The sequence below is a fragment of the Mycolicibacterium neoaurum ATCC 25795 genome, from assembly GCF_000691525.1.
Lineage (GTDB): Bacteria > Actinomycetota > Actinomycetes > Mycobacteriales > Mycobacteriaceae > Mycobacterium > Mycobacterium neoaurum.
This window is the reverse complement of the sequence record NZ_JMDW01000015.1, coordinates 57449-170701: the sequence shown is the minus strand read 5'-3', so window position 1 is coordinate 170701 and position 113253 is coordinate 57449. Positions and strand designations below refer to the sequence as shown.

The 113253-nt window shown below is 66.6% G+C and carries 116 protein-coding genes, 2 pseudogenes and 2 riboswitches (1 of these 120 running past the window's edge); of the genes and pseudogenes, 58 read left to right on the top strand and 60 right to left on the bottom strand.

Annotated elements, in window-relative coordinates:
• From gcvP to secA2, 11 genes are all read right to left on the bottom strand, one after another.
• A protein-coding gene (gene gcvP, locus IC40_RS0121650; protein WP_042509740.1) for an aminomethyl-transferring glycine dehydrogenase crosses the window boundary here: on the bottom strand, positions 1 to 874 show its start. The gene continues 1970 nt to the left of window position 1, outside the view; the window shows 874 of its 2844 coding nt (coding positions 1-874); it begins with the start codon at positions 872 to 874; the stop codon falls past the left edge of the window.
• 39 nt (positions 875 to 913) lie between these two features.
• A riboswitch (glycine riboswitch) is annotated at positions 914 to 1008 on the bottom strand.
• Positions 1009 to 1106, bottom strand: a riboswitch (glycine riboswitch).
• 62 nt (positions 1107 to 1168) lie between these two features.
• Positions 1169 to 1792 carry a MerR family transcriptional regulator gene (locus IC40_RS0121645; RefSeq protein ID WP_023985854.1) on the bottom strand — a complete coding sequence of 208 codons (624 nt, stop codon included), beginning with the start codon at positions 1790 to 1792 and terminating at the stop codon, positions 1169 to 1171.
• Positions 1793 to 1982: 190 nt separating this feature from the next.
• On the bottom strand, positions 1983 to 2477 hold the full coding sequence (locus IC40_RS0121640; protein ID WP_019509977.1) for a bifunctional nuclease family protein: 495 nt from the start codon (positions 2475 to 2477) through the stop codon (positions 1983 to 1985).
• A gap of 46 nt (positions 2478 to 2523) precedes the next feature.
• Positions 2524 to 3252 (bottom strand): transcriptional regulator FtsR, encoded by a 729-nt coding sequence (ftsR, locus tag IC40_RS0121635; protein ID WP_030136768.1) that lies wholly within the window; start codon positions 3250 to 3252, stop codon positions 2524 to 2526.
• A gap of 28 nt (positions 3253 to 3280) precedes the next feature.
• Positions 3281 to 3745, bottom strand: coding sequence for a glycogen accumulation regulator GarA (gene garA, locus IC40_RS0121630; RefSeq protein ID WP_023985855.1), 465 nt, complete (start codon positions 3743 to 3745; stop codon positions 3281 to 3283).
• Positions 3746 to 3944: 199 nt separating this feature from the next.
• Positions 3945 to 4340, bottom strand: a complete 396-nt coding sequence (gene gcvH, locus IC40_RS0121625) for a glycine cleavage system protein GcvH (protein WP_019509974.1) — start codon at positions 4338 to 4340, stop codon at positions 3945 to 3947.
• Positions 4341 to 4368: 28 nt separating this feature from the next.
• A complete protein-coding gene (locus IC40_RS0121620; RefSeq protein ID WP_030136767.1) occupies positions 4369 to 5184 on the bottom strand; it encodes a DUF881 domain-containing protein in 816 nt (271 codons plus the stop codon).
• A gap of 3 nt (positions 5185 to 5187) precedes the next feature.
• The gene (locus IC40_RS0121615; RefSeq protein ID WP_030136766.1) at positions 5188 to 5520 is read right to left on the bottom strand and encodes a small basic family protein; all 333 of its coding nucleotides are present in this window, start codon (positions 5518 to 5520) and stop codon (positions 5188 to 5190) included.
• Positions 5521 to 5545: 25 nt separating this feature from the next.
• A complete protein-coding gene (locus IC40_RS0121610; protein ID WP_030136765.1) occupies positions 5546 to 6454 on the bottom strand; it encodes a DUF881 domain-containing protein in 909 nt (302 codons plus the stop codon).
• Positions 6447 to 7106, bottom strand: a complete 660-nt coding sequence (locus IC40_RS0121605; protein ID WP_042509741.1) for a CDP-alcohol phosphatidyltransferase family protein — start codon at positions 7104 to 7106, stop codon at positions 6447 to 6449. The genes IC40_RS0121610 and IC40_RS0121605 overlap by 8 nt, the downstream gene beginning before the upstream one ends.
• 10 nt (positions 7107 to 7116) lie before the next feature.
• A complete protein-coding gene (gene secA2, locus IC40_RS0121600) occupies positions 7117 to 9450 on the bottom strand; it encodes an accessory Sec system translocase SecA2 (protein ID WP_030136763.1) in 2334 nt (777 codons plus the stop codon).
• 158 nt (positions 9451 to 9608) lie between these two features.
• On the opposite strand from secA2, the gene IC40_RS0121595 reads away from it, so the two are divergent.
• Positions 9609 to 11540, top strand: a complete 1932-nt coding sequence (locus IC40_RS0121595) for an ABC transporter ATP-binding protein/permease (RefSeq protein ID WP_030136762.1) — start codon at positions 9609 to 9611, stop codon at positions 11538 to 11540.
• A 12-nt stretch (positions 11541 to 11552) separates the two neighbouring features.
• Here the strand turns inward: IC40_RS0121595 and IC40_RS0121590 are convergent, their stop codons facing one another.
• Genes IC40_RS0121590 through IC40_RS0121580 form a run of 3 tightly spaced genes read right to left on the bottom strand, consistent with a single transcriptional unit; the run spans position 11553 to position 14283 of the window.
• Positions 11553 to 13034 (bottom strand): FAD-binding protein, encoded by a 1482-nt coding sequence (locus IC40_RS0121590; protein WP_030136761.1) that lies wholly within the window; start codon positions 13032 to 13034, stop codon positions 11553 to 11555.
• Between the two features lie 19 nt (positions 13035 to 13053).
• On the bottom strand, positions 13054 to 13548 hold the full coding sequence (locus tag IC40_RS0121585; protein WP_030136760.1) for a VOC family protein: 495 nt from the start codon (positions 13546 to 13548) through the stop codon (positions 13054 to 13056).
• 45 nt (positions 13549 to 13593) lie between these two features.
• The gene (locus tag IC40_RS0121580; protein WP_030136759.1) at positions 13594 to 14283 is read right to left on the bottom strand and encodes a TetR/AcrR family transcriptional regulator; all 690 of its coding nucleotides are present in this window, start codon (positions 14281 to 14283) and stop codon (positions 13594 to 13596) included.
• Positions 14284 to 14385: 102 nt separating this feature from the next.
• Here IC40_RS0121580 and IC40_RS0121575 point away from each other — a divergent pair, with 102 nt between their 5' ends.
• Positions 14386 to 14826, top strand: coding sequence for a PNPOx family protein (locus tag IC40_RS0121575; RefSeq protein ID WP_030136758.1), 441 nt, complete (start codon positions 14386 to 14388; stop codon positions 14824 to 14826).
• Here the strand turns inward: IC40_RS0121575 and IC40_RS0121570 are convergent.
• From IC40_RS0121570 to IC40_RS0121550, 5 genes and pseudogenes are all read right to left on the bottom strand, one after another.
• Positions 14739 to 15473 (bottom strand): Rv1815 family serine proteinase, encoded by a 735-nt coding sequence (locus tag IC40_RS0121570; protein ID WP_030136757.1) that lies wholly within the window; start codon positions 15471 to 15473, stop codon positions 14739 to 14741. The two genes, IC40_RS0121575 and IC40_RS0121570, sit on opposite strands and share 88 nt — an antisense overlap.
• A 177-nt stretch (positions 15474 to 15650) precedes the next feature.
• Positions 15651 to 15821: pseudogene (locus IC40_RS28360) on the bottom strand (LysM peptidoglycan-binding domain-containing protein); the annotation flags it as partial.
• 133 nt (positions 15822 to 15954) lie between these two features.
• Positions 15955 to 17361 carry an NAD(P)/FAD-dependent oxidoreductase gene (locus tag IC40_RS0121560; RefSeq protein WP_030136755.1) on the bottom strand — a complete coding sequence of 469 codons (1407 nt, stop codon included), beginning with the start codon at positions 17359 to 17361 and terminating at the stop codon, positions 15955 to 15957.
• A 30-nt stretch (positions 17362 to 17391) separates the two neighbouring features.
• On the bottom strand, positions 17392 to 18324 hold the full coding sequence (locus tag IC40_RS0121555) for a sterol desaturase family protein (RefSeq protein ID WP_030136754.1): 933 nt from the start codon (positions 18322 to 18324) through the stop codon (positions 17392 to 17394).
• Between the two features lie 29 nt (positions 18325 to 18353).
• The gene (locus tag IC40_RS0121550; protein WP_030136753.1) at positions 18354 to 19907 is read right to left on the bottom strand and encodes a carboxylesterase/lipase family protein; all 1554 of its coding nucleotides are present in this window, start codon (positions 19905 to 19907) and stop codon (positions 18354 to 18356) included.
• A 134-nt stretch (positions 19908 to 20041) separates the two neighbouring features.
• On the opposite strand from IC40_RS0121550, the gene IC40_RS0121545 reads away from it, so the two are divergent.
• Complete coding sequence (locus IC40_RS0121545; RefSeq protein WP_030136752.1) at positions 20042 to 20383, top strand: DMT family transporter; 342 nt, start codon at positions 20042 to 20044, stop codon at positions 20381 to 20383.
• Positions 20383 to 20706, top strand: coding sequence for a DMT family transporter (locus tag IC40_RS0121540; RefSeq protein ID WP_030136751.1), 324 nt, complete (start codon positions 20383 to 20385; stop codon positions 20704 to 20706). Before IC40_RS0121545 ends, IC40_RS0121540 begins: the two co-directional genes overlap by 1 nt.
• Here IC40_RS0121540 and IC40_RS0121535 read toward each other — a convergent pair.
• On the bottom strand, positions 20675 to 21877 hold the full coding sequence (locus IC40_RS0121535) for an MFS transporter (protein WP_030136750.1): 1203 nt from the start codon (positions 21875 to 21877) through the stop codon (positions 20675 to 20677). The two genes, IC40_RS0121540 and IC40_RS0121535, sit on opposite strands and share 32 nt — an antisense overlap.
• Before the next feature lie 81 nt (positions 21878 to 21958).
• Between IC40_RS0121535 and malQ the strand changes: the two genes are divergently transcribed.
• The 3 genes from malQ (at position 21959) to IC40_RS0121520 (ending at position 26019) form a co-directional block, all read left to right on the top strand.
• Positions 21959 to 24067 (top strand): 4-alpha-glucanotransferase, encoded by a 2109-nt coding sequence (gene malQ, locus IC40_RS0121530; RefSeq protein WP_030136749.1) that lies wholly within the window; start codon positions 21959 to 21961, stop codon positions 24065 to 24067.
• A 64-nt stretch (positions 24068 to 24131) separates the two neighbouring features.
• Complete coding sequence (locus IC40_RS0121525) at positions 24132 to 24572, top strand: hypothetical protein (RefSeq protein ID WP_030136748.1); 441 nt, start codon at positions 24132 to 24134, stop codon at positions 24570 to 24572.
• Positions 24573 to 24594: 22 nt separating this feature from the next.
• Positions 24595 to 26019, top strand: coding sequence for a serine/threonine-protein kinase (locus tag IC40_RS0121520; RefSeq protein ID WP_030136747.1), 1425 nt, complete (start codon positions 24595 to 24597; stop codon positions 26017 to 26019).
• 53 nt (positions 26020 to 26072) lie between these two features.
• Here IC40_RS0121520 and IC40_RS0121515 read toward each other — a convergent pair whose 3' ends face one another.
• Complete coding sequence (locus tag IC40_RS0121515; protein ID WP_030136746.1) at positions 26073 to 26549, bottom strand: NUDIX hydrolase; 477 nt, start codon at positions 26547 to 26549, stop codon at positions 26073 to 26075.
• A gap of 76 nt (positions 26550 to 26625) precedes the next feature.
• Here IC40_RS0121515 and IC40_RS0121510 point away from each other — a divergent pair, with 76 nt between their 5' ends.
• Positions 26626 to 27417 carry an SGNH/GDSL hydrolase family protein gene (locus tag IC40_RS0121510; RefSeq protein WP_036470525.1) on the top strand — a complete coding sequence of 264 codons (792 nt, stop codon included), beginning with the start codon at positions 26626 to 26628 and terminating at the stop codon, positions 27415 to 27417.
• A 3-nt stretch (positions 27418 to 27420) separates the two neighbouring features.
• Here the strand turns inward: IC40_RS0121510 and IC40_RS0121505 are convergent, their stop codons facing one another.
• Genes IC40_RS0121505 through IC40_RS0121495 form a run of 3 tightly spaced genes read right to left on the bottom strand, consistent with a single transcriptional unit; the run spans position 27421 to position 29270 of the window.
• Positions 27421 to 27783 carry a DUF732 domain-containing protein gene (locus IC40_RS0121505; RefSeq protein WP_030136744.1) on the bottom strand — a complete coding sequence of 121 codons (363 nt, stop codon included), beginning with the start codon at positions 27781 to 27783 and terminating at the stop codon, positions 27421 to 27423.
• Positions 27784 to 27823: 40 nt separating this feature from the next.
• The gene (locus IC40_RS0121500) at positions 27824 to 28417 is read right to left on the bottom strand and encodes a hypothetical protein (RefSeq protein WP_042509826.1); all 594 of its coding nucleotides are present in this window, start codon (positions 28415 to 28417) and stop codon (positions 27824 to 27826) included.
• Between the two features lie 52 nt (positions 28418 to 28469).
• Complete coding sequence (locus IC40_RS0121495) at positions 28470 to 29270, bottom strand: ketosteroid isomerase family protein (RefSeq protein ID WP_030136742.1); 801 nt, start codon at positions 29268 to 29270, stop codon at positions 28470 to 28472.
• A gap of 37 nt (positions 29271 to 29307) precedes the next feature.
• Here IC40_RS0121495 and IC40_RS0121490 point away from each other — a divergent pair, with 37 nt between their 5' ends.
• Together IC40_RS0121490 and IC40_RS0121485 are read left to right on the top strand one after the other, a co-directional pair.
• A complete protein-coding gene (locus IC40_RS0121490) occupies positions 29308 to 29664 on the top strand; it encodes an Rv0313 family protein (RefSeq protein WP_030136741.1) in 357 nt (118 codons plus the stop codon).
• Positions 29665 to 29728: 64 nt separating this feature from the next.
• Positions 29729 to 30133 (top strand): hypothetical protein, encoded by a 405-nt coding sequence (locus IC40_RS0121485; RefSeq protein ID WP_030136740.1) that lies wholly within the window; start codon positions 29729 to 29731, stop codon positions 30131 to 30133.
• Positions 30134 to 30148: 15 nt separating this feature from the next.
• Here the strand turns inward: IC40_RS0121485 and IC40_RS0121480 are convergent, their stop codons facing one another.
• The 3 genes from IC40_RS0121480 to IC40_RS0121470 form a co-directional block, all read right to left on the bottom strand.
• The gene (locus tag IC40_RS0121480) at positions 30149 to 31228 is read right to left on the bottom strand and encodes an NADH:flavin oxidoreductase/NADH oxidase (protein WP_030136739.1); all 1080 of its coding nucleotides are present in this window, start codon (positions 31226 to 31228) and stop codon (positions 30149 to 30151) included.
• Entirely contained in the window at positions 31225 to 32217 is a 993-nt protein-coding gene (locus tag IC40_RS0121475; protein ID WP_030136738.1) for an amidohydrolase family protein, read from the bottom strand. The genes IC40_RS0121480 and IC40_RS0121475 overlap by 4 nt, the downstream gene beginning before the upstream one ends.
• 136 nt (positions 32218 to 32353) lie before the next feature.
• A complete protein-coding gene (locus IC40_RS0121470; protein WP_030136737.1) occupies positions 32354 to 34156 on the bottom strand; it encodes a helix-turn-helix domain-containing protein in 1803 nt (600 codons plus the stop codon).
• A gap of 126 nt (positions 34157 to 34282) precedes the next feature.
• Between IC40_RS0121470 and IC40_RS0121465 the strand changes: the two genes are divergently transcribed.
• The 7 genes from IC40_RS0121465 to IC40_RS0121435 all read left to right on the top strand — a co-directional run bounded on the left by IC40_RS0121465 (position 34283) and on the right by IC40_RS0121435 (position 42724).
• Positions 34283 to 35773, top strand: a complete 1491-nt coding sequence (locus IC40_RS0121465; protein WP_030136736.1) for an aldehyde dehydrogenase — start codon at positions 34283 to 34285, stop codon at positions 35771 to 35773.
• 30 nt (positions 35774 to 35803) lie between these two features.
• The gene (locus IC40_RS0121460; RefSeq protein ID WP_030136735.1) at positions 35804 to 37171 is read left to right on the top strand and encodes an MFS transporter; all 1368 of its coding nucleotides are present in this window, start codon (positions 35804 to 35806) and stop codon (positions 37169 to 37171) included.
• Positions 37168 to 38358 (top strand): FAD binding domain-containing protein, encoded by a 1191-nt coding sequence (locus tag IC40_RS0121455; RefSeq protein WP_030136734.1) that lies wholly within the window; start codon positions 37168 to 37170, stop codon positions 38356 to 38358. Before IC40_RS0121460 ends, IC40_RS0121455 begins: the two co-directional genes overlap by 4 nt.
• A gap of 45 nt (positions 38359 to 38403) precedes the next feature.
• A complete protein-coding gene (locus IC40_RS0121450) occupies positions 38404 to 38838 on the top strand; it encodes a cupin domain-containing protein (protein ID WP_030136733.1) in 435 nt (144 codons plus the stop codon).
• Positions 38839 to 38886: 48 nt separating this feature from the next.
• Positions 38887 to 40551, top strand: coding sequence for an acyl-CoA synthetase (locus IC40_RS0121445; protein WP_030136732.1), 1665 nt, complete (start codon positions 38887 to 38889; stop codon positions 40549 to 40551).
• Positions 40552 to 40996: 445 nt separating this feature from the next.
• Positions 40997 to 42220 (top strand): cytochrome P450, encoded by a 1224-nt coding sequence (locus tag IC40_RS0121440; RefSeq protein WP_030136731.1) that lies wholly within the window; start codon positions 40997 to 40999, stop codon positions 42218 to 42220.
• Positions 42221 to 42274: 54 nt separating this feature from the next.
• A complete protein-coding gene (locus IC40_RS0121435) occupies positions 42275 to 42724 on the top strand; it encodes an SRPBCC family protein (RefSeq protein ID WP_051644408.1) in 450 nt (149 codons plus the stop codon).
• 15 nt (positions 42725 to 42739) lie between these two features.
• Here the strand turns inward: IC40_RS0121435 and IC40_RS0121430 are convergent, their stop codons facing one another.
• Both IC40_RS0121430 and IC40_RS0121425 read right to left on the bottom strand, forming a co-directional pair.
• On the bottom strand, positions 42740 to 43657 hold the full coding sequence (locus IC40_RS0121430) for an SAM-dependent methyltransferase (RefSeq protein WP_030136729.1): 918 nt from the start codon (positions 43655 to 43657) through the stop codon (positions 42740 to 42742).
• Between the two features lie 41 nt (positions 43658 to 43698).
• The gene (locus IC40_RS0121425; protein ID WP_030136728.1) at positions 43699 to 44304 is read right to left on the bottom strand and encodes a TetR/AcrR family transcriptional regulator; all 606 of its coding nucleotides are present in this window, start codon (positions 44302 to 44304) and stop codon (positions 43699 to 43701) included.
• Positions 44305 to 44415: 111 nt separating this feature from the next.
• Here IC40_RS0121425 and IC40_RS0121420 point away from each other — a divergent pair, with 111 nt between their 5' ends.
• From IC40_RS0121420 to IC40_RS0121390, 7 genes are all read left to right on the top strand, one after another.
• On the top strand, positions 44416 to 45771 hold the full coding sequence (locus tag IC40_RS0121420) for an aromatic ring-hydroxylating oxygenase subunit alpha (protein ID WP_030136727.1): 1356 nt from the start codon (positions 44416 to 44418) through the stop codon (positions 45769 to 45771).
• On the top strand, positions 45771 to 46193 hold the full coding sequence (locus IC40_RS0121415; protein WP_030136726.1) for a hypothetical protein: 423 nt from the start codon (positions 45771 to 45773) through the stop codon (positions 46191 to 46193). The genes IC40_RS0121420 and IC40_RS0121415 overlap by 1 nt, the downstream gene beginning before the upstream one ends.
• Entirely contained in the window at positions 46190 to 46801 is a 612-nt protein-coding gene (locus IC40_RS0121410; RefSeq protein ID WP_030136725.1) for a carboxymuconolactone decarboxylase family protein, read from the top strand. The genes IC40_RS0121415 and IC40_RS0121410 overlap by 4 nt, the downstream gene beginning before the upstream one ends.
• Positions 46791 to 47315 carry a nuclear transport factor 2-like protein gene (locus IC40_RS0121405; RefSeq protein WP_030136724.1) on the top strand — a complete coding sequence of 175 codons (525 nt, stop codon included), beginning with the start codon at positions 46791 to 46793 and terminating at the stop codon, positions 47313 to 47315. Before IC40_RS0121410 ends, IC40_RS0121405 begins: the two co-directional genes overlap by 11 nt.
• Before the next feature lie 98 nt (positions 47316 to 47413).
• Positions 47414 to 47974: a hypothetical protein gene (locus IC40_RS0121400; protein ID WP_030136723.1), complete on the top strand. Its 561-nt coding sequence runs from the start codon at positions 47414 to 47416 to the stop codon at positions 47972 to 47974.
• Between the two features lie 18 nt (positions 47975 to 47992).
• Positions 47993 to 49324: a Dyp-type peroxidase gene (locus IC40_RS0121395; protein ID WP_030136722.1), complete on the top strand. Its 1332-nt coding sequence runs from the start codon at positions 47993 to 47995 to the stop codon at positions 49322 to 49324.
• A complete protein-coding gene (locus tag IC40_RS0121390) occupies positions 49321 to 50325 on the top strand; it encodes a hypothetical protein (RefSeq protein ID WP_030136721.1) in 1005 nt (334 codons plus the stop codon). The genes IC40_RS0121395 and IC40_RS0121390 overlap by 4 nt, the downstream gene beginning before the upstream one ends.
• A 93-nt stretch (positions 50326 to 50418) precedes the next feature.
• Here IC40_RS0121390 and IC40_RS26955 read toward each other — a convergent pair whose 3' ends face one another.
• Positions 50419 to 51624, bottom strand: a complete 1206-nt coding sequence (locus IC40_RS26955; RefSeq protein ID WP_478354257.1) for a DUF7159 family protein — start codon at positions 51622 to 51624, stop codon at positions 50419 to 50421.
• A 280-nt stretch (positions 51625 to 51904) separates the two neighbouring features.
• Between IC40_RS26955 and IC40_RS0121380 the strand changes: the two genes are divergently transcribed.
• Positions 51905 to 52174 carry a metal-sensitive transcriptional regulator gene (locus tag IC40_RS0121380; RefSeq protein WP_030136719.1) on the top strand — a complete coding sequence of 90 codons (270 nt, stop codon included), beginning with the start codon at positions 51905 to 51907 and terminating at the stop codon, positions 52172 to 52174.
• On the opposite strand, the gene IC40_RS0121375 is transcribed toward IC40_RS0121380, so the two are convergent.
• The 3 genes from IC40_RS0121375 to IC40_RS0121365 form a co-directional block, all read right to left on the bottom strand.
• Positions 52158 to 52526, bottom strand: a complete 369-nt coding sequence (locus IC40_RS0121375; RefSeq protein WP_030136718.1) for a DUF202 domain-containing protein — start codon at positions 52524 to 52526, stop codon at positions 52158 to 52160. The two genes, IC40_RS0121380 and IC40_RS0121375, sit on opposite strands and share 17 nt — an antisense overlap.
• 1 nt (position 52527) lies before the next feature.
• Complete coding sequence (locus tag IC40_RS0121370) at positions 52528 to 52896, bottom strand: YidH family protein (protein ID WP_030136717.1); 369 nt, start codon at positions 52894 to 52896, stop codon at positions 52528 to 52530.
• A 77-nt stretch (positions 52897 to 52973) separates the two neighbouring features.
• Complete coding sequence (locus tag IC40_RS0121365; protein WP_036470558.1) at positions 52974 to 53612, bottom strand: TetR family transcriptional regulator; 639 nt, start codon at positions 53610 to 53612, stop codon at positions 52974 to 52976.
• 87 nt (positions 53613 to 53699) lie between these two features.
• Between IC40_RS0121365 and IC40_RS0121360 the strand changes: the two genes are divergently transcribed.
• Together IC40_RS0121360 and IC40_RS0121355 are read left to right on the top strand one after the other, a co-directional pair.
• Positions 53700 to 54857 carry an acyl-CoA dehydrogenase family protein gene (locus IC40_RS0121360; protein WP_030136715.1) on the top strand — a complete coding sequence of 386 codons (1158 nt, stop codon included), beginning with the start codon at positions 53700 to 53702 and terminating at the stop codon, positions 54855 to 54857.
• A gap of 105 nt (positions 54858 to 54962) precedes the next feature.
• Positions 54963 to 56207 (top strand): MCE family protein, encoded by a 1245-nt coding sequence (locus tag IC40_RS0121355; protein WP_030136714.1) that lies wholly within the window; start codon positions 54963 to 54965, stop codon positions 56205 to 56207.
• On the opposite strand, the gene IC40_RS0121350 is transcribed toward IC40_RS0121355, so the two are convergent.
• The 6 genes from IC40_RS0121350 to IC40_RS0121325 form a co-directional block, all read right to left on the bottom strand.
• Positions 56208 to 56477, bottom strand: a complete 270-nt coding sequence (locus IC40_RS0121350; protein WP_030136713.1) for a YdeI/OmpD-associated family protein — start codon at positions 56475 to 56477, stop codon at positions 56208 to 56210.
• A 21-nt stretch (positions 56478 to 56498) separates the two neighbouring features.
• Entirely contained in the window at positions 56499 to 58877 is a 2379-nt protein-coding gene (locus IC40_RS0121345) for a Tex family protein (RefSeq protein WP_030136712.1), read from the bottom strand.
• 67 nt (positions 58878 to 58944) lie between these two features.
• On the bottom strand, positions 58945 to 60249 hold the full coding sequence (locus IC40_RS0121340) for an acyltransferase family protein (protein WP_030136711.1): 1305 nt from the start codon (positions 60247 to 60249) through the stop codon (positions 58945 to 58947).
• Between the two features lie 53 nt (positions 60250 to 60302).
• Positions 60303 to 60944, bottom strand: coding sequence for a sensor domain-containing protein (locus tag IC40_RS0121335; protein ID WP_051644407.1), 642 nt, complete (start codon positions 60942 to 60944; stop codon positions 60303 to 60305).
• A gap of 10 nt (positions 60945 to 60954) precedes the next feature.
• Positions 60955 to 62634, bottom strand: coding sequence for a SulP family inorganic anion transporter (locus IC40_RS0121330; protein WP_030136709.1), 1680 nt, complete (start codon positions 62632 to 62634; stop codon positions 60955 to 60957).
• Entirely contained in the window at positions 62631 to 63011 is a 381-nt protein-coding gene (locus tag IC40_RS0121325) for an ArsR/SmtB family transcription factor (RefSeq protein WP_030136708.1), read from the bottom strand. Before IC40_RS0121325 ends, IC40_RS0121330 begins: the two co-directional genes overlap by 4 nt.
• Positions 63012 to 63083: 72 nt before the next feature.
• On the opposite strand from IC40_RS0121325, the gene IC40_RS0121320 reads away from it, so the two are divergent.
• Positions 63084 to 63503: a DUF5313 domain-containing protein gene (locus IC40_RS0121320; protein WP_030136707.1), complete on the top strand. Its 420-nt coding sequence runs from the start codon at positions 63084 to 63086 to the stop codon at positions 63501 to 63503.
• On the opposite strand, the gene IC40_RS0121315 is transcribed toward IC40_RS0121320, so the two are convergent.
• The gene (locus tag IC40_RS0121315; RefSeq protein WP_030136706.1) at positions 63491 to 63907 is read right to left on the bottom strand and encodes a DUF4267 domain-containing protein; all 417 of its coding nucleotides are present in this window, start codon (positions 63905 to 63907) and stop codon (positions 63491 to 63493) included. The genes IC40_RS0121320 and IC40_RS0121315 overlap by 13 nt on opposite strands.
• Positions 63908 to 64026: 119 nt before the next feature.
• Between IC40_RS0121315 and aceA the strand changes: the two genes are divergently transcribed.
• Entirely contained in the window at positions 64027 to 66306 is a 2280-nt protein-coding gene (gene aceA / locus IC40_RS0121310; RefSeq protein ID WP_030136705.1) for an isocitrate lyase ICL2, read from the top strand.
• Here the strand turns inward: aceA and IC40_RS0121305 are convergent.
• Both IC40_RS0121305 and IC40_RS28485 read right to left on the bottom strand, forming a co-directional pair.
• Positions 66303 to 68639: an esterase-like activity of phytase family protein gene (locus IC40_RS0121305; protein ID WP_030136704.1), complete on the bottom strand. Its 2337-nt coding sequence runs from the start codon at positions 68637 to 68639 to the stop codon at positions 66303 to 66305. The genes aceA and IC40_RS0121305 overlap by 4 nt on opposite strands.
• A 132-nt stretch (positions 68640 to 68771) precedes the next feature.
• Positions 68772 to 70502, bottom strand: a complete 1731-nt coding sequence (locus IC40_RS28485) for a hypothetical protein (RefSeq protein WP_157837333.1) — start codon at positions 70500 to 70502, stop codon at positions 68772 to 68774.
• 409 nt (positions 70503 to 70911) lie between these two features.
• On the opposite strand from IC40_RS28485, the gene IC40_RS0121295 reads away from it, so the two are divergent.
• A complete protein-coding gene (locus tag IC40_RS0121295; protein WP_169740079.1) occupies positions 70912 to 71529 on the top strand; it encodes a VldE C-terminal domain-containing protein in 618 nt (205 codons plus the stop codon).
• A 4-nt stretch (positions 71530 to 71533) separates the two neighbouring features.
• Here IC40_RS0121295 and IC40_RS0121290 read toward each other — a convergent pair whose 3' ends face one another.
• Positions 71534 to 73225, bottom strand: coding sequence for an alkaline phosphatase family protein (locus IC40_RS0121290; protein ID WP_234411598.1), 1692 nt, complete (start codon positions 73223 to 73225; stop codon positions 71534 to 71536).
• 573 nt (positions 73226 to 73798) lie between these two features.
• Between IC40_RS0121290 and IC40_RS0121285 the strand changes: the two genes are divergently transcribed.
• A complete protein-coding gene (locus tag IC40_RS0121285; RefSeq protein WP_030136700.1) occupies positions 73799 to 74731 on the top strand; it encodes a lytic transglycosylase domain-containing protein in 933 nt (310 codons plus the stop codon).
• A gap of 44 nt (positions 74732 to 74775) precedes the next feature.
• Complete coding sequence (locus IC40_RS0121280) at positions 74776 to 76152, top strand: FAD-dependent oxidoreductase (protein ID WP_030136699.1); 1377 nt, start codon at positions 74776 to 74778, stop codon at positions 76150 to 76152.
• A gap of 30 nt (positions 76153 to 76182) precedes the next feature.
• On the opposite strand, the gene IC40_RS27905 is transcribed toward IC40_RS0121280, so the two are convergent.
• Positions 76183 to 76338, bottom strand: a complete 156-nt coding sequence (locus IC40_RS27905; RefSeq protein ID WP_157837332.1) for a hypothetical protein — start codon at positions 76336 to 76338, stop codon at positions 76183 to 76185.
• Positions 76339 to 76569: 231 nt separating this feature from the next.
• Between IC40_RS27905 and IC40_RS0121275 the strand changes: the two genes are divergently transcribed.
• On the top strand, positions 76570 to 77349 hold the full coding sequence (locus IC40_RS0121275; protein ID WP_030136698.1) for a hypothetical protein: 780 nt from the start codon (positions 76570 to 76572) through the stop codon (positions 77347 to 77349).
• Positions 77346 to 77681 carry a hypothetical protein gene (locus IC40_RS0121270; protein ID WP_030136697.1) on the top strand — a complete coding sequence of 112 codons (336 nt, stop codon included), beginning with the start codon at positions 77346 to 77348 and terminating at the stop codon, positions 77679 to 77681. Before IC40_RS0121275 ends, IC40_RS0121270 begins: the two co-directional genes overlap by 4 nt.
• Positions 77682 to 77687: 6 nt before the next feature.
• Here IC40_RS0121270 and IC40_RS0121265 read toward each other — a convergent pair whose 3' ends face one another.
• From IC40_RS0121265 to IC40_RS0121255, 3 genes are read right to left on the bottom strand one after another with little or no spacing between them, the layout of a single operon-like run.
• Positions 77688 to 78290, bottom strand: coding sequence for an energy-coupling factor transporter transmembrane component T family protein (locus IC40_RS0121265; RefSeq protein WP_030136696.1), 603 nt, complete (start codon positions 78288 to 78290; stop codon positions 77688 to 77690).
• A complete protein-coding gene (locus IC40_RS0121260) occupies positions 78287 to 78973 on the bottom strand; it encodes an energy-coupling factor ABC transporter ATP-binding protein (protein WP_030136695.1) in 687 nt (228 codons plus the stop codon). Before IC40_RS0121260 ends, IC40_RS0121265 begins: the two co-directional genes overlap by 4 nt.
• Positions 78974 to 78992: 19 nt before the next feature.
• A complete protein-coding gene (locus tag IC40_RS0121255; protein ID WP_030136694.1) occupies positions 78993 to 79595 on the bottom strand; it encodes a biotin transporter BioY in 603 nt (200 codons plus the stop codon).
• Positions 79596 to 79700: 105 nt separating this feature from the next.
• On the opposite strand from IC40_RS0121255, the gene IC40_RS0121250 reads away from it, so the two are divergent.
• Positions 79701 to 80714 carry a TerC family protein gene (locus IC40_RS0121250; RefSeq protein ID WP_030136693.1) on the top strand — a complete coding sequence of 338 codons (1014 nt, stop codon included), beginning with the start codon at positions 79701 to 79703 and terminating at the stop codon, positions 80712 to 80714.
• A 9-nt stretch (positions 80715 to 80723) separates the two neighbouring features.
• Positions 80724 to 82310 (top strand): MFS transporter, encoded by a 1587-nt coding sequence (locus IC40_RS0121245; RefSeq protein WP_030136692.1) that lies wholly within the window; start codon positions 80724 to 80726, stop codon positions 82308 to 82310.
• Positions 82311 to 82397: 87 nt separating this feature from the next.
• Here the strand turns inward: IC40_RS0121245 and IC40_RS0121240 are convergent, their stop codons facing one another.
• Positions 82398 to 82697, bottom strand: a complete 300-nt coding sequence (locus IC40_RS0121240; protein ID WP_051644411.1) for a hypothetical protein — start codon at positions 82695 to 82697, stop codon at positions 82398 to 82400.
• A gap of 99 nt (positions 82698 to 82796) precedes the next feature.
• Positions 82797 to 83780, bottom strand: a complete 984-nt coding sequence (locus IC40_RS27380) for a hypothetical protein (protein WP_081843510.1) — start codon at positions 83778 to 83780, stop codon at positions 82797 to 82799.
• Between the two features lie 135 nt (positions 83781 to 83915).
• Here IC40_RS27380 and IC40_RS0121230 point away from each other — a divergent pair, with 135 nt between their 5' ends.
• The 9 genes from IC40_RS0121230 (at position 83916) to IC40_RS0121190 (ending at position 91827) form a co-directional block, all read left to right on the top strand.
• The gene (locus IC40_RS0121230) at positions 83916 to 84773 is read left to right on the top strand and encodes an oxidoreductase (protein WP_030136689.1); all 858 of its coding nucleotides are present in this window, start codon (positions 83916 to 83918) and stop codon (positions 84771 to 84773) included.
• A 58-nt stretch (positions 84774 to 84831) separates the two neighbouring features.
• Positions 84832 to 85695 carry a magnesium and cobalt transport protein CorA gene (locus IC40_RS0121225; protein WP_234411600.1) on the top strand — a complete coding sequence of 288 codons (864 nt, stop codon included), beginning with the start codon at positions 84832 to 84834 and terminating at the stop codon, positions 85693 to 85695.
• Positions 85692 to 86930 (top strand): NRAMP family divalent metal transporter, encoded by a 1239-nt coding sequence (locus IC40_RS0121220; RefSeq protein WP_030136687.1) that lies wholly within the window; start codon positions 85692 to 85694, stop codon positions 86928 to 86930. Before IC40_RS0121225 ends, IC40_RS0121220 begins: the two co-directional genes overlap by 4 nt.
• Before the next feature lie 67 nt (positions 86931 to 86997).
• On the top strand, positions 86998 to 87120 hold the full coding sequence (locus IC40_RS28480; protein WP_267880948.1) for a hypothetical protein: 123 nt from the start codon (positions 86998 to 87000) through the stop codon (positions 87118 to 87120).
• 171 nt (positions 87121 to 87291) lie between these two features.
• Positions 87292 to 87702 carry an SCP2 sterol-binding domain-containing protein gene (locus tag IC40_RS0121210; RefSeq protein ID WP_030136686.1) on the top strand — a complete coding sequence of 137 codons (411 nt, stop codon included), beginning with the start codon at positions 87292 to 87294 and terminating at the stop codon, positions 87700 to 87702.
• On the top strand, positions 87695 to 88753 hold the full coding sequence (locus IC40_RS0121205; protein WP_051644405.1) for an alcohol dehydrogenase catalytic domain-containing protein: 1059 nt from the start codon (positions 87695 to 87697) through the stop codon (positions 88751 to 88753). Before IC40_RS0121210 ends, IC40_RS0121205 begins: the two co-directional genes overlap by 8 nt.
• 1 nt (position 88754) lies before the next feature.
• A complete protein-coding gene (locus IC40_RS0121200) occupies positions 88755 to 90275 on the top strand; it encodes an aldehyde dehydrogenase family protein (RefSeq protein ID WP_030136684.1) in 1521 nt (506 codons plus the stop codon).
• On the top strand, positions 90272 to 91627 hold the full coding sequence (locus IC40_RS0121195; protein ID WP_030136683.1) for a cytochrome P450: 1356 nt from the start codon (positions 90272 to 90274) through the stop codon (positions 91625 to 91627). The genes IC40_RS0121200 and IC40_RS0121195 overlap by 4 nt, the downstream gene beginning before the upstream one ends.
• Entirely contained in the window at positions 91624 to 91827 is a 204-nt protein-coding gene (locus IC40_RS0121190) for a ferredoxin (protein WP_030136682.1), read from the top strand. Before IC40_RS0121195 ends, IC40_RS0121190 begins: the two co-directional genes overlap by 4 nt.
• Here IC40_RS0121190 and IC40_RS0121185 read toward each other — a convergent pair whose 3' ends face one another.
• Positions 91828 to 92907: a LuxR C-terminal-related transcriptional regulator gene (locus IC40_RS0121185; protein WP_051644404.1), complete on the bottom strand. Its 1080-nt coding sequence runs from the start codon at positions 92905 to 92907 to the stop codon at positions 91828 to 91830.
• A 113-nt stretch (positions 92908 to 93020) separates the two neighbouring features.
• On the opposite strand from IC40_RS0121185, the gene IC40_RS0121180 reads away from it, so the two are divergent.
• Positions 93021 to 93632: a PadR family transcriptional regulator gene (locus IC40_RS0121180; RefSeq protein ID WP_158631984.1), complete on the top strand. Its 612-nt coding sequence runs from the start codon at positions 93021 to 93023 to the stop codon at positions 93630 to 93632.
• Between the two features lie 7 nt (positions 93633 to 93639).
• Positions 93640 to 94626, top strand: a pseudogene (locus tag IC40_RS26655) (NAD(P)H-dependent flavin oxidoreductase).
• Between the two features lie 55 nt (positions 94627 to 94681).
• Here the strand turns inward: IC40_RS26655 and IC40_RS0121170 are convergent.
• The 6 genes from IC40_RS0121170 to IC40_RS0121145 all read right to left on the bottom strand — a co-directional run bounded on the left by IC40_RS0121170 (position 94682) and on the right by IC40_RS0121145 (position 98970).
• The gene (locus IC40_RS0121170) at positions 94682 to 96094 is read right to left on the bottom strand and encodes a wax ester/triacylglycerol synthase family O-acyltransferase (protein WP_042509745.1); all 1413 of its coding nucleotides are present in this window, start codon (positions 96092 to 96094) and stop codon (positions 94682 to 94684) included.
• Between the two features lie 540 nt (positions 96095 to 96634).
• On the bottom strand, positions 96635 to 97090 hold the full coding sequence (locus IC40_RS0121165; protein WP_234411601.1) for a GNAT family N-acetyltransferase: 456 nt from the start codon (positions 97088 to 97090) through the stop codon (positions 96635 to 96637).
• A gap of 18 nt (positions 97091 to 97108) precedes the next feature.
• The gene (locus IC40_RS0121160; RefSeq protein WP_030136677.1) at positions 97109 to 97384 is read right to left on the bottom strand and encodes a DUF3297 family protein; all 276 of its coding nucleotides are present in this window, start codon (positions 97382 to 97384) and stop codon (positions 97109 to 97111) included.
• A 119-nt stretch (positions 97385 to 97503) separates the two neighbouring features.
• Positions 97504 to 97887, bottom strand: a complete 384-nt coding sequence (locus IC40_RS0121155; RefSeq protein ID WP_138158117.1) for a hypothetical protein — start codon at positions 97885 to 97887, stop codon at positions 97504 to 97506.
• A 102-nt stretch (positions 97888 to 97989) separates the two neighbouring features.
• Complete coding sequence (locus tag IC40_RS0121150) at positions 97990 to 98310, bottom strand: fibronectin-binding protein (RefSeq protein ID WP_234411602.1); 321 nt, start codon at positions 98308 to 98310, stop codon at positions 97990 to 97992.
• A gap of 132 nt (positions 98311 to 98442) precedes the next feature.
• Positions 98443 to 98970, bottom strand: a complete 528-nt coding sequence (locus IC40_RS0121145) for a TetR/AcrR family transcriptional regulator (protein WP_030136674.1) — start codon at positions 98968 to 98970, stop codon at positions 98443 to 98445.
• Between the two features lie 147 nt (positions 98971 to 99117).
• Here IC40_RS0121145 and IC40_RS0121140 point away from each other — a divergent pair, with 147 nt between their 5' ends.
• Positions 99118 to 100176 (top strand): phosphotransferase family protein, encoded by a 1059-nt coding sequence (locus IC40_RS0121140; RefSeq protein ID WP_030136673.1) that lies wholly within the window; start codon positions 99118 to 99120, stop codon positions 100174 to 100176.
• Positions 100177 to 100182: 6 nt separating this feature from the next.
• On the opposite strand, the gene IC40_RS0121135 is transcribed toward IC40_RS0121140, so the two are convergent.
• Positions 100183 to 100845, bottom strand: a complete 663-nt coding sequence (locus tag IC40_RS0121135) for a TetR/AcrR family transcriptional regulator (RefSeq protein WP_030136672.1) — start codon at positions 100843 to 100845, stop codon at positions 100183 to 100185.
• Between the two features lie 200 nt (positions 100846 to 101045).
• On the opposite strand from IC40_RS0121135, the gene IC40_RS0121130 reads away from it, so the two are divergent.
• The 5 genes from IC40_RS0121130 to IC40_RS0121110 all read left to right on the top strand — a co-directional run bounded on the left by IC40_RS0121130 (position 101046) and on the right by IC40_RS0121110 (position 105103).
• Positions 101046 to 101552, top strand: a complete 507-nt coding sequence (locus IC40_RS0121130; RefSeq protein ID WP_030136671.1) for a CAP domain-containing protein — start codon at positions 101046 to 101048, stop codon at positions 101550 to 101552.
• A 286-nt stretch (positions 101553 to 101838) separates the two neighbouring features.
• Complete coding sequence (locus tag IC40_RS0121125) at positions 101839 to 102573, top strand: PaaI family thioesterase (RefSeq protein ID WP_030136670.1); 735 nt, start codon at positions 101839 to 101841, stop codon at positions 102571 to 102573.
• Entirely contained in the window at positions 102570 to 103061 is a 492-nt protein-coding gene (locus IC40_RS0121120; protein ID WP_030136669.1) for an SRPBCC family protein, read from the top strand. Before IC40_RS0121125 ends, IC40_RS0121120 begins: the two co-directional genes overlap by 4 nt.
• Positions 103058 to 104578, top strand: coding sequence for a GMC family oxidoreductase (locus IC40_RS0121115; protein WP_030136668.1), 1521 nt, complete (start codon positions 103058 to 103060; stop codon positions 104576 to 104578). The genes IC40_RS0121120 and IC40_RS0121115 overlap by 4 nt, the downstream gene beginning before the upstream one ends.
• A gap of 21 nt (positions 104579 to 104599) precedes the next feature.
• Positions 104600 to 105103, top strand: a complete 504-nt coding sequence (locus IC40_RS0121110; protein ID WP_042509747.1) for a pyridoxamine 5'-phosphate oxidase family protein — start codon at positions 104600 to 104602, stop codon at positions 105101 to 105103.
• Between the two features lie 19 nt (positions 105104 to 105122).
• Here the strand turns inward: IC40_RS0121110 and IC40_RS0121105 are convergent, their stop codons facing one another.
• From IC40_RS0121105 to IC40_RS0121095, 3 genes are read right to left on the bottom strand one after another with little or no spacing between them, the layout of a single operon-like run.
• On the bottom strand, positions 105123 to 106409 hold the full coding sequence (locus IC40_RS0121105) for a protoporphyrinogen/coproporphyrinogen oxidase (RefSeq protein WP_030136666.1): 1287 nt from the start codon (positions 106407 to 106409) through the stop codon (positions 105123 to 105125).
• Between the two features lie 49 nt (positions 106410 to 106458).
• On the bottom strand, positions 106459 to 106728 hold the full coding sequence (locus IC40_RS0121100) for a cytochrome C oxidase subunit IV family protein (protein WP_030136665.1): 270 nt from the start codon (positions 106726 to 106728) through the stop codon (positions 106459 to 106461).
• On the bottom strand, positions 106728 to 107348 hold the full coding sequence (locus tag IC40_RS0121095) for a cytochrome c oxidase subunit 3 (RefSeq protein ID WP_081843506.1): 621 nt from the start codon (positions 107346 to 107348) through the stop codon (positions 106728 to 106730). Before IC40_RS0121095 ends, IC40_RS0121100 begins: the two co-directional genes overlap by 1 nt.
• A gap of 58 nt (positions 107349 to 107406) precedes the next feature.
• On the opposite strand from IC40_RS0121095, the gene IC40_RS0121090 reads away from it, so the two are divergent.
• The 5 genes from IC40_RS0121090 to IC40_RS0121070 all read left to right on the top strand — a co-directional run bounded on the left by IC40_RS0121090 (position 107407) and on the right by IC40_RS0121070 (position 113198).
• On the top strand, positions 107407 to 108570 hold the full coding sequence (locus tag IC40_RS0121090) for an acyl-CoA dehydrogenase family protein (RefSeq protein WP_030136663.1): 1164 nt from the start codon (positions 107407 to 107409) through the stop codon (positions 108568 to 108570).
• Positions 108571 to 108693: 123 nt separating this feature from the next.
• On the top strand, positions 108694 to 109365 hold the full coding sequence (locus tag IC40_RS0121085; protein WP_030136662.1) for a TetR/AcrR family transcriptional regulator: 672 nt from the start codon (positions 108694 to 108696) through the stop codon (positions 109363 to 109365).
• A 67-nt stretch (positions 109366 to 109432) separates the two neighbouring features.
• Complete coding sequence (locus tag IC40_RS0121080; RefSeq protein WP_030136661.1) at positions 109433 to 110584, top strand: acetyl-CoA C-acetyltransferase; 1152 nt, start codon at positions 109433 to 109435, stop codon at positions 110582 to 110584.
• A 5-nt stretch (positions 110585 to 110589) separates the two neighbouring features.
• The gene (locus IC40_RS0121075; protein WP_030136660.1) at positions 110590 to 111741 is read left to right on the top strand and encodes an acyl-CoA dehydrogenase family protein; all 1152 of its coding nucleotides are present in this window, start codon (positions 110590 to 110592) and stop codon (positions 111739 to 111741) included.
• A gap of 143 nt (positions 111742 to 111884) precedes the next feature.
• Positions 111885 to 113198, top strand: a complete 1314-nt coding sequence (locus IC40_RS0121070; protein WP_030136659.1) for a cytochrome P450 — start codon at positions 111885 to 111887, stop codon at positions 113196 to 113198.
• Positions 113199 to 113253 lie beyond the last annotated feature (55 nt).

The following is a 113253-nucleotide window of genomic DNA, read 5'->3' as shown; positions in this document are numbered from 1 at the left end:
GGTAACCGGCGTGCGGACCGCCGAACCCCATCGGTACGCCGAACCGCTGCGTGGTGCCGAACGCGACATCGGCACCCAGCTCCCCCGGCGGGGTGATCAGCGTCGCCGCCAGCAGATCGGCACCGACGGCGACCAGCGCACCGCGCTCGTGCGCGGCGGTCACCAGATCCGACCAGTCCTGGATGCGACCGCTCGCGCCGGGCAGCTGGACGATGACGCCGAAGAAGTCACCCTCGGGCAAGCCCGCGCTCAGGTCGGCGGTGACGATCTCGATGCCCAGCGGTTCGGCGCGGGTGGCGAGCACGGCGGCGGTCTGGGCGTACACATCGGTGTCCACGGCCAGCCGGTTAGACGGACCCTTCACCGCACGGTGCATCAGTGTCATCGCCTCGGCGGCGGCGGTGCCCTCGTCGAGCATCGAGGCGTTGGCCACATCAAGCCCGGTCAGGTCGGCGACCATGGTCTGGAAGTTCAGCAGCGCCTCAAGGCGTCCCTGGCTGATCTCGGGTTGGTAGGGCGTATAGGCGGTGTACCAGGCCGGGTTCTCCAGGATGTTGCGGGTGAGCACCGGCGGGGTGAGTGTGTCGTAGTACCCCTGCCCGATCATCGACACCGCGACGGTGTTGGTATCGGCCAGGGCGCGCAGCTCGGCGAGCGCCTCTTCCTCGGTTGCCGGGGGCGGCAGCTGTTCGAGACCCGGGGCGACACCGTCGACGCCGACCGCGTCGAGGATGCCGGCCGGCAGCGCCTTGCCTGCCAGTTCGTCGAGGGAGCCGACGCCGATCACGCTCAACATGGTGGCGATGGCGTCGGAATCGGGCCCGATATGGCGGGTAGCGAAACCGGACGAGGTCGAAGGCACATCAGGTGACACAGAAGTCTCCCCGGGTCGAGGTGTGCGCCGCGAAGCGCGTCCTCTCCCTCTGTCGGGGTGCCTGAGAGATTCAGCCCGGATCCGGGCCTTTCCCCATGGGCGGGTGCACACAGCACCGCTTTCCAGAGGCATCGTGGCCGCGCGCGGTCCGGGGGCCTGAGAGGTTGACGGAGAGGTGTTGCTCCTTCGGCGTCCGTGGCTGGCGGCCACGGAACTCTCCCGCGCATGGGCGATACGCGCTCAATTCTAGCGGTTCACCCGATCCGACGGCGTTCGCGCCGGGAACGGTCCGTATCAGCCGATCTTGCGGTCGCGGCTCTTGCGCCGGGACGCCAATTCATCCTCGGGGGCGGCGATCGACTCGCCACCGTCGGCGCGCTCGCCGGGGAAGTCGGCAATCGCACCGGTCAGCTCGCGCATCGCACCGGACACCGCGATACCGAACACGCCCTGACCACCCTGCAAAAGGTCGACGACCTCCTCGGCCGAGGTGCATTCGTAGACGGTGGTGCCATCGGAGAAGAGCGTGATGTTGGCCAGATCCTGTACGCCCCGCTGGCGCAGGTGATCGACCGCGACGCGGATGTTGTGCAGTGAGATGCCGGTGTCGAGCAACCGCTTGACGATCTTGAGGACCAGCACGTCCTTGAAGGAATACAACCGCTGACTACCCGAACCCGCGGCGCCGCGGATCGACGGAACGACCAGCGAGGTCCGTGCCCAGTAGTCGAGCTGGCGATAGGTGATTCCGGCGATCTGGCAGGCACTGGGACCGCGGTAGCCGACGAGTTCGTCCGGGATCGAGTCATCCGGGAACAGGCCGCCCTGGACGGGTTCTCCGGATGCGCCGTTCGCGGGCGGTGTCAGCCCGCCGGCAGAAGACAGATCCAACTCCCCCTGATGTGGCGTGTCGCCCACAGTCCATCCTCTCGCCGTCGCCCACGGGCACACGTGACATCACGCTGGAACCCGAGTTCGAATATGTCGAGCATACGCTCAACACATTGCCGCTACTGCTCGTCGTCGATCAAAATTATGGCTGTCCGTACGGCACGTCGCCGACACAGAAACCGCGTGTCGACATCACGAGACGCATCCGTGATCTTGGTCAGGTCGCTTTGAAATCGTCGGGCGAGATGCTGTCCAGGAACTCCTTGAACTTCTCCACCTCGTCCTCGCGGACCGGCTCGGCGGAGTCCTCATCGGTCTCGTCGGGAATCAGCAGGCCGGCCTCCGCCAACACGGATTCCTCGACATAGATCGGAACCCCGACCCGCAGGGCGATCGCGACCGAGTCCGACGGGCGGGCCGAGACCTTGATATCGCGGTCGAAGATCAGGTCGGCGTAGAAGGTGCCCTCCTGCAGATCGACGATGCGCACCTCTTTGAGCGAATGTCCCAACGCTGCAATCAGATCGCGGATCAGATCATGAGTCTGCGGCCGGGGCGCCTCGATGCCCTGCTGTTCATGCGCGATGGCCTGCGCCTCGGGCTGACCGATCCAGATCGGCAGGTAGCGCTCGCCGTTCGCCTCGCGCAGCAGCAGCACCGGCTGGTTCTGCGGCTGCTCAACGCGAATACCGACAACCCGTACCTCACCCATCAGCGCCTGCCCTCCGCGAAGAAGCCGTCGTCGAAAATTCTAGTCCTCACCGGTCGAGAACGTCGCGCACGGCCGATTTGATCAGCGACGTGTGCAGTGTGATTGCCAGGGCGGCAACCTCGCGGGCCAGATCATCGGCCCGGTCGCGGGCACCGGCCTTGCCTGCGGCCGCGACCGGTCCCGCGATCTGGGCGATCAGGTCGGACTGCCGGTCGGCCGCCGAGCGGAACGCGCGTAGGTGGCGCGGCTCGACGCCGTAGTCCGCCAGGGCCTTGGCGCATTGGGCGATGGTGACCGAATGCTCATCGAAGAGTCCGGCCGGGCCCGGCTTGATCACACCCGCCGTCACCAGGGCCGACAACATGCTGTTGTCGATACCCGACCGGGCCACCAAATCCTCACGGCTGAGCCGAACCTGGGTGGGTGCGATCGCCGCCGGGTCTCCCGTCGAATCACCGTCGGCGACCTGGACCAACCGGGGTGTCGAATAACCCGCGCTGGCAGGCAACTCGTTGTCGGGCTGGGCGTCCAACTGCGCCTTGATGACCTTCAGCGGCAGGTACTGGTCACGCTGTGCGGTGAGCACGAAGCGCAATCGGGCGCAGTCGTACGCCGTGAACCGCCGATACCCTGCCGCCGATCGCTGCGGCGTCACCAGCCCCTCGGCCTCCAGGAACCGGATCTTGGAGATGGTGACATCGGGAAAATCCGGGCGCAGCAGATCGAGCACCGCTCCGATGGACATCCCGGCGGGCACCGGGTCCGGTTGGGTCATCTGGACCTCGCGCGAGCGCTCCGGCGACTCAGCCGGCGTCGTCGGTCTTGGGACCGGTGAGGAACACCAGCCGGAACTTGCCGATCTGCACCTCGTCACCGTTGGACAGCACGGCAGAGTCGACGGGTTCCCGGTTGACGTAGGTGCCGTTGAGGCTGCCGACATCGACGACCTGGAATTCGCCGGACTCCAGCCGGAACTCGGCGTGCCGACGGCTGACCGTCACGTCATCGAGGAAGATATCGCTGTCGGGGTGGCGACCCGCCGACGTGGTCGCCTGGTCCAGCAGGAACCGCGAACCGGCGTTGGGGCCGCGCTTGACGACGAGCAGCGCCGAACCCGCAGGCAGACCCTCCACGCCCGATACCGAGCTCTCGGTGCCGGTGCTGGCCGGGGCGTCCAGTTCGTTGAGGAAATCGGCGCGGAAAACCGAGGTCGTCTCTACCGTCACCTCGTCGGACTGGTCTGCCTGAAAGTTGCTGTTCTCCGTCACCCGCTGCTCCTCTGCTGGCTGCTGTGGCGTGCCTGGCCGATGCCCGTCAGGCCATTCGGCAGCCCAACGGACCCTGGTTGCGTCTCATGTCGACCGTACCGCGCCGGGCGGACCATTGGGTCCACCACCGCCGGATCCGCCTGACACGGGCTCGGTCACGCCTGTCCTTGATGAACGATCGGCAAAACCCTAACAACACCTACTCGGGAAGGATTGCCCGGTAGCCGTCGGCGTCCAGGAGATCGGGCAACGGGCCCGGCTCGGGAGCCGTCTCGACCTGCAGTTCGACCAGCCATCCGGCGCCGTAGGGGTCGGAGTTGACCAACTCCGGATTGCCCTCGAGCTCACCGTTGACGGCAACGACTTTCGCCGTGATCGGTGCGTACAGATCCGACAGCGACTTCGTCGATTCGACCTCACCGAAACTGTCGCCTGCGCTGACCGCGGCCCCCACGTCGGGCAGCTGCACGAACACCACGTCACCGAGGGCGGCCTGCGCGTAGTCGGTGATGCCCACCCGGACGGTGTCCTCGCCGGTGCGTCGCACCCACTCGTGCTCGGCGGTGTACTGCAGATCGGACGGGATCTCGCTCACGGGGCTCCTTTGACGGATACAAGCGGACTTACTTGACGGGCTGAGCGTATTGGCGAGGTTTCGGTTGCCGCAAGGCGGTCACGTCGATGACATCGGCCTGGGCCACCGTCATCGATCCGCCGACCCGCTTCACGCTGTCCATCGCACCGCCGGGGATGTTCATGGCGGCGGCCAGTGTCGGCGGATCACCGATCGCCAGAACAGAATACGGCGCCCCGATGGTGGCCCCGTCGACGATCAGCGCGCCCGGCGCGCCGACCACCCAGGTGTCGACCCCGACCCGGATACCCGCCGCATCCCGTCCGGCCCCGCCGGCGCGGGTCCCCCGCACCTCCATGGCCTCGGCACCAGCGGCCCGCAGCTCGTTGATCACGTCGAGCATGGTCTCCGGCGACACACCGGCCGCCGCATCCTCGATGGTGATCGTCACACCGGGGCCCACCGCGGCGACCGTGCCGATCATGATCGACAGCGCCGCCAGCCGGGCCTGCGCATTCTCGATGGCGGCCTGATCACTGCTGCCGGACTGTTGCAACGAGTTCAACGTCTCCTGCAGCTCGGCAACCTCGGTGTTCAGGGCGGCCTCGCGCTGCTGCAGCGAATCGAGCAGGACCAACAGATCCGCCGGGCGCGCCGAGTCCAGCGAATCGCCGGTGCTGGTCTGACGGACCTGCGTCGCGATCGCGATACCGAGCAGCAGACACAGCAGCACGCCGAAGGTCCCGAAGATCACCTGGGACCGGCTCCGCCGCACCCGGCCGGCACCGCCCGGCGGCAGCTCGTGCTTGCCATGCTCGGGCTCGGTCGATTTGTGATCGTCGGTGTGCTCGCTGTGCTCCCCCATGACTCAGGCCCCGAACAGACGCCTGCGCAAGGCCGCGGCATTACCGAAGATCCGGATACCGAGCACCACGATGATCGCAGTGGACAGCTGCGTACCGACGCCGAGCTGATCGCCCACGTAGACGATCAGGGCGGCCACGAGCACGTTGAAGACGAAGGAGACGACGAACACCTTGGAATCGAAGATGTGCTCCAGGTAGGCACGCAGACCACCGAACACGGCGTCCAGCGCCGCGACCACCGCGATGGGGAGATACGGCTGGATCGCCTCGGGTACACCGGGGTGGAAGACGAGCCCCAACACGATGCCGACGGCGAGTGCGGCGATTCCGATCATCGCTCGATCATTTCAGCAGCTGCCGTCACGGCTTCATCTCCTTGGCGAAGCGGATCTCGCGGACCGAACCCCCCGGCACGTTCAGCGCCTCGCCGGTACTGACCGTAACCCCGACACCGTAGGACCGCTGCAGCAGCATCAGCCGCTGCATGCCGGAGCTGCGGTTGAACACGTCCTGGATGGCGTGCGGCGGTCCCAACGCGATCACCTCGTACGGGCTGGTGATCGGGTGGTTGTCGACCAGGATGCGGCCACCGGCCTGTCGGATGGTGACTCCGGGGCCCACCCGCACCCCGCCTACCGACACCGCTTCGGCGCCACCCACCCACAGGGAGTTGACCACCAGCTGCAGGTCGCGATCCAGGATCACCTGCTGGCTTCCGGCGACGCGTTGCTTGCTCACATCGGTCAGATCACGGGACACGCCGGGATCCGTGACGGTGACCGTGACACCAGGGCCGATCGCCGGTGTCACGGCGGCGGCGAATTCGGCTGAGTCGAGTTGGGCGAGCAACGCCCGGCCCTGTTCGTCGCCCGCCAATCTGCTGCGGCGCTCGGACTCCACCTCGGCGGCCAGCTCATCACGGGTGGCTTCGATTGCCCCCGTGCGGGTTTCAGCCGCGCGAGCGCTCTCGGAGAGCACCTGCTGAGTCTGACGATTCGCCGGAGCCAGTGCCTGCGCCTGCGACGCCGCCGCGGCGAAAACTCCTGCGACGATCAGCCCGGCGAGCAGCGTCCAGCCCCATTGCCGCCCGCGCCGCGGCGGTTGGCCGGTGCGGGCGGCGGCCGCCGCCGCGTAACCGGGATCGAGATGATCGGTCAGCAATGAGCGCAACAGGGAGGGGACCGGGATTCGTCGAGGTGCGCCGGCTTGGTGGGCACTCAGCCCCGCACGGGGGTGATAACCGCCCAACGAGTTCGATCGCTCAGCCACCGGTGCCGCGCCCCCCCGATGTCGCAGCCACGCGCGGCATGGATCGCGCCACCATGGACACCTGCATCAAATACAGCACGGCCGACCACAGGTAGAGCGCCATACCCCAGATCAGGAATGCCCACCCGCAGGCCAGGATCACCCGGCTCCACAGGGCGTCGAACTGACCGAGCAGCACCAAGGGCAGACCCGACATCAGCGCGAAGGTGGCACCCTTGCCGAGGTAGGTGACCGGCAAGGCGGTCAGGCCGCGCGAGCGCAGCAGTGGAAGGGTCGTGGCCAGTATCAGGTCTCGGCCCAACAGCACGATCACGAACCACCACGGCACCACGCCGGCCGCCGCCAACGCCAGTGGCACGACGACCATGTAGATGCGGTCCACCAGAGGGTCCAGCAGCTCGCCCAGCGGCGACGACTGATTGTCGACCAGCCGGGCGATCTTGCCGTCGGCCCAGTCGGAGAACCCGCTGAACATCAGGATCGCCACCGACCACCCGGTCTGCTCGACGACCAGCAATAGGTACAGAAAGACCGGCACCAGGATCAGTCGGATGACCGAGAGCGCGTTCGGGATCGTCAGCACCCGATCACCGACGCCTCCCGACGCCGAATCCTGTGGACGATCCCCCGCCGCTCCGCTCGCCCGGGTCATGGCTAGAAACCTAGCGGAACACGCCGGGCAGACTCAGCGCCGACATGACGTTGTCGGCCAGTGGATCGTCGTGGATCATGTACGTCCACGTCGAGGTGGGCCGCGCCAGCCTGGTCAGGTCCAGCCCGGCCACGCCCTCCTCGTCATCGACGATGGTGGCGGTGTCGAAGGTCTGCTGGGCGGCCTCGATCGCATCGGCGGCAAGTGAGGCGAAGGCGTCCACCGCCATCCGGTGGAACTCGTCGAGCGGATTCTGGTTGCCCAGGGCCCGCAGGCTGATGCTCTCCCGGATATCGGCCAGATAGGCCAGGTGGTCGGCCCAGCCGCGGTCCAGGTGGTACAGCATGATCAGCCGGCAGATCTCCTCGAGGCGCTCCTGCGGAATCGTCTCGGCGAGTTCCTCGTAGCGTTGCGGTGAGCGTTCTTCCAGCTCCTCACGCGCGGCCGCGGTCCGCAGCAGCGTGTCGCGGCGCTCGACGAGGATCGCGCGTTGTTGCGCGGTCAGCTGGTTGTAGCGCCAGGTATTGGCATGCAGGTCGAGGGTCTTACCTTCGGCCACCCGCTGTGCGTGATCCAGCAGGGCGGCCGCCCGGTCACTGATGATCCGGCCGTCGCCGTCGGTGGCCAGCGGCAGCTTGTTGGGCTCGACGAACGACACGACGACGTCGTCCTCCCAGCTGGAGAAGAACACCGAGGAACCGGGGTCGCCCTGGCGCCCGGCGCGGCCACGCAACTGGTTGTCCAGACGTTCGGTGTAATGCCGCCCGGTGCCGATGACGTGCAGGCCGCCGAGCTCGGCCACCTCATCGTGATCGGCTTCATCGGAGCCACCGAGCCGGATGTCGGTACCGCGGCCGGCCATCTGGGTGGACACCGTGACCCGGCCCCGCGCGCCGGCCTCGGCGATAACGGCGGCCTCCTCGGCGTCGTTCTTGGCGTTCAGCACCACCGCCGGGATGCCGGCCTTGACCAACCGCTCGTGCAGTTCCTCTGATTCGGCGACATCGCGGGTGCCGACCAGGATCGGCTGGGAGGTGGTGTGCACCTCGGCGATGTGCTCGACGATGGCGTCGTTCTTGGCGGCGATGGTGATGTAGACCCGATCGGCCTCGTCCTCACGCATATTGGGCTTGTTCGGCGGGATCGGGGACACCCCGAGCTTGTAGAACTGGCGCAACTGCTCACCGGCGGCCAATGCGGTGCCGGTCATGCCGCACACCCGCGGGTACCGGTTGATCAGGGCCTGCACCGTGATGGTGTCGAGCACCTCACCGGTCTCGGTGATCTCGATGCCCTCCTTGGCTTCGACGGCCGCCTGCAGGCCGTCGGGCCAGCGCTGCAGGGAAGCGATGCGTCCACGAGATGCGTTGATCAGGTGCACCGCGTCATCGCGCACGATGTAGTGCACATCGCGTTCCAGCAGCACATGCGCGTGCAGGGCGACGTTGATCTCGGTCAGTGTCGAACCGACATGCTCCTCGGAATACAGGTCGATACCGCCGAGAGCGGCTTCCAGACGCCGCGCGCCCTTGTCGGTGAGCTGCACATTGCGCTTGTCGGCGTCGGTCTCGTACTCGACGCCCTCGCGCAGTTCGCCGACCAGCCGGATGATCTCGACCCGAGGTGTCTCCCGGTGCGACGTGCCCGCGAGCACCAGCGGCACCAGCGCCTCGTCGACCAGGACCGAGTCGGCCTCGTCGATCAGCGCGACGTCCGGGCTCGGTGAGACCAGGTCGTCGACGGAGATCACCAACTGATCGCGCAGCACATCGAAGCCGATTTCGTTGACCGAGCCATAGGTGATGTTGCAGCCGTAGGCTTCCCGACGCTGTTCGGGAGTCGAGTCGGCGGTGATCCAGCCGACGGTCAGCCCGAGCGCACGGTGCAGTGGTCCCATCCACTCGGCATCGCGACGAGCCAGATAGTCGTTGACCGAGATGACGTGCACGCTGCGGCCACCGATCGCGTATCCCGCTGCGGCGATGGCGCCGGCCAACGTCTTGCCCTCACCGGTCGCCATCTCGACGACGTCACCGGCCAGCATGCGCAACGCACCGAGCAACTGAACATCGAACGGCCGCAGCGCGATCGACCGCTCCGCGGCCTCCCTGACAAGGGCCAGGAACTGCGGGATGTCCGACGAGTCGGCAAGGTCGTCCAGGTTGAGCAGCCCGGCTGCCTTGAGCAGCTGATCATCGTCGAGACCGGCCGCCTTCTCCTCGAACTTGGCCGCGGCATGCACCTGCGTCATCGAGCGCGCCTGGTCCTTGTCGGTGCTGGCGCCCAGCAGCTTCCAGAACCGGTTGCTCAACCGCCCTGACTTGGCACCGCCGGACTTGGACACCTTCGAGGTCTTGGAACTCACAGCCACAGTCATACGGTACGCGGAGCAGGTCGGACCAAGGGGGGGACCACGGCCCGGTCGACACACCGATCGCACTCGCCGGTCGGGCTGATGCCATCAGCCGCGCTGCGACCAGCCGCAGCCTGTACCTTGCCCGCATGGACATGTTCACCCCGACGCTGGACTGGGGCAGTGAGCTGGGCACCTCCCTGATCTGGATCGCCAAGGCCTGGACGATTGCGGCGGTCAGTACCGTGCTCGTGCTGATCCTGCTGGCGAAGTTCACGGTCTGGGGGCGGCAGTTCTGGCGCATCACCGGCGCCTACTTCACCGGCCGGGAGTCGGTGAAGGCGTGGTTGTGGCTGGGCGCGATCCTGCTCTCGATCATCTCCGGTGTGCGCCTGGACGTGCTTCTCAGCTATTACGGCAACGACCTGATGACCGCCGCCCAGACCGCGGTGCAGGGGGTGGCCGCCGGCGATGACGCGGTCCGCCAATCCGGTATCGACGGGTTCTGGTTCTCCATCCTGATCTTCGCGGTGCTGGCCACCATCCACGTCTGCCGGGTGCTGCTCGACATCTTCATGATGCAGCGGTTCATGCTGGCCTGGCGGGTGTGGCTGACGGGCAGACTGACCGATGACTGGCTCGACGGCAAGGCCTACTACCGCAGCCGGTTCATCGATGACACCATCGACAACCCCGACCAACGCATCCAGGCCGATATCGACATCTTCACCACCAACGTCGGACCGCTGCCGAACACCCCCAACAACACCAGCGGCTCGACGCTGCTGTTCGGGGCCATCAGTTCGATCGCGTCGGTCATTTCGTTCACCGCGATTCTGTGGAACCTGTCCGGAAATCTGTCGGTGTTCGGCGTCAACATCCCCCGCGCGATGTTCTGGATCGCCATCGTCTATGTATCCGTCGCGACCATCATCGCGTTCTGGATCGGCCGCCCGATCATCCGGTTGACCTTCGACAACGAGCGGTTCAACGCCGTCTTCCGCTACGCGTTGGTGCGGCTGCGCGACTCGGCGGAGGCGGTGGCGTTCTATCGCGGCGAGGTCGCCGAGCGGGTGCAGTTGCGTCGGCGCTTCGAGCCGGTCGTATCGAACTACAAGCGCTATGTGAACCGGTCGATCGCCTTCAACGGCTGGAACCTGACGGTCAGCCAGCTCATCAACCCGCTGCCGTGGATCATCCAGGCGCCCCGACTGTTCGCCGGTGAGATCAAGCTCGGCGACGTCTCGCAAACTTCGTCGGCGTTCGGCAACATCCAGAGCTCGCTGTCGTTCTTCCGCAATTCCTATGACGCATTTGCCGGCTGGCGCGCCTCGATCATCCGCCTGCACGGCTTGGTGGTTGCCAACGAGGAGGGCCGGGCGCTCAACGAGCTCACCGTCGAACCGTGCGGCAGCTGCCCCGTCGAGATCCGTGATGTCGCGGTGAGCACGCCCACCGGCGAGATCCTGGTCGAGGATCTGAACCTGCAGATGCAGCCGGGCGACACGCTGATCGTCACCGGCCAGTCCGGCGCGGGCAAGACCACCCTGCTGCGCAGCCTGGCGCAACTGTGGCCGTTCGCCAGCGGAACCCTGCGGTGCCCCGAAGGCGCCAACGAGACGATGTTCCTGTCCCAGATGCCCTATGTCCCACTCGGCGATCTGCGCGCGGTGGTGTCCTACCCGAAGGGTCCCGACGAGTTCACCGACGAGGAGCTCATCGCCGCGCTGGACAAGGTGTCACTACCGCAATGCGCCAGACGCCTTGCCGAAGTGGCCGACTGGGTCAAGGTGCTCTCCCCCGGCGAGCAGCAGCGCGTCGCCTTCGCCAGAGTGCTGCTGACCAAGCCGAGAGTGGTGTTCCTCGACGAGGCGACCTCTGCCCTCGATGAGGGCCTGGAGTTCACCATGTACGACCTGGTGCGCCGCGAGCTGCCCGACACCATCCTGGTCAGCGTCACCCACCGCAGCACCGTGGGCCAGCATCACGAGCAGCACCTGCACTTGTTCGGCGGGGGCAGGTGGGTGCTCGGCGATGTCGATCCCGAAACCGGAAAGCCCAAATCGCCCCAGCCGAACTGAGCCGATGCCGGGTCAGCGCGCGGCGGCGTGCCTGCCCGCCCGGCGGCCGAAGAACGAACCCTCGCCGAGTTGGACACCGCTGGCATATCCCTTGCCATCGCGCGCGATATTGGACGCGCACGCACCGGCGGCGTACAGACCCGGGACCACCGCGCCGGACTCGTTGAGAACCTCGCCGTCCAGCGATACCGTCAGACCGCCCATGGTGAACCCGGAGTACATCGCGACACCGAGGGTCAGGTCGAACGCCGCGAATGGCCCGGTGTCCTGCGGGGCGAGATAATCGGGCTGTTTGTGGAAGTCGGGATCGACACCGGCAGCCGCATTGGTGTTGTACCGCTCCAGGGTGGCGGCCAGGTTGCCGGACGGAATGCCCAGTGCCTGCTCGACTTCGGCGATCGTCTCGTAGCCGTCGATGAACTTGATCAGCGGCATCTCGGGCATCTGCATATGCGCCTCGTCGACGATCAGGTAGGCGGCGTGATCGGGTTGTTCGAGCACGAAAGCCGATGTGCGCGAATGGTAGGAGTCCTCGGCGACGAACCGGTGGCCGTCCTTGTTGACGATGACACCGGTGAGCAGGATCTCCGGCGGGTAGGCGGCGGCCGTGATGAACGCCTGATCCAGATTCTTGGCGACACCGCCCGCGGACACCCCGAGCTTGATACCGAGGCCGTCGTCGTTGGGATTGCCAAGGATGTAGGGCGCCACCAAACCGTGATGCTTGGTCTTGCGCTCCTGGCCCAGTTCCGGCGTGTACTGCGCCACCATCTCGGCGTTCATCGCAAACCCGCCGGCGGCGATGATCACCGATTTCGCCTTGACCGCACCGGTTTCGGTGAAATGCTTCCAGGCCACCCCCTGCACCACGCCGTCGGCGACCACGAGGTTCGTCGCACCAGTCTCGTAGCGGAACTGCACGCCGAGCTCCGCGGCGCGTTTGAGCAGTAACTGGATCACCATGTCGGCGCCGCCGAGTTCGCCGGGAACCGGCACCGAATGACCGCGCGGTGCGGGCTTGGCCTGATCGATGAAGGGCCACACCTTCTCGTTGCCGGTGTAGGACAGGCCCTCGGTGCCCGGCGGGACCACCACCTTGCCCGGGTAGTAGCTGCGTTCGAACTGAAAGCCAAGGGACTCCAGCCAATCGAAGTGCTCGACGCTGTGGTCGCAATAGGCGCGAATCTTGTCCAGTTCGGGGTCCTCGGTGACGGCGACCAGGTACTTGTACATCTCCTCGGCACTGTCCTCGTGTCCGGTGGCCTGCTGTACGGCCGTTCCGCCGCCGAGGTAGAAGTGCCCGCCGGCCATCGACGTGGTACCGCCGGCAGCGGCCGCCTTCTCCAGCACCAGCACCCGCGCCCCGGTCTCGGCCGCGGTGACCGCCGCACAGCCACCGGCGATACCGAAACCCACGACGACGACATCGACGTCATCGGACCAGGAGCTGACGTCGGCCACGCCGATGGTTGCCGGGATCTGCTGCAGGGTCATCGTTGTCTCCTCGGGCGCATCACTGCTGTTGTTGTTTGACGTGGTCGAAAAAGGCCTGGATGTCGGGCGGAATGTAGGCGATCTCCACGAACGGCACCCCGGCGTCGGCGCCGCTGACGTATCCGAAGTGCATGCCGCCGGGCATCACACCCCTGGTGACGACGGGCGCACCGGCTGCCGCCGCATCGTCCAGCGCGGCCTCGAAGGCATCCGCATCCGGCACGGCAACGCAGATGTGGTGCAGTCCGGCACCGTGGAATTCCAGGAATTCGGCATAGATGCTCTCACCGCGTACCGGCGCGATGAGTTCGAGCTGCAGGTCACCGGCGTAACTGAGCGAGATGTCGGCGACGAAGTCTGCGGGTTCCCCGCGATGGGTGCAGGTTTCCGGACCGAAATGCAAGTCGGGCATGCGCACCCATGTCTTGGCACCCGACAGCGCACTGAGCATCTGCTCGGTGGCAGTCAGGTCTGCGGTCACCCAGGCAACCTGGACAGGTGTCTGATCATGCATCGCAGTGAGGATATCGCCAGCGCTCGACGATCGCTAGAACAGGTTCTAGTTTGGCGGGAATTCGCTGCTCATCATGTGCACGAGCAATCCCAGCTGAGCATCGAAAACCGCGCCGGGATCACTGAGCGTGTCGGCTCCGTACTGCCCGAAGACCTCCAAGCTGATGGCGCCGACCACGGTCGCCCAGGTCGACAGACAGGCCAGCATCAGCCGGTCACCGCCGGGAAACCCGAACTCCGCGCGGATGCCGTCGAAATCGGACGAGATCGGTTCACTCATCGAGTCGTCCGGGCTACCCACGGCCCCGCTACGGACCCCGTCGGCAACGATCGACAACAGGGTGGCGATGACCCGGGTTCCCGGACCCACCGTCAACTCCGGGGGCGCGTGATATCCGGGCACCGGGCTGCCGTAGAGCAACGCCCACCGCGCGGGCTGATCCACCGCCCAGGCGCGCGCCGCGCGCCCCAGCGCGACGAGCCGGTGATCCCAGTCCCCCGCTCGCGCGGCGGCGTCGACAGCGTCGGCGAGATCGTCGTAGGCGTCGACGAGAAGCAGGGTCAGCAGATCGTCCCTGCTGGCCACGTACCGATACACCGCCGAGGACACCATGCCCAAGTCTCGGGCGATGGCGCGCAGCGACAGCCCGGCGGCACCGTCGGTCACCAGATGACGGCGGCCGACCTGCACGATTTGCGCCTCGATACGGTTCCGCGCCTCCTGCCGCTTGCCCACGGCACCAGTCTGCCACAACCGAGAACAGTGCTCTTGCTTTTTCTCGGCCGCAGTGTCATCGTCGAACGAGAGCAGTGCTCACGAAAGATATCGGAGGAACTGATGACCAGTCGATACGACGAGCCCGGCCGCCTCGCCCGAGCCGCCAATACGCTGATCCGACACCTGGCCGAACTGGGGATCGAGATCGCCGGCAGCCGTGCGTTACGGGTTCGCGGCCGCAGCACCGGACGATGGCGCTCGGTGGTGGTGAACGTGCTGACCGTCGACGATCGCGACTATGTGATCGCCACTCGCGGGAACACGCAGTGGGTCCGCAACGCCAGGGCCGCCGGCGTGGTAGAAACCGGCCCGCGATGGAAGCGCAGGCGCCGACGTGTGATGGAGATCGGCGACGCCGACAAGCCCGAACTCCTCCGGCGCTATCTGGACCGCTGGTATTGGGAGGTCAAGGGTCACGCAGGCGGGTTGACACCCTCTTCCAGCGAGTCCGAGGTCAGGGAGATCGCGGCCTCGATACCGGTGTTCGAACTGGCCGGCTGAGTGGCGACCGCCTCGCGGATCCGCGGCACCGTGGCCTGCCAGGACACCGCGGTGGGCGCACCACCCCAGGTGCTGTTGAACAGCCCGACGATGGCGGCGCGGCCGTCGGGCGTCAGGACGTAGACCGGACCGCCGGAATCGCCTTTCTGGCTGACCACACCGTCTTTCATGGTGAACCACCCGTTGTTGACCACGCCGACCGTGCCGCAACTCTCACCGGTGACGATGCCGAAGTGGCAGACGGGCTGACCCGGCTGCTGGACGGCCAGCGCCTGGTCGAGAACCAGCGACCGACCACCGGGCAGCACGGTGTTGACCGCGACGTCGGGGTTGAGGGTGATCGCACCCCAGTCGGCCAGCTGATGATCACCCGTCACCGTCGCGCCGTCGGGGGTGTTGTCGTCGAAGAGGGCCATCTCACCGAGGGCATTACCGAATCGGTCGGTCACGGGTCCCGCGCCGCGGCAGTGACCGGCGGTGAATGCCACCCGCGCCGCGGGATCGACGAATCCCAGGGTGCACATGGTGGTGCCCTGCCGGATCTCCATCCCGGGGTGCACGGTGACTGCCGGCGCGGGGGCGGCGGCCGGTTCGGCGGCAGCCGCGCCGGCCGGGGACACACCGACCGCGACGGCAGCGGCGATCATCGTCAGGAACAGCCGTGCACGCATCCAGCCCTCCGATCCTCCACCCCTCCGGGACGAAATTACCGGGGTGCTGACGGGTGAATCGGATAACGGTCAGATCTCGTTACATCACAAGTCGTGTAACGACCCGCGTGTCACAGCAGTCACACCAGTAACATGGCGTAACGTTCCTCGGCCCTACGGGAGGGTCAGGATCTGGCCGGGATGGACGAGGTCGACATCGGTCAGCCCGCTCGCGTCCGCGATGCGCTGCTGTTCGCTGCCGTCCCCGTAGAACCGCTCGGCAATACCCCACAGCGTGTCGCCGGACACCACGGCATAAGTCCGTGGGCGTACCGCCGTTGCCGGTGCGCTCCGGGCCGGCCGCTTGGCGCGCTGAAGTCGAATCCCCATGTCGTTCTCCCCTCGTGGCCCCAGCCTAGAGACCACGAGGGCAGTCACGGGAGGAATTTGCACACTGCAGCGGGACTCTGCGCGTCGATCAGGAATCGAAGCCCAACCCCAGCTTGTCCAGCGCGCGTAACAACACATTGCGCTTACCCGCGGAATGGTCGGCGCGATCCAGTGACCACCGCGTCGCCTGGATCCCCACCGACGCGAACGGTTCCGGCGGGAACGGCAGCGGTTTCTTGCGGACCATCTCCAGTCGGGTGCGCGGCGTCGGCGTGCCGTCCAACAGATCGAGACAGACGTCCGCGGCGAAACGCGTCGCACCCACGCCAAGTCCGGTGAACCCGTTGACGTAGGCGACCTTGCCCCGGTGCGCGGTCCCCCAGTGCGCGCAGAACCGGGTGTTGGTATCGATCGCACCCGCCCAGCGGTGACTGAATCGGACGTCATCGAGTTGGGGAAAGGTGATGAAGAAGTGCTCAGCCAGCCTGCGGTAGGTCTGCGGCCGGTCCTCATAGCTGGGATCGACCCGGCGACCGAAGTGATACACGGCGTCGTAACCGCCCCAGACGATCCGGTTGTCCGCGCTGAGCCGGTAGTAGTGGAACTGGTTGGCGCAATCGCCGACGCCCTGGCGACCGGTCCAGCCGATTCGCTCCAGTTGCGCAGCGGTCAGCGGCTCGGTGGACAGCACGTAGTCATAGACCGGAACGGTGTACCAGCGGTTGCGGCGCAACAGGCTGGGAAACACGTTGGTGGCCAGAACGACCTGCTTCGCCGTCAGCGTGGCGGAGCCGGTGCCCACGCGCACGATGCCACCGGCGGCCTCCAGCGATATCGCCCGCGTGTGCTCGTGTATCTGCACGCCGGCCTGCTGGCAGGCCCTGGCCAGCTCCATGGCCAGTTTGGCCGGGTGCACCAGAGCGCAACTGTCCGGCTCGTAGAGCCCGGCCCGATAGGTCGGCGAGTGGACCTCCGCGCGCACCTGCTCCTGATCGAGGAACAGTCCCTCGCCTGCGGCGGCGGATTCGGTGAGCCAGTCCACCTGATGCGGCTCGGTGGCCACCGATAGCATTCCGGTTCGCTCCCAATCGACGTCCAGCCCGAGCCGTTCGATATCGGCGGCCATGCCGTCCAGGTTCGCCATTCCGAGCTCGGTGAGGGTGCCGAATTCGGCTGCCCACCTTGATCGTCCGTTCTCGGCACCGTGGGTGAGGCTGGCATCGACGAAACCACCGTTGCGACCCGAGGCCGCCCAGCCGATCCGGTCGGACTCGATCAGGACGATGCGGCGGTCCGGATACCGTTCGGCGGCGTGCAGCGCCGCCCACAGCCCGGTGTACCCGCCGCCGACGACCAGCAGATCGCAGCTCTGTGACCCGACCAGAGGTGCATGGTCCGGGCGAGCGATATCCAGCCACACCGGGGCGAACACGCTTGCTGCCAGCGACCGTTCGACCAGCGCGGGGTCGACAGGGGCATCGAAGACTGTCCTCACCAGGGCGACACTACGTGGTGAACGGACGGTTCAGTGCGCAGCCGACCCGACCGGCTCGGTACTGCGGGTCGGGGTCCACCCCGGCGGACCGAACACGTATCCGAGCTTGTCTCGCAACCCGCGGGCACTGCGCACCGCACGGGCGATCTTGACGTATTCGTGGGTCTGCAGTGTCCAGATGTTGAAGGTCTCGACCTGCGTGGTCAGCCCGTAATGCGGTCGGAACAGCTCATCCTGGTAGCTACCGAACATCCTGTCCCACACGATCAGGATCCCGCCATAGTTCTTGTCGAGATACTCGGCATCCATACCGTGGTGCACGCGATGATGCGACGGCGTGTTGAAGACGAATTCTATTGGCCGCCAGAGCTTGTCGATCCGCTCGGTATGCACCCAGAACTGGTACACCAGGTTCACCGAAAAGCTCGCAAACACGATCCACGGCGGAACGCCGAGCAGCGGCAGCGGAATCCACATCAAAATCTCGCCGCTGTTGTTCCACTTCTGGCGCAGCGCGGTGGCGAAGTTGTAGTACTGGCTGGAGTGGTGGGCCTGATGGGTGGCCCAGATCAGTCGAACCCGATGAGCCGCCCGGTGATAGGCGTAGAACAGCAGGTCAACACCGAGCAGCGCGATCGCCCAGGTGTACCACCGGTCCGCCGGCAGCTGCCACGGCGCCAGGTAGGCGTAGATCGCCGCGTAGCCCAGCAGCGCCACGGCCTTCCACGCCGCGGTGGTGACCACCGAGACCAACCCCATCGACAGGCTCGTCCAGGCGTCGCGGCGCTGATAAGCGCCCGCAGGGCTGCGTTGGTCGGCGCCGGACTCGGACTCGAGGTGTTCGAGGCGGCGCGCCGCGGTCCACTCCACGACAAGGAGCAGCAGGAAAAACGGGATGGCGAACAGGACCGGGTCGCGCATCGGCGCGGGTAGTGCGGAGAGCAATCCCGTGACGACGTCCATCCGAGGAGCCTAACCGCAGCGGTACCGGGTCAGCGGAAGCTCAGCACCTCGGTTCCCCAGGTACTGCGCTGAATATGGTCCGGATCGAACGCCAGCTGGTCATCGCGCCCGATCAGCAGATTGACGCGGTCCTGCTCGTCATACGGGCGCCACCGCGGACCGTCGTCGGCATCCGGTGCCCCGCCGCGCGCGAAATTGCACCACCGCTGGCGCATTCTTCGTGAGACCTCGGTACCCGCGGCAAGACCACCGAGTTTGAATGTCGGGTCGCGACGGCCTGCCACCAGATTGCCCCACACATACGGTAGTTCGGTGGCATGCGCACCGCCCAAGCCGAGGACGCGAAGCATGGGGGTGGACCAGTCGAATCGGTACATGTACACGGGCGCGACCACGCTGTGCCCCTCGGCGAACCAGATCGAGGGCATCCGGAACCCGATGTCACGCGCGACGCCGAGCCCGGGTTTCTTGCCGCGCCCGCGGTACACCGCCGCGATCTGGGCCGGGGTGGGGATCTGCAGGTCGGGTTGCTCTGACGCGATCGCGGTGAACATCTCACTGATGGCCTGCCCGCTGATCGGTAGCAGCGGTGAACGCATCCACCGGAACAGCGCCGCCTCGTGCTCGTTGGTGCCGATGATCAGCGGAACCGGCCTCGATCGTCCCGATCTGGCGACGTTCACCGGGTAGTCCGGCACGATGTCACCGTCGACGATCGGCGCGAACCCCAGGGTGCCCGGCGCCAGCCGCGGCACATCGTTGAACAACTCCTTGGCCGCGGCGATGATGGCGGCCACCGGCAGCTCGCTCAGCTGGTCCGACTGTCGTGCCGTCATACCGAGTTCGCCGAGGAACTGCTCGCCGATCCGCTGCGCGCGCTTCTGGTCGTAGACCGAGGTGACCGGCGAGCTCTGCGCGATGGCGCGATGGAACAACCCTTCGGCAGCGGGACTGGCCAGCAGCGTGGTCACCACACCACCGCCCGCCGACTCACCGAACAGCGTGACCCGGTCCGGGTCACCGCCGAAATTGGCGATGTTGTCGCGTACCCACCGCAACGCGAACAGCACATCGCGAAGGCCGATGTTGGTCTCGAAACCCTCGCCCAGCCACGACAGGTCCAGGAATCCGAACGGGCCGAGACGGTAGTTCACCGTCACCACCACGACGTCCCCACCGGCCGCGAGCTCGCGCCCGTTGTAGAGCGGCTGGGCCCCCGAGCCGAGGATGTATGCGCCGCCGTGCACCCACACCAGGACCGGTCGTGGACCATCGCCGTGGGCCGGAGACCAGACGTTCACCGTCAGGCAGTCCGCTCCCTGCGGCGCGCCCAGATCCAGCGGGATCCGCGGGTCGGTGGGCTGTGGGCATACCGGTCCCACCCGGGTCGCATCGGCCGGTTCGGTCCAGGGTTGCGGCCATCGGGGCGAACGCCAGCGCAGCGTGCCAACGGGCGCGGCGGCATAGCGAACCCCCAACCAGTGGGTGACGACGCCATCGCCGGCGCCACGCACGGGACCGTTGGTGGTCTCGACGACCGCGGTGTCGTCGATCGAAAATCGGGTATCGGTCACATCCTCCATAGTGGCACCGCCGATATCGGGTGCACCGATACGTGACGGGGTCCATATCACCCCACTCCCTAGGTCATTCCCCACTGGCGCGCCGGCACCACCCCATACCGGTCGGGGGCCGCGCACACGGTTAAGTTTGCGCCGTGCGCAAGTGGGTCCTGCTGGGCGGAGCGATCACGACAGAGGTCGCAGGGACGTTGTCGCTGCGTGCCTCACAGGACCATTCCGGTTGGCTGGTCCTCGTGGTCGCCGGCTACCTGTCGTCGTTCATCTTGATGGCCGCGGTGCTCCGGACCGGGATGCCCGTCGGGGTGGCCTACGGAATCTGGGGCGCGACCGGCACTGCCGTCACCGCCGTCGCTGCCTCGCTGATCTTCGGCGAGGCGTTCACCTGGCCGCTGCTGGCCGGAATCGCGTTGATCATCGCCGGCGTCCTGCTGGTCGAGTTCGGTTCACACGACGCGCCGTCAGAGGCCCGACCGTGATGTGGCTGGCGCTGGCCGGCGCGATCGGTACAGAGGTGCTCGCCACACTGTCGTTGCGGGCATCCGATGGTTTCCGCCGCCGCCGGTGGATCGTCCCGGTGGCGGCCGGCTATCTGCTGTCCTTCTATCTGTTGTGGGTGTCGCTGTCGCTGGGGATGCCGGTCGGTGTGGCGTACGGCATCTGGACCGCGTGCGGTGTCGCGCTGGTGGCCGTCGCCGCACGGGTGTTGTTCCGCGACCCGTTGACCTGGCGGATGATCGCGGGCATCGCGCTGATCATCGCCGGCGTGCTCACGATCGAGATGGCCGGCGTGGCGCACTGAGTACGCCCGGCACACAGGTCAGCAATGCGACCAGCAGTCCCACCGCGGGTACCAACAGCAGTCCCACCCGCAGTCCGGCGGCATCGGCGATCAGTCCGATCACCGGCGGCGAGGCGATGAACCCCAGGCGCATCAGCCACGCCACCACCGTCAGTCCCGTCCCCGGCCGCAACCCGGGTAGTCGGTCGGCACCGTGCATCGCCGCAGGCACAAGTGTGGCAACCCCGAGGCCGACCGCCGCAAAACCGGCGATCGTGCCGGGCACCGACGGAAACGCAAGGGCCAGACCCATACCGGTCGCCATCACCAATCCCCCGGTTCTGGTCACGGCACGCTCGCCGAACCTGTCCACCAAGCGATCACCTGTCAGCCGCCCGACGAACATGGACCCGATCAACGCGACATAGCCGAACACCGCGACCGGCCCCGGGGCGCCGAGCCCGTCGCGCAGATAGAGCGTGGCCCAGGTGCTGCCGACATCCTCGATGACGGCCCCGGCGATGGCCACGACCACCAGCACCGCCAGCAACACATACGCCGGAAGCCGCGCCCGCCGTCCTACCACGGTGGGCCCGTCATGGTGGTCCTCGGCGCGATCGGGCCCCGGCAACAGGAACGGATAGGCCGCCAGCGCCACCGCCGCGAACACCGCTGCCGCGATGGCCAGGTGCAACCCACGCCCGAGACCCAGGGCGATGGCGGCAGCGCCCATCGACCCGCCGACGATGCCACCCGCAGCCCAGACCGCGTGCAGCGAATTGATGATCGATCGCCCGTAGGTGTGTTGAACCCGCAGGCCATGCACGTTCTGCGCGACATCGGTGACGGCATCGCAGGCGCCGGCGCAGAACAGTGCGGCAGCCAGGAACACAGGCGTGCCCGCCGAACCCGCCGTCGCGATCAGCACCGCCAACAGCACCGACGAACCCACCGCGACACGCGCCGATCCGAACCGCCGGATGATCGCGCCGGCGGCCAGACCTGCCACCAGCGCACCGGCGGCGAACGCCGCCACCACCGCGCCGTAGCCGGCGTTGGACAGCCCCAGATCGCTCTTGATCTCCGGGTATCTCGGTAGCAGGTTGGCGAACATCGCGCCATTGGTCAGGAACAGTGCTCCCACGGCGATTCGTGCCCGCCGGTCGGGGTCGGTGCTGGCTGCGGGCGGCATGCCCGCCGACGATACTGACGCCACGCGCAACGTTGTCCACCGGTCCGGCGGCGGCGCGGCGGATCCGGCAAGATTGCGAGCATGACCGAATTGGCCGATCTCGCACGGCGGTACGCGGTGGCAACGGAGTTCGTCGACTGGCGTGGCCGCAGCGTTCCGGTGCCCGAGCACACGCTGGTGTCCGTGCTCGCCGCGCTCGGAGTCCCTGCCGATACCCCGGCTGGACGGGAGCACGCCGCGCGGGCGCTTGACCGCGAGTACTGGGGCGACACCTTGGCGCCGACGGTGGTGGCCCGCTCGGGCACCGCATCGTCGTTCTGGGTGCATGTGACCCATGGCCGGCCGGTAGATGTGTGGGTCGAGCTGGAGGACGGTTCCCTGCGCACCGAGCTGCGCCAACTCGAAAACAATCGTGCGCCATACGATCTGGATGAGCGGATGATCGGGGAGGCCACCTTCGAACTGCCTGCCGACCTGCCGCCCGGATATCACCGCCTACATGCCAGGACCGACACGGTCGAGTCGGACACCACGCTGATCGTCGCGCCTTCGGCGCTGGCGCCGCCGCGCAGGCGGCAGTGGGGCCTGGCCACCCAGCTCTACAGCGTCACCTCCGAACAGTCTTGGGGCACCGGCGATCTGACGGACCTGACCGATCTCGCCGTCTGGTCGGCCGCGCGGCACGGTGCGGGATTCATCCTGGTCAATCCCTTGCACGCGGCCGCGCCGGTGGCACCGATGGAACCGTCGCCCTATCTGCCCACCTCCCGGCGGTTCGTCAATCCGCTGTATCTGCGGGTCGAGGCCATCGACGAGTACGCACAGCTGCGCAGGCGCGGACCGCTGCGCAAGGCCCGAGCCGAGCTGGCCGCCCGCGCCCGACGCCGTGACGGGATCGACCGCGATGCGGCTTGGAAGGTGAAACGTGCTGCCCTACAACAGGTGTATCGAGTGCCACGGTCCGCGGGACGGGATCTGGCGTACGCGGCATTCCGTGCTCGTGAAGGCCGCAGCCTCGACGACTTCGCCACCTGGTGCGCGCTGGCCGAGGTGCACGGTCCGGACTGGCACGCCTGGCCGGAAACGCTGACCCATCCGGACAACCCCGAGGTCGCGGCGTTCGCCGCCGCCCACGAGGCGGACGTCGACTTCCACCGCTGGCTGCAATGGCAACTCGACGATCAGCTGACCACCGCCCAGGCCAGAGCCACCCAGTCCGGCATGGGCCTCGGCATCATGCACGACCTGGCCGTGGGTGTCGATCCCGACGGGGCGGACGCCTGGGCGTTACAGGATGTGTTGGCGCGTGGGGTGACTGCCGGGGCACCGCCGGACGAGTACAACCAGCTCGGCCAGAACTGGTCGCAACCGCCGTGGCGCCCCGACCAGCTGCGACGCACCGGCTACGCGCCGTTCCGAGCACTGGTCAACGCGGTACTGCGCCACGCCGGCGGCGTCCGCATCGACCACATCATCGGGCTGTTCCGGTTGTGGTGGATCCCGGAGGGCGCGGCGCCGACCGAGGGCACCTACGTGCGCTACGACCACGATGCGCTGATCGGCATCGTCGCACTGGAGGCATATCGCAGCGGTGCCGTCGTGGTCGGCGAGGACCTGGGCACGGTGGAGCCGTGGGTGCGCGACTATCTGCGCGACCGCGGACTCTTCGGCACGTCGATCCTGTGGTTCGAACGCACCGATGAGGGCGCACCGCTACCCGCCGCATATTGGCGCGAAGCCTGTCTGTCCGCGGTGACCACCCATGATCTGCCGCCGACGGCAGGCTACCTGGCGGGTGAGCACATCCGGCTGCGCGAGTCACTGGAGCTGCTTACCAGGCCGGTCGAGGAGGAGATCGCCGACGATCGGGTCGAACAGCAGGCCTGGCTCGACGAACTGCGCCGTCTCGACCTGGTCGGAGAACAGCCCGATATCGACGAGATCGTCCGTGGTCTGCACGCCTTCCTCGGCCGCACGCCGTCGAAACTGCTGGCCTTGGCGTTGCCTGACGCGGTCGGTGACCTGCGCGCGCAGAACCAGCCGGGCACCACCGACGAGTATCCGAACTGGCGCGTCCCACTCTCCGGGCCCGACGGTGCGCGGATGTCCCTGGAGGACGTTTTCACCGATCCTCGGGCCAATGCGCTTGCCGAAGTAATGAAAGCCCAGGTGCCGGCGATGGACACGTGACTGGAGTTTCTACAGGTGTGGTTCTGCGATATGTTCGCAGCGCACCGCGACACCCGGAGGTCACGTGAAGAAGCTAATCGGCTTGGGGCTGGGCGCCTGCGCCATCGCATCGGCGGCCATCGTCACCGCGGGCACGGCGAGCTCGGACCCGCAGGCGGCGCAGGCTGCCTACAACGTGGTCGGCGAGCCGTACGGCAAGGCCGTTGCGATCCTCAAGAGCATGGGCATTCCGTCGATGTTCGGTGGCGCGGTGGGCAGTGACATCCAGCAGAGCATGTGCATCGTGGAGAAGCAGAAGTACATCCCGTCCGGGAAGATGCAGCTGATGCTCAATTGCACGCAGGCGGCTTTCGATGCCGCCGGTGCCAGCCGGTCCACCGGATCGGGCCCGGGTGGGCGAACGGTCGGCGCGAACGGAGTCACCACCGTGACGCCGACACCGATGCCGCCGGCGCAAGCCGGAGTTCCCACCTCGCCGGCGCCCGTTCCTCCGCCCGCTCCCTGAGTTCGGCGTCTAGTATTCGCCCATGCCATTGGCGCCTGGCGCGACGTTCGCCGGATACACCATCGTCCGCGCCCTCGGCGCCGGCGGGATGGGTGAGGTCTACCTCGCCCAGCACCCTCGACTCCCGCGCCAGGACGCGCTCAAGATCCTGCTCGCGCAGGTGTCCACCGACGATGAATACCGCCAGCGTTTCGAGCGCGAGGCAGATATCGCCGCCACGCTGTGGCATCCGCACATCGTCGGTGTACACGACCGCGGCGAGAGCGACGGTCAGCTCTGGATCGCGATGGACTACGTCCCGGGAACCGACGCCGCCCGCTTGTTGCGCGGCGACCACCCTCAGGGTCTGCCGCCGCAACAGGTCATCCAGATCGTCACCGCGGTCGCCGAGGCGTTGGACTACGCCCATCAACGCAATCTCCTGCATCGGGACGTCAAACCGGCCAACATCCTGATCTGCGGTCCGGACTCCGGTGATCAGCGCATCATGTTGGCCGATTTCGGTATCGCGCGGTGGTCCGATGATGTCAGTGGGTTGACCGCAACCAATATGACCGTCGGCACGGTGTCCTACGCGGCGCCCGAGCAGCTGATGGGTAATCCTCTGGACGGTCGGTCGGATCAGTACGCCCTGGCGGCCACCGCCTACGAGTTGCTCTCCGGGACACCGCCGTTCCGCAACTCCAACCCGGCGGTGGTCATAAGTCAGCATCTATCGGCGTCGCCGCCCGCGATCGGCAGCAGGCGTCCCGAGTTGGCGCACCTGGACCCGGTGTTCACCAAGGCGCTGGCCAAGGAGCCCGGTGACCGGTTCGACCGGTGCACCGACTTCGCCCGCGCCCTCGGACACCAGCTGGCCGGCGACACCTCCGAGCAGACCAGGTTGGCACCAGCCCCCAAGAAACCCAAGGTGCCCAGGCGGCGCCCCGCGGCCGCGATCCTGGTTGCCGGGGTTCTCGCGGTCCTGCTGTGCGTCGCGATCGTGGTCGCGGCATTCGAATTCGGCCGCGCCGATGACGAACGTCCGGGCGCGGCGCCGGCGACCACCTCCAGCACCCGACCGTCCACGACCACCGCCCCTGCGCCGCCTCCGGTGGCGAGCACCACCGCCTCCGCTACCGATGCGACCGTCACGGTCACCACCGATGTGACCGAACCAGCCGCCGCGGCGGTGGTCGGTGCCGATTGCGGCCCGGTCGGCAGCACGGGCACCACCGCCGATGGGACGACGGTCTATTGCGAGACCCTGGCAGGCACCCAGGCGACCATCTGGTCGTCGACGCCGGGACCGGTACCGAGTCCCACGGTGACCACCGAGGCACCGGATCCCAGCGAGGAACCCCTGCCCGGTGTGTTGGAGTCCCCGGTGCGGGTGTGCATGCAGCAGACCGGTCAGACCCGTCGCGAGTGCCGCGAGCAGATCCGCATCAGCAACGGATTGCCCTGAACCATCAGCCGGCCCGGCCGGCGTGAGCCATCAGTCGGCCCTGGCGGCGTGAGCTATTCGTCGGCCCGGCCGGCCAGCCGCGTCATCAGCTGATCCAGGAGCGGCCGTTGCCCTTTGAGGAGTTTGATCCGGGCCTCGGCGACGGTGAACCATTGCACGCGGTCGAGTTCCGGATATTGCCGGATACGGCCGGAACCTCGTGGCCATTCCAGTTCGAACGTGTTGCTGACCGCGCCGGTGACATCCAGATCCGCCTCGACCGCGAATGCGGTGACCAGCTTGCCGCCGGGTTGGCGCAACGGCGGGAAATCCATCCGCTCACCGTCGGGTACGGGCAACCCGATCTCCTCGGTGAACTCTCGGCGGGCGGCCGACCAGGCGTCCTCGGACTCGTCGAACTCGCCCTTCGGAATAGACCATGCGCCATCGTCTTTGCGTGCCCAGAACGGGCCGCCAGGGTGCCCGATCAGCACCTCGGCCGTGCCCTCGGTCACCCGGTAAAGCAGCAACCCTGCGCTTGGTCGTGGCATCAGCGCAGCGTAGTCAACAGCCCCAGCGCCCTGTCTCGGCGAGCACCATGCCGGTGTCGGCGCTACAGTCACCTGCGTGACCGGCAGCCGGTACCACAGGTACGTCGCCCTCGGTGACAGTCAGACCGAAGGTCTCTGGGATATCGACGACTCCGGGGCACTGGTCGGATTCGCCGATCGGCTGGCGCGCATGATCGCCGCCGACTCCCCTGGTCTGCTGTATGCCAACCTGGCGATCCGGGGTAAGCGCATCGCCGATGTGCTGAATGTGCAGCTCCCACAAGCCCTGGCGATGCAACCCGATCTGATCACGGTGTGCGTGGGTATGAACGATGTGACCCGACCCGGTCGCAGATTCACCCGCGCGCTCGGCGAGCTGGAGATTCTGTACGACGCGTTGGCGTCATCGGGGGCCACCGTGGTGACCACCACGTTCCCCGATATCACCCAGCTCCTCCCCGCCGGACGGCTGCTGGTGTCCCGGGTGCTGCGGATCAACGATGTCATCCGCAACGCCGCGGACCGGCACGGCTTCCGGCTGGTCGACCTGCACAGCGCCGCGTCGATGACCGATCCCTCTGTCTGGAGTCCGGACCGGGTGCACGGTTCCACCACCGGGCATCTCCTGTTCGCCGCGGCCGCGGCGGAAGCCCTGAAATTGGCTGGGGCCGACCACGATTGGGCCCTCGCGACGACAGGAGACCAGCATCGGTCACCACGATCGCGGATATCGGCGCAGCTGGCGTGGACACAGAACATGTTCATGCCGTGGATCTGGCGACATCTGCGGGGTCGCAGCGCCTTTCACGGACACCAGGCTCGACATCCGCAGCTGGTGCCGGTCAGGGCGAGCTCGGTGGTGCGGTGAGGTTCAGCGACCGAACGGGTCGAAGCCGAAGATCTTGCCGTCTCCGATACCGGCCACCGCCGCCGGGCAGAACATCGATATCGCCACGCCGGTGAACATCGTCGCGGGACCCAGTGACATGCCCGCACGATCGGCGACCGTGGCGGCGGCGTTGGCGACGTTCTGCCCGGGCGCCGACAGCATCGGGCAGACCGACTGACCCAGCGCCAGGGTATCCACCGCGTTGAGCGTGGCCGGTGCGGTCACCCCGGCGGCGTCCAGCGCACCGAGGAACACATCGGCCGCCGAATCCGCATGTGCCGGGCCGGCGACGGCGAGACCGGCCGCTGCCACGGTGGTGAACACACAGGTGATGATTCGGCGCATGGGTGATCATGCTAGGGCACCAGCGCGGTCTGCTGCGCCCTCAGCTGTGCCAGGCACCGTCGATCTGTTGGGCCACGTCGATGATTCGGGCCGCCCTGGCCCCCGGACTGTCGATCTCACCCGCCACATGCGCCGAGATGAAACGCTTGATCTCGGCGTCGATACCGCCCATCACGCGCAGCACCTCGGCACGCAATGTCCCCGAAGTCACGTGGATGGCGATATCGCGCGGCCCCGGCTTACCGACGTCGAGAATCAGCAGCAACGGTTCGGCGGCCCGCGCCACCGCCTGCAACGAGATCTCGCCGAACACCATGAAGCGCGGCTTGTCGATCCGCAGATCGATCACCATGTTGATCTCGAGCGGGATACGGATGTCGAAGGAGATGGCCTCGCCCACGTGGCGCGTCACGCGCGGATACTGGACGCGCACCCGGGCGGTCACCTTGGCGATACCGCCGGGACCCTGACCCATCGGACCCATCTCGAACTCGTCACCGGCGATCGCCCCGATGGCGTCGGCAACACGCTTCTCGGACACCGCGACATCGAAGAAGTGGCGGCCGAACTCCTCGTAACTGATGTACCTGGCCGACGCGCCGGTGGCGGGTTCCGCAGGTGTGGAACTGTCCATGATGCTCACTACCGTCTCATGTGGCACATCTGACCGTGCGCGACACACCCATCTATCGGGGCGTCTCGGTGAACAGCCGCACCCGCCGCACCCGGCTGGGCCGGACACCGACCTCGGTGATCAGGACCGCCGCCCCGTCGGTACCGCTCAGGCTGACGACGACGTGCCGGCCTGCCGTAAGGATCGTCCGCCGACGTTTGCCCGTGAGTGCGGCCACCAGTTCGCTGGGCCGCAGGCGGCCACTGTCGCCGGCGGTGATCTCGGCATCGCCGAGCCGTCGCTTGACGGTCATTTCGTCACCAGCGACGGCGTCGTCGACCAGTTGCCCGACCAGCCGCCTACCGCGGGCACCCACACCGTTGACGCCGGCGACGAAGCCGAGGGCACCCGCGGGTCCCTGGTTGGTCAGCAGAGCACGGGTCAGCGCGACGGCGGCAGGAAAGGCGGCAGGACCGTTGCGGGTGAACTTCCACGCCATGGCGGGCAGCTCCCAGTAGGCCTGCAACCGGTCGATGGCCAGCGCGTCACCGACCTCGGCAAGGTCATAGCGCAGCAATGCCGGTATGCGCATCGTCACCGAGGCGTTCATCGCGACCTCCAGGACCAGGTCGCGCAACACGGTGGTACCGCAGACGATGTCGATATCGCGATGGAAGGTGATGTCCCGAGGACCGATGAAGGTGTCGTAGAACTGTTCGATCTCCGCCCTGCCGGTGTGCGGACGCGACCCCACCGGATCCTCGATGCGTGCCCCGGCGGTGAACAGGCCCACCCATCCCGCCCGATCATGCGCGGCGGCGGCCGCCGGCGAGCGTTCCACCGCTGCCAGAACCGCTGTACGTGTTGTGGACATATCCTTGGGTACCACCCCTGTGCGAAGGAGGACGGCAATGAGCCAGAACGGGCCGTTCGGTATCGACCCAGAAGAGTTTGACAGGCTCGCCCGCGAAGCCGGCGAGGGACTGCGTGATGCGCTGGACAGGTTCGGCAAGAGGGCGGGCTGGTCGACCCTGATCGATCAGTTCACCGCTCAGGCCAAACCGGCAGCGCCGGAGACCACCGGGGACGCCGGCGACGGTGTGTGGGCCATCTACACCGTCGATGCCGCGGGCGGTGCGCACATCGAGGAGGTGTACCCCAACGAACTGCAGGCGTTGCGGGCCAACAAGAACAACACCGACCCGGCCAGGCGGGTGCGCTTCCTGCCGTACGGCATCGCGGTCAGCGCGCTCGACGCACCGGAATAGCCACCATCGCCCAGCCGACACCACTAAGCTTTGCCGGAATGATCGACGACGGTGAGGGCGGGACATGTTTCGTGAACTGACGGTTGCGGCGGCCGCCATCGTCGCCGCGGTGGGTTTTGCTGCGCCTGCCGTCGCCGATGACGAATCGGGCCACTACCCCAATGACGTGCCCGGCATGAACTATCACGCCGCGCTCGGCGCTCCGTGCGAGAACACCCAGCTGTTCACGTTCGGCCGCGGTCGCGGTGGCCAGCCGATGAAGTGCAGCTGGATCCCGAATCAGTGGCCGCCGGTCTATACGGGTTTCTGGACGATGTCCTATGACCTGCACGGGGTCCAGGAAGTCGGTGCGCCGTGCTCGGTTCCTCAGGGTGCGGCCCAGACCGCAGACGGCAGGCCCATGTTGTGTCTGGGAGCTCGCGGCTGGCAGCCCGGGACCCTGACCGGCGACGGCTTCTTCCCTGCCTGACCACCAGTCTCCGGGTCAACTGAAGGCGCGGCCGTAGGCCGGCGGATGCCCCAGGTCGGCGCCCAGCTGCCGCGCCGCCTGCCAGACCCAGCCAGGGTTGCGCAGGAGCTCCCGTGCCAGGAACACCGCATCGGCCTCCTCGCCGGCGATGATGCTGTCGGCCTGTTCGGGGTCCGTGATCAGGCCGACTGCACTGGTGGGGATCTCGGTCTCCTTGCGGAGGCGGGCGGCGAACGGCACCTGATAGGCCGGCCCCACCGGGATCTGCGCATCGGGGACCGATCCGCCGCTGGACACGTCGATCAGGTCGACGCCCAGCGCCTGCAGCCGCGTGGCGAGCGTGACGGTCTCCGCCACCGTCCACCCCGGACGTGGGTCCTCGGTGTCGCCGCCGAGCCAATCGGTCGCCGAAACCCGGAAGAACAGCGGTAACTCGGGCGGCCACGCCGAGCGCACGGCGCCGACCACCTCCAGGGCAAAACGCATCCGGTTCTCCGGTGATCCGCCGTAACCGTCCGAGCGACGGTTGGACTGCGGGCTGAGGAACTGATGGATCAGATATCCGTGCGCACCGTGGATTTCCAGCACCTTGAATCCGGCTCGCGCGGCCCGACCGGCTGCATCGGCGAATGCCGTTGTGATTTCTGCGATCTCGTCGATACCGAGCTCGGCGGGCGTCGGCAGCCGGCCGAACGGCACAGCGCTGGGGCCCACCGTGGGCCAGCGCTGGTCGTCGACACCCCACGGGCGTCCGGTGGAACCCTTGCGTCCGGCGTGCACGATCTGGATGCCAGGCACTGAACCCTGCGCGGTGACGAACTCGGCGATGCGACGCAGACCGTCCGCCTGCCGGTCGTTCCACAGGCCGAGGTCGAACACGCTGCTGCGGCCCACCGGGTGCACGGCGGTCGCCTCGACCATGACCAGTGCCGCACCCGCGACGGCGCGCGAACCGAGGTGTTGGGTGTGCCAGTCGGTGGGTGACCCCTCGTCCGGCCCCGCGGGTACGGCGGCGAACTGCATCATCGGTGACATCCAGGCCCGATGGGCGAATGTCACCGAGCGCAGGGTGAGCGGGGTGAACAACCCTGTCATCGCTGCCGCTCCTGATCCAGGCCGAGGTAGGCCATGGCCGCCCGGATGATGCTGTCGCGCCCCGGGCCGTGTTCTACGGCAAAGCGGGCGGGATCGGCGTCGGCCATATCGAACGGGTAGTCACTACCGCACAGCACTTTGTCGGTGCCGGCGAGCGTGCAGAGCAGGTCCAGCTGTGCGGCCCCGTGGGTGACGGTGTCGAAGAACAGCTCGCCGAACACGTCCTGCGGTGCGCGTGACAAGGCGGCCCGGACGTCGGCACGCGCACGCCAGCCGTGGCTCCATCGACCGAGAAGGCCCGGGGCGCAACCGCCACCGTGCACGAAACAGATGCGCAGACCCGGGAGCTGGTCCTTGAGGCCGCTGAGGATCAGTGCTGCCACCGCCGTCGCCGATTCGGTCGGATTGCCGATGAGGTTGTTCAGGTAGTACTTCGCCCACTGCGGTTGCGGCAACTGCATCGGGTGCACCAACACCGACAGATCGAGCCGGGCCGCCTCACGCAGCACGTGCCCGAGAGCTGGTCCGTCCAGGGACTCGTTGTCGAGTAACGGTGGAACAGCCACGCCGGCAATGCCTTCGGTGTCGGCCAGTCGTGTCAGCTGCCTGGTGACGGCAGCGTTGTCGGCCAGGCTGACAAGTCCCAGTCCGAGCAGCGTACCGTCGGCGCCGGCGACGACATCGGTGAGCGCGCTGTTGAAGGCCGTCACGTAGTCGTCTGCGGCGGCGCCAGGCTGCAGCGGGAACGCGAATGGCGGTGCCGACAACACCCGGACCCCCACCTCGTTGCGGTCCATGTCGGCACGGATGGCAGCGATATCGCTCATCGCGTCGGCGGCGATCGACAGCGGGATCTCACCGAGGAAGAGTTGCCCGTCGCGATCGTGCATGCGTCCGTGCGGACCGACGCCGGGGAGGTCGAACAGCTCCCGCGGCAACCAATGCGCGTGCACGTCGATCACGCCGGGCGCCAGATCTGCGCTGATCATCGATATGTCCTTTCTCAGAAGATGCGTTTGAGTGTCGGACCACCGCCGACCCGGCTCAATGTCCGCGGGCACACAGTTTCGCGGATTCGATGTGTCGCATACCATGAGAAAGGCGTCGGTCCGGGCGCACGGTGCCCTACCGACCGGTGGCCACCGCGTCGACGGTGAGCGCGGTGGCGAACTGCAGCACCACCGCGGGATCGGCCAATGTCACTTGACACAACGCTTCGGCGCGCTGTAATCGTTGCGTCAAGGTGTTGGGGTGGATGTGCAGCGCCGAAGCGGCACCTCTGCGGTCCTGGTTGTACGCCAGGTACGTGCGGATGGTGCTGACCAGTTCCGTGCCGTGGGCCCGGTCGTAATCGCGTAACGGCCCGAGCGTGCGGGCGGCGAAGGCGGTCAGCAGGGCTGGGTCATCGAGTTGCAGCAGCAGTCCGGCGACACCCAGATCCTCAAGGGTCACCACGGTATTGGTGCGCCGCGCGGCCACCGCGATCGACAGCGCACCCTTGACGACGCGGTATGCCTCGGCATAGGTCTGCTGCCCGGGAGTCACCCCGGACACGGTGACCTCGATCCCACCCGCCATGCGCGCCAGTGCGCCGTGGATTGCCGCCGCGACCGCGGCGGCGGATCCCTCATCACCACCGGGAACCGGCATCGCCCGCGGCCACAGCACGACCACATCATCGCGGATGTTCGCCGCCAGTGGCCGAAAGCGTTGTCCGGCAGCCAAGTCGGCGATCGACCCGAAGATGCGTTGGCGCAGCAACTTGTCCGGCGCCCCGGCAGGACGGTCGATCCTCGCCACGATCACATCATGCGGTTGGCTCAGGTCATGTCCGAGCAATTGAGCTCGCCGCAGCACGGCTTCGGGAAGGCCGCCCGTCTCGCCGAGCACCTCGGAGAGCAGCTCGCCACGTAGCCGCTGCTCCACCTCGGCCGCGGTGCGCTCGCGCAGCAGCTCCAAAGACACCACCATCGATGCGTGCTCGACGGCGCGCACCGTCATCGGGTCCGGCTCGTGCGCGCCATCGGGGAACCAGATACGGGCCACCAACTCCCCGTCCAGTTCGGGCGAGGACACCAGGAAGGATCCGTCGGCCGACCGCATCGGCCGCGAAGATCCGTCGTGGCCGGGCGCGTTCTCGGTCCGCACCGCAGAATCGGGCAGCGAGTCCGAATTCCCTGCCACGGCGAGGATCTCATGCAGCGGATCCTCGATCAGCACCGGTCTGCCGATCAGATTGGAAAGCGCATCGGCAACGCCTTCGAGCCCGCCGGAGCGAAGCGTCACCGCCAGCAGGCTGTTGTGGATTTCCTCCGAACGCGCGAGGGCATCCCGTTGCGCACGCAGCTCGTCGTTGAGGGTGCGCAACTGTTCCAATCGGTCGGCCGAAGTCAGGGCGATCGCCGCATGATTGGCCAGCAGGGTCATCCGCTCGATCTCGGTCGGCGTGAAGGTGTGCACCGGCATGTAGTAGCCGTTGAGCGTGCCCAGCGTACGACCGCCGGCAATCAGCGGCACGCTGATCAGTGCCCGGTACCCCTGCTCCTGGGCCGCACCCCCCCATGGCGTGAATTCCGGATCCGCGGTGATATCGCGAATGGTGACCGACTGGGCGCTGTGGAACGCCCGGGCTGATGGGGCACCACCGTCGAGGCGGATCGGCCGGTCGCCGTTCACCCGGTTCACGTAGTCCTCGGACAACCCGCTCCAGCCGGCCACGACGAGCCTGGTTGACTCGTCGTCCGGGATCAACACTCCACAGAAGTCGAACCCCAGCAGAGCGCGGGCGGTGGTCGCGACCTGGCCGAGCAATTCGGCGAGACCGGCGGCCGAGGTCGCGGCAGCACTCAGTTCGCGCATCGCACCGAGCCACGTCGACATCTCCGCACCCGGCCGACCTCCGACGGCGCCTTTCTTGGGCGTACTCACTCAGCCAGCATGACACGGTCATGTCCACGCGAACATAGAAACGACGTTCTTATGGTCCGTTCTACATTGTCAGGCCGTCCTGACGTGACGACACTCATAGTCACGCCGAGGAGAAGGACACCCCACATGACCAGCAGCACCGATGCCGCCCCCGTCACCGCGCCGCCGCAGACACCCGAGGTCCGCGCGATCATCAATCCGGCCACCGCGACCGTGATCACCACGGTCGCCGAGATGGGCGCCGAGGGTGTCGACTCCGCCGTGGCCGCTGCCGCGGCCGCCTTCTCGGCCGGTCCATGGGCAGAGATGCCGCGCAGCGAACGCGCCCGATTGTTGTTGCGCATCGCCGATGCCATCGAGGAGCAGTCCGAACGGCTCTACACCCTGGAAGCCCAGAACAACGGCCGTCCCATCACCGAAACGCGTGCGCAACTGTCCCGCGTGCCGGAATGGTTCCGCTACAACGCAGGACTCCTTGCCGCGCAGCGATATTCGGTACTTCCCGGCGATGGACCGTACCTGACCTACCAGCAGCGGTTACCGCTCGGGGTATGCGGCATCATCACCCCGTTCAACCATCCGCTGCTGATCCTGGCCCGTAGCCTGTCCGCGGCGCTGGCCAACGGCAACACCGTGGTGGTCAAGCCCTCGGAGATGACACCGCTTACCACACTGGCGCTGGCCGACATCATCGCCGGAACCGGCATACCGGACGGCGTCGTCAATGTGGTGACCGGAGGGCGCGAAGCCGGGATCCGACTGACCGAACATCCCGACGTCGCCAAGATCACGCTGACCGGAGGGACCGAGGCAGGACGTTCGGCCGCCGTGGCGACCGCATCCCGGTTCGCCCGGGTGACCGCTGAACTGGGCGGCAAGACCCCGGTCATCGTCTTCGACGATGTGGACCCGGTCAGCGCCGCCGAGGGCGCGGCATTCTCCGCCTTCGTGGCTGCCGGCCAGTCCTGTGTCGCCGGTTCACGTTTCCTGGTGCACCGCAGCATCTATGACGCGTTCGTCACCGCCTTGGAGCACCGGGCGCGGGCCATCGTCGTCGGTGACCCGGCCGCTCCAGGCACCCAGATGGGTCCGCTCATCAGTGCCCGCCAACGCGATAAGGTGCGTCGGCTGATCCAGACCGGTGTCGACCAGGGTGCCCGCCTCGTGGCAGGCGGTGCGGCTCCCGGGCTCCCCGAGAACCTGCGCGACGGGTACTTCCTGTCCCCCACCGTCCTGGCCGACGCCACCATGGAAATGACAGTCGCCCGGGAAGAGATCTTCGGCCCGGTCGCGGTGGTCATCCCGTTCGACACCGAGGCCGACGCCGTCGCGATGGCCAACAACAACGAGTTCGGGCTCGGCGCCGGGGTATGGACCCTCGACGTGGCCCGGGCACATCGCGTCGCGGGACAGATCACCGCGGGCATGGTGTGGATCAACGACCACCACCGGCTGGAGCCATCGCTGCCATGGGGTGGCGTGAAGGAATCCGGCACCGGGAAGGACGCCGGCACCGAATCCTTCGACGATTTCTCGTGGATCAAGACGATCGTGGTGCGTACCGCCGCCGAAACAGTGGACTGGTACGGCAACTTCGGCCAACGCCGCCTGAACTGATCCCGGATCCGGACTCCTGAAAGGCATTTCGTGAACGACAACACGTCCCGTCAACCGGCCGGTACCGGTTGGCGACATGAGATCACCCGCGTGCAATGGCTCGTCCTTGCCGGCACCACCCTGGGCTGGGGCCTCGACGGCTTCGCAGGCAGCCTCTACGTTCTGGTTCTCGGACCCACCATGACCGAGTTGCTCCCGCACAGCGGCGTGGAGGTCTCATCGTCGTCGATCGGCCTGTACGGCGGGCTCACCGTGGCGCTGTTCCTGATGGGGTGGGCGGTCGGCGGCATCATGTTCGGGATGCTGGCCGACTATTTCGGCCGCACCAGGGTTCTCTCGGTGGGCATCCTGACCTACGCCGTGTTCAGCGCTCTGGCCGCCTTCGCCGACACCTGGTGGCAGCTGGGCATTTTGCGATTCATCGCCGGTGTCGGTTCCGGTGTCGAGGCGCCGGTGGGTGCCGCGCTGATCGCCGAGACCTGGCGCAACCGTTACCGCGCCCGTGCCGGTGGGGTCATGATGGCCGGTTACGCCGGCGGATTCTTCGCCGCCGCTGCGGTATACGCGGTACTGGGCGATCACGGCTGGCGTTTCATGATGTTGCTGGCCGGCCTACCCGCGCTGCTGGTCTGGTTCATCCGCCGCTACGTCCCGGAACCGCCGGAGATCGATGCTGCGATGCAGGTGCGCAGGCAGCGCAAGGCCGCTGGGGCCCGCGAACAATTCGTGCTGCGTCGCCTCATCTCCCCACCGCTGCGCAGGCCAATGCTCGTGTGCACCGCGCTCGCGTCGGGGGCACTGCTGGCCTTCTGGAGTGTGTCCACCTGGTACCCGCAGATCATCCGGCAGATCAGCGCGAATGAGTCTGTGCCGCAATCGGTCACCGACCATCGTGTCGCCGTGACGGCGATGCTGTTCAACGCAGGTGGCATCATCGGCTATGCCGCATGGGGTTTCATCGCAGATGCCATCGGGCGCCGCAGAACCTTCCTGATGAGTTTCACCGTCTCGGCCGCCTCGATCGCCTGGACCTTTCCCTTCGACCGCGGGTACACCGAGTTCCTGTTCGCCATGCCATTGTTGGGGTTCGGATTGTTCGGCGCATTGTCAGGAACCTTCATCTACGGACCCGAGGTGTTCCCACCCAGTGTGCGGGCCACCGCACTCGCAGTGTCCAACAGTGTCGGTCGATTCGTCACGGCACTGGGACCGCTGGGTGCGGGCGTCATCGCCGCGTCCTGGTTCGGCGGCAACCTCGGGGTCGCCACTGCCACGGTGGCAGCACTCGGCCTGATCGCCGTCGTGGGACTCGCGTTCGCGGCCGAGACCCGCGGCACCCCATTGCCCACCGACCGCCATTTCGAGCCCGTCACCCCCACCGAGAAGAGCCACTCATGAGCGACTACCCCCATTCGTCGGCGATCGTCATCGGCGGATCCATCGGCGGACTGACCACCGCCCTGCTGCTGCGCGACCTCGGCTTCACCGTCGACGTGTACGAGCGCACACCCGGTCCGTTGGACGGCCGCGGCGGAGGTATCGTGTTGCAACCCGACACCGTGCGCTGGTTCGTCGAGCGCAGCACCCAGCACCTCGACGACCTCCACACCGCGACATCGCACGTCCAGTACCTCAACGCCGACGGCAGCATCGCCCACCGCGAGCCTGCGCGTTGGACCTATACCTCGTGGGGCACGTTCTACCGGGCCCTGTTGGCCGACTTCGGCACCGAGCACTACCACTACGGTGAATACGCTTGTGGTTTCGACCAGGACGACGAGCGGGCCACGGTGCGTTTCGTGAGCGGCCGCACCGAAAGTGCCGACCTCGTGGTGTTCGCCGACGGCATCACCTCGGCGGCGCGGCAGCGCTTCGACCCGAGCGCCGAACTCGTCTATTCCGGCTACATCGGGTGGCGCGGCACGGTCGGGCAGTCGGTGCTCACCGCGGACACCCGCGCCACGCTGCACGACGCGATCACCTATAACGTGGTGCCGAACTCGCACATCACCATGTACCCGATCCCGGGCGAAGAGGGCCTCGACGAGGCGCACCGGCTGATCAACTACGTCTGGTACCGGAATGTGCCGGCCGGACCCGAGCTCAGTGAGATGCTGATCGACAAGCGTGGGTTCACCGGGTCGGTGTCGATTCATCCCGGCCAGGTCCAGGACCGCTACATCGACGAGATGCGCCGAGCCGCAGCGGAACTGTTCGCACCGGCGGTTGCCGAGGTCGTCGTTGCCACCCAGACGCCGTACCTGCAGGTTCTTTCCGATGTCCGCTCCAACCGGATGGCCCTGGGTCGGGTGGCACTGATCGGTGACGCGGCGTGCGCGTCGCGACCGCACGCCGCCGCAGGCACCGCCAAGGCCGCGGCCGACGCCTGGACGCTGGCCACCGCTCTCGCCGAGACCACCGGCGACATTCCCTCGGCGCTGGCGAAATGGGAGCCCGCGCAGTTGCAGCTCAGCGATTCCCTGTTGCGCCGCGTGGTCAGCATGGGAGAACGGTCCCAGTTCCACAACACCTGGGATCCCCACGATCCCGATCTGCGGTTCGGCCTCTACGGCCCCGGAATCTGATCCCGTCCGAATCCCCCGAGAATCCACTCCTGAAAGGCGCAACGCATGACCGACAACAGTTTCCTGACCGACCTGCCGCTCGCCGGTGACCTCGTCGCGGAGAATTACGAGACCTGGCCGGACTGGCTGAAGACCGAGTTCGAGGAACACGCCCACGATGGTGCGGTCGGGTCACGGCTGCTCAGCGAGAACGATCGGGTCCGGGTGTGGGAGATCCGGTTGGCACCCGGGGAGCGTTGGCACGCCCACCGCCATGTCCTCGATTATTTCTGGACTGCGGTGAACGCGGGACGCAGCCGGCAGCACACCCACGACGGCACCGTGCGCGAGGTCTCCTACGGCGCGGGCGAGACGCGGCATTTTCGTTTCGGTCCCGGCGAGTTCCTGCTGCACGATATCGAGAACATCGGGGACGGTGACCTGGTATTCACGACGGTGGAACACCTCGACAGCGCCAATCCGCCCCTTCCCCTGAGCTGAGCCGGCCATCCCGACCATACGCTTCAGCATTCAATGTATGGTCGGTGTATGAGCGACGTCACCTTCAACCTCTCATCGGTCTTCGGCACCGTGGCCCGGGCCGTCGGCGACCAGACGTTCCTGGTCTGGCGGGATCGCCGGCTGACTTATGCCGACATCGACGCCCGGGTCGACGGCTTCGCCCACTTCCTTGCCGCGCAAGGCCTCGGTTGCCACACCGAACGCGACGGGCTGGCGGGCCACGAGTCCGGCCAGGACCACCTGGGCATCTACCTGCGCAACGGGAACGAGTACCTGGAGTCGATGATCGGCGCCTACCGCGCCCGAGTCGCGCCCTTCAACGTCAGCTTTCGCTATGTCGAGGAAGAGCTGGTCTATCTGCTCAACGACTCGAAGTCCCGGGCGCTGGTCTACAACGCCGAGTTCGCTCCGCGGGTGGCCTCGATCCGGGACCGGGTACCGCATCTTCGGGTACTGATCCAGGTCGACGATGGCACCGGTCACGACCTGCTGCCCGGCGCGGTGGACTACGAGCAGGCGTTGCGCACCCCCGCCCCGGCCACCGGACTGCCGGAGGTGTCCGGCGACGATCTCTACATCCTCTACACCGGTGGCACGACCGGGATGCCCAAAGGTGTGCTGTGGCGCCAGCACGACATCTTCCTGTCCTCGATGGGCGGCCGGCCGTTCGGTGCCGACCGGGCACTGGCCTCCTACGACGAGCTGGCCGACAAGGCCCGCGCGGGCGCCGGAGTCCTGGCGATGCTGATGATCCCGCCATTCATGCACGGCGCCGCCCAATGGGCGGCCTACAACGCGATCACCATGGGCGGGCGCCTGGTCATCCCCGACGATGTCGAGCGGCTGCGACCCGCCGAGGTCCTGCGGTTGGCCGAACGTGAACGCGTACTGACGATTCCGGTTGTCGGCGATGCGGTCGCCCGCCCGCTCGTCGAGGAGATCGAGCGTGGGGACTATGACCTGTCCGGACTGTTCACCGTCACCAACGGTGGGGCCACCCTCTCGCCGACGGTGCGCGACCGCATCCTGGCCGCACTGCCGCACGTGACGCTGCTCGACGCGGTGGGCGCCTCGGAATCCGGAGCACAGCTGAGCACGTTCTCCACCTCCGGCGCCGATACCACACCGGCCGTCTTCACCGCGCAGTCCGATACCGCGGTGGTCGCCGAGGACCTGTCGAGGGTGCTGACCGCCGGCGAGGGCGGTGGCTGGCTGGCGCGCCGCGATCTGATCCCGCTGGGCTACCTCGGCGATGCGGAAAAAACAGCGCGCACCTTCCCGACCATCGACGGGGTGCGCTGGTCGGTGCCCGGCGACCGGGCCGATGTCCTCGACGACGGCCGCATCCGGCTGCTCGGCAGGGACTCGGTCACCATCAACTCCGGTGGCGAGAAGATCTTCGTCGAGGAGGTGGAACGCGCCATCGCCGCGCACCCCGCGGTCTATGACGTCGTCGTGGTCGGACGCCCCTCGGAGCGGTGGGGCTCCGAGGTCGTGGCGGTGGTGCAGCTTGCCGAGGGTGCCGACGCCGACGACGAGGACCTCGCGGCGGTGTGCGGGCAGTCTGTGGCCCGGTACAAGGTCCCGAAGGCCTTCATCCGGCATCCCAAGATCCAGCGTTCACCGGCCGGTAAGGCCGACTACCGGTGGGCCAAGGCGGTCGCCACCGGTGAGGTACTGCCCGCCGGCTAGGGCGCAGCCACATCCATTGATACCTGCAACTCATCTCGGTTGCTCGAACAATAACGCTCAATCGGGTCTAGGCCGTCGCTTGACCCCGACGCCAAGGGCCGCACGCGCGCCGTGACACGACCGCGCCGTTTCCTCGCCCGGGTCACCAGAGCAGAGGACGCAGAATGTCGATCTTCCGACACTCCCTACAGGAATCCTGACCGCTCCGCGAAACTTGACCCCGCGTCCCCGTACGTGCCAACATACTAAAAAGTATGGAGCGGGATGAGGTCCATCGGCTGACAGAAAGGATGCAGTCGGGCCCTATCCGCGGGGCAGGACCGCGTGCCGGTCCGTTTTACGCTTCGCCGCAGCCCCTCACCGCCGCCGGAGCATCTTCGGCCGGTCGCTGTTCCTTCGTGAACATCCCCGCCCGAACCACTCGATATTGATCGGAAGGTCAGCCATGTCCGTCTCCTCCGACATGACAGCTCAGGACCCCGTTGAGCTGAGCCCGTTCTGGGACCACGATGTCCTACACCGCCTCGAATTGTTCGCGTCCCTTCGAGAGCAAGACGAAGGCATGCGATACCGGACGGCCGCAGACGGGTCGGGCACATGGTCGGTGACCTCGTATCACGCAGTGCGGGCCGTGAGCCGGGACCCCCAAACTTTTTCGAGTGCGCGGGGATTCTCTCTCGACGATCTACCTCCATACCTGCTGGAGATGCTCGGTTCGATCATTGCCATGGACGAGCCGAAGCATCAGCAGCATCGTCGTCTCGTGCAGGTGGCGTTCTCCCCGCGCGCAATTCGGCAGATGACGGATTACGTCGGGGCACTCACCGATGCCATCATCGAGCAGATAAGACAGTGTCGGACCTTCGACTTCGTCGAGACGGTGGGCGCACATCTCCCGTTCCAGGTCATCTCCGATCTACTAGATATCCCGCCCGGAGATCGAACGCGACTCCGCGAACTCATCGACTTGATACTGGGCGTCAACGACGACACCGTGAGTGACGTCGATACCAGTATCAAAGCGGCCGTTGATTTTTTCGACTACACCATCGATTTGGGAAAGCATCGACAGCAAAACCCGGGCGACGACATCACATCGCAGTTGATGCAAGCCGAGGTCGACGGGAGGCGGCTCACACCGCAGGAATTCGGCTCATTCGTAATACTCCTCGCCGCGGCGGGCAACGACACCACCCGCACCGGACTGTCATGGGCGATGTCGCTACTCAGTGACAACCCGGAACAGAAGCGACTTCTCACAGAACACTTCGATGACCTCCAAGCCAATGCGATCGACGAGGTCTTGCGGTGGTCGTCTCCCGTCCTGCACATGCGGCGGACAGCAACGGCCGATGCGGAACTCGGCGGCCACCTCATACGCGAGGGAGACAAGGTTGTCGTGTGGTATCTGGCAGCCAATCACGATCCGAAGGTGTTCAGCGATCCGCATGTGTTCGACATCCGGCGGCCGAATGCTCGCGACCACGTCGCCTTCGGGGCGGGTGGCCCTCACTACTGTTTGGGCTCCGGCCTGGCGCGCATGGAGATGCGGGTCGTACTCGGCAAGTTGCTGACAACCCTGCCGGGCATACACGCGACGACAGCACCAGAATTACTGCGCTCTCAGTTCGTCCACGGCATCAAAGCGCTCCCCTGCTCCATCGAATGACCTTCTCCGCCGACACGCTCGGCCGCGAGCCGAACCCCCATCCGAGAGGACACCATGGCACCGATAGTCGAGGTCATCGACTTCACCGTGAAGGCGCCGCCCGAATTGACGTACTCGGTGCTTGCCGATGTCGAATCGCTGCCGCGTTGGTCGGCGACTCACAACAGCGTCCGCGTTCTCAGCAGAGACGAGCAAGGACTTCCCAAGCTTGTCCATGCCCGGCTCGGAATGATCGGCCTGAGCGATGACGTCACGTTCGAATACACTTTCACCGCCAACCGGTGCGAGTGGATCACTACCGGCGAAGGTTCCACCCTTCGCTCCCAGGGTGGCTATTACCTGCTCGAGGCCGCGGGTCCGGCCACGCGCGTGCGCGCTGAATTACACATCGAGCCAAAGGTAAAGTTGCCTAATTTCGTTGTGAGAAGGGCTGTCTCCGCTGTGGCTGATGTTGCATCCAAGAGCTTCTCCAAGGAGGTACTCCAACGCCTGACGCGTTGCTGACCTCATGCCGCACATTCACCCTAGAACGGCAGAAACGTAGACGATGTCGCCGAACGAGGCCGACGCATCGCTAGTCGGCGGCAGTCCGTAGGTGACGAACAGTTCCGAACTCTGATGGCGCGCAACGGTCCAACCCCGGTCGGCGAGATAGGTCGCCGCCTCTATGCGATCTCCCGCATAGAACAGTTCGGCGACGTCGACCTCCTCGACGAGGTCCAAACCCTGCTCGCGCCACTCCTGCTGCGTCGCGCGCATCCGCTCGCTCATCGCCTGCAGTTCCTCGGCGGTGATGGTCGACATGTTCTCGGTAGCGAGCCTACTGCCGGGGGCACTGAGCGCAGTGACATTGTCCAGCAACCGATCCTGGGCCGCGGGCGGCAGATAGATGAGCAGTCCCTCGGCCAGCCAAGCCGTCGGCCGCCCGGGATCGAACCCACCGCGGCGAAGTGCGCTCGGCCAGTCCTCGCGCAGATCGACGCCGATCGCCTCATGCCGCGCGACAGGAACCGCCCCCAGGTCGGCCAGGGTGCGGGTCTTGAGGTCGACGACCTCGGACTTGTCCAACTCAAACACCGTGGCGTCCGCGGGCCAGGGCAATCGGTAGGCGCGGGCATCCAGCCCGGACGCCAGGATGACGAACTGGCGGATACCCGCCCCGAGTGCGTCGATGACGAACTCGTCGAACCACCGGGTGCGAACGGCGATGCCATCGGCCATCCGCAGGGCGTCGGCCGGCCCGTCGCCGTCGAATTCGCCTCGTGCATGGCGGGTGTAGGTCGGCACGCCGACCGCGGCGACCAGTGGCTCGGCGTAGGGGTCATGGACCTGCGCGACGCCGGTGCGGGTCGCGATGGCCCGCTGCATGGCGACCACGGTGGCGGTCACGCCCACACTGCTGGCCAGATCCCAGGTGTCATCATCGGTTCGTCCCATAGTTAGACAGCCTACGCTTATCGCGCGGATGGCCACGCCGCTCAGTCCTCGGGCGGCCCGACGCTCGACATCACCAGTTGCAGGAAGGTCCGGTACAGATCTTCGCCGTCCAGGTGACTGGCCAGCGTCACCCCGTCGTTGGTCGCCAGGATCACCCTGGCCAGCGACTCTGCCGGCACGACCAACGAACCACCAAGCCGGGCAACACCCTTGGAGATGTACTCGGCCAGCGAGCGGACCGTTTCCCGACGCTGGGCCGCGACCCGCTCGCGTGCCTCCGGGTTGCGCAGCAGGAACAGGGTGAACTCGTAGTTGAGCGCGGCCGCCTGCTGGGCGTCGGTACCACTGAGCAGTCGCCAGCGTTCGGCGAAGCCGTCCACCTCGATATCGGCGAGCCGGTCGAACGAGGCCATCACATCGGCGAACCCGTCCAGGAAACGCTGCCGATGCCGCTCGATGACCGCGAGGAAGAGCGCATCCTTGCCGCCGAACTGGGCATAGATGGCACCCCGGGTATAGCCGGCGGCGTCGGCGATGTCCTCCAGCGAACCGGCGTATCCACGCCTGGCGAAGATCTCCTCGGCCGCATCGAGCAGCACCGTACGGGTCTGCTCCATCCGCCGCTGCTTGGTCCATCGCTCAGCCATCGCCATATTCTCGCAAATTCGAGCGTCAGATACACCATTGTATCTGAAAACCACTTATGTATTATCGTGACTGCCGTCACAGCCCGACGCGCTTCGCCTGAAGGGAACCCGATGTCTGTCGATTCCGCACGATCCGCCCGGCCCGGTGACTGGGTCGACACCCAGGGGCTGACCCCCGATGCGGCGAGCGCGTTGTTCCGGATGCAGATCCCCACCGACCGTTACACGTCACCGGAGTTCGTGGCTCGCGAACGGCAGGCCATCTGGATGCGGGTGTGGCAGGTCATCGGCCGGGAGGACGAATTCGCCGCCGCGGGCGCCTTCAAGGAGTACCGGATATTCGATCAGTCCTTCGTCGTGATGCGTGGAAAGGACGGCGGGTTGCGCGGATTCGTCAACGCCTGCCGGCATCGCGGTAATCCGCTGTTCACCGGACAGGGGCAGGCCAGGCAGCGGATCGTCTGCCAGTACCACCTGTGGTCCTATGACCAACAGGGTGCCCTGCGTGGTTGTTCGAAGCCCGAGATCGACAAGGACGCCTACGGTCTGCTCGAGGTGGGGGTGGACACGTTCGCCGGTTTCGTCTTCCTCAACCCCGACCCGGATGCCGCGCCACTGCGAGAGTTTCTGGGCGAGGACGTCATTCGCATCCTGGAGCCCTACCACCTGGACCAGATGACCACGGTGCTCGATGTCCGCGAGGCGCTGGACTGCAACTGGAAGGTGGTGATGGACGCGTTCGAGGAGGGCTATCACGTCTCGGGCATCCACCCCCAACTGCTGCGGGTGTTGGTCATCGACCCGACCAAGACCAGATACCGATTCCTGGACAGGCACAGTGTCGCCGTGGCACCGTTCGAAGTCGCCCATGTCGAGGGCATGGGTCCGGACAAACAGGTCGAGGGCATCATGGAGCTGCCGGAGACCTTCCCCGGTGTCGTCCGGGTGCTCCCCCGGTTCACCGAACTGGTCGACCGCCACCGCAGCGCCGATGGCACCCTGACCTTCCCCGAGGGCGTCACCGGACGCACACTGCTGCAGCAGGCCACCCGCGACACCCTGTCCCGCGACGGTCTGCACGTCGACGGACTGACCGACGCACAGATGAGCGACAACCACGGCTGGGTGCTGTTCCCCAACTTCTTCATGACCATCCGCGCCGGCGAGGCCACCGTCATCATGTCCACCCCGCACCCCGACGGTGACCCCAACCGGTGCATCTGGCACATCACCAGCTTCATGTGGTTGCCCCCGGAGCACCGCACCGCGTTCGCCGCCGAGCTGGTCGACGTGCAGGAACCGGGCAGCTTCAAGTATTTTGAAGCGCTGCAACAGGATTACGAGCAGATGCCGCGCCAGCAGATCGGCCTGCGCAACGATCGCCTGGACCATATGGCACTGGTCAACGAGGAGGTGGTGATCGCGCACTACCACTCGGTGATCGACCGCTACCTGGCCACCGTCTGATGCCCGAGCTCGCCGAGATACTCACCGCGCACACCGGCCGCAGCCGCACCGTGCTGCAGTACGCCGCGACCACCGGGCGACTGGTCACCGAAGCCAAGGGCGCGGACTTCGGCACCGAGTCCTGGGCACCGCTGGCCGACCTCGTCGACACCGAGAACTTCCTGCGGGTCGGGGCGTTCAAGGAGGAGATGGACTGGGCCGGTTACGTCGAGTTCCTGACCGGCTGTGCCACCACCTCGGAGTGGGAGTGCACCTTCAAGCGGATCACCGAACACAATGACCTGGTGTTCCTGGAACTGGAAGAGCGCAGTGCGGTCGGCGATTTCCGCAGTGTGGTGAACTCGCTGTCAGTCTACGCATTCAACGAACAGGGCCGCATCCGTCGCCTCGACCTGTACCTGCAGATGGCGCTGCCGGCATGACCGACGAACAGCGGATGCCGCCCCTGACCGCCGACCAGTGGGGAGATGCCGAGTACGCCGCGTTCGGCGCCCTGCTCGGCCTCCCGGGCGACAAGGTGCCCAGGGCCGGCTCGGGAGACCACTACGATCCGCTGAACTTCGACATCATCGGCATGTTGGCACATCACCCGGAGATGGCGCGGATGTTCCTGCGCTTCAACGGCTTCCTGCTACAGCGCGGGGAGCTGCCCGCACGGCTGCGTGAGCTGACCATCCTGCGGGTGGCCCATCGGCACCGCTCGGCCTTCGAATGGGGTCAGCACGTCCGCCTCGGCGCCGCCGTCGGTGTCACCGATGCCGATGTCGCCGCGCTCGCCGAGGGCAATACCGGGTTCACCGGCACCGACCGTTCGGTGCTCGACGCCGTCGACGAATTGATCGCGAACGGGAAAGCCGACTGGTCCACCTGGCAACGACTCGTCGATGAGCTCGGCGAACACGCCGCGATGGAACTGATCTTTCTCGTCGGCACCTACACCCTGACCGCAATGGCGTTCGGCACCTGGGGCCTGGCGCCCCAACCCGGCAGCGCCGCACTACCGGAGGAGAAGAGAAGCCATGAAGCTTGAGGACCGGATCGCCAAACACCGCCGGATGGCCGAGAGCTACCGCGACAAGTACGTCCTGCAGAAGGTCGCCGAGGGCGAGACCTACGACGAGTGGGAGTTCACCGACGACGCGGTCTACACCTCACCGTATTTCGTCGCCGAGCAGGAACTGGTCCTCAAGGATGTCGCCACCCACTGGGATACCGCGGCGACCGTGGAGGCCAAGGCCTACGGCATCACCTTCCCGGACTGGAAACCCGTCGACTACAAGGTGTGGCCGGCCGAGAACGGTTTCGTGATGCGCTACCGCTGGCAGGGCACCAATGTCCACGACGGCACGGTCATGGGCTTCTACTCCATCAGCTTCGTCGACACCAATGACGACGGACAGATCACGCACTGGTCGACCTACGTCAACGATGAGGAGTACGGGCCGTTCCTGGAGGCCGCGATCGGCGCCCGTGGCCCGTTCCACGGGGACGGGTACATGCAGGCGCTGGCCGCGCATTTCGAGAAGCACGGCCTGAGCTTCTGACCGGACAGATTCTCGGTTTTCGGACCCCGCCGATCGTCGGGTGGCTTGCGCCCCACGGTGCTAGATTTCCCCGAACGTAGTCGAGACGGGGGTGCGTGATGACACATCAGGAGCAGGACTGGTCCAAGCCGGCGGCACTGGCCATCCCGCCGGAGGGGTACTTCGTCGAGGAGCGCGGCCGCTACGGTCCGATCTTCCCGCGGACGCCCGCCTGCCACGGCTTCTCCATCATCGCCAAGGTGAAGGAGGGCCGCGAGGAGGCGGTGCGCGCCTACGGCAAACAGATCGAGGACACCATCAAGGCCAGCCCCGAAGCCCTGGCCCCGCTGCGGCTGCATTACCTGCGCTGGAACCTGTTCGATGTCGGATCCGGACTGCACTTTCAGTACATGGGCATCTTCGATACCGACTTCGACAAATACACCGAGGACGCCGTGCAGCTGTTCAGCGCCACCGGCATCACCACCGTGTTCACCAACCTCGAGGGCTTCCCCGAGGACTGGAAGGAGAACCCGGACTCGTTCATCACATTCGTGCGTGAGCATCAGGTGCCCAGCTTCCTGGAGTACGGCGAGTACCCCTATGTCACCGCCGACGAGATCAAGAAGGCGCTACGGCTCAAGGCGGCGTTCTCCGACATGCTGGACCAGATGCAGTGAGCGAGTGAGGAGCACACCGTGCTCGAGTTGGACGATATCCAGCACATCCTGCTGACCCGCACACCCGCCATCACGGGCCGCTACGAGTTCCTGACATTCGACACCCCGGCCGGCGGACGGGCCTGGCTCGCCGAACTGCTCGACAAGACCCAGTCCGCGACGGAGGCCGTCGCCACCATGGACGAGTCCGACCGCTGGGTCACGCTGGCCTTCACCTGGACGGGGTTACGCGCCCTCGGGGTCCCCGAAGACTCGCTGGCCACCTTTCCCGCCGAGTTCCGCGAGGGCATGGCCGCGCGGGCGAGCATCCTCGGTGACACCGGCGGCAACGCCCCCGAGCACTGGGTGGGCGGCCTGGCCGGTGCCGACCTGCACGCCATCGCAATCCTGTTCGCCCGCACAGATGAGCAGTGCGCCACGTCGATTGCGGCACACGACGAACTGCTCGCCCGCACCGACGGTGTGCGCAGCCTGTCCCATCTCGATCTGAATGCCACCCCGCCGTTCAACTACGCCCACGACCACTTCGGGTTCCGCGACCGGCTGTCCCAGCCGGTGATGAAGGGCTCGGGTGAGCAACCGACGCCGGGTTCGGGAGACCCGCTGGAACCCGGCGAGTTCATCCTCGGCTATCCCGACGAGAACGGACCGGTGGCCGATCTGCCGCAGCCGCAGGCGCTGTCCCGCAACGGCAGCTACCTGGCGTATCGACGGCTCTACGAGGATGTGGCGCTGTTCCGCGACTATCTGCGGGAGAACGCCGACGACGCCGAGGGCGAGGAACTGTTGGCGGCCAAGTTCATGGGTCGATGGCGCAGTGGTGCTCCGCTGGTCCTCGCACCGGACAACGATGATCCGGAGCTGGGCGCAGACCCGATGCGCAACAACGATTTCAACTACAAGGACGACGACCCGTTCGGCTATGCCTGCCCGTTGGGCTCCCACGCGCGCAGGCTCAACCCACGCGATACCGCGCACTACATGAACCGGCGGCGGATGATCCGGCGCGGCGCCACCTACGGCGCGGCGCTGCCGGACGGCGCTCCCGATGACGGTGTGGACCGCGGTATCGCGGCGTTCATCATCTGCGCAGATCTGGTCCGCCAGTTCGAGTTCGCCCAGAACGTGTGGATCAACGACAAGACCTTCCACGAACTGGGCAACGAGCACGACCCGATCTGCGGCACCCAGGACGGCACCATGGATTTCACCGTGCCCAAGCGGCCGATCCGCAAGGTGCACAAGGGTATCCCCGCGTTCACCGCACTCAAGGGCGGCGCGTACTTCTTCCTGCCGGGTATCGCGGCCCTGCGGTATCTGACCGAGCTGACAGGCGAGGATCAGCCATGACCGGTGCCCGCACGTACAACCAGACCCACATCGCCCGCCCGCACAACGGGCAGCGGCGGATCAGCATCTACTGGTCATGGAGTTATCCCTGGGAGGCGCAACGTGATCCGGGGGCGATGGAGAACCGGTTCTCCACCATCACCGAGGTGCGCAACGCGCTGTGGCCGGCCTATGAGACACCCGAGTACGACGCCGCCAACTTCCTCCAGGGCATCGCCGGCACCTTGGAACTCTTCCATCGCTCCACGCTGGCCTTCCAGGAGGTCGCCGAGGCCGCCACCGGGCACCCGGTGGCGGTGTTCCAACGCATCGACCAGGCGGGCTACAAACTGCCCATCGACGAACGCGTCCTCGACGACTGCGACACCCTGATGGTGTTCGGACTCGACCACCTGCTGGCGCAGGAGGAGGCGTCGGCGGCGGAGGTCGAGGCGTTGCGGCGCTGGTTGGCCCGCGAGGGCACCTGCCTGCTGATTGCGCCGCATCACGACGTCGGTGATACCGATGACTACGTCCGGCGCCAGGTCGAGTACCTGCATCACGGCGACCCGCTGGTCCCGCGCCAGCAGCGGTTCAGCCAGTACACCCGGTCACTTATCCGGGCGCTGAATGTTCCGATCCACAACAAGTGGGGTCTGCGACCCGCCGTCGTGCCCGGCACGAAGGACATCGCGCCACTGGAGAGCCGACTCGACCTGGACGATCTGGGACTGCTCGCCGGTGTCAGCACGTTCAACTTCCACCCGCATCTACCGCACTACGAACTGACAGCGCCCGAGAGTGCAGCGCTGCGGGTGCTGGGCCGCCAACCGGTCGACGTGACCCGCCCGCACCCGTTCGTCGATGCGGGGAACGCGGCCTTCAATGCGCTGATCTGGATGCCGCCCGAGGCTCAGCGCGCCGGCGATATCGTGCTGGTGGATTCCACGCACTTCACCACCCTGTTCGGCGGCACCGACAGCCTGCAGGCGTTCTGGCGCAATCTCGCCACCATGCGGTGACGTCCCGGGTGGACGCCATCCCGCCAAATCTGTAGTTGTCGGTGGGAAATCGGCGTAAAGCCGGCACCGAGCTCAGATTCGGCGTGGTCCGGGTCAGGGCAGCGCGCCGAAGAGCGGGTTGACCGGCACCGGCGCGGGCGCCGGTGGCGGGGGCGGCTCGACGGGCGCCACGGCCGCCGGTGCTGCTTCGGGTGCCGGCAGGGCCGCGGGCGCGGGCAGCAGCGGTGCGGCAGGTGCCGGGGCAGGCGGTGCGAACAGCGGGAACGGCGCGGGCGGTGCTGGCGCCGGCGGTGCGCCGGGTAGCAGCGGGTCCGGCCCGGGTGCGGCCAGCGGGACCGCCGGGTCGGCGACATGCGGCACGCCTTCGGCGACGATCTCGGGTTCGGTGACGACCTGCGGCTCGGTGACGACCTGGGGTTCGGCGACCGCCGGGGCGGCGTCCGGCACGACCGGCGGCACCCACTGCACCCTGGGCACGGTCTCCGCGACGGGCTCCTGCACCACAGGCGCGGCCTGCGGAACGGGGGCCGCCTGCGCGACCGGGGCGGCCTGCGGGGCAACGGGAGCGGCGGGCGCGGCCAGCGGCTGGGCCGCCGGGGGCTGGGCAGCGAGGACCGGCGAGGTCTGCGGTGTCGACAGGGTGGCCCGGTTGGCCAGGGTCGCCGACTCCGGCACCTCGGACCCACCGAACTGAGAACCGACGGCGAACAACGCGATCACAGCGGTCACTGCGGCCGCGCCGGCCAACGACAACAGCCGCCCACCCAACTGGGCGCGCAGCCGCGTGCTGCGCTCCGCCTGCTGTGGACCGGTCTGCGTCGGCACCGCGTTGGTCAACACCAGGTGTGCGGCCTGATAGGCAGGGCCTTGCATCACCTCGGGGTCACAATCGGAGATACGGCCGGCGCAGTCGGCACAATCGAAGAGGTCCCCCTCGAGCGCGGCGGCGAACAGGTCCTCGGCAACCTCGGCGGCGTCCGACTCGGTGAGCTCGTCCAATTCGGATACGGCGGGCGTGATCTGCCGAACCGGCCGAACGTCGGACCAGCCGGCATCGCGCAACGCCGCGAGCAGGTCGGCGGACCGATCTTCCAGATCAGCACTCCAACACACACCCACCGCACCGACCCGATAGCCGGCCGCCGCAGCGATACCGGCGGCTCCTCGGACTGCGGCCAGACACCGCGGCACGAGGTCCTCGGGTTGTCGCACCACGAATCGGTCGTCATCGATGGGACGCCCAGTGGGCACGGTGGCATCGACCAGAACCCAGCCGACACCATTGGTGGTCACCGACAATCCGAGTACGGTTCTCAACCCCTGACCTCTGCTCCTGTCTCATCCCCCGGCTGCGGATCGCGACGAAGCCTAGTTTGCTCGCTTCGACTCGGCATCTCGTGAGAACGCCGTTTCCGGCGCTGTCTACTCGTTATCGTCGCCGTGACGGCACGCGTTACCAGGCACGACGCCGCACCACCCAGCACCGGTCCGGGTGGTGAATTCACCGAGAGTTCATCCATCGCCGAGGGAATACCCCCGCCGGTACCATTGCTATTCGGTACAGCGAAAGGAAGCAGCCATGGTGGGCGACGAGGAAGCAATCACAGCGGTATTGAATCGGCTGCGCCGGGCGCAGGGTCAACTTGCCGGCGTCATCTCGATGATCGAACAGGGCCGCGACTGCAAAGACGTGGTGACACAGCTGGCCGCGGTGTCACGGGCCCTGGACCGGGCCGGCTTCAAGATCGTCGCAACGGGTATGCGGGACTGCCTGACCGGCGAGACGGCCGACGGGCAGCGGCCGATGACCGAAGCCGAGCTGGAGAAGCTGTTCATGGCGTTGGCGTGATGCCGGGCGCCTGACCGAAGATCGCCGACGCGACGAGCGCGCCGACGATGACGATCGCAAAAACCACGGTCGCGGTACCGATCCAGAGCACCTCCGCATCCGGCGCAGGCACCCGCGTATGCCCTGCACCGGGCTGGTTGAGCAGCCTCGAACGTCGCCAGCCGACGATGAGCACACTCAACGCCAGGCACGTGGCGATCACTGCCAGTAGCGCACGACCGGGCCCGAACGGTCCGTGCTGACGGATGATCAGCAGCGCCCCTCCGGCTACGAAGCCCAAAGCGCTTCTCTCCCAGGATAATAAGGTGCGCTCCGCCTGCAAACCGGGTTTGTGCGGCTGCGACCGGGGCATCCTACCGACCGCCCGGCGGCCAGACGACCAAGATGATGAGCACGGCCACGGTGATGGCGAAAATCGCCATCCCGAGCAGGGTCGGGATCAGCGTGGGCGGTAGATCCGCATCGCGTCGCATGGCGTCTTGTACGCGACGCCAGCGCCATACCGCCAACGCGGCCAGGACTCCCCCGCCACCGGTCAACGCGATGCTCAAACCGTGCCGCACGCCGGCGATACCGAAAGAGGGTACGAACTGGACGACCGCGATACCGCCGGCAATGAGGGCCAGCGCGGTGCGGATCCACGCCAGGAACGTCCGCTCGTTGGCGAGGGTGAACCGGTAATCCGGTTCCGCATCCACCCGCTCGTCTTCGGCTTCGGTCATGTCCGCTTCCCGGTGCCACGCATCTCGGTCAGCGTACGTCGACAGGCCGACGCGTTGCGGCGGTACGGCGGGATGATTCAGACTCCGGCAGGACGACCGACGGCGGCGAATCGGGCCTGCAATCCGCCGATGAACGAGGTGAGCGCGAGATCGAAACTGGCCTGGTCGATCTCGTCGGCCATGGCGGGCAGCCGGTGGGCCTGCTGCATGTGTGGATAACGATCCCGGTAGATCTGCGCATCATCGGCGAAACCGCGCGAGAACGACCCGATCGTCGACCCGAGCACCAATGACCGGGTCGCCGCGCCGATCATGGTGGCCTCACGGGGCGGCCACCCGGCCCGCACCAGCCCGCCGTGCACTGCGTTGGCGATGCGCAGACTTTCGTCGCGGTGCCGGAGCCCCAGTGCCAGGAACGGCACCAGATTGGGATGGGCGGCCAGCGCCGACCGGTATGAGCGCGCCCAGTCGGCCAGCGCCACCTCCCATGCTTCATCAGCGTCGAAGGCGGAGGTGTCGACGACGCTCACCACCATGCCGGCGATCTCGTCGAGCACCTCGGTCTTGGTCGGGTAGTGCTTGTAGAGCGAGGCGGCCTGCACTCCGAGACCGGCGGCCAGATTGCGCATGGACAATCCATCCAGGCCGTCCCTGTCGATGATGTCGAGCGCGCTGTCGCGTATTCGTTCGCGGCTGAGAATGCGCGGCCTGGCCACCATGAGCTCCTTCATTGCTTTGGCGAACGATGTTAGCTTATAGTGGCAATCATTGGCTAACGCTGTTCACAAACTAGGAAGGTAGCGATGCGCAGGGACGTCTACACCCAGGAACATGAGGACTTTCGCGCGATGATCCGGGCGTTCATCGAGTCCGAGGTCGTGCCGGTGTACGACAAGTGGTTCGAGGACGGCATCGCCCCTCGCGACTTCTACTACAAGCTCGGCGAGCTGGGCCTGTTCGGCATCGAGATCCCCACCGAGTACGGCGGATCCGGCATCGACTCCTACAAGTTCCAGGCCATCATCACCGAGGAGTGCTCCCGCGCGGCGGTGTCCTTCGGCGGTTCCAGCGTCCACATCGGGTTGTGCCTGCCCTATCTGAAGGAACTGGCGACCGAGGAGCAGAAGCAGCGCTGGTTCCCGGGCATGATGTCCGGCGAGACCATGTTCGCCATCGCGATGACCGAACCGGGTACCGGCTCTGATCTGGCCGGGATGCGCACCACCGCAAAGCCTTCCGGAGACGGTACGCACTACGTGCTGAACGGATCCAAGACCTTCATCACCGGCGGCGTGCACGCCGACCGCGTCATCGTGTGCGCCCGCACCGCCGCCCCACGCGACGACGACCGCCGGTTCGGCATCTCGCTGCTGGTCGTGGACACCACATCGGCCGGTTACACCGTCGGACGCAAGCTGGACAAGTTGGGCCTGCGCACCTCCGACACCGCCGAACTCAACTTCACCGATGTGATCGTGCCCGCCGAGGACGTGCTCGGCGAGGTCAACATGGGCTTCTCCTATCTCGGCCGCAACCTTCCGCGCGAGCGGCTGGCCATCGCCGTCGGGTCCTACGCCCAGGCGGCGGCCGCCGTGCGCTTCGCGGCGCAGTACACCAAGGACCGCACGGTCTTCGGCAAGCCGGTCGCGGCGTTCCAGAACACGAAATTCGAACTGGCCGCCTGCAAGGCCGATGTCGATGCCATGGAGGCGGTCGTCGACCGCGCGATGAACGCCCACGATGCCGACGAACTGACACCCGCCGATGCGGCAGCGGCCAAACTGTTCTGCACCGACCTGGCATCCAAGGTCATCGACCGCTGTCTCCAGCTGCATGGGGGTTACGGCTATATCAACGAGTACCCGATCGCCCGCCTCTACGCCGACAACCGGGTCAGCCGGATCTACGGCGGAACCAGCGAGGTGATGAAGATGATCATCGCCAAGGACATGGGCCTGTAGCCGCTCGTTTGTAACCGCCGTCACAACGGGCGGTCGGTGACATGGGCGTCACAGCCCGGTGATGATCCTGAATCCGTTGCGCTGTGGTGCAATTGGCCGGTGATCATGGCGCCTGGGGCCGATGCCACCGAATCGGTCGACGAGGGGCCCACCAACGACCCCAAGGAACCGCCGTACCGGGCGGCTGGTGCGATCCTACTTCTGATCGTCGTGCTGGTGTTCGGCCTGACGTGGGTGCAGTTCCGTGGCTACCTCGAAGACGTTGTGCCACTGGTGATCATGGCCGAACGCGCCGGGCTGTCGATGGATCCGGGTTCGAAGGTGACGTTCAACGGTGTCCCGATCGGCAGGCTGACATCCGCCGGTGTGGTGACCGAGGGTGACGATGTCCGGGCCAAGCTGCTGTTGGATGTCAAACCGCAATATCTGCAGTTGATTCCGTCCAATGTGGACGCGCAGCTACGGGCAACGACCGTGTTCGGCAACAAGTACATCTCGCTGCTCTCGCCGGCCGATCCCTCACCCGACCGACTCGAACCCGGTGCGGTGATCAACGCATCGGCGACCACCACCGAATTCAACACCGTGTTCGAGACCATCATGGGTATCGCCCAGCAGATAGATCCGGTGAAGCTCAACCAGACTCTGACCGCCACCGCCCAGGCCTTGAATGGATTGGGAGACAAGTTCGGTCGGTCATTGGTGGACGGCAACGACATTCTCGGTGAGCTCAACGCGCGTATGCCGCAGATCCGTCGTGACGTCTCCGGGTTGATCGCATTGTCGGACACCTATGCCGACGCCGCGCCCGATCTCTTCGACGGCCTGGACAACGGTGCCATCACCGCGCGAGCAATGAACGATCAGCGGGGTGCGGTGGACGCGGCGCTGCTGTCGGCGGTCGGGTTCGGGAACAACGCCGCCGATGTTCTCGAACGCGGTGGCCCCTACCTGGTCCGCGGCGCCCAGGACCTGTTGCCGACCAGCGCGCTGCTGGACTACTACAGTCCGCAGTTGTTGTGCAGCCTGCGCAACTACCACAACGTGGCACCGAAGTACGCGGATATGCTCGGCGGCAACGGTTACTCCCTGGTGCTGCGCGACCAGCTGGTGGGTGCCGGAAATCGCTACGTGTTCCCGGACAACCTGCCGCGCGTCAACGCCCGCGGTGGACCGGGCGGCCGGCCCGGTTGTTGGCAGCCGATCACCCGGGACCTGTGGCCGATGCCGTATCTGGTGATGGACACCGGCGCCAGCATCGCCCCTTACAACCACTTCGAGCTCGGACAGCCGATCATGAACGAATACGTCTGGGGACGTCAGGTCGGCGAGGACACCATCAACCCCTGATCAGGCCCTGCCGGTGCGCTCGCGATGCTTGCAGCCCGGCCAGCAGCACGGTCGCCGCTTACCCTCCTCGAGCTCCTCCTGCGTACGCCGGATCCGGCGCTCCCGCGTCGTGTCCTGTTTCGCGTCCTCGACCCAACAGATGAACTCGTTGCGCGCCAGCGGCGTGATGTCCTTCCACGCCGCCAGCGCGGTGCCGTTTCCCATCAACGCAGAACGGAGATCGGCGGGCAGCGGATGCACCACCCCGCCGGGGACCTGCTGTTCTGCCATTCCGGCAATATAGCCCGAGGGCTACCGACCGAAGCCCGCATTGCGCAATGCATCCGCCATCGATCCCGACGGAGCAGAATCACGGCGGCCGGAGTTGTTCCCGCGGTTGGGCTTTCGCTGCGGATCTCGCTGTTGACCGCCGCGCTGCTGGGTGCCGTGGTTCTGCCGACCCTGCCCACCCTTACCGGACCCGCGGTCACCGCCGCGAGCGGGCTCGTCATCGAGTCGTAGTGACAACCCGATCCGCTGCCGGTCGACGTCGACATCGACGACCTTGACCCGCACCACCTGTCCGGATTTGACGACCTCGTGGGGATCGGAGACGAATCGGTCCGACATCGCAGAGACGTGCACCAGCCCATCCTGGTGCACGCCCACGTCCACGAAGGCGCCGAACGCCGCCACGTTGGTGACCACGCCCTCGAGCACCATCCCGGCCTTCAGATCGGCGACCTTCTCGACACCGGCGGCAAAGGTCGCGGTGGAGAATGCCGGGCGCGGATCGCGCCCGGGCTTCTCCAGTTCGGAGAGGATGTCGGTGACGGTCGGCACGCCGAACCGCTCGTCGGCGAAATCTGTCGGCGCGAGGGCGCGCAGCACGCGCTCGTTGCCGATCAACTCGGCCAACGTGATGTTGGACCGGTCCAGGATGCGCCGCACCACGGGATAGGACTCCGGGTGCACCCCGGAGGCATCCAGTGGATCGTCACCGCCGGTGATCCGCAGGAACCCCGCGCACTGTTCAAAAGCTTTGGGCCCCAGCCTCGGAACCTTCAGCAGCGCGCTGCGGCTGCGAAATGGGCCGGTGCTCTCCCGATGGGCCACGATGGCCTCGGCCAAGGTGTCGGTGACTCCGGAGACCCGCGCCAACAGCGGCACCGACGCCGTGTTGAGGTCGACGCCGACAGCGTTGACCGCATCCTCGACCACCGCGTCGAGACTGCGGGCCAGGGTGCCCGGCGTGACATCGTGCTGATACTGGCCGACACCGATCGACTTCGGTTCGATTTTGACCAGTTCGGCCAGCGGATCCTGTAGTCGGCGCGCGATGGACACCGCCCCGCGCAGCGTCACATCCAGTTGTGGCAGTTCGTGCGCCGCGTAGGCAGACGCCGAGTACACCGAGGCACCGGCCTCGCTGACCATTGCTTTCACCGGTGCGGGACCCCCGGCGGCACGGATATCGGCGATCAGTTCGGCGGCCAGCGCGTCGGTCTCCCGGGAGGCCGTGCCGTTGCCGACCGCGATCAGCTCGACACCGTGGCGGGCGACCAGTGCGGCCAGTGTGGCCTTGGCGGAATCCCATTGCTTCTGCGGCTGGTGCGGAAAGATCGCGCAGGTGTCGACCACCTTGCCGGTGCCGTCGACCACGGCGACCTTGACCCCGGTCCGGAATCCCGGGTCGAGCCCCAGCGTGGTGCGCGTCCCGGCAGGCGCGGCCAGCAGCAGATCCTTCAGGTTACGGGCGAACACCGCGACGGCATCGGCCTCGGCGCGCTGGCGCAACCGGATGCGAGCGTCCACCGCCGCCGAGATCATCAGCTTGGTCCGCCAGGCCAGCCGCACGGTGGTGGCCAGCCACTGGGTGGCCGGGCCCGCCGCGGCCAGGTCGACGCCGAGGCTCTGGGCGACCCGCGCCTGGTAAATCTCGTCGGCACCGCCGTCGAAGTTCACCGCGAGGACCTGCTCCTTCTCACCACGCAACACCGCGAGCACCCGGTGCGACGGCATCTTCTCCAGCGGTTCGGAGAACTCGAAGTAGTCGCGGAACTTCTGTGCGGCCGGGCTCTTCACGACCTCGTCAGACCACGGCGCGGTCCGCAGCGTGCCGTCGGCCCAGAACTTGGTGCGCACGTCACCGACCAGTTCGGCGTCCTCGGCCGCCCGCTCGATCAGGATGTGCCGTGCCCCGTCGAGGGCCGCGGCGGTGTCGGCGACCTGCTCCCCCACGAATTCGGCGGCTGCCTCGTCCGGTACCAGCGTCGGGTCCGCGAGCAGACGGTCGGCCAGGGGCTCCAGCCCGGCCTCGCGCGCGATCTGCGCCTTGGTCCGCCGCTTCGGCTTGTAGGGCAGATAGATGTCCTCGATGCGGGCCTTGGTCTCCGCCGTCAGCAGCGCGTTCCTCAGCTCGTCGGTCAGCTTGCCCTGCTCCTCGATGGAAGCGAGCACGGCGTCGCGGCGCTGGTCGAGTTCACGCAGGTATGCCAACCGCTCCTCAAGGGTGCGCAGCTGACCATCGTCGAGGCTGCCGGTCACCTCCTTGCGGTACCGCGCGATGAACGGGACCGTGGCCCCCTCGTCGAGCAGATGCACGGCGGCCGCAACCTGGCGTTCGGCAACCGCCAGTTCCTCAGCGAGACGGGCATTTACGGTACGGATCACGGGCGCGCTCGAAGTCACGCCGAGACCCTACCGAATTGCCCTGACAGCGGTTCGGAGGGTGAGAGCGCAGCGACCGGGTTGGGTGTCAAGCGCAAGCACGCGCGGCCAGCACCCCGACCAGGAAGCATGCCAACGGCACCCAGCCGTCGGCTCCGGCCAGCCCGTTCTTGGCGACCAGCAGCATCGCCACCCCCGACATGCAGATCAGCACCCCCGCCACCACCGACCGAACCTCCCCTCGCGCCGAGCGCGCGCTGCCCGCCCCGACCGGGGCGTCCCACCATGGCAGCCTGCGGTGTTCCAGCGGGGACAGCAGCAGGAACGTCACGAACATCACGACCGCGAAGACGGCCGCACGTAGTGCCAACATCGCCCAGAAGTCCGGTGCGTGCACGTCGTAGGCGTCGAGTCCGAATGCGTTCAGTGCAAAGGTGGCGACGGCGATCGCCGGGATATGCCACAGATAGAGGGTCATGGCGCCCGAATTGCCGACCGCGACCACGTACCAGACCCGGGGACGCTGCGCCCAGCGACCGACGGGACCGGCGGCCGCGACGAACACGCAGGACATCCAGACGCAATGCAGGGCCAGCAACACCGTCGGCGGTGACACGTTCGAGACACCGTGGCTACTGCCGGTGGTGACCAGCGACACCTCATAGGTCTGCGTCAGCGCCAACAGGACCTGGGCAGCCAACGCCACCGCCGCCACAGCCAACGCGCCGGCGGGCCGGATCAGCCTGCGGGCGTATGCCACGCCTATGACCACCGGGATCAGCCACACGAACAGGAAATTGCCGACCCCGGCTTCGGATGATCCGACGGCGAAGCGGATCTGGTCGACACCCGCGGCGACGGCCAGCAGCGCGGCCACCACGGCCGCGGCGCTGCCGGTACTGCGGATGCGGGTGAGCAGCGGAACGAAGGCGATCACGACCAGGTAGACGCCCAGAAACCACAGCAGCGCCACGCATTCGCGGCCCAACCGATCTGCCGATTCGCCACCGAGGATCAACCGGGCCACCACCAGCGCCGCCGTCCAGAACGCCAGGTACCAGAACACCGGCCGGCACAGCCGCTGCGCCCGGCCCACCAGCCAGCTGCCCCACGCCGTGCCCGGATGCCAGCCGTAGGCGGCCGCCGCGCCGCCTGCGAAGAAGAAGAGCGGCATCACCTGCACCACCCAGGTGATGGGGGTCAGCTGCGGCAACTCCCCGAGGATGTTGCCGATCCACAGACCGTCGCTGTCGATGGTGGCTAGCAGCAGTGCACAGTGCCCGAACATCACGACCACCAGGGCGGAGAGCCGGGCGACATCGATGGCGCGGTCACGGTTACCCGCGTCGGCTGCCACCGAACTGGGCGCCGGCAGGAGCTTGGCGAACGGCATGGCTACAGCGTGCCGCACTCGGCGGCCGCGCGGATGAGTAGGACTACCCGAGTTCAGGCCGTGTTGTCGGCCAGCATCTCGAAACGCTTGAGTGCCTGCTCGGCGGCCGTGACGGTATCCATGCCACCGCCTGGGCCGCAGCTGGTCACCTCGATGGCCGCGTTGTGCGCGGCCACCATCAGGTTGTCGCAGTTCCACTCCGCGCTGCGCAGCGACCACAGGACCGACCCCGCCGGCGCCTGGACGGCGGGCGCTTCGACGGTGAACGTGTAGGTACGGTCGGCCATGGTGGTTACCTCCACCCGCCTACCCGCGCAGGCTTCGACGATCTGCCGAGCCGTTGCGAGTGCGTCGGCGGCCGAGAAGTCGGACGGATACACCGCGACCATCTCCTCGTTCACCACCTCGGATCGGCCGTTGGTCCCGGACCAGTGCCCACCGTCCTCGGCGACGGGCCCGTGATCGACGAGGAACGGCGGATCGACCTCCAGGGCCGTGCCGGCACAGCTGTCCGGAACGACGACGGCGAATCTGTTCCCATCGTGATTCTGGATATCCGGGCTGAGCATATCGGCGACCTGTCCGGCAGTGATCGGTCCGATCGAGGCTTGGGATGTGGCCCGCGGGTTGTCCACCGTCCGGGTGCAGCCGGCCAGGACGCAGATCAGAATTACCGCGGCCAGGCACTTCGTCACGGCTGTGAGTCTAGGCGTCGTGCCGACCCTGGGCCGTCAACGCATTTTCGCGGTCCACGTGGGCGCGTGCGTGGGCGATGGCTTCATCGAGACTGTCCATCAGGTGGGTCTCGTGCCGTAACGATTGGTGGATGCCGATGTTGGTCAGCAGCTCGTGTTGCTCGGGGTCGACACCTTTGATGATGACCAGCGTTCCGCGCGACTCCAGTTGGTCGGTGATCCGACTCAAAGCATGGGCACCCGTCGCATCGAGGTGATGCAGACCGGACATCCTGATGATCACCACCGCAGGCCCGGAGGCCGCCAGTTCGGCGATCGTGTCCGATATCCGTTCGGCGGCGCCGAAGAACATGGCGCCGTCCAACCGGAGCAGCATGATGTGTTCATCGCCGGGTCGATACGGGCCCGGTAACGCTTCGCGATGAACACCGCTGCGCCGGGCCATGGCGGCCAGCGCGAACAACGCCGCCACCAACATCCCCAGTTCCACGGCCTGGATCAGATCGAGGCACACCGTGACACCCGCGGTGACCACGAAGATCAGCGCTCCCGACCGACCACTGCGCAGAACCCTGGCGATGACGCCGCCGGAGATCATCGTGGTGGCGGTGACCATCAGCACCGCGGCCAGCGCCGCCAACGGGATGGCGCCCACCGGGCCGCTGAGCAGATAGACGACACCGATCAACAGCACCGAATGCGTGAGCGCGGCGATCCGCGTTCGCGCACCGGCTTTGACGTTCACCGCGGTGCGCGCGATCGCACCTGTTGCCGGCATCCCGCCGAACAGTCCGGCGGCCACCGACGCCATTCCCTGCCCGACGAGCTCGCGGTCGGGATCACCTGCAGCGGTGCCCGACAGACTCGCGGCCACCCGGGCCGACAGCAGCGACTCGATGGCAGCCAACGCCGCGATCGCCAGTGCCGCACCGAACAATGCCTTCATCGCCGCGAGATCCGCCTGCGGCCAGGTCGGTACGGGCAATCCGGCGGGCAGCTCGCCGATGCGTGGGATCGGCAGCCCGGCAACGGAAACCACCACCGATGCCACGATCACCGCCACCAGCGATGACGGAAAGGTGGGGAGCAGGCGGCGTAGGCCGACCATCACCACGATCACCACAGCCACCACCAGCAGCGCCCACCGGGCGGTCACCCCGTCTGCGGTCGTCAGCGCCTCGAGGGCAGCGGCCAACGGCCGCTTACCTTCCGGCGCTGCGGTGCCGACGGCCGCGGGCACCTGTTGCAGGAAGATGATCACCGCGATACCGAGGGTGAACCCTTCGATGACGGGCCACGGGATGATCGTCACGAGCCGGCCCACGCCCGTCGCACCGGCGACGAACACCATCGCGCCGGCCAGGATCGTCACGATGGCCACGCTGGAAAGACCGTGCTGGGCGACCACCGGCGCCAGCACCACGGCCATGGCGCCGGTGGGCCCGGACACCTGCACGTGGGAGCCGCCGAACACCGCGGCGACGATGCCGGCGACGATCGCGGTGACCAGTCCCGCTGCCGCACCGACACCCGAGCTGATCCCGAATGCGAGCGCCAACGGCAGCGCCACGACACCCACGGTGATGCCGGCAAGAACGTCGTGCCGCCACGACGAGCGCAGACCGGCGTAGTCACGCGCACCGGGTAGCAGCGCGCGGGCGGTTGTCCACCACCGCGATGGCGGCCTCATCGTGCCGATGTGCCGATGGGCGGCAGTGCGCCGATGGCGTCGAGATGGTCGCGCTGGGCCGAGAGGGTGTCGGTCAGGAAGACGCGCGCGATGACCAGCAACTCGGCGACCTTGGGGTGGGCGAGTTCGTAGTACACGGCATTACCGACCCGGTGCCCACGCACGACGTGGTGGCGCTTCAGCACGGCGAGGTGTTGGGAGAGCTGCGTGGGTTCGATATCGGTATCGGCCAGGATCGCGCTCACCGGGGTGGCTGCCGCACTGGTCGAGAGAATCTCCAGGATGCGGATTCGCGCGGGGTGTGCCAGCGCCTTGAACAGATTGGCCTTGATCTCATAGAGCGGTCGTTCGGGTCCGCCGAGGAAACTGTCCGCCACGCCCGCCGCACTCCTGATTGATGGATTGAGATAATTCGCAATTCAGAATACCGACGCTTAGACTTCGAGTCCATGCCGACTGCCACGGGACCCGCGACGCGACCCGGCCCGCTTCAGTACATCGCCTACTGTTACGGCAAGACGCTTCCCGTCTCCATGCGGCAGTGGGTCGCCCAGGATCTGGCCGGACCCGGCGCCACGGTGCGCATGATGGCCCGGGTGGCGGTTCCGGCCATTGCCATCCTGGCCCCCATCTGGTTCATCCCGATGTCGCTGTACCTGCACGTCAGCATGACCCTGCCGATCTTCATCCCGTTCGTGTTCTTCTCACACGCACTCAACAAGGTCTGGCGGCGGCACATGCTTGCCAAGCATGGGCTGAACCCCAACCTGGTCGACGCCCTCTCCCGAGAACGCAATGCGCACAAACACCGGGCCTACGAGGAGCGTTACGGGCCGCGTTCGGGTCCCGCGGGCAGTCACGACATCTGATCCCTGGGCACACTCGCCGTCGGTCCGCTCTGCACCACCCGCCGCCGGGTGGCACCCCACAGGCCGACACCGATGCCGACGACCGCGCCGCCGAGACCGATGATCCGCTGGGACTGCGGCATCTGATGATGAACTCCGGCGCCACCGAGCAGGTCGGCGGCATCGGCCCCGCCGGAGGCAAGGAACCACCCGCGGGTGTTCCTGCCCCGGACACCGGCGGCCAGCAACAATCCCCCGATCAACGCATCGCGGTATCCCATCGACCGCAACAACAGCTGGGCGGTGGCGTCGGGGCGATCGGGCGAGCCCCATAGCCGGTTCGCCCGCAGCGGATCCACCAAAAACGAGATCCCCGAAGCCATCCGCAATCCCCCGACTGCCACGGCCGCACCGTCGATCGACATGGCCGGCAGCCTAGGCCCGGGCTCGGCCGGTCGGGCGCAATCGGCCCAACTCGCCTCCGGTCATGATCCCGCACCGCGATAATCGAGTGGTCCGCAGAGGCTCGACGAGGAGCAGATAGATGGCCAGCAGCGCCGACACCACATCCGATGAGCAGTTCTCCCAGGATGTGGCCGCCACCCAGGAGTACTTCGACAGCCCGCGCTTCGACGGCATCACCCGGCTGTATTCGGCCCGCCAGGTCGCCGAACAGCGCGGCACCATCCCCTCGGACTATCCGGTGGCGCGCGAAGCCGCCACGGCGTTCTATCCGCGACTGCGGGAACTCTTCGAGCAGAAGAAGAGCATCACCACCTTCGGGCCCTACTCGCCCGGCCAGGCCGTGACCATGAAGCGGATGGGGATCGAGGGCATCTATCTCGGCGGTTGGGCGACCTCGGCGAAGGGGTCGATCAGCGAGGACCCCGGACCCGATCTGGCCAGCTACCCGCTCAGTCAGGTACCCGACGAGGCGGCCGGACTTGTCCGTGCGCTGCTGACCGCCGACCGCAACCAGCAGTACCTGCGGTTAAGGATGACCCCCGAGCAACGTGCCGCGCAACCCCCGATCGACTACCGGCCGTTCATCATCGCCGACGCCGACACCGGCCACGGCGGGGATCCGCACGTACGCAACCTGATTCGGCGTTTTGTCGAATCGGGTGTCCCCGGCTATCACATCGAGGACCAGCGGCCGGGCACCAAGAAGTGTGGTCATCAGGGCGGTAAGGTTCTGGTGCCGTCGGACGAACAGATCAAGCGGCTCAACACTGCTCGCTTCCAGCTCGACATCATGCGGGTGCCAGGCATCATCGTCGCGCGCACCGACGCCGAGGCGGCCAACTTGATCGACAGCCGGGCCGACGAGCGTGATCAACCGTTCCTGCTCGGCGCGACCAATGTGAAGATCCCGCCGTACAAGGCCTGCTTCCTGGCGATCACCCGACGCTTCCACACCCTCGGTATCACCGAACTCAACGGGCACCTGCTCTATGCGTTGCCAGAGGGGGAATACGCGGCGGCCGAATCCTGGTTGGAGCGCCAGGGTCTGCTCGACGCGGTGGCCAGGGCAGCCGAGTCCTACCGGCCGGGCCAATCCGTTGATGCGCTGTTCGACGAGGTGGAATCGCAATTCGTCCAAGCGTGGCAGGACGATGCGGGGTTGGAGACCTATGGCGATGCCGTGGCCGAACTGTTGGAGTTCCGGGAACGCGAGGGCGAGAAGGCCGAGATGAGCGCCGCCGAGTGGCGGGAGTTCGCCAAGACCGCCTCGCTGTACGCCGCACGCGAGAAGGCGAAATCCCTCGGTGCGGACGTGGTGTGGGACCCCGAACGGGTGAAGACACCGGAGGGCTACTACCAGATCCGCGGCGGCATTCCCTACGCGATCGCCAAATCGCTTGCCGCGGCACCATTTGCCGACATCCTGTGGATGGAGACGAAGACGGCCGACCTTGCCGACGCCCGCGAGTTCGCCCACGCGATCCACGCGGTGTACCCGGACAAGATGCTGGCTTACAACCTTTCACCGTCCTTCAACTGGGACACCACCGGTATGAGCGATGACGAGATGCGGGCCTTCCCCGAGGAGATCGGCAAGCTCGGCTTCGTGTTCAACTTCATGACCTACGGCGGACATCAGATCGACGGGGTGGCCGCCGAGGAATTCGCGACCGCGTTGCTCCAGGACGGCATGTTGTCCCTGGCCCGACTGCAGCGCAAGATGCGCCTGGTCGAATCGCCCTATCGCACACCGCAAACCCTCGTCGGTGGTCCGCGCAGCGATGCCGCGCTGGCCGCATCATCGGGGCGCACCGCGACGACCAAGTCGATGGGCAAGGGATCCACCCAACACCAGCACCTCGTGCAGACCGAGGTGCCCAAGAAGCTGCTGGAAGAGTGGCTGGCCATCTGGGGCGAGCACTACCAGCTCAGCGAGACGCTGCGGGTACAGCTGCGGCCGCGTCGCGCCGGTTCCGATGTGCTGGAGCTCGGCATCTACGGCGACGGGGAGGACAAGGTCGCCGATGTCATCGTCGATCCGATCAAGGATCGGCACGGCCGCAGCATCCTGACGGTGCGAGACCAGAACACCTACGCCGAGAAACTGCGCAAGAAGCGCCTGATGGACGTGATCCACCTGTGGCTGATCCATCGCTTCAAGCCCGAGATCGTGTACTACGTGACGCCCACCGAGGACAACATCTACCAAACCGAGAAGCTGAAGAAGCACGGCCTGTTCAGCAATGTGTATCAGGAGGTCGGCGAGATCATCGTCGCCGACGTCAACCAGGCGCGCATCGACGAATTGTTGTCTGCCGACCGCGCGGCACTGGGCCGGCTGATCCGCAAGGAGGATTAACCGAGCGCCTCGCGGGCCGGGCCGAGGTTGAGCAGCACCGTCTCACCGGTGCCGGCTTCGGCACCATCGTTGTCGGTGACGACGTAGACATTCCCGTTGCCTGCCACGGCGAAGCCCTCGACCTTTTCCTGGATGAATCCCTTGGTGGCCGCCAGGTCGGGAAGTAGGTCGCGGGCGAGTGTCTTGGGCAGCACCGGCGGCTCGGCGGTACCGACCGCACCGGGCCCGGCGGGCAGTTCGACCCGGTAGATGGCCTTCACCCTGGCCTCGGGACCGGTGTGGTTGTCGCGCTCGAGGACCAGCAACGCACCGTCGTGTACGACGATCTCGGACAGGCTCATCCGATCCCCGTCGGCCTCGGCCGGCTCCAGCCGGTAGCCGAACCAATCCCACTGCCGGTTCGCCGGGGTGTACCGGCCCAGGCGCACGACTCCCGGTGGATCACCGGCGATCTCGCGCTGCAGGGTCACCCAGATCGTCTCGCCGTCGATCGCCACCCCCTCCAGGCCCTGACCGGCCAGGCCCGCGGCGACCTCGGCGGGCAACCGCACGTGATCCTTGATGGCACCGTCCGGCGCGACATTGACCAACTCGTTGCCGCCACCATCGGGCCCCTCCACGGCCAGCACATAGCCGTCGGGACGCACCACCAGGCCCTCGATGTCCAGGTTCGCCGGTGATCCGTTCTCGGTGATGGGCAGTTCGCTGTCGATCAACGCGGGTGTCTTGGACAGGTCGATGCTCAACACTCGCGCCGGCCCGTATGCGCCGTCGGTCGCGGTGAACAGCCGGTCCGCAGCGGCGGGGTCGGCCGCCAGCGCACCGAGCGCGCCCCAGCCGATGGGCGTCCCGTCGAGGTCGCCGGAGACGACGGACGGGAACATGGGCCTGCCGGCATCGATGCCCGCGTAGGCACCGCCGTATCCGAAGATCGTGATCGCCGAACGCACGCCGTCATCGGCATCATCGGCCTCCGAACAGACCACCAGCAGATTGCGCGACGGGATCGCCAGGATGCCCTCCGGGCCGGCGGCGGTCGGCAGGATCTGGCGGAACGCCGGAGCCTTCGGGTCACTGACGTCATAACCGGCCACGAAGTTGCTCCGCTCGGAGCCCACCAACACCATCGGCCGCCCGCCGATCTCGGTGCTGATCAGGCCTTCGGGTTCGGAGCCCCTCGACTCGGCCCGCGATTCCACGTGCATCCCGGTGCGGACCGCGAGCTCTTCCAGCGAATTGCCGGCGTCCCAGGTGATCTCGCCGGTGGCGGCGTCGAACACCGTCCAGCCTCGGGTACCGCCCTTCCAGTCACCCTCGTTGGCCGTGACGACATGATCGTCACCGATCCAGCCGATGGCGTCCGGTTCGCGCGGCACCGCTGCGATAGACCCGCTCTGGTCGATGGTGCCGTCCTCGTGGGTGTCGACGCCCTCGACGGTCTGGGTGCCGGCGTTGAAGATCGAGGAGACGGCGCCGGTGTTCCCGTCGATGATGGCGATGCCGTTGTTCTCCTGCAGCGTCACCGCGACCTGTCCGCGCGCGTTGATGCTGACGTACTCCGGTTCGAGATCCTGCGGTGTGTCCAGACCGGCAGCGCGGGCCTGCTCGATGTCGAAGTCGACCCGGCGGGTCCGCCACTGGGCGGGCCCGCCGGCCAGGGTCAACAACTGGACGAATCCGGTCGGCGGCTGCGGGAGGTCTCCTTCGGCACCATCGGGTGGCGCGGTCTCCTCGTCACGCTGGTTCTCCATGGCGATCGCCGCGAAGCTGCCATCCGGGCTCAGCGCGATCGAATCTGGCTGTCCACCGAGATCGATACTGCGCACCCGGGTCCGGTCGGCGACCCGGATGACGTCCACCCGTCCCGACGGGTTGGTGCGATCTGCCCCGGTGCCGTCGACGACCACCAGCACGAACTCCCCCACCGCGGTGATCGATGTCGGCCGGTCGTCGGCACCGCCGAGGTCCTGTAACGAAACCGTCCCCCTACCAACGGGGTTGAGCGGATCGCTGATGTCGACGAAGCCGATGCGCTTGGCTGCGGCATCGGTGTAGATGACGGTGTTGCCGTCGACGCTCGCGGTGCCGATCTCGGCCGCGGTCTCGGCCGCCGGGTCCGTGCCCGTCGGCCGGTTCAGATACACCGGATAGGTCGCCAGCCGGTGGTAACGCTCCGATTCCGGCAAGGCGAAGTTGATCGGAGAGGTGGCGCGTTGCGCCTGCGGACCGAGTCGGCCGTGATCATTGCGTCCCGAGTCGGTGGAGCACGCTGCGACGAGGACGGTGACTGCCGCGACCAGGGCGGTGGCTCGGAACAGACCGGACGTGGTCATGGGCCCCCCGTGTTCGATTCGGCGCCAGGCGATCGTGACATCGCCGGATGTAGGTCCAGTGTCACTCAGCTGGCCAACGAGAAAGGGCCGACCCTTGTTCCGCGGGTCGGCCCTTCTCACATGTGCGATCGGTCAGACGACGTTGCCGCCGACGTTGCCCGGTCCGCCGCCGGGACTGCCGCCCTGGCCGGGATTGCCGTTGGACTGGCCGCCGTTGCCACCGTTGCCGCCGAATCCACCGAAGTTGCCGTTGCCCCCATTACCGCCGCTGCCACCGGTGCCGCTGTTGAAGCCGCCGTCACCGACGCCGTTACCACCGTCGCCGCCGCGTCCGCCGCCGGTCAGGATCCCCCGGCCGTTACCGCCCTGGCCGCCGGCGCCGCCGGTGCCGCCTTCGTTGTTCTTGGTGCCGTTGCCGCCGTCGCCACCGCGACCACCGCCGAAGAGCACCAGGCCGCTGCCGCCGCCGCTGCCGCCGGCACCACCGGTCCCGGCACCGGTCTGCGATGTCCCGTTGCCGCCGTTGCCGCCGCGCCCGCCGCCGCCGACGATCGCGTTGCCACCGCCGCTGCCGCCTGCGCCACCGGTGGCGTTACCGGACGTGGCCGTCGCGTCACCGCCGGTGCCGCCGTCGCCGGCGAACCCGAGTTCGACCACACCACCGGTGCCACCGGCACCACCGACGGCCGAACCAGTCTCGGACGCAGTCGCCGAGCCGCCGTTGCCACCGCGGCCGGGCGCGTACAGACCCTGGCCACCGTTACCGCCGGCACCACCGGTGGCGGTCCCACCGATGACATCTTCGGTTCCGGTCGCGCTGCCGCCGGCGCCGCCGCCACCACCGGCACCGAGGATGCCCGCAGTGCCACCGTCGCCGCCGGCGCCGCCGACCGCGTTCAGACCTTCCGCACTGCCGCCGTCACCACCGGCGCCACCGTTGCCGACGAGCAGGCCCGCCTGTCCGCCGGCGCCACCGGCACCACCGACCGCACCGGTGTTGGTGAGATCACCGTTACCGCCGCGACCGCCATCACCGAAGATGAGGCCACCGCGACCGCCGTCACCACCGTCGATCCCGCCGACACCGTCGCCGCCGCGCCCGCCGTTACCCAGCAAGCCGGCGTGACCGCCGTTGCCGCCGCCGAGGCCGCCGTCGCCGCCGTTGCCGAGCAGACCGCCCTGTCCCCCATCGGCGCCTATGCCACCGGCGCCGCCGTTGCCGAAGAGCAACCCGCCGCGGCCACCGTTGACACCGGCCGTGACCGAGGTGAAGCCGTTGCCGATGAGCAGGCCGCCATCGGGATTGGCCGCGTCACCGTTGCGGACGAAGAAGCTGATCACCGGTATCCGGCCACCGATATCCCCGAGCAACCCGGCGATCGCGCCAGGCAGATCGCCCAGATTGGTCTGCGCGACCTGAAGCGAACCGTCTGCCGCGGCAATCATCATGGTGACCGGTGTGTCGCGGTCTCCACCCGTGCGTGCGACGGCGTCTGCCAACACCTCAGGCGTGAACTCGGGGGCAGCACCGGCCGCCGAACGTGCCGCGCCACCGGGCGCGGCGGAGAGGTCGTCGGCGTCGGTCGGGACGAACGTGATCAGGGTGCCACCGGAATCCGCCGCGGCCGGGGCGCCGGAATTCTGGGTACCGGCGCCGACCTGCGCACCATAGAGCGCATTCGGTGCCGGGGCGGGCAGCACTGCGGTCGCGGCGGCCAGCACCGGTTGCGCGTGCACGATGTGCGGGGCCGCGACGGTTGCCGAGCCGGCGAGGTCCGCTCGCTCACCATCCACCGAGACGACAGCCACTCCCGTCGTCGCCAAAACACCCGCTGCCAATGCCGAAAAGACTGTGCTGGGCACGTTTCCCACCGAAGCTCCTTAAGCTGACCCAATTTGCCGCGAGAAGTATGTCAGACATGCGCTTAGAAAACTCTCAGTTTGCGACACATTGTTCGAACGTGTTCCGTCGAGCGCTGCACGTCGGCCATTGACCGTTCATTTGTCGGGCGTCATCGCGCGAACCCTGCACCGAATCCCGTCCACCTCATTTTGCTGATCCGCGCGGCGCCACCGCGTCGTGTATCCGGCCCATCGGTTGCTGCTGCATCGACGCGACCCGGCGGTGCGGCGCCGGGTTGCGGTTCGTCCGGGCGAACTCGTGGGGTCAGTTCATCGACATTGCCGCGATCCGCCCGACGCCGGGTTTAAGGTGCATTCCGTGAGCAAGATCGTGTTAGCCGGCAACCGCGGCCGCTGGCTTGCGCTCACGATGTCGGTGGCGGTCTCGGCGATCGTGATCATTGCCCAGAACGCGGCGCCGCAGCCGCACCTCGCGGACACCGAGCACGGTGCGGCCGCCGCCGTGAACCCGACGGCACCGCCCGCCTTCCCCGCCCAACCCGGGCAGCGTGCCACCGAAGCCGAGTTGCTGGCGGCGTCGGCCCCTGTCGAACCGCGAGTTCTCGACTTTCCGTTGGACCCCGGCGTCGCCCCGGAGGGCGGGCTACAGGTGAAGACGATCTGGGTCGCTCGTGCCATCAGCATGATGTACCCGGAGATCACCACCATCGGCGGTTATCGGCAGGATGCACTGAAATGGCATCCCAGTGGTCTGGCGATCGATGTGATGATCCCCGACCACAACAGCGAGCAAGGCATCGAGTTGGGTAACCAGATCGCCGGACTCGCGCTGGCCAATGCAGAACGGTGGGGCGTCATACATGTGATCTGGCGGCAGGGCTTCTATCCCGGCATCGGCGCACCCAGCTGGACGGCCGATTACGGATCGGAAACCCTGAACCATTTTGATCACATCCACATCGCCACAGACGGCGGCGGCTACCCCACCGGCGACGAGTCCTATTACCTGGGTTCGATGAAATCCTGACGGGTCAGACCGCGATCGACGCCGGGCATTGTGCGGTGCCGGCCGCACTCGGATCGCCGCATACCGCGACCATCGTGATCAGCTGGTCCGGGTCATACGGGGTGAAGTCGGGTGCGGCGGGCGGCCACAGCGGGAAGATGCTGGCGCCGGTCACCCCGGTGATCCGCGCGACGATCTGCGCGGCGAAGTTGGTCACCACGTAGCCGAGGTCGCCGATGAACTCGACGGGCCCGACGGCCGCACCGGCCAGGAAGCTCACCAGGAAGATGTTCTGTCCGGCAACGGCTTTGAGTCCACCGACGATCCCGTCGACGATATCGACCAGGAAGTAGGGAATGGACGCGAAGATGGTGCGGACACCCAGCGCCACGTCGGTCGCGATATCCGGGTAGCCGTTCTTGCCGATGATGTCCTGCAGGGCAGCACGCAACGCGTCATCGTTGTCGATCGGCCGGACACTGTTGGTGAGCTCGGTCATCGAGGTGCCGTCGCTACCCGGTCGGACGGTGCCGCCGAACAGCGTGACAACGGTCGGGGTGACATCGACGATCTCATACTGCAGGTTGATCAGGGCGTTCCCGGGGCCCGATCCTCCGAATCCCTCACCCCGCACGACGACGAAAGTGCCTGTCTCGTCCGGGGATTGGAAACCGTGGCCGAGCCCTCGCTGCGGTTGATGGCCATGGTCGGTGACCAGGATGACCGTCCATGTCTCACCGTTCGCGGCCTCCCAGTCGCGGACCTGCTGCATGATCGCGCCCAAGTTGCGGTCGAAGTTGAGCAGCGCATCGGTGTACTCCTGCGAGCCGCCACCGAAGGCGTGTCCGGCCTCGTCGACACCGACGAAATAGCTGAAGACGAAGTTGGCGACATCACGGTCGGCGGCGGCGATGGTGGCACCGGTGACCGCACCGACCAGATCGTCGGATGCCGCCCAACTGGACTCCGGACCGATGTAGTGAATGGTGTCGGCACGGTTGGCCCCGGCCGCGGCGATGGCCGCGATGACGTCCCAGTTGGCGATGGCCGTGGTCTGGATACCGTTGCCGTGCGCACCTTCGAGCTGGTTGAACACCGTCGGGTAGTTGTCGTAGGTCCACGGCGTGAAGATGTTGTTGATCACCCCGGTCCGCTCACCCCAGAATCCGGTCAGGATCGAGGTCCACGACGGATTCGAGATGGTCGTGTGCCCGACGATGCTCGACGGCGCGGTGGTGCTCTCCTGGATCAGCGTGAAGAAGTTGGCGTTGGCGGGATCGGAGAGCACCTTGCTGAGATTCGTGCCGTCCACTCCGATCAGCAGGACGTTCTTACTCTCCGGCGATGCGGCCGCGACAGCGGTCGGAGAGGCGTTGCGGCGCATCGTATTACGTTCCAGTTCGTCGCGTACGGCGGCCAACGCTGCAACGGCGACCGCGGCCTGCAGCGGCGGTTGCTCCGGGTTGGTCTCGACGAGCGGCTGGCCGGTGGCTGCCGAGGCGAGTTCCGTCGGCGTCGTGGCCGCACCGGCACCGAGGACCGGCTCGGCGTTGTCGACGACGGTGGCCGGTGCGCTTGTCGGTGTCACCCGGTCGGCGGTCACGACCGGCGAACTGCTCGATGCGTCGCTCGGCTGCTCGATGCCGGTCTGCCGGGCGTCGGTGCGCTCGGCCGACGATGGCGCTTCGATGCCGAAGCCCTCGGCGGCCCGAGTCATTTCGCGGCGCTCCAGGACACCTGACGTCCCGGCCTGACGGGCCGATCTCCTGGCGGTCCTCTTCGATTCCGGCGCGGGCTCGGATTCTTCGGCACCCACCTGCCCCGAGGTGTCGGTCGGCTCCGTCGGCTCGGGATCTGGGTCCGAAGGCGTAGTCGGTCCGCCTGCGGTGGGTGATGCGGCAGAGCTCGTTTCAGAAGGGGACGCCTCCGAGGAACCCGATGTCGACGACCCGGCAGACGCGGAGGGCGAGGAAGAAGCAGAAGAAGTACTCGACGACGAGTCACCTGACGTATCGGCCGACGCCGCCGGCGCCCACCCCACCGCGACTCCCACCCCCAGTGTTACCGCCAACGCTCCCACTCGTCCGATGTGCGCGGCATATCCCATGAGAGTCCTTTCCGAAGCGATACCGATGCACCGCACCGAACTCCCAGCACTGACGTGCCGATGACCGCCGCTTGCTATGGTCGCCACATCGTTGTCACACGCTGCTCGGTGAAGCTGCATCGCAAATTACGCGACCGACACCTCCCGACGGCCTGGAATGCGCGACTTGGCCGGGCCGTGTCGATGTCGGTGGCTGTCGCCGGGTCGATGGCCGTGTTGATGTCAACCGTCGCCTGTGCGCATCCTCGGCGCCCGGCCCCGATGAGTCCCGCGGCCGTGAATCCCACCGTCACCGCACCGGTCGTTCCGTCGCGGCCACTTCCGGCACCGGCGACTCCCGCACAGCCTCGGCTGGCGGCCGACCCGGCGCAGATCGCCGACGAGCTGGTCGCCGACGAACGAGTGCTGCGTGACGACCGCAGGCCGGAGCAAATACTGCGGAACGCGGCGCGCCGCCAGCAGATGGCCTATCGAACCATCGGGCGGCATCCCGAATGGGATGCGATCGTTCGTCCACGCATCGCGACAGAGTTCGGCGCGGTCTACGACCTGAACATCACCGCCCGCCGCCATCTCGATGCGTTACTCACCACCGAGGCCAATTCGACTCTGCCGGCCTGGCGGATCGTCGCGCCAAAGCCCGCGGACGAACTGCTCCGCCACTACCGAGAGGCGGAAGCCGCCTCGGGCGTGGGCTGGAATTACCTGGCCGCTGTCAATCTGGTCGAGACCCGGCTCGGCAGCATCACCGGCACCAGCAGCGCCGGTGCGCAAGGTCCCATGCAGTTCTTGCCGTCGACATTCGCCGCGCACGGCCGCGGCGGAGATATCAACGACCCCCGCGACGCGATTCTGGCGGCGGGGCGCTATCTGGCGTCCAACGGCTTCGTCGACGATCCCGCTCATGCGCTGTTCCGGTACAACAACTCCGACGACTACGTGGCCGCCGTGCAGGCCTATGCGGCGGTGCTCGCCGCCGATCCCGTTGCGTTCGCGGGCTTCCACCGGTGGGAGGTGTACTACCGGACCACGGCCGGCGACGTGTTGCTCCCGGTCGGCTACGAACGACTCACCCCTGTTCCGGTCGTCGACTACGTCGCGGCGCATCCACAGTGATCCCGGTATCGGCCGATATCGTTGCACGACAGAGGAAAGGCAGCATGACGCATCTGCGAGTGGACCTGCTGGTCATCGGCTTCGGTAAGGGTGGCAAGACCTTGGCCGCGACGCTCGGCAAGCAGGGCCGCAGCGTGGTCCTGGTCGAACGGTCCCCGAAAATGTACGGCGGCACCTGCATCAACGTGGGGTGCGTACCGACCAAATCGATGGTCTATCGCAGTGAGCAACGTCGCCCCGACGAGGACGGTGTCACCGCTCATGCCGACGCGGTGGCGGCCACTCAGGCATTGACCGCGGATCTGCGCGCGGTCAACTACGACATCTTCGATCCCCTTCCCAGCGTCACGGTCCTGACCGGCGAAGCGGTCTTCACCGGGCCCGATTCGGTATCGGTGGGCACCGCCGACGGCGAGGTGACGGTCTCGGCCGCCGCCATCGTCATCGACACGGGCTCGGTGCCCGTGATTCCCGATATCCCGGGTCTTCGCGAGTGTCCGGTCGCCGTGACCAGCGCCGAATTGCTCGAGCGTGTCCCGCGGGCAGACCGGCTGGTGGTGCTCGGCGGTGGGTACATCGGCCTGGAGTTCGCATCGATGATGGCCGGCTTCGGGACCGAAGTGACAGTCCTGGAACACCATTCGCAGATCCTCAGATTCGAGGACGACGATGTCGCCGCGTCGGCGCGCGACCTGTTGGAGCGGCGCGGGGTGCGAATAGTCACCGGTGCGGCCATCCAAGAGGTCAGCACGATGGGCGGCGGGGCACGCGTGAGCTACTCGGTCGACGACCGCACCGCCGTCGCGGATGGTGACACCATCCTGGTCGCCCTGGGCCGGGTTCCCGATACCGCGGGCCTCGGCCTCGACACAGCCGGGATACGGACCGCCAGCAGTGGCGCCGTGGTGGTGGACGAGTTCCTGCGCACCAGCCTGCCGAACGTGTACGCCGTCGGCGATGTCAACGGTGGTCCGCAGTTCACCTACATCTCCCTCGACGATCACCGCATCGTCGTCGATCAGCTGACGGGCGCCGCGCATCCCCGCTCCACCACCCAGCGAATCGCCGTCCCGAACTGTCTTTTCCTGACGCCGCCGCTGGCCCGGGTCGGGATGACCGAGCGCGAGGCACGCCGGGCCGGTCGGGCCATCCAGGTGGCGGTCAGTCCGGTGGCGAAGCTGGCGACGGTGCCGCGGGCGCGCATCGTCGGTGAGACCGCGGGCCTGATGAAGCTGGTGGTCGACGCCGAGACCGACATGATCCTCGGTGCGGCCCTGCTCTGCCATGACGCACACGAGATCGTCAATCTCGTGTCGTTGGCCATGCGGCACCAGATCACCGCCACCGCGATGCGGGAGGGGATCTACACCCACCCGTCGATGTCCGAATTCTTCAATCAACTGCTGGGAATGCTGCGCTGACGGCGACTCGCCGAGGCTCCAATCGAGAGCTCAGGCCGCGACGATGGGACCGCCGGGCGTCGGCTCGGCGGGCTCCCCATGCGCCGCGGTCAACAACGGGGCACAGACCGCACATGCCTGCGGGCCGATCACCGGATAGCCGCAACCCGGACACAAACCGAGCCGCCGCTCCCCTGCATTTGTCATCGGGTTCCCTTTCGCCGACGCTCGCGTACCCCGTGCACGCATATTTCACGCCACGACCGTCAATAATTTCGCTCCGCGACCGAGTCCTCGTTTTATGCACCTGTGCGGCACATATTCGGGTGGCATCGGCGCGCCGGAGAGATTTTCGCACGGTGGTGACGCGAAAATGCAAATGTGGTTGATGATGCGAATGCGTCCAATGATGTAAATGTCACCAGTGGTGTGGATGTGATGACAGCCACGCCGGCGATCTCGGACTCACCATCCCCGGAGCCCGGCGATCCCGTCTCGGCAGCCGCCACCGCCGCGTCCGCCGACGCGAAGACCACCGAACAACAGCCCAGGCCGGGTGCTCGGCAGCCTTCCAGGCAGTGGTCCCTGCCGAAGAATCCGGTGACCCGACACCATGTGGACAGCGCAGGCCGGTTGGCCCGCGGTGTGGGTACCGCCCTGTTCACCGCCACCCGTGCGATCGCCGCATACTGCGCCGACCTTGTACGCATGACGGGTCGGGCGGTCGGTTCCGTGCCCGCGGCGCTACGCGCCATGGCGGTGCTGACAACCTTGATGTTGCTCGGCATCGTGGGATCGATCGCCTGGCAGGGCACGGCGGGTCTGCTCTGCTCGGTGGTGGTGATCCCGTTGTGTGCGATCGCACTCGGCGCGCTCGGCCATCGCCGGTACGGCAACGGCCACTCCCAGGCAGACCACACCGCGCAGACCGCGGCAGCCGCTCCGGTGGCCTCCGCGAAGGACCTGCAGCGCGCGGTGGACTACGTCGACCACAAGCTCACGCTGGCGCTGAACTCCTTCGGGGCCGAACGCCAGCAGGCGGCGATGATCGCACTGTTCCAGGCCAAGACCGCCCTGGAACTCACGCTCGGCACCGAGCAGACCGAGACGACGCCCATCGACGCACTGCTGCTCGCCGATGAGTCCGCGGCTCGCCCGCGCATCCGAGCGGGCGCCAAAACCGCTCTGCGGGAGAGCAGTTCGTTGGCGGCATCATGAACGGCCAAGTCGCCCATATAGAGGACGACTACACCCTCGTCATCAACCGAGGGGCCCAGGCCGGCGTGACGGTGGGCATGGTGTTTGCGGTCCACTCGGAGTTCGGTCAGGTGATCACCGATCCCGAGTCAGGGCGCGAATTGGGCCGTCTGATCCGGGAGAAGGTGCGCGTCAAGGTGTTCGACGTGCAGCCGCTCTTCGCGCGGGCTCACACCGTCGCCCGCACCGACGACGTCCACGGTCTTTTCCAGGCGACGGCCGTGGTCACCATCGACGTCGGTGACACCGTCGAACTGGTCCAGGCCGAGGCCGGACTCGCCGAGAGCGGTTAGCGCCGGTCAGTCGAGACCGCGTGCAATCAACGCCTCGTTGAAATCATCGGCGGCCTGCAAGGCCCCCACGATGATCGGGACGAACACGATCCGTGGGGTGACGCGCAGGCCACGGGCGCGCCGCGCCTCGTCGACGCGGGCGATGATGTCGACCAGCAAGGGGATCGATCGGATCGTCAGGGCGAGGGCCAGGGCCACCTGCCGGACCGGAAAGCCGAACCGCGCCAGCGGCGCCATCGCTCGCATCGCCGCGTCGAGCATCGCCGTCGTCCGGGTGGTCAGGGTCACCATCGCCGCCGAGGCCACCGCGAGCAACAGCACCCCGCACACCACCAGCGCTCGGCGCCAGTCGGTGAGTACTACCTGCAGAACGAAGATGGCCCCCACCACCCAGAGCACCTGGCGCAGTTGCACGATCAGCGACCAGACCGGCAGCCGCGCCGAGATGGCGGCCACCAGCAGCGCGACGGTGGCCACCGCCAGCCGAGCCGGGGAATCCACCACGATGGTCATCACGATGATGACCGCACCCAGCCCGACCAGCTTCACCCCGGCCGGGGATCGGTGCAGCCACGATGTCCCCGGCCGGTAATCGCCAAGCACGCTCACCCCATCAACCGCCGGTACACCGCGAGCGCGGCGGTAGGTGCGTCATCGGCCACCACCCGGCCCTCGTCCAACACGATCACCCGATCGGCGTCCTGGATGAGGTCCAGGTCATGGGTGACAACGATCAATTGGGTGTCCAGATCGGCGAAGGCGGCGCGGAGCATCCGTGCGTTGCGCAGATCCAACAGCGTGGTCGGCTCGTCGGCGACCACCACCGCCGGCTCGGTGACCAACACGGTGGCCAGCGCCAACAACTGCTTCTGTCCGCCCGAGAGCAGGTGCGCGGGTTGATCGGCATGCCCGGACAGTCCGAACCTCTCGAGCACCTCGGCCACCCGCGCTGTCTTGGCGGCCCGATCCATCGACAGACGCGACAGCGAGAGCTCGACGTCCTCGCCCACGGTCGGCATCAGGATCTGGCGGTCGGGGTCGGTGAACACGAACCCGACCAGTCGGCGCACCTGTTTGACCGAGCGCCTGGTGTCCAGGCCGCGCACCCGCACCACGCCGGTATCGGGTATCACCAGCCCGTTGAACAACCGGGCCAGGGTCGACTTACCGCTGCCGTTGGCTCCGACGATGCCGACACGACGCTCGCCGATGGTCAGCGTGATGTCGCGCAACACCGTGCGCTCCCCGAATGCGTGTGAGACGCCGTCGAGGACGATGGTCTCCTCGGTCACGCTGTGTCCGTCCCCCCGCCTAGGCCCGCGGGGTCCGCCACGGCGTGATCAGCCCGGGGCGCGCGCGATGGACCTGCGCGGCGACGACACCGCACAACACCGCCTTGGCGATATCGCCGGGCACATAGATGCCGTTGGTGGCCAACGCGGCCCACCAGGACAGGTCGGTACGCAGCATCAAACCAGCGGTGCCGAACAGGTAGATCACCGCCATCCCGCCGACGATATTGATGCCGATACCCCACAGCGTCCGGTAGCGCGGCATCATCAGCGCGGTCAGCGTCCCGATCACGATGACGGCGGGCAGCCAGCCGACGAAGAACCCGGCCGTAGGCGACGACAGTGACACCAGCCCGGTGCGGCCACCGGCCAGGATCGGTAGACCCGCGATGGCCAGCACGGCGAACAACCCGACGGCCAACGCGCCCTTACGCGGTCCCAGGATCGATCCGGCCAACATCACACCCAGGGTCTGCAACGTGATGGGTACACCCGTCGGCCCGATCGTCAGCGTGCCGGGCAGACCCAGCGCGGCCAACAGACCAGCGAAAACGGCGGCCTGGGTCAGGTCGGCGGACTCGATGCGTCCGAACCGACGGGACCGGGAGGTCTGTGCACTCACGGACGAATTATCGTCGACACCAGGAAGTGATTGACGACTCCCCCGACTGGGTACCGGTGATCTTGAAAACCGGACGTGCCGGTCATGCGGAGGAGACGCACACACATGCTCGATATCAGCCCGGTGACGTGGGGCCTGACGATAGCCGTGATCATCGTCCTGCTCGCCGTCGACCTCCTGTTGGCCGCGCTGCGACCACACCGGGTCGGGTTCAAGGAGGCCACCGCGTGGTCGGTGTTCTACATATTGGTGGCCGTGGCGTTCGGGGTCTGGTTCGCCATGACCTACGGCGGTGACGCCGGCACCGAGTACTTCGCGGGCTATCTGGTCGAGAAGAGCCTTTCGGTGGACAACCTGTTCGTCTTCGTCATCATCATGACGACGTTCGCCGTCCCCGAGGAGCACCAGCACAAGGTGCTGACCTTCGGCATCATCCTGGCGTTGATCATGCGCGCCATCTTCATCGCACTGGGCGCGACGCTGCTGTCGCTGTTCTCGTTCATGTTCCTGGTGTTCGGCCTGCTGCTCATCTATACCGCCATTCAGCTGTTTCGGCACCGCGACGAGGATCCCGACGTCGAGAACAACTTCGTCGTCCGCGCGACGCGCCGCTTCGTGCCGGTGACCGATGACTATGACGGCGGAAAGCTGTTCACCCGGGCGCAGGGCCGCCGGATGGCGACGCCGATGCTGGCGGTGCTGATCGCGATCGGCAGCGTCGATCTGTTGTTCGCGCTGGACTCCATTCCCGCGGTCTTCGGCATCACCAGCGAGGCCTATATAGTCTTCGCCGCCAACGCCTTTGCGCTGCTGGGGCTGCGCGCGCTGTTCTTCCTCGTGAAGGGGCTGCTCGACCGGTTGGTGTACCTGTCGACCGGACTGTCGATCATCTTGGCCTTCATCGGCGTGAAGCTCGTCCTGCACTGGGGCCATGTCGACGTCAACCCCAGCATTCCCGAGATCGACACGTACGTGAGCCTGGCCGTGATCATCGTCATCCTGACGATCGTGACGGTCGCCAGCCTCATCAAGACGCGCAAGGATCCCGACGCGAAGGCACACCCCGGTTCGTTGCGGGCCAGCCCGCACCGGCCGGAAGAGCGCACCGATGGCGCGTAGATTGAGCCCGTGAGCTCACCGGTGACGACCTGGGCGCCGTTACGGTCGCCGGTCTTCCGGGCGTTGTGGATCGCGCAGTTCGTCTCCAATCTCGGCACCTGGATGCAGATGGTGGGCGCCCAGTGGATGCTCGTCGGTGATCCGCGAGCGGCCGTGCTCGTGCCCCTGGTACAGACCGCCACCACGCTGCCGGTCATGCTGCTGGCGCTGCCCTCCGGAGTGCTGGCCGATCTGATCGACCGGCGACGGCTGCTCATCGCGACCCAGGGGGCGATGGCATCCGCGGTCGCGTTGCTCGCGGTGCTGACCGGCACCGGACTGACCACCCCCACGGTCCTGCTGCTGCTGTTGTTCCTGATCGGGTGCGGTCAGGCACTGACCATGCCGGCCTGGCAGGCCATTCAGCCCGATCTCGTTCCCGCAGCACAAATCCCCGCAGCCGCGGCACTGGGCAGCATGAGCATGAACGGCGCCCGCGCCATCGGACCGGCGATCGCCGGGGCGCTGGTGTCGCTGTCGGGGCCCACCGTCGTGTTCGCGCTGAACGCGGTGTCCTTCGTCGGTACGGTGATCGTGTTGGTGCTCTGGCGTAGGCCCACCGTCGACCAGAATTTTCCGTCGGAACGGGCGCTGGCGGCGCTGAGCGCCGGCGGACGATACATCCGAAGCTCCCCCATCGTGCGTCGGATCCTGCTGCGTACTGCACTGTTCATCGCTCCGGCCAGCGCACTGTGGGGCCTGCTGCCGGTGATCGCCGACCGGAAGCTGGGATTGACGTCATCTGGGTACGGGTTGCTGCTCGGTGCACTCGGACTGGGCGCGGTCTTGGGCGCCGTGGGCCTGTCCCGGCTACGGTCCAGGTTCGGGGAGAACACCCTTCTGGCGTTGGCCGCCACCGGATTCGCCGCGGCGACAGCCGTTCTCGCGCTGGTGGACCAGTTCGCCGTGGTGCTCGTGGCGCTGGTGTTCGGCGGGACGGCGTGGCTGCTGTGTCTGTCCACTCTCAATGCCTCGATGCAACTGAGCCTGCCCGGGTGGGTTCGAGCCCGGGGGTTGTCGGTGTATCAGCTGATCTTCATGGGCGGGCAGGCGCTCGGGTCGATCCTGTGGGGTGTGCTGGCGGGCGCGGCCACGCCGGTGACCAGCCTGTTGGTCAGCGCGGGCCTGTTGGTCGGCTGCGCGGTCTCCACACTGTGGTGGCCCCTGCACGCCAAGACCGGCAACATCGATCTGAGCCCGTCCTCACACTGGCCCGAGCCGTCGCTGGTGATCGAGCCCGAACCCCTCGACGGTCCGGTGCTCGTCATGACCGACTATCTCGTCCCGCCCGAGGACGAAGCGCAGTTCCTGGCGGCGATGGCGGTGCTGGGCAGGTCCCGGCAGCGCACCGGAGCGGCCAGATGGCGGCTGTACCGCAGTGTCGAACGCGAGCACACCTTTGTGGAGACGTTCATCGTGCGGTCCTGGGGCGAGCACCTTCATCAGCACCACACCCGTCAGACCGGACAGGACCTGGTGATCGAGCAGAACGTCGAACGGTACGCGCAGGGAAAGCCGGTGTCACATCACCTGATTGCCGTCCCGCCGCAGCGCTGACGCCCGATACCGACTGTGCATGCACTGCGACAGATTCGCGTGATCACCGCAGTGGTTGCACACTCGGCGGCGCTCGGCCGGACGCACTCAGTCGGATGTGGCGAGCTCCTGCAGACGCTGATCGACCCGCGCCAGCGCGTCGCCGAAGACGTCGACCTTCTCACTGCGCTTCTCGTTGGCCTGCGCGGCCGCGCCGCGGCTGCCCTCGGCCTCGACCCGCGCCGCGCCCTGCCTGCGCAGCAGGCTGAAGTTCTTCTCCCGCGCAGTGCGCAATCGGCTCTGCAGCTCTTTGAGTGACTTCTCGTCCATCCGGGTCAGCGCTTCGGGATGGCTTTCGTCGATCAGGGATTCCTCGTGCGGGCTCAGGTTCACGTGGTGGTTGCTCACCCCTTGATTCATAGCCTGCGCGCACCGCCGCGGTAGCCGAATCGAGAGATACCCGATGGCGCGCAGGACGGATCAAGGCGACGCAAACGCGTCACCGCATCATGCCGCCCTGACCGAGGCGCGCACCGCAGCACAGGCGTGCTCGAATCGTTCCCACTCCTGCGCCGTCGGCCGTGCCCCTCCGCCCACCACCGCCGCCGGACTGATCTCCGGAGTCGGCAGATCAGCGTCCGCCAACAGTTCGGCCAGATGCGCGATCCGGCCTGCCGGACTGTCCGCATCGCTCTGAAAGACCCTTTTCCGAAGCCATGACTGCGCCTCGGCGACGCCGGAGTCGATATCGACCATGGGAGCGGTGATCTGCCCGCCACACCGTCGCAGGTGTTCTTCGAAACGGTCCTCCCAGAACTCGGTCCGCCACCCAGGCCACAGTTGTGGCAACCATCGCAACAAGCCCGGTACGGGGCGGGTCATCCACACCCCGAGCGTCTTGTTCGGCACGTTGACATAGACGCCGCTCTCTGGAATCACCCCCAGCTGCAAGGCCGGTTCACCGGGCCCGGGCAAGCTGTCGAGCAGGTCCGGACCGAGCCACGCCGCGCTGCTGCCCCACCACAGCGGCCACGCGCGCACCCGACCGATGCGGTCGATGACGGTGACGAGATGATGCAGCCGCCCAGTGTCCTCGGCCAGGGTCAGCTCGGGTTCGGATGGCATGTCGCGCAACGATGCCTGTGCCCCCACATATGCCGCGATCTCCGCCGTCGCACCGTACGCCCACGAGATGGTGTAACCCGGCCACAGCAGAACCAGAACTTCGAACATGGCCCGGCGTTCGTTCATGGTCGCCATGAGTTCTTCACCGAAGAACAGCAACCGGTGCTCGGTGAGATCGAGCAGCAGGCCGCCATCCGCCCACAGCTCGTCGGTCCAGAAGTCGCTGGTCTGCTGGTCCCGGATGTAGCGCACAGCCATCTCCGGCCCGGCCAGAAGCGCGTCGAGCATTCGACAGCCGGCCCAGTGCGCGTATCGCAGCTGCCAGCCGTCGTGGTCTACCAACACGATGTTGGCTCTGTTTCCCATGGTGTCCCCCAACCCCGATCGACGCCGCCACCCTCGGCAGCGCTCTTTGCATGCACTATCCACCCGACCCCCGACAAGCCCTCCACGCGCCGGCGATCGCGGAATAATCCCGCCGGTGGCGAGGTAGTGTGACCCATGACGACAACATTCCCGCTGGGCCCGTTCACCGTGAAACGCATCGGATTCGGCGCCATGCAGTTGCCCGGCCCCGGTGTGATGGGCCCGCCGCGCGACCATGATCAGGCCATCGCCGTGCTGAAGCGGGCCGTCGAGCTTGGCGTGGACCATATCGACACCGCCCAGTTCTACGGACCCGACGTTGCCAACGAGCTCATCCGCGAGGCACTGCATCCCTACCCCGAAAACCTCGCTCTGGTCAGTAAGGTCGGCGCCCGCCGCAGCGAACAGGGCGAGTGGCTGTCCGCGCAGCAACCCGATGAACTGCGCGCCGATATCGAGACCAACCTGGAAACCTTGGGTATCGATCGCCTCGCAGCGGTGAACCTGCGCATCCATTCCGGTGATCCCAACAGTGTGGGCCCGGTGGACCGGGAGCTGTTCGACCGCCAGCTCACCGCCATGATCGCGGCCCGCGACGAGGGTTTGATCGCCGGGATCGGACTGTCCAGCGTCTCGGTCGAGCACCTACGAATTGCGCTGGACCGCACCGAGATCGTCACCGTGCAGAACGCCTACAACCTGGTCGACCGCTCCTCGCAGCCGGTGCTCGACCTGTGCACCGAACACGGTATCTCCTTCGTGCCGTTCTTCCCGCTGGGCTCCGGTTTCACCACCGACAATCCGGTGCTCGGCAATGTCGCGGTGCAGAATGCGGCCACCGAGCTCGGCCGTACCCCGGCCCAGATCGCGCTGGCCTGGACGCTGTCGGTGGCACCCAACGTGCTGTTGATCCCGGGCACCTCCTCGGTGGCCCATCTGGAAGAGAACGTCGCCATCGCCGATATCGAGTTACCCGCCGACTTCACCCCCTGACCGATACCGTGGCCTCGGCAGTGCCTTCGGTGTAGGGGCAGGTCAGGAGGACACGATCGTGCCGGCCACCTTGCCGTCGACCGACGGCGTCAGACCCCGACCCGTATTGCTCAGTGAGCTGATCGGTCTGCGCGTTCACAACCCCGCCGGCCGTTGCGTCGGTCGCCTCGACGATCTGTGTGTCCCGTTCACCGGGCTCCGGGAGCCAGCGCCGGTGACCGGCCTACTCGTCGCCCGCCGACACGGTGCCCCGTTGGCCGCCCCGTGGTCGGCGGTCCTGAGCTGCACGGCGAGGGGTCTCGCGCTGGACACCGGCGTCGGTACCGCCAACTTGCCCAGGGACGACACAGAGATCTGGCTGCACCGCGATGTGCTGGATACCCAGGTCCTCGATGTCGTCGGTCGCCGAATAGCCAGGGTCTCCGACGTTCTGTTGATGAGTCGGGGCACAACGCTGGAGGCGATCGGCGTCGACGTCGGATTCGCCGGGGTAGTGCGAAGATTGGGATTGGCCAGGCTCACCGGGCATGCGCGGCACGACACCGTGGCGTGGGCCGATCTGCACCCGACTTCCGACCACGGCCACGCGATCGCGCTGTCGACCCCGCGGGCTGCTGTCCACCGTCTCGACGCTGACGCGCTGGCCCAGTTGATCGGTCGGCTGGACGTGTCTGCGGCCGCCGAGGTGGTCGCAGGCTACCCCTCTGCGGTAGCCGCTTCAGCGGTCCGGGTGAATCCCGACACCGGGGAGCGAGTGCTGCGGGCACTGCCGGATCGTGATGTCGAACGGATCGTCAGCGCGATGCCGTCCGCCCATGCGGCTCAGTGGCGCACGCGCCTTCAGCGCACACCGCGGCTGCTCGGGCGCCACTTCCTGCGATCACGGGTGTGGCCGCAGGGACGGGCACGGCGGCATCGATGACGACCGGTCCACGCGGCAAACTGACCGCCGCGGCACTCATTGCCGTCCTCGGGCCCGGCTTGCTGGCCGGCCTGTCCGACGATGATCCCGCTGGTATCACCACATACTCGGTACTCGGCGCTCAGTTCGGCTACCAGCTGCTGTGGGTGTTGTTGCTGTCCACCATCGCGCTCGTCCTGTTCCACGGGTTGGCGGCACGGATGGGCGTCGTCACGGGCCAGGGACTCATCGGTTTGGTGCGCCAGCGCTACGGCGTACGCGTCGGCGGCGCCACGCTGGCGACCCTTGTGGTCGCCAACATCGGAACCACCTGCGCCGAATTCGCGGGCATCGCGGCGGGTTCGGAGCTGTTCGGCATCAGTCGTCAGGTCAGCGTGCCTGCGGCAGCGGTCATCGTCTCACTCCTGGTGCTGCGTGGCAGCTTTCATCGCGTCGAGCATGTGTTGTTGCTGTTGTCGACGGTCTTTCTCGCTTACATCGCTTCGGGCATCCTGGCCGGACCGGATTGGGGTGCGGCCGCACGCGGACTCGTGGTGCCTTCGATGCCGGCCACGGGCGCCGCGCTGGCCATCGTGACCGCCACCGTCGGCACCACGCTGGCGCCGTGGGGTCTGTCGTTCATCCAGTCCTATGCGGTCGACAAGAAATTGCGCACCGACGATCTCCCCTTGGAGCGGGTGGACGTCGTCACCGGGGCTGCGCTGACGGGAGTGATCGGATTCTTCGTCGTGGTGGCGTGCGCGGCGACACTGCACGAGAACGGATTACAGATCACCGATGCCGCCGATGCCTCTCGGGCATTGGAGCCGTTGGCCGGCGGTGCCGCGGCCACCCTGTTCGCCATCGGACTCATGGGCGCCGCGCTGCTGGCTGCCTCGGTGTTGCCACTGTCGACCGCGTACTCGGTATGCGAGTACGCGGGCACCGAGGGAGCAGTGGACGACTCGTTCAAAGAGGCACGGACGTTCTATGTGACATTCGGGGCCGTCACCGTCGCCGGGGCAGCCGCCGTGTTGTTACCCGGGGTGCCCCTGGTCACCATTCTGGTCGCCACCCAGATCCTCAATGCCGTGCTGCTGCTGCCGATCCTGATCGCGATGATCGGCATCGCGCGCGACCGAAATTTGATGGGCGCGTTCGCCGTCGGTCGGGTCAGCACCGTCATATATGGACTGACCACCGCGGTGATCGCCGGCTGTGTGGTCGCACTCGCCGTCACCACTGTCATCGGCTGATCGCCCAGGCCGGGGCCCGCGTCTTCCCCGCCCTGGTGTCGACCAGCACCGACTGTTCCTGAACAACGTGCCGAGGGCGCAAGGTCAACCGCACACCACCATCACCGGCGGCGGGCATTTTCTGCAAGAGGACCGCGGCGCCGAACTCGCCGACTTGATCAACGGGTTCATCACTGCCACCACCCCGTAGACCCATCCCATCTTGAGGTGCCCGTTGACGTCTCGACATCGGGCACCTCGCAGCGGCACGCGATACCCCTAAGGGGATAGAAAGAGCTCACCAACGACAGCTGCCTGTAGTTCGAACGCGGTGCTTACATGGGTGACACCCGTCACACCGTGAGAACTGGAGCTTTCCGACATGGGCTTTTTCATCGACCCCGCCGAATTGGACACCTATATCGGGGGCGTCTTCCGCGACGCGCTCGACCATCCCGAATCGGGCCCGAAGCTCAAAGGTGCCAACATCATCATGCGGGTCATCTACACCGATCCCGACTGTGAGATGACGATGGTCTTCCGCCCGGACAGCAAGGTCATCTTCGGCCCCTGCGACGAGAAGGCCGATGTCACCCTGTTGATGCGCGGCGACACCGGCGACCAGTTCTGGCGGGGTGAGTACAACCTCGCGATCGGGTTGGCCAAGGGGCAGGTCAAGGCCAAGGGACCGGTCAACAAGATCCTGAAGCTGGTCCCGTTGACCAAGCCGCTGTTCCCGATGTACCGCGAGAAGGTCGCCGTCAAGGACGCCCAGGCCGGCACGCATGCCTGACACCATGCGGGCGGTGATCCTGCGCGAACCGTACCGGGTAGAGGTCGCAGAGCTCCCGATACCCGAGATCTCCAGTCCCACAGATGTTTTGGTCCGGGTTGAACGGACCGCCATCTGCGGTACCGATCTGCACCCCTACGAGGGCCGCCTGGAACTGGAGCCCGATATCGTGCTGGGCCACGAGTTCCTCGGCACCGTCGTCGCGGCGGGTTCCGCCGTCGGCCGCTTCGCCGAGGGCGATCGGGTCGTGAGCTCGTGTGTGGTCAGCTGTGGAGCCTGCCACCAGTGCCGCCGCCATCAGCCCGGCAACTGTGCGGGTTCGCGAATCTTCGGCCTCGGGTTGGCGCTGGGCGACCTGGCCGGTGGACAGGCCGAGTACGTGGTGGTGCCCAATGCCGACAGCACCGCGCGGGCCATCCCTGACACCGGCTCGGCGTGCGATGACGACTTCCTCTTCGCCGGCGACATCATGACCACCGGATACGAAGCGGTCGCGCGGGCCATCACCCCTGGCGACACCGTCGCCGTGGTGGGCGCGGGCCCGGTCGGTCTGTGCGCGGCCATGGCCGCCGACATCCTGGGCGCCGCACAGGTGATCGTCATCGACAAGGTCGCGGCCCGGCTCAAGGAGGCCGCCAACCTCGGTGCCGTGGCTGTGGACGCGTCCGAAGACGACCCGGCCGATGCGGTGCTCGATCTGACCGACTGGCGCGGCGCTGACGTCGTGATCGACGCCGTCGGCCACGAATCGGCCTTGTTGTCCTCGATCACACTGGTACGTGCGGGCGGCACGTTGTCCATCCCGGGTGTGTACAACGAGGACGCGATCACATTGCCATTCGGCGAGCTGTACCTCAAGGGTGTGACGCTGCAGATGGGCGTCTCGCATATCACCGAGTACATGGACGAGGTCATCGCCCTGAACTGCGCGGGCAAGCTGCGGCCCAGTTCGATCATCTCCCATCGGATGGGGTTGTCCTCCGCAGTCGAGGCCTACCGGATGTTCGAGGCGCGCGAGGCCACCAAGATCGTCCTGGATCCGAGGATCTGATATGACAAGCGTTGCTCTCCAACACCATTCGATGCTCATCGGTGGACGCGATGTCGACACCGAACGCCACCGCGAGATCGTCGACCCGAGCAACGGGGACACCGTCGCCACGGTCGCACACGGCAATGCCGGCCACGTCGACGACGCCGTGGCCGCGGCGCGCGCGACATTCGAGTCCGGGGTCTGGCGTCACCGCACTCCCCAGGAGCGCGCCGCCGTCATGCGCCGGATCGTCGCGGCGGCCAATGATGCCGCCGAGGAGCTCGTCGAGCTGGAGCTGAGCGCCAACGGCGCAACGGTACGGCAGGCCACCGGGTTCCACATCGGTTACGCCCTGGCTCATTTCAGCTATTTCGCCGATCTGGCTGAAACCTACGCCTGGCAGCGTCCCGCGCCGATCACCTCGTTCCCGGCCCTTGGCCAGGCCGTCGTACACCGCGAGCCCATCGGTGTCGTGGGGGCCATCGCGCCGTGGAACTTCCCGCTCCTGCTCACGCTGTGGAAGGTCGGGCCTGCGCTGGCCGCCGGCAACAGCGTCGTCGTCAAACCCGACGAGCACACGCCGCTGTCGATCCTGGCGTTCGCGCGCATCGCGGAGGCCAACGGACTGCCGCCAGGCGTGCTCAATGTCGTCACCGGTGACGGACCGGACGCCGGCGCGCGGTTGGCCGGCCATCCCGACGTCGGCAAGATCGCGTTCACCGGTTCCACCGCGGTGGGCCGCGAGATCATGCGACTGGCCGCGGGCACCGTCAAGCAGGTCACCCTCGAACTCGGGGGCAAAGGACCCTCGATCGTGCTGGACGACGCCGATCTGGATCTCGCGGTCGACGGTGTGCTCTACGGATGCTTCGTCTACTCCGGCCAGATCTGCGAATCCGGTACCCGCGCCTTGGTTCCGGCATTGCTGCATGACGAGTTCGTCTCTCGCTTGGTGGCCAGAGCCACGACCATCACCATGGGTCCGACCCGTGACTGGGACACCGATATGGGCCCGGTGATCAATGGCAGACAACAGAGCCGCATTCTGGACCACATCCGGGCAGCGGTTGCCGAGGGAGCCGTTGTCGCACTGGGAGGCGAGGCGCTGGACCAACCGGGATTCTGGGTGACACCGACCATCCTCACCGGCGTGCGAAACGCTATGCGGATCGCCCGGGAAGAAGTGTTCGGCCCGGTCCTGGTGGTCATCCCCTACGCCGACGAGGACGAGGCTGCGGCCATCGCCAACGACTCGGAATATGGTCTGGCGGCGAGTATCTGGAGTTCGGACAACACCAGGGCGCTGGAGCTGGCCGAGCGTATCGCCTGCGGCAGCGTATGGATCAACGACGCGCACCAGATCAACTGTCAGGTGCCCTTCGGTGGATATAAACAGAGCGGATTGGGCCGCGAACTCGGGCCCGATGCGTTGGACGCCTACACCGAGACCAAGACCGTTCACCTGGATCTGTCCGGGGGCCGGCCGCCGAAACCCTATGACATCCTGCTCAGCCACGCCGACGACGGAGAAAACCCATGAGCACTGTGGACAACGAATTGTTCAGCGCCGATCTGTCATTCGATGACGACGACGATACGGTCGACGTTCCGCCCACCAATGACGTCGCGGCCACCAGGGTCTATGACCCGATCAATGTCTCGACCGACGCGTTCTGGGATCTGGACCTGCCCGACCGCGAACCCATCTTCGCGGAGCTGCGTGCGCACCGCCCGGTGAGCTGGCAACCGCCCATCGAGACCGCGGTCTCCCCCGATCCCGATGATCCCGGTTATTGGGCGGTGGTGCGGCACGCCGATATCGTCGAGATCAGTCAGAACAGTGACGTGTTCGTGTCCCGGTACGGCGTCATGTTCGACATGCTGCCGCCGGTGTTCCTGGAGATGGCGATGTCCTTTCTCGCAATGGACAATCCGCAGCACCACAAGATCCGGCGATTGGTCAGCTCGGTGTTCACGCCCCGCCAGATCCGGCGCATCGAGGGCGATATCGCCTCCCGCGCCCAACGCATCGTTGCCGCCGCGGTGGACAAGGGTCGCTCCGGCGAAGCGGTCGACTTCGTGGCCGATATCGCCCGGCATTTGCCCACTGAGATGTTCGGCGACATGTTCGGATTCCCCGAGGACATGCGGGCCGATGTGGTGCACGCAGCCGATGAAACGCAGGCCTGGGCCGACCCGGTCCTGCTGGCCGGCCGAGATCCCGCCGAGGTGCAGATCGAGGCCGCCCTGCGCATTCACGATATGACCCAAGAGCTCATCGACGAGCGCCGAGCCGCCCCACGGGAGGATCTGCTGTCGGCCCTGGTGAGTGCCGAGGTCGACGGCGAGAAGCTCTCCGATTTCGAGATCGGTGCCACCATGGTGCTGTTCTCGGTGGCCGCCAATGACACGACCCGGCACACGTCGAGCTTGGCGGCCAAGGCGCTCAACGATTTTCCGCAGCAACGGGCCTTTCTGTGGGAGGACTTCGACGGCAGGATCAACCCGGCCATCGAAGAGTTCCTGCGGTGGGGTTCGGTGGTACAGAACTTCCGCCGAACCTGCGTCAGTCCGTACGAACTCGGCGGTCAGCAGATCCTGCCGGGCGACAAGGTGGTCATGATGTATGCGTCGGGCAACCGCGACGAGTCCGTGTTCGCCGATCCGACCGTTTTCGATCTCGGCCGAGGCGCCAACCCGCATATGGCGTTCGGTGGGGGCGGGATCCACTATTGTCTTGGCAGCCAGCTCGCCAAGGTCATGCTTCGCTCGCTGTTCCGCGAGCTCTACACCCAGGCACCCGACTTCAGCACCGGCGTCCCGGAACTGGTGCGAACCAACTTCATCAGGGGCGTGCTGAGCATGCCGTTCGACCCGGGCGCCCCGGCATGAGCGGGTGGCGAGTGCTCATCGACATCGACAGGTGCTCGGGTATCGGCATGTGTGAGGCGCTGGCACCCGATGTGTTCGAGGTGGGCGACGACGGCCGGGTACACGCCCCGCGCGACGATATCGCAGACGGTATGCGTGATCAGGTCGAGGAGGCGGCGCGCAGTTGTCCGACGCAGTCGCTTCGGGTGCAGACCGCCTGATCACCCAGCTTGGGACTGATAGAGCATGGCGACGGCCTCCACCCGGTTCTCAGCGCCGAGTTTGCGCAGGATGTGTTTGACGTGTTGTTTGACCGTGCCCTCGGAGATGAACAGCTTGGCGGCGATCGCGGCGTTGGTGCGGCCGTTGGCCATGTGCTCGAGAATTTCGCCTTCGCGCGCGGTGAGGAGCCTCCGAACCGACCGAAGGCCCTGACGCACCGGTGCGGACGGTTCCTCGTCACGACCGACCGGAGTCAGCGCATAGTCACCGACACCTATGGCGGCCTCGGTACAGTCGCGGGCTACCGATTGCAGTGCCGCGCTCACCGAGTGCAGCCGCTCGGCGGCCCGCGCCCGGCTGAACGCCAGCGCCAGCCCGTGTGCGTAGGCGGTGAGCACCTCGCAGTCGACGTCGTCGGTGTCGCGGCGCTGTCGGTAGCGGTCGGCATGGATCAGCGCCACGACACGATCTCCGGCCATGACGGGAGCGGCGACATAGGAACTGCAACGAGAGGCATCGGCAATCGGCCGGTGGACTCGGGATTCGTGCTGGACGTCGGTGACCAGCCGAGCCTCTCGACGGCGCACGATCTCGGTCTCGAACAGGCCACGCACCAGAGGTTGGGACTGCTCTTGTCCGACCCTGTTGATCTCGGCGGCCCAATCCGGTTCGTCGGGGATGTGGACCGAGTGCGAGACCCAGACCCCGTCGACGATGCGGGAGAAGATGGCCCTGTCGAATCCGAGCCCGGTGACCAGTTGGGGGGCCAGTTCCATCAGCTCGGTCACGGTGCACGGCGCGGCGTCCAGCCGGGCGAGCGCATCGCCGAGCCCACGAGTTCGACTCGTGGCCTGCGTCACTGCGGCGTCGGCACCCGCCAGCGCGCGTAGCGCCGCGAGCACCGCGACCGCCTCGTTGTCACCGTCGAGTGCTTCGGCCAAAGTAGACCAGGCGTCGGCGAGCACCTGCCGCGCCGCCTGCGGCGATACACCGGCGGGATCGGCGCCATCGACCATGTCGGCGTTGGTCACCGACCGCAGTTCGGCCAGCACCGCGTGCAACCGGCCATCACGTGTCACGTGTGACCCATCCCGTCCTGCGCCAGTGCTGTGAGGCACCACACAAGGGTAGACGACCATTTCCCTGTCGCCATCACTGGTCGCCTTCACCGTATCAATGATACGGTGCAGTGGTGTCCGAGGGTTTCCGCGTCACCCACCTGTCCTATGTGGTTCTGGGGGTGACCGCCGTGCGGGGCCCCACGACCTCGTACCAGCTCAAGCAGTACGTCGCCGAGTCCATCGCCTACCTGTGGCCGCTACAACACGCGACGCTGTACCGCGAGCCGCGCCGACTGGAGGCTGCCGGACTGCTGCGATCCGAGACCGAAGACGGTGGGCGCAAGCGTCAGTTCTTCACGATCACCGACAAAGGCCTTGACTGCCTTCGCGATTGGCTTCGCGACCCCACGACATCGCTGCCGGCCGAACTCCACGACGAAGCGCTTCTCAAGCTGCATTTCGGTGAGCTCGTCGACCCGTCGAGCATGCGCGAGCTCGCCGAGAACCAAATCGTCGAACGTAAAGCACGCCTTGCCTATTACGCGGATTTGGAGCGGCGATACCAGGATCGGCCCGATCTCGGCTATCCGCTGGCGACGTTGAAGGCCGGCCAGATGATCGAGAAGGCCTCCATCGCGTTCTGGCGCGAGATCGCCGAAACCGCTGACGAACTGGCGCCGTCGCGTCCCGGCTCGGTGCCGCCACCCCCGCTGTCCCCCATCATCCACACCGACCGAAAGTGATTGCCAAATGCCCCTTCCCGATCTTCTCCGCAACAATCTCGCCCTGCCCGTCGTGGCATCGCCACTGTTCATCTGCTCGGGCCCGGAGCTGGTGATCGCCCAGTGCAGCGCCGGCGTGGTGGGCTCCTTCCCCGCACTCAACGCGCGCCCGGCACCCGCGCTGCGCGAGTGGCTCGAGCAGATCTCCACCACGTTGGAGCGCCGCCGGCATGACCATCCCGAACTGGTGACTGCCCCGTACGCCGTGAACCAGATCGTGCACAAATCCAATGAGCGCCTGGAAGAGGACGTGCAGGCGTGCGTCGATTTCAAGGTGCCGATCGTGATCACGTCACTGGGTGCCCGGGCCGACGTCAACGACGCCATCCACTCCTACGGCGGCATCGTTCTGCACGACGTCATCAACGACACCTTTGCCCGCAAGGCCATCGACAAGGGTGCCGACGGATTGATCGCTGTGGCCGCCGGGGCAGGCGGGCACGCCGGCACCATCTCGCCGTTCGCACTCGTGCAGGAGATTCGGGCCTGGTTCGACGGACCGCTGCTGCTTTCCGGCGCGATCGGTCACGGCCGATCGATTCTCGCGGCGCAGGCCGCCGGTGCCGATCTGGCCTATATCGGTTCGGCGTTCCTCGCGACGACCGAGGCGCGCAACGAGCCCGCGTACAAGGAGATGATCACCACCAGCGGTGCCAGTGACATCGTGTATTCCAATCTGTTCACCGGCGTGCACGGTAATTAGCTGCGTGGCTCCATCGAGGCGGCCGGCCTGGACCCGCAGAATCTCCCGCAGTCGGACCCGTCGGCGATGGACTTCGGCTCGGGCGGAAACACCGACGCCAAGGCGTGGAAGGACATCTGGGGCGCCGGCCAGGGTATCGGCCCGATTCGTGAGGTCACTTCGACGGCACGGTTGGTCGAACGCCTGGGCCGCGAGTACACCGAGGCACGCAACAGGCTGTTGGCCGAGAGCCTCGCTCCCGCGGGCGTCTGAGGACGATCGGGTGTTCGGATGGTGATCAGTTCACCGCCCGAACACCCGGATCTCCTCAGTCCTCGGTGGTGAGCCGCAGCAGCGCCGTGAATTCCGTGCGCAAATCCTCGACGAGGTCCATCGCATCGGGCACGGCCTCGGCATCGCCGACGACGCCGATGTCCATACCGTCGCGGTAACTCACCACAGTGATGTTCAAGGCAATCCCGTCGAAGATCAGACTCAGCGGGTAATGCGCGAGCAGCGGAGCGCCCAGCAGGGTGAGCCCGTCGGTCGGCCCCGGCACGTTGGACATGATCAAGTTGACCGGCGGGCGCACCAGCGCAGAGCAGATGACGTCCATCAGGCCGCGCGCCGCCATCTGGAACATCGGCGTGGGGATGATGTCGTTGACATCGGCCATCAGACTCGGCGGTGTCTGTGCGGTGCGGTCTTTGGCGCGTTTCATGACATCGCTGACAAACGTGACGCGGTCGCGCCGATTGCTCAGATGGGTCGGCAGCGGGGCGATGATCGAGGTGATGGCATTGCCGTACCGCCGGTGCTCGGGGTCGCGTACAGACACCGGAATGTAGGCCAGCAGCGGCGCTTCGGGAAGTTCGTCGTTGGCCAGCAACCGGTTTCGTAACGCGCCGGCGCAGGCGGCCAGCACCACGTCGTTGACGGTGACGCCGAGGTGCCGTTTGACGGTCTTGACATCCTCCAGCGACACACTGGCGAAACCGTTTGACCGGGTGCCCGACAACCGGCTGTTGAAGCGGGTACGCGGGGCGTGCACCGCGTACGGGGAACCGTCACGGCGAATCAGCCGCGCGAGTTCCTGTACGCCGGGCAACGACCTCAGCACCGGGCTCTGGTCGAGGTGGGCAAGGCTTCCAGCGACATTGCGCACCTTCTGCACCGCACCTATCGGCGTCTCGAGCACTGCCCGTGCAGCCAGACCGAGCCGGCTCACCGCACCGGACGACTCGCCCTGCGCCGCGGGCGGTGCTCCCAACGAGGTTGCGTCGTCGACCAACACCCCGAAAACCTCTTTGGCGCTGATACCGTCCACCACACCGTGATGCAGCGTGAAAGCCACCGCGGTGTGCCCGGGTAACCCATGGAACACGGTGACCCGCCAGAGCGGCTTGCAGCGGTCCAGCGGCACCTTGAGGTCGTCGCTGACGGCGGCTCGCAGGCCTTGCTCGTCGGCGATATCCAACTCGACCTCGCGTACGTGGTCGGCCGGATCCACGGTCACCGTTTCGAAAATCGGGTGGTCCAACCCGAATGGCACGGTGACCACTCGCCAGCGCAGCGGCGGGTAGTGCTCAATACGTTCCCGAATACGCTGCGCGACAGTGCCAGCGGTGATCGGCCGCGCATCGTCCGGCGTGTCGTAGATAGACAACCCGCAATAGTGCGACTCCGCGCCCGCACGCTCGGCAGCGAAAAACTGCGCATCCAGACTTGAGAGTCGTCGCATCTCAATCCCACCCCTCGGATGGCCCTGTCAACATCCGCCGCGTCATCGTTGGTCGCCCCTTCTCACCCCGTCATTATTTGAATCAACGTTAGAAGTTGATCTTGAGATTCGCACGGCGTGTGACCAATTCAACGAAATGAGCGAAATACCTTTCACAACAGTAAATATCGAACCGCTACCCAGTTACCGGCCAGTAGGGCGTCGGCTCAGAAACACTGATCAACAGTGAAATTGGTTTATTGACAGCATTTTTCACTGAGCAACTACTGGGCGCCACGACGATCAATGGCGACTGATGAAATCTGTTCGACTCCAGTCGAATTCAATTGCTGACCACCAGGTGATACGCGTACGGGCATTGCTGCCGGCCACGAAATCCGCAGGGCTTTATCCGAAGTACCGCGAAACCCGGTACCGGTGAGCACTCTCGAGCGACGATTCCGTGTCCAGGCCAGCACACCGGGAGTACACCCGATGAGCGGGTGCACTCCTCAGGGCACCACAGCACGGGCGTTCAGAACAACGGCTCAGGACGCCGGTTCACAAGTCGCGGGAGAACCGATACATCTCGTCATCGAGACCATCGAGATGCCAGCCGACGGCGGCAAAGAATTCTGAGGCCGCCCGGTTGTCCGGGTCGACGAAGGCGACCCAGCGCCGTGCGCGCGGATGTCCATCCCACGTCAGCACCGACGACAAGACGTCACGCCCCAGACCTACCCGCCTACGCCAAGGACAGACGGCCAGGTCGGTGATTGCGTGCGCAACACCCCCGGGGTCCCACGCACACCCCACCAGGCCGATCGGCGCTCCGTCGATATCGGTGACCACCAGTTGGACGCCCTCGTGTTCGGCCAGAACATGCTCAAGCCATTCCTCGTCGAGCGGACCAAGGCGGTGACAGAGCTCGTCATCGTCGAACCACGGCGCAATCCACTGCCAGTCGGCGCGGACCATCCGCCGGATTCGCATGACATCGGCAGGCTGTGAACCCACGGCTGGAAAATGTGCTGTCTAGTCCGCGGAACGGTAGAACGGCTCGACCGTCCCGTTGACCTTGACGACCATCGGGTTTCCGCGGCGGTCCTTGGCGGTGGGCACCTCCAGGCGAACCCAGCCCTCATCCACGTCGTATTCGTGCACATTGGTCTTCTCGACGCCATTGAAGCGAATCCCCACGCCGCGGATCAGGGCGTCCTCGCTGTAGTGGGGACTGCGCGGATCGATCGAGAGGTGGTTCGGAGGAACGTCCTCGTTCTGGTGCTCAGAGTCGGTCGGGTGCTCAGACATGATGGCTTTCGTCCAATGCTGCGATGTTCTCGGCTGTCTTCCCCCAAGAACCTACGCGAGTGGGGACAACCAGGTTAGCCCAGGTCGCCCGCGGCGCACCCCACCCCGGACGAGTCGAACTACACCGCAGGCGGCACCAGCACGAGGGCGAACCCGTCAGTAGCCCGACCGGTCTGGCGAGCCACCAACCTGGCCGCCGGGCCGGAGGTCGCGGCATCGGCCGCGCCGGGCTCTGTCAGCCGAAGCCGGGCAGCGATATCACGCAGGTCCGCCTCGGCGTCGCTGCCGTGGAACCCGTCGAGCCAGGACCACAGGGACGGAGCCATCGCCCTGGGCAGTGCCGTCGAACTGCTCACGAAACCGGTGAGCAGATCGCGGATGACCACTTGAGCCTCCCCGGCACCGAGTTGTGCGCACAGCCACGAGTGCGCAGTCTGATCAAGAAACCCGCGCGCGGAGTGCATCAGCGCCCACGCGAAGGTCACCTCTGCAGCTCGGTCCATCGCCACCACTTCTCTACCTCTCCCCTGCCCATGACCCGATGTGTCGCTGGTTCGTCGCCGTGTCCGGGCCACCGTCACGCAGTACGCCGGCGGAGACGCCCCTCAGATGCATCCGCTGATACATGGATCGACAGGCCGAGCCGACTCGGGTGCGAGGATGCCTGCGCCCGGCTGCTGTTGGGTGTAGTCGACATCCCCGTCCAGTTCCGGGGCGATCGGAACAAATCGGCAGAGCAGGGAGACCGCCAGCGCGCAGGGCTCGTCCGCCGGTTCAGCGTGGACCGGCGACGCCAGGACGACGGCGGCCGTGGACGCTGCAATGGAGGCGGCGATGGCTGCGCCGACAACGGTCGACAGCCTCCGTCGGTTCGCCGCGGCCGAGATGCCCGGTCGCGGGCCGGTCATCCGGATGTTGCCCGTCATGCCACGCCCCTCTCCTGCCGCCGATGGCAAGACGCCCGACGCGTCGAGCGCATTCCCCTCGCGTCTAGTCTATTCGAATCGACATTAAAATACTGGCAGATCGGGATACCGACACCGGGGTAACCATGGTTCTCACTCACCCGCAGCACCGGCGCGGCCTTCGATCAGGGTCAACAGGTCGCGGAAGATCGCCTCGAGACCGTCCAGATCTGGCGCCAAGGCGGCCTGCTCGTAACCCACGAGGAGATAGAGGGCCGCGTCGGCGAACCGGCCGGCCCGGATCCCGTCGACACCCAACTCGAGAGCCGCGTCGAACACCACTTGTTGCCGCAATCGGTCAACCTCGGACTGAATGGCGGCGACTTCGGGATCCACCCGGCTCCAGGCTCGTATCGCACATTCCGCGGGATGGTTCAGTCGCAACGCCACCTCGACGAGCCCTTCGATACGCCGCCGCGGATCGGGTTCGGCACAGATCACCTTGAGTTGGGCCAACGTGCCGTTGACTTTCCAGTACCTGATGAGTTGCCGGCGGTAGTCCGCCCAGTTGTCGAAGTAGTGATAGAACGATCCGGAGGTGACCCCCAGCCGGCGGCACACCTCTGCCAGCTTCAGCCCCAGATGGCCCCGGTCACCGAGGACTTCGAGCCCGACCGCCATGTAATCCTCACGGGTCACGGTCGGCCGGACCGCTGCGCGTCGTCAGGTCGGGGCACGCCGAAATTCTAATCTATGATAAATAACCAGGGGAAGCATCTCGCTGCAGGCATTGCGTGCGGGACCCGCCGGCCCGATGGAGATCCGCAAATGACAGTCCGACCAGCTACCTCCGCCCACAATGACCGCGCCGACCCGGGTATGTGGACGCAACCCGACGCCGTGGCGACCTGGCTACGGAGCCACGGCATCGACGTCAGCACTCCGCTGACCATCACCCGTGTGGGTATCGGCCAGTCGAATATCACCACACTTGTCGTCGACGCCGAAGGCCGGGAATGGGTGATGCGCGAACCACCGACAGGCGCCGCAGGCGGTCACACCCACAATCTGGACCGGGAAGTCGGCATCTTGCGCGCGCTGGCACACACCGGCGTACCCGTTCCGGCGGTCATCGGTACCGGTAGGAGCTCCGGCGGAACTCCGTTCGTGGTCATGGAGCGCGCCGCAGGTTCGGCACTGGAGACCGAAGACGATGCGCGTTCTCTCACGCTCGACCAGCGGCATGCCCTCGGCCGTTCGGTGGCCGTGACGCTCGCCTCGCTGCATCGGTTGGACCCCGCGATCTTGCATATCGAGGTATCGGGCGACCCGTATCTGCTCCGCCAGATCCGCCGAGTGACGGCGGCATGGGAACGCGTTCGCGCCCAGAGCCGCCATGACGACGCGTGGTCGGCCACCCGTGACACGCTGGCCGAACGCTTACCCGAGGACGCACCGGCGGTCATCATGCATGGCGACTACCGGCTGTCCAATCTGTTGGTCGCCGACGGTCGGATCACCGCCGTGCTGGACTGGGAGCTGTGCACCGTCGGCGACCCACTTGCCGATCTGGCTTGGCTTCTCGACGATTGGCGGCCTTCTGCGGAACAGGCCATCGTGATGCCGAGCCCCACCCGGGCCGGTGGTTTCCCGAGTCGTGCCGACATGATCGACATCTACCGAGACGCCACCGGCCGGAGCGTCGACAATCTCGACTACTACCGTGCCTTCACCCAGTGGCGGGCGGCAAGCCTCTTGGAGGGCGTGCGATTCCGCCGCCTGTCCGGAGCGATGGGAACGCACGCCGCCATCGACCCGGGAGCTCTCGAAGATTCGATCGGGGTGCTGCTGGCATCGGCGCGCGAGCACCTGAGCGGCGTCGGCTGATCCAGCTCACCGATGTGCGGCGTCGGCGATACCGTGCCGAATGATGGATTGAGCGTTCTCGACGACAGCCTCCACCGAGGAGCGACGCGGATTCCACCACTCCACTGCCCAATTCAACGCCCCGAGCACCAACATCTGCGCGATGTACAGATCGAGATCGCGACGTAGGACGCCATCTCGCGCCACGTCGTTGATCAGCCTGCGCCAGATATCGCCGTAACGTTCCTCCTCGAGAATCTGCCTCTTACGAATCTCCTGAGGCACCTGCCCGGCGTTCCGGATCGCGGCCGTCGTGTAATCCGATATCTCCAGTTCATGTCGCAGATGGGCCTCCGCGGCAACCAGCAATCGGTCCAGGGCCGGCGTTCCGTCGGGAATCTCGTCGAGCACCGACGCCACATGCTCCCGCATATCCGCGATGCCCGACCACATGACCTCTTCGATCAATTCGTCGCGAGACGGGAAGTAGTAATAGATGGCGGGCGCCTGCAGATCAGCGGCGGCGGCGACATCGGTCAATCGCAGACCCGCATAGCCATGCTCGGACAGGACCCGAGCGGCGGCGTCGAGGATGCGCTTGCGCGTCAGAGCCGACTTGGATTCGTGCTCGGACTCGCCCGCATCCACCTGATTCGCCGACGTCGAGGGCCGATTGCTGTGCCTGGGCATTCCGACATGATACGGCCGGGCCTGCACAGGTCGGTCGACATCCGACGGGGTCGGTGGTACCGCCTCGGCCCGTCACCGTCCTGGTGCACAACCGGCTCGCGCCGTCACGGAAAATGAATGTAGAATAAAATCTGCTTGACCAAACCCGGTGCATTGCGCACAGCGACGGGTCCGAGCACCCCTGGATCGGAGCGACGGCCATGCACATATCAGCATCGGGTGCCGCGACCGCAGCGTTGCGTCGCAGCATCATGCTGACCGCCCTCCTGCTGGTCGCGATTCTCGGCGCGACTCCGGCGCATGCGGACAACCGGAGACTCAACGAGAGCGTCATCGCCAACGTCTACACGGTGCAACGACAGGCGGGCTGCTCGACCGAGATCACCCGTAACCTTGCGCTGCAGCTCGCCGCTCAATGGCATGCACGCGATGCGGTGGCTCATCGTGATGTGTACGGCGAGATCGGCTCTGACGGCTCCACCTCGCAGTCCCGCGCGGACAGAGCCGGCTATCACGGGACCGCGCAGCAGACCGTTGCCATCAATCCGGCACTGGCCATCAGCGGAATCGAACTGATCAACCAGTGGTATCACAACCCCGTCTCGCTGGGAATCATGCGCAATTGCAATAACACCGAAATGGGTGTGTGGTCGGAGAACAGCCTCGACCGCACCGTCGTCGTCGCGGTGTACGGTCAACCGAACTGAGCGGCCACCTGCATTGATCGAGCGTATGTTGTCAGCCGGAATACGTTCGGCGACATGGCAACCCACCTACGTCGCGGCAGATCTTCAGCCTAGCCGCCTCCACACTCCCGAGGAACTGGATGAACTCATGACAACTGCCATGGATACCCGCGCCGGGTGCATGGTCGGGGACCGGACATCGGTCGAAGCCCGCTTCGGCTTGCACGACTGTCAGCTCACTGCCGACGGAAATCGTTGCGCGTTCCGGATTCCATCGTGGGCCCGCGATCGATCAGGGCGACCGAGAGTGGGCACACTGATGGTGCTGGCCGACCATATCCTCGGCGAGCTCCCCTACCTGAGCAGGCCGCCGAAAACCTGGACACTCACCGGGGAACTGACCCTCGATATCATCAGCGCGGTGCCGCTGGATGGGGAGCTCTTCGCCGAAGCGCGAACCGTGGCGCGACGTTCGGAGACGTTCGTCGAATGTCGCATAACCGACCGCACGGGCGAGATCGTGGCAGCCGGTACGACGCGCAGCGTCACCGTTCCCGCTGTCGGGGCAGATCCGTTGGCCGACAACGCTGCACGAGACGACGCCGCACGATACGATGTGCCGATCGAGTACGGTGGTATCGATCGCGTTCTCGGCCTGAGTTACCGGCCGTCGGGCGACCTGCTACACGTGACGATGGCCGATCCAGATGGCTGGGTCAACGGATTCGGGATCATGCATGGCGGTGTTTCCGCATGTGTCACCGAACTGGCCGCCGCCGAGTACGTCAACGCGCGCAATCCGGATCTACACACCGCGCACGTGCACACCACATATCTGCGCCCGGTTGTCGTCGGATCTCCCTATGTCGCAACGGCTCGCGCCTACCACGTCGGTAGGTCCTCGGCCGTCGTCGAAGTTCTCGGCTTCGGTGGCTCCGGAGAGCTCTGCACCGTGTCGACGGTGACCGCCCGCCGGCTGGGCTCCGGCGATCGGGCGTCGACTTTGACATCGACACCGACCGACGAGGATGGGGCCAGATGAGCACCGTACTGCGTAAGGGCGACCGCGTCGCGGGCAGGACGGCGGTGCACGCCTCCGCTCGGCACGTCTACGACATCGTGTCCGATATCCGCCGAATTCCGGAGTGGAGCCCGGAGTGCATCCGCGCCGAATGGACCGCTCCTCAGCAGTTCCGCGGCACCAATCGTCGTCGATTCGGACGCTGGTCCACCACCGTGCGCATCATCGCCGACGATCCGGGACGGGAATTCGGCTTCGCCGTCCAGATGGGCGGCGCGGACTTCACCACCTGGATCTACCGCATGGTGCCGACACCGCACGGTTGCGAGCTCAGCGAAGAGATGACCATGTGTGTCGACCTTCCCATGGTCGCGTTGCTGTTCGAACGTATCGCGCTGCGGGTCAAGGACCGCCGAACCGACCTGCAGGGCAACATCGACCAGTCGCTGCGTACCATCCGGCGCATCGCCGAGACCTCGGCTCAGCCGAACGATGTGGTCCTACCGTGACCGCCGGTGCCTCGGACTCCGAGGTGTTCGACCATATCGTCGTCGGGGCCGGCTCGGCGGGGTGCGTTGTCGCCGCACGGCTGGCTGCAGCCGGGGCTCGGGTCGCCCTGCTGGAGGCCGGCGGCACCGACCGCCGCCCCGATGTGCGGCTGCCGCTGGGCATCGCCTCCCTGTTCGCGACCGCGAATTGGCGATATCCCATGCTGCCCGATCCGAGCAAACACGATCAACCCAGTGCATTCGCGGCCGGCCGGATCATCGGTGGCAGTGGGTCGATCAACGCGATGGTCTATGTGCGAGGACGTGCCGCCGACTACCGACGCTGGGCACAAGCCGGTGCCACCGGATGGGACCACGATGATGTGCTGCCGGCGTTTCGGGCCCTGGAGAACTGGTGTGGTGGTGCCGACGAGTTCCGCGGCTCCGGCGGCCCTATCGACGTGAGCTGGTGCGGACACACCCACCCGCTCGACGCGGCCTTCCTCGACGCTGCCGCCGAAGCCGGCTTCGCCCGCAATCCGGACCACAACGGCGCGTCACAGCTCGGTGCCGGCCCGGCCCAGGTGAACCAACGGCGTGGCCTGCGCTGTTCGGCGGCGACCGGGTTTCTCCGCACGCTGCCCGCCGACCGACGCCCGCGCGTCATCACCCGGGCGCCGGTCGACCGGGTCGTGCTCGAGCGCGGTCGGGCCATCGGGGTCATGACCCGCGGGCGACTCCTGCGTGCCGAGCACGATGTCATCCTCAGTGCGGGCGCGATCGGTACTCCGGCCGTGCTGTTGAGATCGGGGATCGGACCCGGTGGCACCACCGCGGATCTGTCCGGGGTGGGCCAGAATCTCCAGGACCACCTCGTGGTGGCACAGCACTGGTCCAGTCACGTGCCCACGATCAACTCCCTGACCGTGCCGCAGGCGGCACAGGCGCTGGGCTCGCTGGCCGCGCGTGGCTCCGGCCCGCTGACCACCACACCGTTCGAGGCGCAGCTTTTCACAGATGATTTCCAGATCGCGATATCGCCCATCCACTATCAGCTTGATCCGCTCCGGGGACGTGCCAGGATCGGACGCGCCGATGCATTCACGGTGTACACCGTGCTGCTGCACCCGCGATCCCGCGGGCACGTCGAGTTACGCAACGGCCAACCGGTGGTGCGTCACCACCGGTTGGCCGACGCCCAGGATCGCGCCGATCTGCTCTCGGGCGCCGCTCTGGCCCGCGAGCTGGTGGAATCCACGTCGGCGATGCGGTCCATGGCCGGGCGGTATCTGGACGACACCGGAGGCTTCGACGCAGACTGGCTGGGCGACAAGGAATCCAGCATTTACCACGCAGTCGGCACCTGCCGCATGGGAACCGACGATACCGCCGTCGTCGGACCGGATCTGCGCGTGCACGCTGTGGACGGGCTCCGCGTCGCAGATGCCTCGATCATGCCGAACATCACCTCCGGCAACACCAACGCGCCCTCGATGATGATCGGCTATCGCGCCGCCGACGTCATTCTGCACGGCTGACCCCTTCACGCAGGAGCCACGATGTCTTCACCCGGAACGTTTTCACCCGGAAGCCCGCTACCCCAGCGGCGTCGGCGATCGCTGGCCATGACCCGATCGGAGCTCGACACTTTCCTCGGTGCGCAGCGGACCTGCCGAGTCGGCACCGTCTCGGCGACTGGGCAACCGCACGTCACACCCTTGTGGTTTGCCTGGGACGGCACAGCATTGTGGTTGTACTCCATCGTCGACAGTCAGCGTTGGGTCGACATCGTTCGTGATCCCCGGGTCAGCGTCGCGATCGATGACGGGGAACACTACGCGGAACTACGCGGGGTGGAGATCCTCGGGGTCGCACAGACGGTGGGCGACATCCCGCGGACCACCGCCCCCGACCCGCAGCTGACCGAGCCGGAACGGCTGTTCGCGGAGAAGTACTTCGGCTCCGCCGACTTCGTCAGCGACGGACGCCACGCATGGCTGCGGGTCGTTCCGAATCGCCTGCGCAGCTGGGACTTCCGCAAGATCGCACAGGGGCCTGCGTAGCTCGGTCGATCCGGCGCCCTCAACTGTCCAGCAGTTGGCGGGCCGCCCGCTCCCCGCTCACCACGGCGGTCTCGACGCCCAGGTGTGCCAGATAGTCACCGGCCAGCCGGATTCCCGGTGGCATCGACGCCCGCAGGTCGCGCATGCGCGCATAGTGGCCGGGCGGGCAGGTCGCCAGTGCACGATCGAAGCGGAACACCTCGGCTTCCGGCTGCGGATATCGCGAACCGAGAATCTCCCCCACGTGTCGCAGGGCGGCTGCGATGAGCTCGTCGTCGTCGAGGCGCCTGGTGGCCTCGCTGGAGAAGTACGAATCGGTCATCCGTGCCCCGGCAGGTACCAGATCCGACGTGCGGGCAGTCTTCACAATCGTCCCGAGAACGTCGCGTGGGCCGGCGCCGATCGGCAGCAGCATCTCGAATGCGCTGCTGGGCCAGGGATCCCGCTCCCAGCGGAGGTTGACGTGAGCCATCGACGCATACGGAGCCTCCGTCAAGACCCGGCGGGCATCTGCCGTGGCGGCATCGCCGAGCAGCCCTGCCGCGGTGGCCGAATCGGTCGCCACCACGACACCCGTGGCCGACAGCGACGTCCCGTCTGCGATTCCCACGAGTACCGACCCGTCGGACCGAGCGGTCACCGAGGTCACCTCGGTGCCGAGGCGCACCTGTGCGTCCCTGGCCAGTTCCGCACACAGACTGCCCATACCCGCGCGTGGCAGAAAGAACTTCGCGCGGTGGGCGCGCTTCATCAAACCCTGGAGGTACGGGATCGACAGATCGCGGCAGTCGGTTCCGAACGACGGTTCGATCAGTGGCCGCACGAAGCACTCGAACAGGTTGTCACCCAACCGACGACGCGCCCAGCTCTCCATGTCTTCACCGGTGTCGAACTCCGCCAGACTGTCTGTCTCGAACGGATCGGGCGCCGAGGACACGATCGCCTGGACTGCACGCGCCGCCAGACGCACCTTGTCTGCGAAGGACAACAGAGACGACGCGAGCACCGAGGGGATGTAGTCGTAACGGATGGCGTTCAGCTGTCGGCCGTCCCACAGACCTGCCAGCGGCGACCAGCCGGTCAGCAGATCACCGCGGCCCGCGTCGGTGAGCATCGCGATTGTCCTGTCATAGGAATTCAACAGGTAGATGGCACCGACCTCGACCCCGAATCCACCGCGGGTAACGGTGCGGGTGCGACCACCGAGCGCATCACCGGCCTCCAGCAGGACTACCGCTCTGCCCGCACGTGCCAAGGTCGCCGCGGCGGCGCAGCCCGCCATCCCGCCTCCGATGATCACGTACATGGCGATGTCTCCTCTTTCCGAAGATGGGGGTGGCAGGCCGGGCGCCGCGTCATGCCAACAGGTAGAGGCCGATGAGCAGCAATCCGACCACGATGTTCCAGACGCCGAACACCGCGCGCAGCGCGATCGGCGCGTCGCGCAGCTCCATGAAGTACTGGCCGACGAAATGCACCTTGGCGAAGGCGATCACGATGATGCTGATCGCAGCGCTGCGGTCGCCCAGTTCGTGTCCGACGCCGAGGATCCAGGACGCCACGGTGGCCGCGACGAGGAAGAACCAGACGACCGTGATGCGGTCGCGCAGAAGATTTGTCAGCATTATTTCACCAAGTAGAGGAGTGGGAAGATGACGATCCACAGCAGGTCGACCATGTGCCAGAAGCACGCTGCGCCCTCCAGATAGCGCTGCTGGCGCTCACCGCGCGCCGGCCGACGGGTCAGGGTGACCATGAACCACAACAACGCGAGTCCGATCACCACATGCAGCAGGTGCAGTCCCGTCATCACGTAGAAGTACATGAAGAACTCATTGGTCGCGGGCACGAGTCCCAACGAGATCTTCTCGCCGTACTCGATCGCCTTGTTGACGATGAAGACCACCCCGCATGCCATGGCGCCGTAGAGAAGCCGGCGGGCCAGTTCTAGGGCGCCACCGCGAACTGCCCGCAGGGCGGTCACCACCAACAGCGAACTGGTCAGCAGTACGAGGGTGTTGACGACACCGAAGGTCTGGTTGAGCAGGAGCTGCGATTGGTCGAACTCCGCGGTATCGGCGCCGCGGTAGTACAGATAGACGCCGAAAAGCATTGCGAACACCGTCATGTCCCCGAAGATGAACACCCACATGCCCTCTTCACCGGGGAGATGTCGTTGCCGTGGCACATCGTTGCCTGCTCGAGTGTGCTTGGCGGTGGTCGGCATGCTGGCGCCCTTCGTCATTGATCGGACCGTGTGCGAAGAATTTAACATGAAATAAAAAGTGGAGTACGGTATCGGTATGGTGAGTCAGCTCAGCGAGGAAGAAAACCTGCTCGTCGACACCGTGCGTCAGTTCATCGATCGTGATGTCCGACCGACGGTGCGCGACGTCGAGCACGCCAACGAGTACCCCGAGGCGTGGATCGACCAGATGAAGCGTATCGGGATCTACGGGTTGGCCGTTCCCGAGGAGTACGGCGGCACACCGGTGTCCACCGCCTGCTATGTGCTGGTCACCCAGGAGTTGGCACGCGGCTGGATGAGCCTCGCCGGGGCGATGGGCGGACACACCGTGGTCGCCAAGCTGGTGTCGCAGTTCGGCACCGAAGAACAGCGCCAGAAGTACCTTCCGGCGATGGCCAGCGGCGAGATCCGTGCCACGATGGCACTGACCGAGCCAGGCGGCGGATCCGATCTGCAGGCCATGACGACCACGGCACTGCCCGCCCCCGATAATGACGGCGAGCTCGTTATCAACGGCGCGAAGACCTGGATCTCCAACGCTCGCCGGTCCGGGCTGATCGCACTGCTGTGTAAGACCGATCCGAAGGCCACGCCCAAACACACCGGCATCTCGGTCGTCCTCGTCGAACACGGCGACGGTCTGACAGTGTCGCGTGACCTGCCCAAACTCGGTTACAAGGGGGTGGAGAGCTGCGAGCTGTCCTTCGACAACTGCCGAGTACCTGCCGGCGCCGTTCTCGGCGGCGTGCCCGGCAAGGGCTTCACCCAGATGATGCGCGGCCTGGAGACCGGACGAATCCAGGTCGCGTCCCGCGCGCTCGGTGTCGCGACCGCCGCACTGGAGGACTCGCTGGCCTACGCCCAGGAACGCGAGAGCTTCGGCCAGCCCATCTGGAAGCACCAGGCAATCGGTCATTACCTTGCCGACATGGCCACGAAGCTGACCGCCGCGCGTCAGCTGACGCTGCACGCTGCACAGTGCTACGACAGCGGACGACGGGCCGACATGGAGGCCGGCATGGCGAAGCTGTTCGCCTCGGAGACGGCCATGGAGATCGCGCTCAATGCCGTGCGCATCCACGGCGGGTACGGCTACTCCACCGAGTACGACGTGGAGCGATACTTCCGCGACGCGCCGTTGATGATCGTCGGCGAGGGAACCAACGAGATCCAGCGCAACGTCATCGCCGCCCAACTCGTTTCACGCGGCACCATCTGAGCGGCAAGCACGACGTCCGAGACGTCCGGGTACAGCCCACCGACTGGTCGGTGTTGCCGACGACATAGCAACGATGTGCGGGCGCAGCCGCATTTCTGCCCTGCAGACTCCTATCATCGAGCCATGGCGAGAAAGCCGGCGATTGCCGAATCACGTGAAGCATCGGATGACACGTCGGGTGACACCAAGGCGCAACGCACCCGGGCGCGCATCCTCGACGCCGCCGCGCGCGTCCTGAGTGTCAAGGGCTACGCGGGCACCCGCCTCACCGATGTCGCCACGCAGGCCGATCTGCAGGCGCCGGCGATCTACTACTACTTCAAGTCCCGCGACGATCTCATCGAAGAGGTCATGTTCTGCGGGATCAGCGATATGCGACGACATCTGACCGGTGTGCTCGACGCGCTTCCCGACGGCATGAACTCGATGGATCGGATCATGACCGCGGTCGAGGCCCATCTGCAGCACGAGCTCGAGCTCTCCGACTATGCCCGCGCCACCATCCGCAACTCAGGCCAGATCCCCGATCATCTGAAGGCCCGCCAGAAGAAGGAAGAGGCTGCATACACCCGGATCTGGAGAGGGCTGGTCAAGGCCGCCGCCGACGACGGTGAGATCCGCGACGATCTCGATCCCATGCTGGCCCAGGCCCTGGTTCTGGGCGCGCTGAACTGGGCGGCGGAATGGTGGGACCCGCGCCGCAACTCCGTGGAGACCATGGTTCACAACGCCCAGGTGTTCGTCCGCCACGGCCTGAGTCCGGTGCCACCGGCGAAGACCCGCCGCAAGCGGTGACGCTCGGCCCGCTCGATATGCACCAACGGATTGCCGACATTTTTGATTCTATGTTAAATTAATCGGCATGACTGAGGCTTATATCGTTGACGCCACCCGCACCGCCGTCGGACGGCGCAAGGGCGGTTTCGCAGACGCACACCCGGCCGATATGGCCGCTCACGTTATCAAGACCGTCACCGGTCGCCACGATATCGACCCGGCGGCCATCGACGATGTGATCCTCGGCTGTCTGGACAACATCGGCAGCCAGGCCGGTGACATCGCCCGCACCGCGGCGCTGGCCGCCGGACTGCCGGAGTCAGTGCCGGGTGTGACGATCGACCGCCAATGCGGATCTGCCCAACAGGCAGTACATTTCGCCGCCCAGGCCGTGATGAGTGGAACGTCGGACCTCATCGTCGCCGGCGGTGTCCAGAAGATGACCCAGTACCCCATCCTGTGCGCGTTCAACGCCGGTGAACCCTTCGGATCGAGCGATCCGTGGACCGGGTGCGAAGGCTGGCAGGACCGCTACGGCGACCAGGAGATCTCCCAGTTCCGTGGTGCCGAGATGATGGCGGCCCAATGGAAGCTCAGCCGCGAGGACAACGAGCGGTTCGCCCTGGAAAGCCATCGGCGCGCCCTCGCCGCGATCGCCGACGGCCACTTCGCCAGGGAGATCACCGAATTCAAGGGCGTCAGCGTCGACGAGGGCCCCCGTGCGGACACCACCGCCGAGAAGATGGCCTCACTGCCCACCCTGGTGGAGGGCGGAGTGCTCACCGCCGCAGTCGCCAGCCAGATCTCCGATGGCGCTGCCGCACTGCTGGTCGCCTCCAAGTCTGCCGTCGACCGATTCGGACTGACCCCCCGCGCTCGCATCCACCACATGTCGGTACGCGGCGCTGATCCGGTGATGATGCTCTCGGCGCCCATCACCGCGACCCAGCACGCGCTCAAGCGCGCCGGTATGTCGATCGACGATATCGACGTCGTCGAGATCAACGAGGCCTTCGCTCCGGTCGTACTGGCCTGGCTGGCCGAGATCGGCGCCGATCCCGCCAAGGTCAACCCCAACGGCGGCGCCATCGCGCTCGGACATCCCATCGGCTGCACCGGCGCCCGGCTGATGACCTCCATGCTGCATGAGCTCGAGCGCACCGGCGGACGATTCGGCCTGCAGACCATGTGCGAAGGCGGCGGCCAGGCCAACGTGACCATCATCGAACGCCTCTGATCATCATGAAGCGCTCACTCTACGAAGCCGACCACGAGGCCTACCGGGACACCGTGCGGGAGTTCCTTGCCCGCGAAGTGGTTCCGCACCAGCATGACTGGGACGAGCAACGCTGGATCGACCGCTCCGTCTTCGCGCGTGCCGCCAAGTCGGGCATCTACGCCCTGCAGGTTCCCGAAACCTACGGCGGATCCGGCGAGGCCGATTACCGGTACCGGATGATCGTGTGCGAGGAGATCGCCCGGATCAACGCGCTCTCGTTCGGGCTCACCGTCAGCCTGCAGGACGACCTCGTGCTGCACTACCTGCTCGACCTGACCAACGACGAGCAGAAGCAACGCTGGCTGCCGGGATTCGCCGCCGGCGAGCTGATCGGCGCTCTGGCGATGACCGAGCCCAGCGCGGGCAGCGACCTGCGCGGTATGCGAACCACGGCCCGCCGCGATGGTGAGAACTGGATTCTCAACGGCCAGAAGACGTTCATCTCCAGCGGTATCATGTCCGATGTGCTGGTCGTGGCCGCCAAGACCGACCCCGACGGTGGCTCACGCGCCTTCAGCCTGTTCGTCGTCGAACGCGACACTCCCGGATTCGAACGCGGCCGCAAACTCGACAAGCTCGGCCTGCCCGCCCAGGACACCGCCGAGCTCTACTTCGAGGATGCCGTGGTGCCTGCGGTCAACCTGCTGGGCGACGAGGGCAAGGGTCTGCAGTATCTGATGAGCCATCTCCCCCGCGAACGGCTCGGCGTCACCGCCAAGGCGATGGCCACCACGCGGGCCATCTTCGACGCCACCGTCGAGTACTGCCAGAACCGGCAGGCTTTCGGCGCGCCGCTGACCGACAAACAGCATGTGCGCTTCGAACTCGCCGAGATGGAGACCGAGATCGACATCGCCGAGGCCTACACCGACCGTAGCGTGCTCGCCTACAACGCCGGCGAGTTGAGCGCGGTGGACGCGGCGAAGGGCAAGTGGTATCTGAGCGAGCTGCAGAAGCGGGTCATCGACCGGTGTCTGCAACTGCACGGCGGGTACGGCTACATGATGGAGTATCCCGTCGCCAGGGCCTACCTGGACACCCGCATCCAGACCATCTACGGCGGCACCACCGAGATCATGAAGGAGATCATCGGGCGCGATATCGCCGCCCGCTGAGCATCTGTTTATGCCCGGGACCGGAACAACCGGCCCCGGGCATATCCGTCGGTGGGACAACCCATCGACGAAAAACCTTGATCCGTTCCGATTTTCGAATCTATACTAAAAATTCCTTTGCTTGCACACCCGAGGAGCGCCCGATGACCAGCAGCCCGGTGGATTCGGCACCAGCGCAAGACGATCGAGATCCAGACAATGCCACGGATCGCGAGTACGACCCCGTCGACATCTCCCCCAAATCGTTCTGGGCGCAATCGGCCCGCGAGCGCGATGTCGCATTCGCAGAATTACGCCGCCGGGCCCCGGTGAGCTGGCAGCGGCCCGTCGAGAGTGATCTCGCCCCGTCGGAGATCACCGGCTTCTGGGCGGTGACCTCCCATGAGCTGATCCGCGAAGTCAGCACACATCCCGAGATATTCTGCTCCGGCGGCGGTATTCAACTCGAAGATGTGCCCGACGAGTTTCTCGAGGCGGCATCGTCGTTCCTGGCGATGGATGGTCAACGCCACCTCACCTATCGCAGGCTGATGAGTGGCTCGTTCACGCCTCGCCAGGTAAAGCGCATCGAAGACCAGATCCGCGACAGGGCGGCGACGATCGTCGACGAATTCCTTGCCAAAGGTTCCGGCGACTGGGTCGAGAATGTCGCCAAGCAGATGCCGATGAACACGATCTACGAGATGGCCGGCCTCCCGGTGGAGAAGCGGGATGAAGCAGCGCACTTCGCCGATGAGCTCGCCGGCTGGAACGACCCCGACATCGCTGCAGGCCGGTCGTCTGCCGAAGTCCTCAACGACGCTCTGGTCGGCAACCTCAGCATCGGACTGGAATTCGCCGAGATGACGAGGTCCTGCCCTCGCGACGATATCTGGTCGAACCTGGTGACCTCGACCGTCGATGGTCATGAGCTCGACGACGACGAACTCGCCTCGATGTTCGTGCTGATGTCCTTTGCGGGCAACGACACGACCCGGACCACGCTGTCACTCGGCGTGAAGGCCTTCGTCGACAACCCGGACCAGACGGCGTATCTGCTCGAGGACTTCGACGGCAGGATCGACGCCGCAATCGATGAGGTGCTGCGCTGGGTGACGCCGGTGATGACCTTCCGGCGCACCGCGACCCAGGACACGGTGCTCGGCGGACGCCAGATCCGCAAGGGCGACTGGGTGGTGATGATCTACTCGTCGGGCAACCGCGACGAGAACGAGTTCCCCGACCCCTGGACCTTCGACATCAGCCGCAAGCCCAATCAGCACGTCGCCTTCGGTGGCGGCGGCCCGCACTACTGCCTCGGCGCATTCCTGGCCAAGATGCAGCTCAAGCACATGCTGGACCAGATCTTGCATCGTCTGCCCGAGTTGCGGTTCGGTGAACCCGACATGCTGGTCAGCAACTTCGCCGCCGCGGTGAAGACCATGCATGCCGAGGCGCGCTGTCCGGTCGGACACTGAGTTCGTCCGACTCCCCGACTGCACCGGCACCCCCGCTCCGACACCGTTGTCGGGG

What these genes read in the sequence shown, in the direction of transcription:
- IC40_RS0121640 (WP_019509977.1), bottom strand. Translation starts at nt 2,477, where the DNA reads ATGGGTGAGGTACGGGTTGTCGGTATTCGCGTTGAGCAGCCGCAGAAC.
- ftsR (WP_030136768.1), bottom strand. Translation starts at nt 3,252, where the DNA reads ATGACCCAACCGGACCCGGTGCCCGCCGGGATGTCCATCGGAGCGGTG.
- IC40_RS0121620 (WP_030136767.1), bottom strand. Translation starts at nt 5,184, where the DNA reads ATGGGGGAGCACAGCGAGCACACCGACGATCACAAATCGACCGAGCCC.
- IC40_RS0121615 (WP_030136766.1), bottom strand. Translation starts at nt 5,520, where the DNA reads ATGATCGGAATCGCCGCACTCGCCGTCGGCATCGTGTTGGGGCTCGTC.
- IC40_RS0121605 (WP_042509741.1), bottom strand. Translation starts at nt 7,106, where the DNA reads ATGACCCGGGCGAGCGGAGCGGCGGGGGATCGTCCACAGGATTCGGCG.
- IC40_RS0121595 (WP_030136762.1), top strand. Translation starts at nt 9,609, where the DNA reads ATGGACATGTTCACCCCGACGCTGGACTGGGGCAGTGAGCTGGGCACC.
- IC40_RS0121590 (WP_030136761.1), bottom strand. Translation starts at nt 13,034, where the DNA reads ATGACCCTGCAGCAGATCCCGGCAACCATCGGCGTGGCCGACGTCAGC.
- IC40_RS0121585 (WP_030136760.1), bottom strand. Translation starts at nt 13,548, where the DNA reads ATGCATGATCAGACACCTGTCCAGGTTGCCTGGGTGACCGCAGACCTG.
- IC40_RS0121575 (WP_030136758.1), top strand. Translation starts at nt 14,386, where the DNA reads ATGACCAGTCGATACGACGAGCCCGGCCGCCTCGCCCGAGCCGCCAAT.
- IC40_RS0121570 (WP_030136757.1), bottom strand. Translation starts at nt 15,473, where the DNA reads ATGATCGCCGCTGCCGTCGCGGTCGGTGTGTCCCCGGCCGGCGCGGCT.
- IC40_RS0121555 (WP_030136754.1), bottom strand. Translation starts at nt 18,324, where the DNA reads ATGGACGTCGTCACGGGATTGCTCTCCGCACTACCCGCGCCGATGCGC.
- IC40_RS0121550 (WP_030136753.1), bottom strand. Translation starts at nt 19,907, where the DNA reads ATGGAGGATGTGACCGATACCCGATTTTCGATCGACGACACCGCGGTC.
- IC40_RS0121540 (WP_030136751.1), top strand. Translation starts at nt 20,383, where the DNA reads ATGTGGCTGGCGCTGGCCGGCGCGATCGGTACAGAGGTGCTCGCCACA.
- IC40_RS0121535 (WP_030136750.1), bottom strand. Translation starts at nt 21,877, where the DNA reads ATGCCGCCCGCAGCCAGCACCGACCCCGACCGGCGGGCACGAATCGCC.
- malQ (WP_030136749.1), top strand. Translation starts at nt 21,959, where the DNA reads ATGACCGAATTGGCCGATCTCGCACGGCGGTACGCGGTGGCAACGGAG.
- IC40_RS0121520 (WP_030136747.1), top strand. Translation starts at nt 24,595, where the DNA reads ATGCCATTGGCGCCTGGCGCGACGTTCGCCGGATACACCATCGTCCGC.
- IC40_RS0121515 (WP_030136746.1), bottom strand. Translation starts at nt 26,549, where the DNA reads ATGCCACGACCAAGCGCAGGGTTGCTGCTTTACCGGGTGACCGAGGGC.
- IC40_RS0121505 (WP_030136744.1), bottom strand. Translation starts at nt 27,783, where the DNA reads ATGCGCCGAATCATCACCTGTGTGTTCACCACCGTGGCAGCGGCCGGT.
- IC40_RS0121500 (WP_042509826.1), bottom strand. Translation starts at nt 28,417, where the DNA reads ATGGACAGTTCCACACCTGCGGAACCCGCCACCGGCGCGTCGGCCAGG.
- IC40_RS0121495 (WP_030136742.1), bottom strand. Translation starts at nt 29,270, where the DNA reads ATGTCCACAACACGTACAGCGGTTCTGGCAGCGGTGGAACGCTCGCCG.
- IC40_RS0121490 (WP_030136741.1), top strand. Translation starts at nt 29,308, where the DNA reads ATGAGCCAGAACGGGCCGTTCGGTATCGACCCAGAAGAGTTTGACAGG.
- IC40_RS0121485 (WP_030136740.1), top strand. Translation starts at nt 29,729, where the DNA reads ATGTTTCGTGAACTGACGGTTGCGGCGGCCGCCATCGTCGCCGCGGTG.
- IC40_RS0121480 (WP_030136739.1), bottom strand. Translation starts at nt 31,228, where the DNA reads ATGACAGGGTTGTTCACCCCGCTCACCCTGCGCTCGGTGACATTCGCC.
- IC40_RS0121475 (WP_030136738.1), bottom strand. Translation starts at nt 32,217, where the DNA reads ATGATCAGCGCAGATCTGGCGCCCGGCGTGATCGACGTGCACGCGCAT.
- IC40_RS0121465 (WP_030136736.1), top strand. Translation starts at nt 34,283, where the DNA reads ATGACCAGCAGCACCGATGCCGCCCCCGTCACCGCGCCGCCGCAGACA.
- IC40_RS0121455 (WP_030136734.1), top strand. Translation starts at nt 37,168, where the DNA reads ATGAGCGACTACCCCCATTCGTCGGCGATCGTCATCGGCGGATCCATC.
- IC40_RS0121450 (WP_030136733.1), top strand. Translation starts at nt 38,404, where the DNA reads ATGACCGACAACAGTTTCCTGACCGACCTGCCGCTCGCCGGTGACCTC.
- IC40_RS0121445 (WP_030136732.1), top strand. Translation starts at nt 38,887, where the DNA reads ATGAGCGACGTCACCTTCAACCTCTCATCGGTCTTCGGCACCGTGGCC.
- IC40_RS0121440 (WP_030136731.1), top strand. Translation starts at nt 40,997, where the DNA reads ATGTCCGTCTCCTCCGACATGACAGCTCAGGACCCCGTTGAGCTGAGC.
- IC40_RS0121435 (WP_051644408.1), top strand. Translation starts at nt 42,275, where the DNA reads ATGGCACCGATAGTCGAGGTCATCGACTTCACCGTGAAGGCGCCGCCC.
- IC40_RS0121430 (WP_030136729.1), bottom strand. Translation starts at nt 43,657, where the DNA reads ATGGGACGAACCGATGATGACACCTGGGATCTGGCCAGCAGTGTGGGC.
- IC40_RS0121425 (WP_030136728.1), bottom strand. Translation starts at nt 44,304, where the DNA reads ATGGCTGAGCGATGGACCAAGCAGCGGCGGATGGAGCAGACCCGTACG.
- IC40_RS0121420 (WP_030136727.1), top strand. Translation starts at nt 44,416, where the DNA reads ATGTCTGTCGATTCCGCACGATCCGCCCGGCCCGGTGACTGGGTCGAC.
- IC40_RS0121415 (WP_030136726.1), top strand. Translation starts at nt 45,771, where the DNA reads ATGCCCGAGCTCGCCGAGATACTCACCGCGCACACCGGCCGCAGCCGC.
- IC40_RS0121410 (WP_030136725.1), top strand. Translation starts at nt 46,190, where the DNA reads ATGACCGACGAACAGCGGATGCCGCCCCTGACCGCCGACCAGTGGGGA.
- IC40_RS0121405 (WP_030136724.1), top strand. Translation starts at nt 46,791, where the DNA reads ATGAAGCTTGAGGACCGGATCGCCAAACACCGCCGGATGGCCGAGAGC.
- IC40_RS0121400 (WP_030136723.1), top strand. Translation starts at nt 47,414, where the DNA reads ATGACACATCAGGAGCAGGACTGGTCCAAGCCGGCGGCACTGGCCATC.
- IC40_RS0121390 (WP_030136721.1), top strand. Translation starts at nt 49,321, where the DNA reads ATGACCGGTGCCCGCACGTACAACCAGACCCACATCGCCCGCCCGCAC.
- IC40_RS0121380 (WP_030136719.1), top strand. Translation starts at nt 51,905, where the DNA reads ATGGTGGGCGACGAGGAAGCAATCACAGCGGTATTGAATCGGCTGCGC.
- IC40_RS0121375 (WP_030136718.1), bottom strand. Translation starts at nt 52,526, where the DNA reads ATGCCCCGGTCGCAGCCGCACAAACCCGGTTTGCAGGCGGAGCGCACC.
- IC40_RS0121370 (WP_030136717.1), bottom strand. Translation starts at nt 52,896, where the DNA reads ATGACCGAAGCCGAAGACGAGCGGGTGGATGCGGAACCGGATTACCGG.
- IC40_RS0121360 (WP_030136715.1), top strand. Translation starts at nt 53,700, where the DNA reads ATGCGCAGGGACGTCTACACCCAGGAACATGAGGACTTTCGCGCGATG.
- IC40_RS0121355 (WP_030136714.1), top strand. Translation starts at nt 54,963, where the DNA reads ATGGCGCCTGGGGCCGATGCCACCGAATCGGTCGACGAGGGGCCCACC.
- IC40_RS0121350 (WP_030136713.1), bottom strand. Translation starts at nt 56,477, where the DNA reads ATGGCAGAACAGCAGGTCCCCGGCGGGGTGGTGCATCCGCTGCCCGCC.
- IC40_RS0121340 (WP_030136711.1), bottom strand. Translation starts at nt 60,249, where the DNA reads ATGCCGTTCGCCAAGCTCCTGCCGGCGCCCAGTTCGGTGGCAGCCGAC.
- IC40_RS0121330 (WP_030136709.1), bottom strand. Translation starts at nt 62,634, where the DNA reads ATGAGGCCGCCATCGCGGTGGTGGACAACCGCCCGCGCGCTGCTACCC.
- IC40_RS0121320 (WP_030136707.1), top strand. Translation starts at nt 63,084, where the DNA reads ATGCCGACTGCCACGGGACCCGCGACGCGACCCGGCCCGCTTCAGTAC.
- IC40_RS0121315 (WP_030136706.1), bottom strand. Translation starts at nt 63,907, where the DNA reads ATGTCGATCGACGGTGCGGCCGTGGCAGTCGGGGGATTGCGGATGGCT.
- aceA (WP_030136705.1), top strand. Translation starts at nt 64,027, where the DNA reads ATGGCCAGCAGCGCCGACACCACATCCGATGAGCAGTTCTCCCAGGAT.
- IC40_RS0121305 (WP_030136704.1), bottom strand. Translation starts at nt 68,639, where the DNA reads ATGACCACGTCCGGTCTGTTCCGAGCCACCGCCCTGGTCGCGGCAGTC.
- IC40_RS0121295 (WP_169740079.1), top strand. Translation starts at nt 70,912, where the DNA reads ATGTCGGTGGCGGTCTCGGCGATCGTGATCATTGCCCAGAACGCGGCG.
- IC40_RS0121290 (WP_234411598.1), bottom strand. Translation starts at nt 73,225, where the DNA reads ATGACTCGGGCCGCCGAGGGCTTCGGCATCGAAGCGCCATCGTCGGCC.
- IC40_RS0121285 (WP_030136700.1), top strand. Translation starts at nt 73,799, where the DNA reads ATGTCGGTGGCTGTCGCCGGGTCGATGGCCGTGTTGATGTCAACCGTC.
- IC40_RS0121280 (WP_030136699.1), top strand. Translation starts at nt 74,776, where the DNA reads ATGACGCATCTGCGAGTGGACCTGCTGGTCATCGGCTTCGGTAAGGGT.
- IC40_RS27905 (WP_157837332.1), bottom strand. Translation starts at nt 76,338, where the DNA reads ATGACAAATGCAGGGGAGCGGCGGCTCGGTTTGTGTCCGGGTTGCGGC.
- IC40_RS0121275 (WP_030136698.1), top strand. Translation starts at nt 76,570, where the DNA reads ATGACAGCCACGCCGGCGATCTCGGACTCACCATCCCCGGAGCCCGGC.
- IC40_RS0121270 (WP_030136697.1), top strand. Translation starts at nt 77,346, where the DNA reads ATGAACGGCCAAGTCGCCCATATAGAGGACGACTACACCCTCGTCATC.
- IC40_RS0121250 (WP_030136693.1), top strand. Translation starts at nt 79,701, where the DNA reads ATGCTCGATATCAGCCCGGTGACGTGGGGCCTGACGATAGCCGTGATC.
- IC40_RS27380 (WP_081843510.1), bottom strand. Translation starts at nt 83,780, where the DNA reads ATGGGAAACAGAGCCAACATCGTGTTGGTAGACCACGACGGCTGGCAG.
- IC40_RS0121230 (WP_030136689.1), top strand. Translation starts at nt 83,916, where the DNA reads ATGACGACAACATTCCCGCTGGGCCCGTTCACCGTGAAACGCATCGGA.
- IC40_RS0121220 (WP_030136687.1), top strand. Translation starts at nt 85,692, where the DNA reads ATGACGACCGGTCCACGCGGCAAACTGACCGCCGCGGCACTCATTGCC.
- IC40_RS0121210 (WP_030136686.1), top strand. Translation starts at nt 87,292, where the DNA reads ATGGGCTTTTTCATCGACCCCGCCGAATTGGACACCTATATCGGGGGC.
- IC40_RS0121205 (WP_051644405.1), top strand. Translation starts at nt 87,695, where the DNA reads ATGCCTGACACCATGCGGGCGGTGATCCTGCGCGAACCGTACCGGGTA.
- IC40_RS0121200 (WP_030136684.1), top strand. Translation starts at nt 88,755, where the DNA reads ATGACAAGCGTTGCTCTCCAACACCATTCGATGCTCATCGGTGGACGC.
- IC40_RS0121195 (WP_030136683.1), top strand. Translation starts at nt 90,272, where the DNA reads ATGAGCACTGTGGACAACGAATTGTTCAGCGCCGATCTGTCATTCGAT.
- IC40_RS0121190 (WP_030136682.1), top strand. Translation starts at nt 91,624, where the DNA reads ATGAGCGGGTGGCGAGTGCTCATCGACATCGACAGGTGCTCGGGTATC.
- IC40_RS0121170 (WP_042509745.1), bottom strand. Translation starts at nt 96,094, where the DNA reads ATGCGACGACTCTCAAGTCTGGATGCGCAGTTTTTCGCTGCCGAGCGT.
- IC40_RS0121160 (WP_030136677.1), bottom strand. Translation starts at nt 97,384, where the DNA reads ATGTCTGAGCACCCGACCGACTCTGAGCACCAGAACGAGGACGTTCCT.
- IC40_RS0121155 (WP_138158117.1), bottom strand. Translation starts at nt 97,887, where the DNA reads ATGGACCGAGCTGCAGAGGTGACCTTCGCGTGGGCGCTGATGCACTCC.
- IC40_RS0121150 (WP_234411602.1), bottom strand. Translation starts at nt 98,310, where the DNA reads ATGACGGGCAACATCCGGATGACCGGCCCGCGACCGGGCATCTCGGCC.
- IC40_RS0121145 (WP_030136674.1), bottom strand. Translation starts at nt 98,970, where the DNA reads ATGGCGGTCGGGCTCGAAGTCCTCGGTGACCGGGGCCATCTGGGGCTG.
- IC40_RS0121140 (WP_030136673.1), top strand. Translation starts at nt 99,118, where the DNA reads ATGACAGTCCGACCAGCTACCTCCGCCCACAATGACCGCGCCGACCCG.
- IC40_RS0121135 (WP_030136672.1), bottom strand. Translation starts at nt 100,845, where the DNA reads ATGCCCAGGCACAGCAATCGGCCCTCGACGTCGGCGAATCAGGTGGAT.
- IC40_RS0121130 (WP_030136671.1), top strand. Translation starts at nt 101,046, where the DNA reads ATGCACATATCAGCATCGGGTGCCGCGACCGCAGCGTTGCGTCGCAGC.
- IC40_RS0121120 (WP_030136669.1), top strand. Translation starts at nt 102,570, where the DNA reads ATGAGCACCGTACTGCGTAAGGGCGACCGCGTCGCGGGCAGGACGGCG.
- IC40_RS0121110 (WP_042509747.1), top strand. Translation starts at nt 104,600, where the DNA reads ATGTCTTCACCCGGAACGTTTTCACCCGGAAGCCCGCTACCCCAGCGG.
- IC40_RS0121105 (WP_030136666.1), bottom strand. Translation starts at nt 106,409, where the DNA reads ATGTACGTGATCATCGGAGGCGGGATGGCGGGCTGCGCCGCCGCGGCG.
- IC40_RS0121100 (WP_030136665.1), bottom strand. Translation starts at nt 106,728, where the DNA reads ATGCTGACAAATCTTCTGCGCGACCGCATCACGGTCGTCTGGTTCTTC.
- IC40_RS0121095 (WP_081843506.1), bottom strand. Translation starts at nt 107,348, where the DNA reads ATGACGAAGGGCGCCAGCATGCCGACCACCGCCAAGCACACTCGAGCA.
- IC40_RS0121090 (WP_030136663.1), top strand. Translation starts at nt 107,407, where the DNA reads ATGGTGAGTCAGCTCAGCGAGGAAGAAAACCTGCTCGTCGACACCGTG.
- IC40_RS0121085 (WP_030136662.1), top strand. Translation starts at nt 108,694, where the DNA reads ATGGCGAGAAAGCCGGCGATTGCCGAATCACGTGAAGCATCGGATGAC.
- IC40_RS0121080 (WP_030136661.1), top strand. Translation starts at nt 109,433, where the DNA reads ATGACTGAGGCTTATATCGTTGACGCCACCCGCACCGCCGTCGGACGG.
- IC40_RS0121075 (WP_030136660.1), top strand. Translation starts at nt 110,590, where the DNA reads ATGAAGCGCTCACTCTACGAAGCCGACCACGAGGCCTACCGGGACACC.
- IC40_RS0121070 (WP_030136659.1), top strand. Translation starts at nt 111,885, where the DNA reads ATGACCAGCAGCCCGGTGGATTCGGCACCAGCGCAAGACGATCGAGAT.